This window comes from Xanthobacter pollutisoli, from assembly GCF_040044995.1.
GTDB lineage: Bacteria > Pseudomonadota > Alphaproteobacteria > Rhizobiales > Xanthobacteraceae > Xanthobacter.
The window spans coordinates 1-114,092 of the sequence record NZ_JBDZDP010000008.1 but is presented as its reverse complement, the minus strand read 5'-3'; the positions used below and the strand labels follow the sequence as shown (position 1 = coordinate 114,092).

Annotated in this window: 97 protein-coding genes, 1 tRNA gene and 1 pseudogene (1 of these 99 running past the window's edge); 49 read left to right on the top strand and 50 right to left on the bottom strand. The window is 69.3% G+C overall.

The annotated features are described in order from the left end of the window. The 16 genes from ccmI to ABLE93_RS16390 form a co-directional block, all read left to right on the top strand. A protein-coding gene (gene ccmI, locus ABLE93_RS16465) for a c-type cytochrome biogenesis protein CcmI (protein ID WP_510183045.1) crosses the window boundary here: on the top strand, nucleotides 1-933 show its 3' portion. It extends 270 nt beyond the left edge of the window; only the last 933 of its 1,203 coding nucleotides appear in the window; its start codon lies beyond the left edge, outside the window; its stop codon occupies nucleotides 931-933. Then, nucleotides 930-1,409: a cytochrome c maturation protein CcmE gene (gene ccmE, locus ABLE93_RS16460; RefSeq protein WP_348840930.1), complete on the top strand. Its 480-nt coding sequence runs from the start codon at nucleotides 930-932 to the stop codon at nucleotides 1,407-1,409. Before ccmI ends, ccmE begins: the two co-directional genes overlap by 4 nt. A gap of 2 nt (nucleotides 1,410-1,411) precedes the next feature. Beyond that, nucleotides 1,412-3,400, top strand: coding sequence for a heme lyase CcmF/NrfE family subunit (locus tag ABLE93_RS16455; RefSeq protein WP_348840929.1), 1,989 nt, complete (start codon nucleotides 1,412-1,414; stop codon nucleotides 3,398-3,400). A 3-nt stretch (nucleotides 3,401-3,403) separates the two neighbouring features. Continuing rightward, the gene (locus ABLE93_RS16450) at nucleotides 3,404-3,628 is read left to right on the top strand and encodes a hypothetical protein (RefSeq protein WP_348840928.1); all 225 of its coding nucleotides are present in this window, start codon (nucleotides 3,404-3,406) and stop codon (nucleotides 3,626-3,628) included. Between the two features lie 30 nt (nucleotides 3,629-3,658). Continuing rightward, a complete protein-coding gene (locus ABLE93_RS16445) occupies nucleotides 3,659-3,850 on the top strand; it encodes a DUF2283 domain-containing protein (protein WP_348840927.1) in 192 nt (63 codons plus the stop codon). 5 nt (nucleotides 3,851-3,855) lie between these two features. After that, the gene (locus ABLE93_RS16440; protein WP_348840926.1) at nucleotides 3,856-4,350 is read left to right on the top strand and encodes a cytochrome c-type biogenesis protein; all 495 of its coding nucleotides are present in this window, start codon (nucleotides 3,856-3,858) and stop codon (nucleotides 4,348-4,350) included. A gap of 71 nt (nucleotides 4,351-4,421) precedes the next feature. After that, nucleotides 4,422-5,672, top strand: coding sequence for a dual-specificity RNA methyltransferase RlmN (rlmN, locus tag ABLE93_RS16435; RefSeq protein ID WP_510183044.1), 1,251 nt, complete (start codon nucleotides 4,422-4,424; stop codon nucleotides 5,670-5,672). 18 nt (nucleotides 5,673-5,690) lie between these two features. Beyond that, nucleotides 5,691-6,068: a VOC family protein gene (locus tag ABLE93_RS16430; RefSeq protein WP_348840924.1), complete on the top strand. Its 378-nt coding sequence runs from the start codon at nucleotides 5,691-5,693 to the stop codon at nucleotides 6,066-6,068. A gap of 10 nt (nucleotides 6,069-6,078) precedes the next feature. Beyond that, on the top strand, nucleotides 6,079-6,648 hold the full coding sequence (locus tag ABLE93_RS16425) for a hypothetical protein (RefSeq protein ID WP_348840923.1): 570 nt from the start codon (nucleotides 6,079-6,081) through the stop codon (nucleotides 6,646-6,648). Next, complete coding sequence (locus ABLE93_RS16420) at nucleotides 6,648-7,169, top strand: hypothetical protein (protein WP_348840922.1); 522 nt, start codon at nucleotides 6,648-6,650, stop codon at nucleotides 7,167-7,169. Before ABLE93_RS16425 ends, ABLE93_RS16420 begins: the two co-directional genes overlap by 1 nt. Nucleotides 7,170-7,196: 27 nt before the next feature. Next, nucleotides 7,197-8,075, top strand: a complete 879-nt coding sequence (locus ABLE93_RS16415; RefSeq protein ID WP_348840921.1) for a chorismate mutase — start codon at nucleotides 7,197-7,199, stop codon at nucleotides 8,073-8,075. 25 nt (nucleotides 8,076-8,100) lie between these two features. After that, a complete protein-coding gene (gene hisC / locus ABLE93_RS16410) occupies nucleotides 8,101-9,264 on the top strand; it encodes a histidinol-phosphate transaminase (protein ID WP_348840920.1) in 1,164 nt (387 codons plus the stop codon). Beyond that, on the top strand, nucleotides 9,261-10,202 hold the full coding sequence (locus ABLE93_RS16405) for a prephenate/arogenate dehydrogenase family protein (protein ID WP_348840919.1): 942 nt from the start codon (nucleotides 9,261-9,263) through the stop codon (nucleotides 10,200-10,202). The genes hisC and ABLE93_RS16405 overlap by 4 nt, the downstream gene beginning before the upstream one ends. 146 nt (nucleotides 10,203-10,348) lie before the next feature. Further along, nucleotides 10,349-10,996, top strand: coding sequence for a DUF1007 family protein (locus tag ABLE93_RS16400; protein ID WP_348840918.1), 648 nt, complete (start codon nucleotides 10,349-10,351; stop codon nucleotides 10,994-10,996). Further along, a complete protein-coding gene (locus tag ABLE93_RS16395) occupies nucleotides 10,993-12,045 on the top strand; it encodes a nickel/cobalt transporter (protein ID WP_348840917.1) in 1,053 nt (350 codons plus the stop codon). The genes ABLE93_RS16400 and ABLE93_RS16395 overlap by 4 nt, the downstream gene beginning before the upstream one ends. Before the next feature lie 206 nt (nucleotides 12,046-12,251). After that, a complete protein-coding gene (locus tag ABLE93_RS16390; protein ID WP_348840916.1) occupies nucleotides 12,252-15,731 on the top strand; it encodes an indolepyruvate ferredoxin oxidoreductase family protein in 3,480 nt (1,159 codons plus the stop codon). Nucleotides 15,732-15,859: 128 nt separating this feature from the next. On the opposite strand, the gene galU is transcribed toward ABLE93_RS16390, so the two are convergent. After that, nucleotides 15,860-16,747 carry a UTP--glucose-1-phosphate uridylyltransferase GalU gene (galU, locus tag ABLE93_RS16385; RefSeq protein WP_348840915.1) on the bottom strand — a complete coding sequence of 296 codons (888 nt, stop codon included), beginning with the start codon at nucleotides 16,745-16,747 and terminating at the stop codon, nucleotides 15,860-15,862. Nucleotides 16,748-17,023: 276 nt separating this feature from the next. Between galU and ABLE93_RS16380 the strand changes: the two genes are divergently transcribed. Then, a complete protein-coding gene (locus tag ABLE93_RS16380; protein ID WP_348840914.1) occupies nucleotides 17,024-18,370 on the top strand; it encodes a lytic murein transglycosylase in 1,347 nt (448 codons plus the stop codon). 126 nt (nucleotides 18,371-18,496) lie between these two features. On the opposite strand, the gene ABLE93_RS16375 is transcribed toward ABLE93_RS16380, so the two are convergent. From ABLE93_RS16375 to ABLE93_RS16360, 4 genes are all read right to left on the bottom strand, one after another. Then, the gene (locus ABLE93_RS16375) at nucleotides 18,497-19,192 is read right to left on the bottom strand and encodes a hypothetical protein (RefSeq protein WP_348840913.1); all 696 of its coding nucleotides are present in this window, start codon (nucleotides 19,190-19,192) and stop codon (nucleotides 18,497-18,499) included. Between the two features lie 5 nt (nucleotides 19,193-19,197). Continuing rightward, nucleotides 19,198-20,466 carry a cytochrome P450 gene (locus tag ABLE93_RS16370; protein ID WP_348840912.1) on the bottom strand — a complete coding sequence of 423 codons (1,269 nt, stop codon included), beginning with the start codon at nucleotides 20,464-20,466 and terminating at the stop codon, nucleotides 19,198-19,200. Beyond that, a complete protein-coding gene (locus ABLE93_RS16365; RefSeq protein WP_348840911.1) occupies nucleotides 20,453-22,174 on the bottom strand; it encodes a di-heme-cytochrome C peroxidase in 1,722 nt (573 codons plus the stop codon). Before ABLE93_RS16365 ends, ABLE93_RS16370 begins: the two co-directional genes overlap by 14 nt. Before the next feature lie 163 nt (nucleotides 22,175-22,337). Then, entirely contained in the window at nucleotides 22,338-23,474 is a 1,137-nt protein-coding gene (locus ABLE93_RS16360; protein ID WP_348840910.1) for a helix-turn-helix transcriptional regulator, read from the bottom strand. Between the two features lie 271 nt (nucleotides 23,475-23,745). On the opposite strand from ABLE93_RS16360, the gene ABLE93_RS16355 reads away from it, so the two are divergent. The 5 genes from ABLE93_RS16355 (at nucleotide 23,746) to ABLE93_RS16335 (ending at nucleotide 38,184) form a co-directional block, all read left to right on the top strand. After that, nucleotides 23,746-25,248, top strand: coding sequence for a peroxidase family protein (locus ABLE93_RS16355; protein WP_348840909.1), 1,503 nt, complete (start codon nucleotides 23,746-23,748; stop codon nucleotides 25,246-25,248). Between the two features lie 274 nt (nucleotides 25,249-25,522). Continuing rightward, the gene (locus tag ABLE93_RS16350) at nucleotides 25,523-34,756 is read left to right on the top strand and encodes an SDR family NAD(P)-dependent oxidoreductase (RefSeq protein ID WP_348840908.1); all 9,234 of its coding nucleotides are present in this window, start codon (nucleotides 25,523-25,525) and stop codon (nucleotides 34,754-34,756) included. Between the two features lie 174 nt (nucleotides 34,757-34,930). Next, entirely contained in the window at nucleotides 34,931-36,121 is a 1,191-nt protein-coding gene (locus ABLE93_RS16345; protein WP_348840907.1) for an efflux RND transporter periplasmic adaptor subunit, read from the top strand. A 123-nt stretch (nucleotides 36,122-36,244) separates the two neighbouring features. Further along, nucleotides 36,245-37,390: an ABC transporter permease gene (locus tag ABLE93_RS16340; protein WP_348840906.1), complete on the top strand. Its 1,146-nt coding sequence runs from the start codon at nucleotides 36,245-36,247 to the stop codon at nucleotides 37,388-37,390. Beyond that, nucleotides 37,387-38,184: an ABC transporter ATP-binding protein gene (locus tag ABLE93_RS16335; RefSeq protein WP_348840905.1), complete on the top strand. Its 798-nt coding sequence runs from the start codon at nucleotides 37,387-37,389 to the stop codon at nucleotides 38,182-38,184. Before ABLE93_RS16340 ends, ABLE93_RS16335 begins: the two co-directional genes overlap by 4 nt. A 36-nt stretch (nucleotides 38,185-38,220) precedes the next feature. Here the strand turns inward: ABLE93_RS16335 and ABLE93_RS16330 are convergent, their stop codons facing one another. Beyond that, nucleotides 38,221-38,811, bottom strand: coding sequence for a MarR family winged helix-turn-helix transcriptional regulator (locus ABLE93_RS16330; protein ID WP_348840904.1), 591 nt, complete (start codon nucleotides 38,809-38,811; stop codon nucleotides 38,221-38,223). Nucleotides 38,812-38,956: 145 nt separating this feature from the next. On the opposite strand from ABLE93_RS16330, the gene ABLE93_RS16325 reads away from it, so the two are divergent. From ABLE93_RS16325 to ABLE93_RS16310, 4 genes are read left to right on the top strand one after another with little or no spacing between them, the layout of a single operon-like run. Further along, nucleotides 38,957-39,466: a flavin reductase family protein gene (locus tag ABLE93_RS16325; protein WP_348840903.1), complete on the top strand. Its 510-nt coding sequence runs from the start codon at nucleotides 38,957-38,959 to the stop codon at nucleotides 39,464-39,466. Between the two features lie 22 nt (nucleotides 39,467-39,488). Continuing rightward, on the top strand, nucleotides 39,489-40,976 hold the full coding sequence (locus ABLE93_RS16320; RefSeq protein ID WP_348840902.1) for a 4-hydroxyphenylacetate 3-hydroxylase family protein: 1,488 nt from the start codon (nucleotides 39,489-39,491) through the stop codon (nucleotides 40,974-40,976). Nucleotides 40,977-40,998: 22 nt separating this feature from the next. Further along, a complete protein-coding gene (locus ABLE93_RS16315) occupies nucleotides 40,999-41,379 on the top strand; it encodes a cupin domain-containing protein (protein WP_348840901.1) in 381 nt (126 codons plus the stop codon). Nucleotides 41,380-41,403: 24 nt separating this feature from the next. After that, nucleotides 41,404-42,771, top strand: a complete 1,368-nt coding sequence (locus ABLE93_RS16310) for an amidase (protein ID WP_348840900.1) — start codon at nucleotides 41,404-41,406, stop codon at nucleotides 42,769-42,771. Nucleotides 42,772-42,823: 52 nt separating this feature from the next. Here ABLE93_RS16310 and ABLE93_RS16305 read toward each other — a convergent pair whose 3' ends face one another. Next, nucleotides 42,824-44,263 carry a sensor histidine kinase gene (locus ABLE93_RS16305; protein WP_348840899.1) on the bottom strand — a complete coding sequence of 480 codons (1,440 nt, stop codon included), beginning with the start codon at nucleotides 44,261-44,263 and terminating at the stop codon, nucleotides 42,824-42,826. Next, nucleotides 44,247-44,969, bottom strand: a complete 723-nt coding sequence (locus tag ABLE93_RS16300; RefSeq protein WP_348840898.1) for a response regulator — start codon at nucleotides 44,967-44,969, stop codon at nucleotides 44,247-44,249. The genes ABLE93_RS16305 and ABLE93_RS16300 overlap by 17 nt, the downstream gene beginning before the upstream one ends. A gap of 198 nt (nucleotides 44,970-45,167) precedes the next feature. On the opposite strand from ABLE93_RS16300, the gene ABLE93_RS16295 reads away from it, so the two are divergent. Then, nucleotides 45,168-45,476, top strand: coding sequence for a hypothetical protein (locus ABLE93_RS16295; RefSeq protein ID WP_348840897.1), 309 nt, complete (start codon nucleotides 45,168-45,170; stop codon nucleotides 45,474-45,476). Between the two features lie 298 nt (nucleotides 45,477-45,774). Continuing rightward, a complete protein-coding gene (locus tag ABLE93_RS16290; protein ID WP_348840896.1) occupies nucleotides 45,775-46,149 on the top strand; it encodes a hypothetical protein in 375 nt (124 codons plus the stop codon). A 76-nt stretch (nucleotides 46,150-46,225) separates the two neighbouring features. Here ABLE93_RS16290 and ABLE93_RS16285 read toward each other — a convergent pair whose 3' ends face one another. Further along, nucleotides 46,226-49,915, bottom strand: a complete 3,690-nt coding sequence (locus ABLE93_RS16285) for a hydantoinase B/oxoprolinase family protein (RefSeq protein WP_348840895.1) — start codon at nucleotides 49,913-49,915, stop codon at nucleotides 46,226-46,228. 313 nt (nucleotides 49,916-50,228) lie between these two features. Between ABLE93_RS16285 and ABLE93_RS16280 the strand changes: the two genes are divergently transcribed. The 5 genes from ABLE93_RS16280 to ABLE93_RS16260 all read left to right on the top strand — a co-directional run bounded on the left by ABLE93_RS16280 (nucleotide 50,229) and on the right by ABLE93_RS16260 (nucleotide 55,002). Next, nucleotides 50,229-50,774, top strand: coding sequence for a TRAP transporter small permease (locus tag ABLE93_RS16280; RefSeq protein WP_348840894.1), 546 nt, complete (start codon nucleotides 50,229-50,231; stop codon nucleotides 50,772-50,774). A gap of 4 nt (nucleotides 50,775-50,778) precedes the next feature. Continuing rightward, a complete protein-coding gene (locus ABLE93_RS16275; protein WP_348840893.1) occupies nucleotides 50,779-52,086 on the top strand; it encodes a TRAP transporter large permease in 1,308 nt (435 codons plus the stop codon). Nucleotides 52,087-52,168: 82 nt separating this feature from the next. Continuing rightward, entirely contained in the window at nucleotides 52,169-53,149 is a 981-nt protein-coding gene (locus ABLE93_RS16270; protein ID WP_348840892.1) for a TRAP transporter substrate-binding protein, read from the top strand. A 60-nt stretch (nucleotides 53,150-53,209) separates the two neighbouring features. Next, on the top strand, nucleotides 53,210-53,761 hold the full coding sequence (locus ABLE93_RS16265) for a winged helix DNA-binding protein (protein WP_348840891.1): 552 nt from the start codon (nucleotides 53,210-53,212) through the stop codon (nucleotides 53,759-53,761). A gap of 134 nt (nucleotides 53,762-53,895) precedes the next feature. Beyond that, nucleotides 53,896-55,002, top strand: coding sequence for a hypothetical protein (locus ABLE93_RS16260; protein WP_348840890.1), 1,107 nt, complete (start codon nucleotides 53,896-53,898; stop codon nucleotides 55,000-55,002). A gap of 36 nt (nucleotides 55,003-55,038) precedes the next feature. Here ABLE93_RS16260 and ABLE93_RS16255 read toward each other — a convergent pair whose 3' ends face one another. Beyond that, complete coding sequence (locus tag ABLE93_RS16255) at nucleotides 55,039-56,955, bottom strand: sigma-54-dependent Fis family transcriptional regulator (RefSeq protein WP_348840889.1); 1,917 nt, start codon at nucleotides 56,953-56,955, stop codon at nucleotides 55,039-55,041. Nucleotides 56,956-57,213: 258 nt separating this feature from the next. Between ABLE93_RS16255 and adh the strand changes: the two genes are divergently transcribed. Continuing rightward, entirely contained in the window at nucleotides 57,214-58,734 is a 1,521-nt protein-coding gene (adh, locus tag ABLE93_RS16250) for an aldehyde dehydrogenase (protein WP_348840888.1), read from the top strand. A gap of 241 nt (nucleotides 58,735-58,975) precedes the next feature. On the opposite strand, the gene ABLE93_RS16245 is transcribed toward adh, so the two are convergent. The 9 genes from ABLE93_RS16245 to ABLE93_RS16205 form a co-directional block, all read right to left on the bottom strand. Further along, complete coding sequence (locus ABLE93_RS16245) at nucleotides 58,976-59,542, bottom strand: T4SS efffector SepA family protein (protein ID WP_348840887.1); 567 nt, start codon at nucleotides 59,540-59,542, stop codon at nucleotides 58,976-58,978. 103 nt (nucleotides 59,543-59,645) lie between these two features. After that, nucleotides 59,646-60,158, bottom strand: coding sequence for an NADH-quinone oxidoreductase subunit B family protein (locus ABLE93_RS16240; protein ID WP_348840886.1), 513 nt, complete (start codon nucleotides 60,156-60,158; stop codon nucleotides 59,646-59,648). Between the two features lie 9 nt (nucleotides 60,159-60,167). Further along, nucleotides 60,168-61,685 carry a hydrogenase large subunit gene (locus ABLE93_RS16235; protein ID WP_348840885.1) on the bottom strand — a complete coding sequence of 506 codons (1,518 nt, stop codon included), beginning with the start codon at nucleotides 61,683-61,685 and terminating at the stop codon, nucleotides 60,168-60,170. 9 nt (nucleotides 61,686-61,694) lie between these two features. Beyond that, complete coding sequence (locus ABLE93_RS16230) at nucleotides 61,695-63,143, bottom strand: hydrogenase 4 subunit F (protein WP_510183043.1); 1,449 nt, start codon at nucleotides 63,141-63,143, stop codon at nucleotides 61,695-61,697. Nucleotides 63,144-63,181: 38 nt separating this feature from the next. Next, nucleotides 63,182-63,886, bottom strand: a complete 705-nt coding sequence (locus tag ABLE93_RS16225) for a hydrogenase-4 component E (RefSeq protein WP_348840884.1) — start codon at nucleotides 63,884-63,886, stop codon at nucleotides 63,182-63,184. A gap of 3 nt (nucleotides 63,887-63,889) precedes the next feature. Beyond that, entirely contained in the window at nucleotides 63,890-64,873 is a 984-nt protein-coding gene (locus ABLE93_RS16220) for a respiratory chain complex I subunit 1 family protein (protein WP_348840883.1), read from the bottom strand. Next, nucleotides 64,864-66,909, bottom strand: coding sequence for a hydrogenase 4 subunit B (gene hyfB / locus ABLE93_RS16215; RefSeq protein WP_348840882.1), 2,046 nt, complete (start codon nucleotides 66,907-66,909; stop codon nucleotides 64,864-64,866). The genes ABLE93_RS16220 and hyfB overlap by 10 nt, the downstream gene beginning before the upstream one ends. 2 nt (nucleotides 66,910-66,911) lie before the next feature. Further along, nucleotides 66,912-67,184, bottom strand: a complete 273-nt coding sequence (locus ABLE93_RS16210; RefSeq protein WP_348840880.1) for a helix-turn-helix domain-containing protein — start codon at nucleotides 67,182-67,184, stop codon at nucleotides 66,912-66,914. Nucleotides 67,185-67,323: 139 nt separating this feature from the next. Then, nucleotides 67,324-68,004: a PadR family transcriptional regulator gene (locus ABLE93_RS16205; protein WP_510183041.1), complete on the bottom strand. Its 681-nt coding sequence runs from the start codon at nucleotides 68,002-68,004 to the stop codon at nucleotides 67,324-67,326. 151 nt (nucleotides 68,005-68,155) lie between these two features. On the opposite strand from ABLE93_RS16205, the gene ABLE93_RS16200 reads away from it, so the two are divergent. Continuing rightward, nucleotides 68,156-69,145, top strand: coding sequence for a tyrosine recombinase XerC (locus tag ABLE93_RS16200; RefSeq protein WP_348840879.1), 990 nt, complete (start codon nucleotides 68,156-68,158; stop codon nucleotides 69,143-69,145). A gap of 11 nt (nucleotides 69,146-69,156) precedes the next feature. Further along, on the top strand, nucleotides 69,157-69,591 hold the full coding sequence (locus tag ABLE93_RS16195; protein ID WP_348840878.1) for a VOC family protein: 435 nt from the start codon (nucleotides 69,157-69,159) through the stop codon (nucleotides 69,589-69,591). A gap of 13 nt (nucleotides 69,592-69,604) precedes the next feature. On the opposite strand, the gene yihA is transcribed toward ABLE93_RS16195, so the two are convergent. The 3 genes from yihA to ABLE93_RS16180 all read right to left on the bottom strand — a co-directional run bounded on the left by yihA (nucleotide 69,605) and on the right by ABLE93_RS16180 (nucleotide 73,267). Continuing rightward, complete coding sequence (gene yihA, locus ABLE93_RS16190) at nucleotides 69,605-70,255, bottom strand: ribosome biogenesis GTP-binding protein YihA/YsxC (RefSeq protein WP_348840877.1); 651 nt, start codon at nucleotides 70,253-70,255, stop codon at nucleotides 69,605-69,607. Between the two features lie 71 nt (nucleotides 70,256-70,326). After that, a complete protein-coding gene (locus tag ABLE93_RS16185) occupies nucleotides 70,327-72,534 on the bottom strand; it encodes a transglycosylase domain-containing protein (RefSeq protein WP_348840876.1) in 2,208 nt (735 codons plus the stop codon). A 181-nt stretch (nucleotides 72,535-72,715) separates the two neighbouring features. Then, nucleotides 72,716-73,267, bottom strand: a complete 552-nt coding sequence (locus ABLE93_RS16180; protein WP_348840875.1) for a hypothetical protein — start codon at nucleotides 73,265-73,267, stop codon at nucleotides 72,716-72,718. Nucleotides 73,268-73,422: 155 nt separating this feature from the next. Here ABLE93_RS16180 and ABLE93_RS16175 point away from each other — a divergent pair, with 155 nt between their 5' ends. The 5 genes from ABLE93_RS16175 to ABLE93_RS16155 all read left to right on the top strand — a co-directional run bounded on the left by ABLE93_RS16175 (nucleotide 73,423) and on the right by ABLE93_RS16155 (nucleotide 78,880). After that, nucleotides 73,423-76,230: a [protein-PII] uridylyltransferase gene (locus ABLE93_RS16175; protein WP_348840874.1), complete on the top strand. Its 2,808-nt coding sequence runs from the start codon at nucleotides 73,423-73,425 to the stop codon at nucleotides 76,228-76,230. A 34-nt stretch (nucleotides 76,231-76,264) separates the two neighbouring features. Next, nucleotides 76,265-76,660: a VOC family protein gene (locus tag ABLE93_RS16170; protein WP_348840873.1), complete on the top strand. Its 396-nt coding sequence runs from the start codon at nucleotides 76,265-76,267 to the stop codon at nucleotides 76,658-76,660. 154 nt (nucleotides 76,661-76,814) lie between these two features. Further along, nucleotides 76,815-78,017 carry a tRNA 2-thiouridine(34) synthase MnmA gene (mnmA, locus tag ABLE93_RS16165; protein ID WP_510183040.1) on the top strand — a complete coding sequence of 401 codons (1,203 nt, stop codon included), beginning with the start codon at nucleotides 76,815-76,817 and terminating at the stop codon, nucleotides 78,015-78,017. 35 nt (nucleotides 78,018-78,052) lie between these two features. Further along, the gene (locus ABLE93_RS16160) at nucleotides 78,053-78,697 is read left to right on the top strand and encodes a class I SAM-dependent methyltransferase (protein ID WP_348840872.1); all 645 of its coding nucleotides are present in this window, start codon (nucleotides 78,053-78,055) and stop codon (nucleotides 78,695-78,697) included. Between the two features lie 106 nt (nucleotides 78,698-78,803). Beyond that, a tRNA-Met gene (locus ABLE93_RS16155) sits at nucleotides 78,804-78,880 on the top strand. On the opposite strand, the gene ABLE93_RS16150 is transcribed toward ABLE93_RS16155, so the two are convergent. After that, nucleotides 78,859-79,860, bottom strand: coding sequence for an alpha/beta fold hydrolase (locus ABLE93_RS16150; RefSeq protein WP_348840871.1), 1,002 nt, complete (start codon nucleotides 79,858-79,860; stop codon nucleotides 78,859-78,861). The two genes, ABLE93_RS16155 and ABLE93_RS16150, sit on opposite strands and share 22 nt — an antisense overlap. Nucleotides 79,861-80,106: 246 nt before the next feature. Here ABLE93_RS16150 and ABLE93_RS16145 point away from each other — a divergent pair, with 246 nt between their 5' ends. Then, nucleotides 80,107-80,544, top strand: a complete 438-nt coding sequence (locus tag ABLE93_RS16145) for a DUF805 domain-containing protein (protein ID WP_348840870.1) — start codon at nucleotides 80,107-80,109, stop codon at nucleotides 80,542-80,544. A 38-nt stretch (nucleotides 80,545-80,582) separates the two neighbouring features. On the opposite strand, the gene mmsB is transcribed toward ABLE93_RS16145, so the two are convergent. The 5 genes from mmsB to ABLE93_RS16120 form a co-directional block, all read right to left on the bottom strand. Next, a complete protein-coding gene (mmsB, locus tag ABLE93_RS16140) occupies nucleotides 80,583-81,482 on the bottom strand; it encodes a 3-hydroxyisobutyrate dehydrogenase (RefSeq protein ID WP_348840869.1) in 900 nt (299 codons plus the stop codon). Nucleotides 81,483-81,626: 144 nt separating this feature from the next. Further along, nucleotides 81,627-82,769, bottom strand: coding sequence for an isobutyryl-CoA dehydrogenase (locus ABLE93_RS16135; protein WP_348840868.1), 1,143 nt, complete (start codon nucleotides 82,767-82,769; stop codon nucleotides 81,627-81,629). A 1-nt stretch (nucleotide 82,770) separates the two neighbouring features. Continuing rightward, complete coding sequence (locus ABLE93_RS16130) at nucleotides 82,771-83,184, bottom strand: type II toxin-antitoxin system VapC family toxin (protein WP_348840867.1); 414 nt, start codon at nucleotides 83,182-83,184, stop codon at nucleotides 82,771-82,773. Nucleotides 83,185-83,192: 8 nt separating this feature from the next. Continuing rightward, nucleotides 83,193-83,417 carry a FitA-like ribbon-helix-helix domain-containing protein gene (locus tag ABLE93_RS16125; protein ID WP_348840866.1) on the bottom strand — a complete coding sequence of 75 codons (225 nt, stop codon included), beginning with the start codon at nucleotides 83,415-83,417 and terminating at the stop codon, nucleotides 83,193-83,195. 74 nt (nucleotides 83,418-83,491) lie between these two features. Next, nucleotides 83,492-84,988, bottom strand: coding sequence for a CoA-acylating methylmalonate-semialdehyde dehydrogenase (locus tag ABLE93_RS16120; protein ID WP_348840865.1), 1,497 nt, complete (start codon nucleotides 84,986-84,988; stop codon nucleotides 83,492-83,494). Nucleotides 84,989-85,161: 173 nt separating this feature from the next. Here ABLE93_RS16120 and ABLE93_RS16115 point away from each other — a divergent pair, with 173 nt between their 5' ends. After that, the gene (locus tag ABLE93_RS16115) at nucleotides 85,162-86,082 is read left to right on the top strand and encodes a LysR family transcriptional regulator (RefSeq protein WP_348840864.1); all 921 of its coding nucleotides are present in this window, start codon (nucleotides 85,162-85,164) and stop codon (nucleotides 86,080-86,082) included. 13 nt (nucleotides 86,083-86,095) lie between these two features. Here the strand turns inward: ABLE93_RS16115 and ABLE93_RS16110 are convergent, their stop codons facing one another. Continuing rightward, a complete protein-coding gene (locus tag ABLE93_RS16110) occupies nucleotides 86,096-86,626 on the bottom strand; it encodes an RICIN domain-containing protein (RefSeq protein ID WP_348840863.1) in 531 nt (176 codons plus the stop codon). A gap of 226 nt (nucleotides 86,627-86,852) precedes the next feature. Between ABLE93_RS16110 and rpmB the strand changes: the two genes are divergently transcribed. Beyond that, nucleotides 86,853-87,155, top strand: a complete 303-nt coding sequence (gene rpmB, locus ABLE93_RS16105) for a 50S ribosomal protein L28 (RefSeq protein ID WP_348840862.1) — start codon at nucleotides 86,853-86,855, stop codon at nucleotides 87,153-87,155. A 102-nt stretch (nucleotides 87,156-87,257) separates the two neighbouring features. On the opposite strand, the gene ABLE93_RS16100 is transcribed toward rpmB, so the two are convergent. Together ABLE93_RS16100 and dapE are read right to left on the bottom strand one after the other, a co-directional pair. Next, on the bottom strand, nucleotides 87,258-88,049 hold the full coding sequence (locus tag ABLE93_RS16100) for an alpha/beta hydrolase (protein WP_348840861.1): 792 nt from the start codon (nucleotides 88,047-88,049) through the stop codon (nucleotides 87,258-87,260). An 11-nt stretch (nucleotides 88,050-88,060) separates the two neighbouring features. Next, nucleotides 88,061-89,242 (bottom strand): succinyl-diaminopimelate desuccinylase, encoded by a 1,182-nt coding sequence (dapE, locus tag ABLE93_RS16095; RefSeq protein WP_348840860.1) that lies wholly within the window; start codon nucleotides 89,240-89,242, stop codon nucleotides 88,061-88,063. A 242-nt stretch (nucleotides 89,243-89,484) separates the two neighbouring features. Here dapE and ABLE93_RS16090 point away from each other — a divergent pair, with 242 nt between their 5' ends. Both ABLE93_RS16090 and ABLE93_RS16085 read left to right on the top strand, forming a co-directional pair. After that, nucleotides 89,485-92,064, top strand: a complete 2,580-nt coding sequence (locus tag ABLE93_RS16090) for a DUF3772 domain-containing protein (protein ID WP_348840859.1) — start codon at nucleotides 89,485-89,487, stop codon at nucleotides 92,062-92,064. Nucleotides 92,065-92,203: 139 nt separating this feature from the next. Then, nucleotides 92,204-92,743 carry a CAP domain-containing protein gene (locus ABLE93_RS16085; protein WP_348840858.1) on the top strand — a complete coding sequence of 180 codons (540 nt, stop codon included), beginning with the start codon at nucleotides 92,204-92,206 and terminating at the stop codon, nucleotides 92,741-92,743. 4 nt (nucleotides 92,744-92,747) lie between these two features. Here ABLE93_RS16085 and ABLE93_RS16080 read toward each other — a convergent pair whose 3' ends face one another. Then, the gene (locus tag ABLE93_RS16080) at nucleotides 92,748-93,692 is read right to left on the bottom strand and encodes an NAD(P)-binding domain-containing protein (RefSeq protein WP_348840857.1); all 945 of its coding nucleotides are present in this window, start codon (nucleotides 93,690-93,692) and stop codon (nucleotides 92,748-92,750) included. Nucleotides 93,693-93,796: 104 nt separating this feature from the next. Between ABLE93_RS16080 and ABLE93_RS16075 the strand changes: the two genes are divergently transcribed. Further along, entirely contained in the window at nucleotides 93,797-94,243 is a 447-nt protein-coding gene (locus tag ABLE93_RS16075; protein ID WP_348840856.1) for a winged helix-turn-helix transcriptional regulator, read from the top strand. Between the two features lie 120 nt (nucleotides 94,244-94,363). Further along, entirely contained in the window at nucleotides 94,364-94,519 is a 156-nt protein-coding gene (locus tag ABLE93_RS16070) for a hypothetical protein (protein ID WP_348840855.1), read from the top strand. Nucleotides 94,520-94,705: 186 nt separating this feature from the next. Here the strand turns inward: ABLE93_RS16070 and lpdA are convergent, their stop codons facing one another. The 18 genes from lpdA to ABLE93_RS15980 form a co-directional block, all read right to left on the bottom strand. After that, nucleotides 94,706-96,109 carry a dihydrolipoyl dehydrogenase gene (gene lpdA, locus ABLE93_RS16065; RefSeq protein WP_348840854.1) on the bottom strand — a complete coding sequence of 468 codons (1,404 nt, stop codon included), beginning with the start codon at nucleotides 96,107-96,109 and terminating at the stop codon, nucleotides 94,706-94,708. 34 nt (nucleotides 96,110-96,143) lie between these two features. After that, entirely contained in the window at nucleotides 96,144-96,785 is a 642-nt protein-coding gene (locus ABLE93_RS16060; RefSeq protein ID WP_348840853.1) for a LysE family translocator, read from the bottom strand. Between the two features lie 22 nt (nucleotides 96,786-96,807). Beyond that, nucleotides 96,808-97,047, bottom strand: a complete 240-nt coding sequence (locus tag ABLE93_RS16055) for a hypothetical protein (protein WP_348840852.1) — start codon at nucleotides 97,045-97,047, stop codon at nucleotides 96,808-96,810. A gap of 13 nt (nucleotides 97,048-97,060) precedes the next feature. Then, a complete protein-coding gene (odhB, locus tag ABLE93_RS16050; RefSeq protein ID WP_348840851.1) occupies nucleotides 97,061-98,314 on the bottom strand; it encodes a 2-oxoglutarate dehydrogenase complex dihydrolipoyllysine-residue succinyltransferase in 1,254 nt (417 codons plus the stop codon). A gap of 26 nt (nucleotides 98,315-98,340) precedes the next feature. Then, entirely contained in the window at nucleotides 98,341-98,667 is a 327-nt protein-coding gene (locus ABLE93_RS16045; RefSeq protein WP_348840850.1) for a YciI family protein, read from the bottom strand. Between the two features lie 6 nt (nucleotides 98,668-98,673). Next, nucleotides 98,674-101,628: a 2-oxoglutarate dehydrogenase E1 component gene (locus ABLE93_RS16040; RefSeq protein WP_348840849.1), complete on the bottom strand. Its 2,955-nt coding sequence runs from the start codon at nucleotides 101,626-101,628 to the stop codon at nucleotides 98,674-98,676. Nucleotides 101,629-102,011: 383 nt separating this feature from the next. Beyond that, nucleotides 102,012-102,896, bottom strand: a complete 885-nt coding sequence (gene sucD / locus ABLE93_RS16035) for a succinate--CoA ligase subunit alpha (RefSeq protein ID WP_348840848.1) — start codon at nucleotides 102,894-102,896, stop codon at nucleotides 102,012-102,014. Continuing rightward, a complete protein-coding gene (gene sucC, locus ABLE93_RS16030) occupies nucleotides 102,896-104,098 on the bottom strand; it encodes an ADP-forming succinate--CoA ligase subunit beta (protein ID WP_348840847.1) in 1,203 nt (400 codons plus the stop codon). Before sucC ends, sucD begins: the two co-directional genes overlap by 1 nt. Before the next feature lie 251 nt (nucleotides 104,099-104,349). Continuing rightward, nucleotides 104,350-105,315 (bottom strand): malate dehydrogenase, encoded by a 966-nt coding sequence (gene mdh / locus ABLE93_RS16025; RefSeq protein ID WP_348840846.1) that lies wholly within the window; start codon nucleotides 105,313-105,315, stop codon nucleotides 104,350-104,352. A gap of 730 nt (nucleotides 105,316-106,045) precedes the next feature. Then, nucleotides 106,046-106,387, bottom strand: coding sequence for a nitrogenase stabilizing/protective protein NifW (gene nifW, locus ABLE93_RS16020; RefSeq protein WP_348840845.1), 342 nt, complete (start codon nucleotides 106,385-106,387; stop codon nucleotides 106,046-106,048). 41 nt (nucleotides 106,388-106,428) lie between these two features. Beyond that, nucleotides 106,429-107,208, bottom strand: coding sequence for a serine O-acetyltransferase (gene cysE / locus ABLE93_RS16015; protein WP_348840844.1), 780 nt, complete (start codon nucleotides 107,206-107,208; stop codon nucleotides 106,429-106,431). Nucleotides 107,209-107,211: 3 nt separating this feature from the next. Next, nucleotides 107,212-108,459, bottom strand: a complete 1,248-nt coding sequence (nifV, locus tag ABLE93_RS16010) for a homocitrate synthase (RefSeq protein ID WP_348840843.1) — start codon at nucleotides 108,457-108,459, stop codon at nucleotides 107,212-107,214. A gap of 75 nt (nucleotides 108,460-108,534) precedes the next feature. After that, nucleotides 108,535-108,852, bottom strand: a complete 318-nt coding sequence (locus ABLE93_RS16005) for a HesB/IscA family protein (protein ID WP_348840842.1) — start codon at nucleotides 108,850-108,852, stop codon at nucleotides 108,535-108,537. Nucleotides 108,853-109,184: 332 nt separating this feature from the next. Next, nucleotides 109,185-110,027: a ModD protein gene (modD, locus tag ABLE93_RS16000; protein ID WP_348840841.1), complete on the bottom strand. Its 843-nt coding sequence runs from the start codon at nucleotides 110,025-110,027 to the stop codon at nucleotides 109,185-109,187. A gap of 114 nt (nucleotides 110,028-110,141) precedes the next feature. Further along, the gene (locus ABLE93_RS15995; RefSeq protein ID WP_348840840.1) at nucleotides 110,142-110,930 is read right to left on the bottom strand and encodes an ankyrin repeat domain-containing protein; all 789 of its coding nucleotides are present in this window, start codon (nucleotides 110,928-110,930) and stop codon (nucleotides 110,142-110,144) included. Between the two features lie 22 nt (nucleotides 110,931-110,952). Next, a complete protein-coding gene (locus ABLE93_RS15990; RefSeq protein ID WP_348840839.1) occupies nucleotides 110,953-112,623 on the bottom strand; it encodes a nitroreductase family protein in 1,671 nt (556 codons plus the stop codon). Nucleotides 112,624-112,626: 3 nt separating this feature from the next. Further along, a complete protein-coding gene (locus ABLE93_RS15985) occupies nucleotides 112,627-113,064 on the bottom strand; it encodes an ArsC/Spx/MgsR family protein (RefSeq protein ID WP_348840838.1) in 438 nt (145 codons plus the stop codon). Between the two features lie 7 nt (nucleotides 113,065-113,071). Beyond that, complete coding sequence (locus tag ABLE93_RS15980) at nucleotides 113,072-113,506, bottom strand: response regulator transcription factor (RefSeq protein ID WP_348840837.1); 435 nt, start codon at nucleotides 113,504-113,506, stop codon at nucleotides 113,072-113,074. A 477-nt stretch (nucleotides 113,507-113,983) separates the two neighbouring features. Here ABLE93_RS15980 and nifH point away from each other — a divergent pair. After that, nucleotides 113,984-114,092 (top strand): annotated as a pseudogene (gene nifH, locus ABLE93_RS15975) (nitrogenase reductase); the annotation flags it as partial.

Sequence of the window (114,092 nt, the reverse complement as noted above, 5' to 3'; positions counted from 1 at the left end):
GACGGAACCGATGCGAGCGCGGCCGCCCGCCGGCGCCGCGCCGCCGCGCTCGCCGCGCTGCTCTTCGTACCGGCTTTTGCGGCAGCGCTCTATGCGACCATGGGATCGCCCGGCCTGCCCGGCGCGCCGCTGGCCGAGCGCCTCACCGCCGCGCCCGACCGCAGCGACGTGGCGATCCTCGTGCGGCGCGTGGAGGAGCACCTTCAGAAAAACCCCAATGACGGCCAAGGCTACGAGATCCTGGCGCCGATCTATCTGCGCCTCGGACGGCCCGAGGACGCCGCCCGTGCCTATGGCGAGGCGATCCGCATCCTCGGCCCCACCGCCGAGCGCCAGTCGTCCCGGGGCGAGGCGCTGGTGGTGGCCGCCGAGGGGCTTGTCACCGCCGATGCCGCCCGCGCCTTCGCCCTCGCCCTCGCCCTTGATCCGAGCGAGCCGCGCTCCGCCTATTTCCTCGGCCTCGCCGCCGAGCAGGACGGGCGGGCGCCCGACGCCGCCCGCATCTGGTCCGACATGCTCGCCCGCGCCCCGGCCGGCGCGCCCTATCGCCCCATGGTCGCCGCTGCCCTCGCCCGCGTCGGCGGCGCACCGCCGTCGATTTCATCGCCGCCCGGCACGCCCCCCATGGCCGCGCCCACGCCCGGCCAACCGGGTCCGGCGGCGGCGGATGTGGCGGCCGCCGCCCAAATGTCGCCGCAGGATCGGGACGCCATGGTCCGCGGCATGGTCGACCGCCTCGCCGAGCGGCTCGCGCAGCAACCCGAGGATATCGAGGGCTGGCTGCGGCTGATCCGGGCCTATGGTGTTCTGGGCGAGAAGGCCAAGGCCGAGGCGGCGCTGAAGAGCGCCCGCACCGCCTTCAAGGACGACGCGGCGGCGCTCGCCCGGCTCGACGCAGCCGAGAAGGCGCTGGCCGAGGGAGGAAAAGGATGACGCGCAAGGGCCGGCGGCTGGTTCTCATCGGGGCAGGGCTCGGCGTGCTCGCGCTCGCCGCGGGGCTCATCCTCTCGGCCCTCAACGACACCATCGTGTTCTTCCGCACCCCCACGGAGGTGGCGCAGCAGCAGGTGGCGCCGGGGGCCCGCCTGAGGCTGGGCGGCCTCGTGGAGACCGGATCCGTCGCCAAGTCTGGCACCCTGACCACCTTCGCCGTCACCGATGGGAACGCCACGGTCAAGGTCGCCTATTCCGGCATCCTGCCGGACCTGTTCCGCGAGGGTCAGGGCGTGGTGGCCGAGGGCGCGCTGCAGCCGGATGGCTTGTTCAAGGCCGACAGCGTGCTCGCCAAGCACGACGAGAAATATATGCCGCGCGAGGTGGCCGACGCCCTCAAGCAGCAGGGCCACTGGAAGGACGGCGCGCCCGCGCCCGGCGCCGCCTCCCCCGCCCAGCGCCAGCCGGGGAGCTGAGCATGATCGCCGAGCTCGGCCAGTACGCCCTCGCCCTCGCCTTCGCGCTCTCCCTCGCGCAGGTGGTGCTGCCGGCCTGGGGCGCGCGGCGGGGCGATGCCGTGCTGATGGGGACCGCCGGCTTCATCGCCATGGCGCTCTTCGGCTTCGTCACCTTCGCCTTCGCCATGCTGGTGCAGCTCTACGTCACCTCGGACTTCACCGTGGTGAACGTGGTGGAGAACTCGCACTCGCAGATGCCGGCGATCTACAAGATCACATCTACCTGGGGGAACCACGAAGGCTCCATGCTCCTGTGGGTGTTCGTGCTCGCCTTCTTCGGCGCGCTGGTGGCGCTGTTCGGCTCCAATTTGCCCGACCGCCTAAAGGCGCTCGTGCTGGCGGTGCAGGGCGCGGTGGCGGCGGCCTTCCTCTCCTTCATCCTGTTCACCTCCAATCCCTTCCTGCGCCTCGTGCCCCCGCCGGCCGAGGGGCGCGACCTCAACCCCATCCTCCAGGACCCGGGCCTCGCCATCCATCCGCCGCTGCTTTACCTCGGCTACGTGGGGCTCTCCATTTCCTTCTCCTTCGCCATCGCCGCGCTGATCGAGGGCCGCATCGACGCCGCCTGGGCGCGCTGGGTGCGCCCCTGGACGCTCGCTGCCTGGATCTTCCTGACCCTCGGCATCGCCATGGGCTCCTACTGGGCCTATTACGAGCTCGGCTGGGGCGGCTGGTGGTTCTGGGACCCGGTGGAGAACGCCTCCCTCATGCCGTGGCTCGCGGCCACCGCTCTGCTGCACTCCGCCGTGGTGATGGAAAAGCGCGACGCGCTGAAGGTGTGGACCATCCTCCTCGCCATCCTCGCCTTCTCCCTGTCGCTGGTGGGCACCTTCCTGGTGCGCTCGGGCGTGCTGACCTCGGTGCACGCCTTCGCCAGCGATCCGACGCGCGGCGTGTTCATTCTCGCCATCCTCACCTTCTTCATCGCCGGCGGGCTAACCCTCTTCGCCTTGCGCGCCTCCGAGCTGAAGCAGGGCGGCATCTTCGCTCCCATCTCGCGGGAGGGGGCGCTGGTGTTCAACAACCTCTTCCTCACCGCTGCCACCGCGGCGGTGCTTGTGGGCACGCTGTATCCCCTGGCTTTGGAGGCGCTGACCGGCGCGAAGATCACCGTCGGTCCGCCCTATTTCAACCTCGCCTTCGGCGGCCTGATGCTGCCGCTCGTGTTCGCCATGCCGTTCGGCCCGCTGCTCGCCTGGAAACGGGGCGACCTCATGGGCGTCGCCCAGCGCCTGATGCTGGCCGCCGGTCTCGCCATCGTCGCGGCGGTGGTCACGTCGGCCGCCACCACCGGTGGGCCGGTTCTGGCGCCGCTGGCGGTGGGCCTTTCCGTCTTCATCATGCTGGGCGCCCTCACCGACATCGCCGAGCGAGCCGGCCTCGGCCGGGTCAATGCCAAGGTCGCGCTCTCCCGCCTCGCCGGCGTGCCGCGCTCCGCCTTCGGCACCGCCATTGCCCATTTCGGCGTCGGCGTCTGCCTGCTCGGCATCGCCTGCGAAGCCTCCTGGAGCCTTGAGAAGATCGCCGCCATGAAGGTGGGCGACGCCGTCGCCATCGGCAGCCGCACCCTGACCCTTGAGCGCCTGGAGAACCGGACCGGCCCCAATTTCCGCGCCCGCACCGCGGTCTTCGCCATCCGCGAGGGCAGTGTCTCCGACGGCACCATCGAGGCCTCGCGCCGCCTGTTCGCCGCCCGGCAGATGGCGACCACCGAGGCCGGCATCCGCACCTTCGGGGCAAGCCAGCTCTATGTGAGCATGGGCGAGGAGAGCCCGGACGGCCACGTCTCCGTGCGCGCCACCTACAAGCCGTTCGTGACGCTCATCTGGCTCGGCGCGGTGGTGATGGCGCTGGGCGGCGCCCTGTCGCTGGCCGACCGACGGCTTAGAGTTGGCGCCCCGCGCCCTGCGGCGAAAAAGCAGCGGCAGGCCGCGGCACCGGCGGAATAGACCGTGTCGCCGCGGATACGGTTCGCGCAGCATGCCGAAGTGGTATTGCGCGACCGCGAGATCGCCCGCGCATGGATCGAGCAAACACTGGCCGCGCCTGAGTGGGAGATGGAAGACCCGCGCGATCCCTGCCTGCGGCTCGCCTCCGCCGCCATTGCGGAGCGGGGCGGGGCGGGCGCAACCTGCGCGTGGTATATCGGACCGAAGAAACGGACCTCTTCGTTGTGACGGCCTTTTTGATCGCGGAGCGCGGCGGCCATGAAAATGGATTACGATCAGGAGACGGACGCCATGTTCTTCCGCTTTGCCACTGGCACTCTCGTGGAGAGCGAGGGAATCTCGCCGGGCATCGTGCTGGATTTCGATGCGGAAGGTCGCATCGTCGCCATGGAAGTGCTGGACGCCCGCAAGCGCCAAGCGCCCGGCGCCGTTCCCTCTGCGGCGGAGTGAGCGGCATGGGAGCGAACCTGCGCACGCTCGTGGCCGGAACCCTGCTGGGCCTCGCCCTCGCAGCGCCGGCTCTTGCCGTGCAGCCGGACGAGGTGCTGGGTGATCCGGTGCTGGAGAGCCGCGCCCGCGCCATCTCCGCCGAGCTGCGCTGCATGGTGTGCCAGAACCAGTCCATCGACGATTCCGACGCCCCCCTCGCCAAGGACCTGCGCGTGATCGTGCGCGAGCGGCTGAAGGCCGGCGACAGCGACAGCCAGGTGCTCGACTTCATGGTGGCCCGCTACGGCGAGTTCGTGCTGCTGCGGCCGACCTTCTCCTGGCGCAATGCCCTGCTGTGGGCCACTCCGCTGATCGTGCTGCTGCTCGGCGGCATCGGTGCCCTCCTCGCGCTTCGCCGGCGCCGGGCGGCCGGACCCGCGCCCCGTCTCTCGGCGGCGGAAGAAGCCCGGCTGAAGGCACTGCTGGCGGAAGGCGACGCGGCCCCGCCCGGCAAGCCCTGAGGGCCGCGCAGGGCAGCTCGCGCATTCTTCCCGTGGAAAGGCGGGCCGCGAGGGATTATGTGTGGCAGATGATGCCCACGCCTGAAGCCATGACCAAGCCTGAGACCGCCGCGCTCGCCACGGGCGCCGAAACCGTGCCCTCGCCCGTCCGCACGTCCGCCGCCCTTAAGTCGCTCGTCGGCCTCGACCGGGATAAGCTGGGCGATGCGCTCGACGCCATCGGCGTGAAGGGCTCGGAGCGGCGCATGCGCGTCAACCAGCTCTGGCACTGGATCTATCTGCGCGGCGCCATGGACTTCTCGGAGATGACCAACGTCTCCAAGCACCTGCGGGCGCGGCTGGAGGAGGCGTATACGCTGGCCCGGCCAGAGATCGTCATGGAGCAGGTGTCCCAGGACGGCACCCGCAAGTGGCTGCTGCGCTTTCCCGCCGACCTGCCCGGCGAGAAGCCCCACGACATCGAGACCGTCTATATCCCGGAGAGCGACCGCGGCACGCTGTGCGTCTCCTCCCAGGTCGGCTGCACCCTCAACTGCTCCTTCTGTCACACCGGCACCCAGCGCCTGGTGCGCAACCTGACCGCCGCCGAGATCGTCGCCCAGGTGATGGTGGCCCGCGACCGGCTGGGCGACTATCCCGGCCGCGACCGCGCGGTGGGGCCGGGCCTGCCGACCGAGGGCGACCGCCTCGTCACCAACATCGTCTTCATGGGCATGGGCGAGCCGCTCTATGCCTATGACAGCGTGAAGGAAGCCATCGAGATCCTGTCGGACGGCGACGGCCTCGGCCTCGGCAAGCGCCGCATCACCGTCTCCACCTCCGGCGTGGTGCCGGAGATCGAGCGCCTCGGCTCCGAGGTCGGCCCCATGCTCGCCATCTCGCTGCATGCGGTGAAGGACGACCTGCGCGACGTGCTGGTGCCCATCAACAAGAAGTATCCCATCAAGGAATTGATGGAGGCCTGCCGCACCTATCCCGCCGCCTCCAACGCCAAGCGCATCACCTTCGAATATGTGATGCTGAAGGGCGTGAACGACAGCCCGGCCGACGCCAGGGCGCTGGTGAAGCTCCTGGAAGGCGTTCCGGCCAAGATCAACCTCATCCCGTTCAATCCCTGGCCGGGCACGCAGTACGAATGCTCGGACTGGGAGACCATCGAGCGCTTCTCGGACATCGTGTTCCGCGCAGGTTACGCGAGCCCGGTGCGCACCCCGCGCGGGCGCGACATCCTCGCCGCCTGCGGCCAATTGAAGAGCGAGAGCGAGAAGCTCACCGCCCGCGAGCGCCTCGCCTACCGCGCCATGATGGCCCAGGTGGACTAGCGCGGCGGGGATCAGACAATGCTGGATCATATGGGCATAGCGGTGCGCGACGTGGGGCGCTCGCGCGACTTCTACCTCGCGGTGCTGGCGCCGCTCGGCTACGGCATCGTCATGGAGGCCCACCCGCCCGGCGGCCACAGCTACATCGGCTTCGGCGCCATGAAACCGGAGTTCTGGATCGGCGACGCGGCGGCCAGGACGGGGCATCTGCACGTGGCCTTCGCGGCCAAGGACCGCGCCAGCGTCGACGCCTTCCATGCGGCAGCGCTCGCCGCCGGCGGGCGCGACAACGGCCCGCCGGGGCTGCGGCCGGACTATCATCCCCATTATTATGCGGCGTTCGTGTTCGACCCCGACGGCCTCAACGTGGAAGCCGTCTGCCACCTGCCGGAGTGATGCCCGACGCATGGACAATCTTGCCCGCCTGCTGCTGCGCTTTTTGCTGGTCCCGCTCGGCTATTTTTCGGCGGTGATCGCCGGCGCGTGCGTGATCCTCGTCGGCGAATGGCGCATCGGCACGCTCTTCGAGGCGAGCCGGCCCGACGAGGCGGCCATGGGCTTCATCTTCGCCATCATCGTTTCGGTGACGATGCTGGTGCTGCTGCTGTCCCTCATGTGGCTGGTGGCGGCGGTGGGCATCCTGTTCTCCGAAGCCTTCGCTGTGCGCTCCTGGATGTTCCACGCGGCCAACGGCGTCATCTCGGCCTATGTGGGGGCTCAGTTGCTCGGCCCCATGTACGGCCCGCCCGCAGCGGCGGAGGACCCGTTCTACATCGTCGCCGCGGGCCTCGCGGGCGGGCTCGCCTACTGGCTGGTGGCGGGCTCCACCGCCGGCTTCTTCAAGCCGATCCTGCGCTCGGCGGCGGACCGCGCCCGGCCTCTGCCGCCGCCTCCCGCCCGGCCGGAGCTGTCCCCGCCCGCCGGCCGGCGCGACCCGCCCGAGCGGCCCCTGCCGCCTCAGTTACCGCCCGCGTGATGGCGGAGGGCGCCGACCAGACCGAAGGCGCGACCGCCTCCCCCAAGGGCAGGCTGGCGCTGGCCTATCTCGCGAGCGTCGTCGTCACCGTCAGCCTGCTGCCCCTCGTGGGCGCCGCCATGGACGCCCTCGTCCCCGCCGACGCCGCGCCCGGCGGCCTCGCGCTTTATTATGGCGTCGCCATCCTCTCCGCCGGCTTTGCCTATGGCCTCGCCGCCGTGTGCGGGCTGCTGCCGGCGCTCCTCTGGATCGCCGCATCGGAGCGGCACCAATTGCGATATCCCCTGGCGCACACGCTGGCCGGCGCAGTCTGGGCGGCAGCCGGATGGCTGCTCTTCTCCATCGTCACCGACGCGCTGGCCGATCCCCTGCTCGGGCGGGTCGCGGCCGACCTCTTCATCGCCGGCGCGTTCGGCGGCCTCGCCTATTGGGCGGTGGCGGGACGCCGCGCGGGCTTAGGCCGCCCGCCCGCCACCCCGGGCGCGCAACAATCCTTTGATTCCACCGGCGGTTCCCGCTAAGCCTCGCCCTCCAGCCGCGCGAACGCCATGACCAAGACCGACGCTCCCCTCCCCGACGCCCCCCTCTCGCTCGCCGACCTGCGATCCGAGATCGACCGCATCGACGAGGCCATGCACCAGCTCCTGATGGAGCGCAGCGAGATTATCGACCGCCTGGTGCAGGTGAAGCGCACCGCCGGCGCGGAGGGCGGCTCGGCCTTCCGCCCGGCCCGCGAGGCCGACATGATGCGCCGGCTGGTGGAGCGCCACCACGGGCTTCTGCCCCTCGACACGGTGGAGAGCATCTGGCGGGTCATCATCGCCACCTTCACCTACGTCCAGGCGCCATATGCGGTACACGCCGACCTCGCGGTGGGCGAGCCCGCCATGCGCGACAGCACCCGCTTCCACTTCGGCTTCACCGTGCCGTTCGTTCCCCACATGGGCGCGCGCGGGGTGGTCGAGGCGGTGAAGGGCTCCACCGGCGACCTCGGCCTCATCTCGGCCTCCGCCCCCGCCGGCGGCGACCCGTGGTGGACGGCCCTGGAGCCGGCCGGCGCGCCCAAGATCATCGCCCGCCTGCCGTTCGTGGAGCGGGCCGACCATCCCGCCGGCCTGCCGGTGTTCGTGGTTTCCCACCCCATCGCCGACGCGGCGGTGCGCGAGGTCCGCGTCTATTCGCTGCGCGTCACGGGATGGAGCGCGGCGGCCGGGCGTGCCATACCGGCCTTCGCCGAGGTGGTGGTGGCGCCGGACGAGGCGCTCGACGGCGCCGCCCTCCTCGTGTCGCTGCCCCCCGGCCACGTGGTGGACGAGGTGACCGGCCCCCTCGCCGAGACCGGCGCCGGCATCCGCGCCGTGACCGAGGTGGGCAGCCACGCCGCCATCTACCGCGTTGGGGGAGAGACGGCCGCCGCGCGACCGTAAAGCAAGACCTCTGGAGTTGCCTGACATGTCCGCCGTGCTGAAAGACCCCGCTCCCACCGCCGGCCGGCCCGAGCCGAGGCCGGGCGTGCTCGCCATCCAGGCCTACGTGCCGGGCAAGAGCCACGCGCCGGGGGTGGAGAAGGTCTTCAAGCTCTCGTCCAACGAGACGCCGCTCGGCCCCAGCGACAAGGCGCTCGCCGCCTTCGCCGCGGCCGGCCTGAAGCTGCAGGATTATCCCGACGGCTCCGCCACCGTGCTGCGCGAGGCCATCGCCAAGGCCCAAGGCCTCGACCCGGCCCGCATCATCTGCGGCGCCGGCTCCGACGAGATCCTGAACCTCGTCGCCCACGCCTATCTGGGGCCGGGCGACGAGGCGATCTTCACCGAGCACGGCTTCCTCGTCTACAAGATCGCCACCCTTGCCGCCGGCGGCGTGCCCGTGGTGGCGCCCGAGCGCGACCTGACCGCCGACGTGGACGCCATCCTCGCGCTGGTGACGCCCCGCACGCGCCTCGTCTTCCTCGCCAATCCCAACAATCCCACCGGCACCTATCTGCCGTTCGACGAGGTCCGGCGCCTCCACGCCGGCCTGCCCTCCAACGTGCTGCTGGTGCTGGACGCGGCCTATGCCGAATACGTCCGCCGCAACGATTACGAGACCGGGCTGGAGCTGGCGCTGTCCACCGAAAACGTCCTGATGAGCCGGACCTTCTCCAAGATCCATGGCCTCGCCGCCCTGCGCGTCGGCTGGGCGGTGGGTCCGGCCCACGTCATCGACGCCATGAACCGCATCCGCGGCCCGTTCAACATGAACACGCCGGCCCTGCTCGCCGGCGCCGCCGCCATCGCCGATGCCGCCCATGTGGAGCAGGCGGTGGCGCACAACGAGCGCTGGCTGCCGTGGCTCACCGGCCAGATCGAGGCGCTGGGCCTGAAGGTCACGCCCTCGGTCGCCAACTTCGTGCTCATCCACTTCCCCGACACCCCCGGCCGTACGGCGAAGGAGGCGGACGCCTTCCTCACCCGCCGCGGCCTGGTGCTGCGGCAGGTGGCCAGCTACGGCCTGCCCAACGCCCTGCGGATGACCGTGGGTTCGGAGGAGGCGAACCAGCTCGTGGTCGCCGCCCTCGCCGATTTCATGGCGGGCAAGGACGCCACGGCGAAGGGTGACGCGGGGTCCCCCGCGTGATCCGACCGCTCGTTCCCCGTCTCGCCATCATCGGCGCCGGGCTCATCGGCTCCTCGCTGGCGCGCGCCGCCCGCGAGAAGCATCTGGCGGGCACCATCGTGGTGGCCGATGCCGATGACGCCGTGTGCGCGCGGGTGCGCCAGCTCGGCTTTGCAGACGTGGTGACGACGCACGCGGCGGAGGCGGCAGCGGATGCCGACGTGGTGGTGGTGGCCGTGCCCGTCGGCGCCTCCGGCGCCGTTGCGGCGCAGGTCGGTCCCGCGCTCAAGGCGGGCGCCATCCTCTCCGATGTGGGATCGGTGAAGGGCTTCGTGGTGGAGACCATGGCGCCCCACGTGCCCGCCCATGCCCATCTCGTGCCCGCCCATCCGGTGGCCGGCACCGAGTTCTCCGGCCCCGACGCCGGCTTCGCCAGCCTGTTCGAGAACCGCTGGTGCATCGTCACGCCGCCCGAGGGATCGGACCCGGCGGCGGTGGAGCGCGTCGTCGCCGTGTGGCGGGCGGCGGGTGCGAACGTGGAGGTCATGAGCGCCCAGCACCATGATCTGGTGCTCGCCATCACCAGCCACGTGCCGCACCTCATCGCCTACAACATCGTGGGCACGGCGGCGCATCTGGAGGAGACGCTGACCTCCGAGGTCATCAAATTCTCCGCTGGCGGCTTCCGCGACTTCACCCGCATCGCCGCGTCCGACCCCACCATGTGGCGCGACGTGTTCCTCACCAACCGGGAGGCGGTGCTGGAGATGCTCGGCCGCTTCACCGAGGACCTCACTGCCTTGCAGCGGGCCATCCGCTACGGCGACGGCGATGCCCTGTTCGAGCATTTCGCCCGCACCCGGGCAATCCGCCGCTCCATCATCGAGCAGGGGCAGGAGACCGCTGCCCCCGACTTCGGCCGGCGCGCCGCCGAAAAGCCGAAGCACGAGGACAGCTGAGCCGGCGGTTTCGCCCGACGCGAGCGCCTGTCATCCGGACTGCACCCTTTCGTGCCACCATTCCGCCGAACTCTGGCGCGACCTCTCTGGGGCCGTCCGCACTGCGCCGCCGGCGCTTCGGGGCGGACGACGCCCGGCGAACAAGGATGACGACACTGACCAAGGCGCGCTTTCCGCTCCTCGCCCTGCTCCTCGCACTGGTGCTGCTGCCGCGCCCCGCCGCGGCCCATCCCCATGTCTGGGTCACCATGAAGACCGAGCTGGTCTATGGCGCGGACGGGCAGCTGGCCGCCCTCAAGCAGGCCTGGACCTTCGACGACGCCTTTACCGCCTTCGCGCTCCAAGGCATGGAAAAGCAGAAGGACGGGAGCTATGGCGACGACGTGCTGAAGCCGCTCGCCGAGGTGAACATCACCTCGCTGAAGGAATACGAGTATTTCGTCCGCGGCAAGACGGCCACCGCCAAGCTCGCCTTCAAGGATCCGACCGACTATTACCTCACCTACGAGAACGAGGCGCTGACGCTGCACTTCACCTTGCCCCTGGCGAAGCCCGCGCCCGCCAAGGGCAGCCTGACGGTGGAGATCTACGATCCCACCGCCTTCGTCTCCTTCTCCTTCGCGGAGAAGGACCCGGTGAAGATGGTGGCCGCCCCGGCCGGCTGCAGCCAGCAGGTGGTCTCGCCCGAGCCCCCGGCAAGCTCGACCCTGAGCGAAGCCTTCTTCTCCAACCTCACGTCCGCCAGCACCTATGGCGCGCAATTCGCCGACAAGATCACGGTGAAGTGCCCGTGAGCGGATTGCTTCCGGGCGGTTCACTCGCTGCCCCCGCCGGCCGCATGCGCCGGACGGGAGAATGGCTGTTCGCTCTGGGCGCCTTGCTCGTGCTGGCTCTGCTTCTGGCGCTCATGCTCTTTCCCGACTTCGCTTTCGCCCAGACCCAGCCGTTTGGCGGCGCGCCGGCCAAGCCGACCCCGTTCGGGCTTGGTGGTGGCGCCGCGGCGCCTTCCGGCATGACCGGCTTCATCCTGGCGAAGCAGGCCGAATTCTATCGCGCGCTGGTGCAGGCGGTGCGCGCCGCCAAGCAGGACGGCAATGCCACTTGGCTGCTGGCTGGCCTCTCCTTCGCCTATGGCGTGTTCCACGCCGCTGGTCCCGGCCACGGCAAAGCGGTGATTTCCTCCTACCTCCTCGCCGACGGCGGCACGCTGAAGCGCGGCGCCGCGCTGTCCCTCGCCGCGGGCATGGTGCAGGCGGTGGCGGCGGTGATCTTCGTCGGTATCCTCGCCATCGCGCTCGGTGCCACGGCGGTCTCCATGGCGCAGGCCATGACGGTGGTGGAAGTCGCAGCCTATGGCGGCATCGGCCTCTTCGGCCTTTATCTCGCGATCGTGAAGGGACGTGCGCTTCTTGCTGCGGCGCGGGGCGCGCCGGCGCATCAGCACGGCGCGGACTGCGGCTGCGGCGACAGCCATGCCCCGGACCCCGCCCTTCTCACAGGCACCGGCGGGTGGCGGCGCGCCGCCGTGGCGGTCGTGTCGGCCGGGGCGCGGCCGTGTTCCGGCGCCATCCTGGTGCTCACCTTCGCGCTGTCGCAAGGGGTCTTCATGAGCGGCGTGGCGGCCGCCTTCGCCATGGGTCTCGGCACCGCCGCCATGGTCACGGCCATCGCCGCGGTGGCGGTCTATGGCAAGCGCCTCGCGGTGCGCCTCGCCGGCGGCGACGGGCGCTTCGCCGAGGTGGCGCGCCTCGGCCTCGAATTCGGCGCGGCGCTGCTGGTGATGGCGTTCGGCTTCGCTCTGCTCACCGGCTATCTAGAGAGCGAGCGCCTCTTGCCGGGCTAGTTCGTGCTGCGCCGCCGGTGCGCACCGCGTGCGTTGCACCAAAATGCGCCACGCCCACCGTTTCAGCAATTTCATTGCGCTTTGAATTAAAACAACGAAATTGCCGGGTGCGACACTCCGTGCCAGCCTAATGGGTGATCGGCTGCGCGTCGCAAGACTTGCGCGGCCGCGTGGTCCAAAGCCTCGCCCGCCCCGGAGGCGCCCCCATGGCCCTGAAGCCCGTCTCGCTCGACGATAAATACGACCTTTCCCAGGAACGCGTGTTCGTCTCAGGCACGCAGGCGCTGGTGCGCCTCGCCCTGATGCAGAAGGAGCGCGACCGCCGCGCCGGCCTCAATACCGCCGGCTACGTCACCGGCTATCGCGGCTCGCCCCTGGGCGGCCTCGACCAGCAGTTCCTGCGCGCCGAGAAGCTGCTCAAGGCGAACGACATCAAGTTCATGTCCGGCCTCAACGAGGACCTCGCCGCCACCGCGCTCTGGGGCTCCCAGCAGGCGGAGCTGCGGGGCGAAGGCAAGTTCGATGGCGTGTTCGGCCTGTGGTACGGCAAGGGGCCGGGCGTCGACCGCTCCGGCGACGTGTTCCGCCACGCCAACAATGCCGGCACCTCGCGCCACGGCGGCGTGCTCGCCCTCATGGGCGATGACCACACCTGCGAATCGTCCACCACCGCCCACCAGAGCGAATTCCATTTCGTCGACGTGATGATCCCGGTGCTGAATCCCGCCGGCGTGCAGGAGATCATCGATTACGGCCTTTACGGCTGGGCGCTCTCGCGCTTCTCCGGCGCCTGGGTGGGGCTCAAGGCGGTCAAGGACACCATCGAATCCACCGGCATCGTGGACGGCCGCCTCGAGCGGGTGCGGATCGAGCCGGCGCTGGGCTTCGACATGCCGCCCGGCGGCCTCAACATCCGCCTCGGCGACACGCCGCTGGCGCAGGAAGAGCGGCTTCAGGAGTTCAAGCGCGACGCCGTGCTGCACTTCCTGCGGGCCAACCGGCTCAACCGCTTCATCACCTCGGGCGGATCGCGGCCGCGCATCGGCATCGCCACCGTGGGCAAGTCGTACCTCGACGTGCGCCTGGCGCTGGACGAGCTGGGCATCGACGAGGTGCGCGCCAACGATCTCGGCATCCGCATCTGGAAGGTCGCCTGCCCCTGGCCGCTGGAGACCCAGGGCCTGATGGAGTTCGCCCGCGGCCTCGACCTCATCATGGTGGTGGAGGAGAAGCGCTCCCTCATCGAGGTGCAGGTGCGCGAGGAGCTCTACGGCACCGCCAATCAGCCGGTCTGCATCGGCAAGAAGGACGAACAGGGCAAATGGCTCTTCCCGGTGAAGGGCGCCCTCGACCCCAACGACATCGCCATCCAGCTGGGCCGGCGTCTCCTCGCCTATGGCGATATCCCCGACATCGCCGCCCGCGTCGCCCAGCTGGAGGAGGCCCAGAGGGTGCTCGCGGCGACGTCGGACGTCGCCACCCGCATCCCCTATTTCTGCTCCGGCTGCCCGCACAATTCCTCCACCAAGGTGCCCGAGGGCATGCGGGCCTATGCCGGCATCGGCTGCCACTACATGGTGCAGTGGATGGACCGGGAGACCACCGGCTTCACCCAGATGGGCGGCGAGGGCGCCAACTGGATCGGCGAATCGTCCTTCTCCAAGCGCGGCCACGTCTTCCAGAATCTGGGCGACGGCACCTACAACCATTCGGGCTATCTGGCGCTCCGGGCCTCTTGCGCCGCCAAGGTGAACGTCACCTACAAGATCCTCTACAACGACGCCGTCGCCATGACCGGCGGCCAGAAGCACGACGGCGACCTCACCGTGCCGGTCATCGCCCGCCAGGTGGCGGCGGAAGGGGTGGAGCGCGTCGTCGTCGTCACCGACGAGCCGGACAAATATCCCGCCGGCACCCATTGGCCGGCCGGGCTCACCATCCACCATCGCGATGAGCTGGAGGCGGTGCAGCGGGAGCTGGCCGCCATTCCCGGCGTCACCGTGCTGATCTACGACCAGACCTGCGCCTCCGAGAAGCGGCGCCGCAGGAAGCGCGGCCAGTTCCCCGACCCGGACAAGCGGGTCCTCATCAACGAGCGCGTGTGCGAGGGCTGCGGCGACTGCGGGGTGAAGTCCAATTGCGTTTCCGTGCAGCCGCTGGAGACCGAGTGGGGGCGCAAGCGCGAGATCGACCAGTCGTCCTGCAACAAGGACTTCTCCTGCGTGAACGGCTTCTGCCCTTCGTTCGTCACCGTGCACGGCGCCAAGCCGAAGAAGAGCGCGGGCGCGGCGGGCGGCGCTGAAGGCTGGCCCGCGCTGCCGGAGCCAGCGCATCCCGAGATCCACGGCACCTACGGCATCATCGCCACCGGCGTGGGCGGCACGGGCGTCGTCACCATCGGCGCCATCCTCGGCATGGCGGCGCATCTGGAAGGCAAGGCCTGCGGCATGATCGACATGGCCGGCCTCGCCCAGAAGGGCGGCGCGGTCTACAGCCATATCCGCCTCGCCAACGACCCCGCAGACATCACCGCCATCCGCGTGCCGGCGCGCGGGGCGGACGTGGTGCTGGGCGGCGACCTGGTGGTGGCGGGCACCAAGAAGGTGCTGGCGGCGGTAAAGCCGGGCAGCACCATCGTGGTGGTCAACACCCACGAGGTCCTGCCGGGTGACTTCACCCGCAATGCGGACTATTCGCTGCCCACCGAGCGCATCAAGCGCACCATCCGCGATCTGGCCGGCGCCGGGCAGACCCATTTCATCGAGGCGAGCCGTCTGGCCCAGGCGCTGTTCGGCAACGCCCTCGCGCAGAACATCTTCATGGTGGGCTACGCCTACCAGTTCGGCGCCCTGCCCCTCTCCGCCGAGGCCATTGAGCGGGCCATCGAGCTGAACGGCGAGGCGGTCGCCATGAACAAGGCGGCCTTCCTGTGGGGCCGCCGCGCCGCCCACGATCCGAAGGCGGTGGAGGCCATCGCCAGCCCCCACGGCGACGTGCGCAGCGATGCGCGGCGGATTTCCGAGAGCCTCGACGAGGTGATCGCCCGTCGGGTGGCCGACCTCACCCTCTATCAGAACGCCGCCTATGCAGACCGCTACAAGGCGCTGGTCGACAAGGTGCGGGCCGCCGAAACGGCGAGGGCGCCCGGCCGCGGCGGCCTTGCGGAGGTGGTGGCGAAGAACCTCTACAAGCTCATGGCCTACAAGGACGAGTACGAGGTGGCGCGGCTTTATGCCGACGGGGCCTTCCAGGCCCAGGTGGACGCCGCCTTCGACGGCGCGCTGCGGTACGAGTTCCACCTCGCCCCGCCGCTTCTTGCCCGCCGCGATCCCACGACCGGCGAGCCGCGCAAGATCACCATGGGCCCCTGGATGATGAAGGGCTTCTCCCTGCTGGCGAAGCTGAAGGGTCTGCGCGGCACGGCGCTCGACCTCTTCGGCTACACCCACGAGCGCAAGACCGAGCGCGCGCTGATTACGGATTACGAGCGTACCATCGGCGAACTGCTGGCGAAGCTCGATCCCGCGAACCATGCCATTGCCGTGGCGATCGCCTCCATCCCGGAGAAGATCCGCGGCTTCGGCCATGTGAAGCTGCGCCACCTAGAGGCGGCCAAGGCCGAGGAACAGGACCTCCTCGCGCGCTTCCGCAATCCGCCTGCGCCGAGCGCGGTGGCGGCGGAGTAACCGACGCCCGCGTCGTGCTCCGGTCCGACCGTGTAATCCGTGCCGGCATCCGCCGACCAGACAAAAACGCCCTCCGGTTAGACCGGAGGGCTATCCCCAATCGAACATGTGGCAGATCGGCTGCCGCGTCAGTTCGAACCTAGCATAGCCTTGAGCTCGCTGCGGAATTCGCCCTCGATGTCGGGGCGCGACAGCGCGTAGGCCACATTGGCCATGAGGAAGCCGATCTTCGAGCCGCAGTCATAGACCGCACCGTCGAAGGGCACGGCGTAGAACGGCTCGCTCTCCTTGAGCTTCAGCATGGAATCCGTCAGCTGGATCTCGTTGCCCGCGCCGCGCTCCTGCTTGGCGAGGAGGTCGAAGATGCCGGGCTGGAGAATGTAGCGGCCGGAGATGGCAAGGTTGCTCGGCGCGGTACCGGCCTTGGGCTTCTCCACCATCTGGGTGATGGTCTTGGCGCCCTTCGCCCGCTCCTCGCCGGTGCCGACGATGCCGTACTGGTGAGTCTGGTCGTCCGGCACCTCATACACCGCCACCAGATTGCCGCCGGTCTCGTTGTAGGCCTCCACCATGGAGGCGAGGCAGCCGTGGCCGTTCTTGGCCATGTGCAGCATGTCGGGCAGCAGCAGCGCGAACGGCTCGTCGCCGATGATGTCGCGGGCACACCACACCGCATGGCCGAGGCCCAAAGGCAGTTGCTGGCGGGTAAAGGAGGTGGTGCCGGCCTTCGGCGTGTCCCGGTCGAGCTGCTCCAGCTCCTTGATCTTGCCGCGCTCCTGCAGGGTGCGCTCCAGCTCGAACTGGCGGTCGAAATGATCCTCGATCACCGCCTTGTTGCGGCCCGTCACGAAGACGATGTGCTCGATGCCCGCCGCGCGGGCCTCGTCCACCACATGCTGGACCACAGGCCGATCCACCACCGTCAGCATTTCCTTCGGCACCGCCTTGGTCGCCGGCAGGAAGCGCGTGCCGAGGCCCGCGACGGGAAGGATGGCCTTGCGAATGGGTTTACGCATCAATCACGCCCCTTTTGATCGACTACGGCCCGCGGGAATAGCACAGCTTGACCTCGGACGTACCGCGCGAACTGCGCACCGGACCGTGGCAGCCGAGTGGCAACGGCGAAGGTCGCGCCTCTGTTCCCCGCTGAGACGGTTAACGTCGCGTCCGAGGCGCCTTGCCGGCGGAAACTTGCCAACCATTAACCGCGGCGCAACCATATTGCCGCCCAGTAGGAGCCTCAGAGGGTCAGCAATGCCGCCGGAGGGCGGCCGGGAAGGGAAGGCTTGGCGATGGCTTCGACGACCTGCGAAAAGACGGGCGGCAACCGGACCCGCCACGGGGTGGGCCTTGCGGCGGCGATCGCCCTCCTGGCCGCGGGCCTCGTGACCCCCGCGGCTGCGCAGGCCCAGACCACCGGCTCCATCTTCGGCTTTCCGCCCCCGGCGACGCAGGCTCCGTCCGCCGGCGGGGGCCATCCGCTCATGACCCCGCAGGCGCTGGCCGAGGCGAAGGCCAACTTCCCTCAGTGCATTGCCGCCATGTGGCCGCTGGCGCAGGCCAAGGGCGTCTCGCGGCGCACGTTCGACCGATACACCGGCCGGCTTGAGCCGCAGATGAAGATCATGGACTTCATGGACAGCCAGCCGGAGTTCTCCAAGCCCATCGGCGCCTATGTGAACATGCTCGTCACCGACTGGCGGGTGAAGAAGGGCCGCGAGGTGCTGGAGCGCTACAAGGCCATCTTCGACCGGGCGGAGAAGGCCTACGGCGTCGACCGCTACGCCGTGACCGCCATCTGGGGCATCGAATCCACCTATGGCGACCCCGACGGCATCGGCTCGCGCAACGTGCTGGAATCGGTCGCCACCCTCGCCTGCATCGGCCGGCGGCAGGACTACTTCCGCGACGAGTTCATCGCCACCCTTCAGATTCTGGAAAAGGGCGACGTGCCCTACGACCACATGAAGGGCTCGTGGGCCGGCGCATTCGGCCCCACCCAGTTCATGCCCACCTCGTTCCAGCGCTTCGCCGTGGACTTCGACGGCGACGGCAAGCGCAACGTGGTGGATTCGATCCCCGACATCATTGCCTCGACCGCCAACAACCTGAAGCTGGATGGCTGGGAGTTCGGCAAGGCCTGGGGCTACGAGGTGGACCTGCCGCAGGGCTTCGACTACCGCCTCGCCAACCGAAACGTCCGAAAGAGCCTCGCCGAGTGGAATGCCCTCGGGGTGCGCCGCCCGGGTGGCACGGCCTATCCGCGTCCCACGGAGACGGCCTATCTGCTGCTGCCTGCGGGCGCCAACGGGCCCGCCTTCCTCATGATGAAGAACTTCGAGGCCATCCTGAAATACAACCCCGCCGACGCCTACGCCCTCGCCATCGGCCATCTGGCCGACCGGCTGCGCGGCGGCGGCGCCTTCTCCCAGCCCTGGCCGAAGGAGGAGCGCGGTCTTTCCAAGGCCGAGCGGCTGGAGATCCAGGGCCGCCTCGCCCAGATGGGCTACGACATCGGCAATGTGGACGGCATCCTCGGCCAGAAGACCCGCATCGCCATCCAGGATTTCCAGGCCCGGTCGGGCCTGCTGCCGGACGGCTACCCCGACGTGGCGCTGCTCCAGCAGATGCGGCGCTGAGCGAAGCCCGAACCCCCTTCCCGAGCAGCCTTCACCCCCGGCTTGACCGGAGGGCCCATCTCGACGCCGGGCGGAGGCGGGGATGCCGTGGTCGAGCGGGGAGCATGACGACCGCCGCGGCGCCCCTCACTTTTTGAAATAGCCCTTCACCGTGTATTTCGCGACGAAGGCGTCGATGGCGGCATAGACCGTGTCCCAGCGCGCGACGGTCTCCGCCGGAATCTCCACCGCCGCCGACCATAATGGCGTCTGGAACCACAGCCGGGCGACGGCATCCGGGGTTTCCGGCGTGGCCGGCAGGCGGGCGAGGACGCCGCGGTCCTCGGAGATCCGCACGAGATAATCGCCCCCGTCCGCCGGGAAGCGCTCCAGATCGTGCAGGAAGCCCTGCCGACGCTCCGGGTTGCGGACGCTGCTGATGGTCGCCGTCATCCCCTTGAAGTCCGGGTGGGGGCCAAGATGGAAGGCCGTGACGCGGATGATGGGATCGCCGGCCGCCGGCAGGCCGGCGTCCCGCGGTGGTGGCTGGCCGGGCAGGCCGGCGGTCGCGGCCATGGCGGCGCTCACGTCGGAGAGGGGGAAGGCGAAGGTGCTTTCCCGGCTGCGGATGACGCAGCCGAGCAGCGCCGGCTCCGGCGGCGCGAGGGCATAGCGCACCGGCAAGGCGAAGAGATCGTCGCCCGCCCGGTAGTAGAGCGTATCGCCGAAGCGGGCGAGCGCCCCCTGCCGCGCCTGCGTCACAGCCCCCGTATCCGTTTTGGCCTTGGGCGCCGGCGCCGCCGGGCGGCAGATGGCGGGCGGGACGTCCGGGAGAGGTGCCATGCCCGTCAGGTCAGCCCGATCCGATAGCTCTGGGGAAACGGCGTTCCGCCCGTGTCCACCGGCGCGAGTGGATGGCAGGCGGGCCGCAGCAGCACGCGCTTCACGATCTCCGGAATCATCACGCCCCCCACGTAGCGGCCGAGACATTCGTGGTGGCCGTAGCCGAAGTGGAGATAGGTGTGGAAGGGCCGGTCCGGCTTGAACACCTCTGGCTCGGGCACGAAGTCGGGATCGAACATGGCGGAGAGGCTGAGGGGGAGAACCACCGTGCCGGTGCCGATCACCTTCTCCCGCTCGGTGCCCTGGGCGATGGTGATGGTCTGGGACGCCTCGCGGAACATGAAGGCGACGATGGGCGAGAAGCGCAGCGCCTCCCACACGTAGCCGTCGAACAGCGCGTCGTTGCCGGCCGTCGCCGCCGCCCGCGCGCCGGCCAGCGCCTCCGGCCGGGCGAAGAGCTCGACCAGCGCATTGATGACCGCTTCGGCCGTGGTCTCGATCGCGCCGATGAGCAGGCCGCCGATATTAATGACCACGCGGTCCATGCCGAAATGGTCGGCCGCCGGCAGATTGAGGCTGAGAATGCGGGTGAGGCTGTCGTCCGGCGCGGTGCCGGCCTTGATCTCGGCGATCCGTGCGGGAATGAGCTGGGCGAACAGCGCCCGCAGCTTCACCCGGCTGTCTTCCGCCGCCTGATGGATCGCGTCCGCATCGGGGCGCCCGTCGTAGGGCAGATTGTTGAACTGGTCCATCTGGTTGGCATAGGACCAGTCGAGCATGTCGGCATCCGCGCCCTTGATGCCGAAGACGCTCTGGACGATGCGCAGGGGGACGAGGCGGGCGAGCTTCTGCACCGCCTCGATCTCGCAGCCGGCGGCGTCGAGCGCCGCATCGGCGAGCTGCGCGACCGCGGCGCGGATCTTCGGCAGGTCGTCCCAGGCGAGGATGGCGCGCATCACGGACTTGTCGCGGTAGTTCACCACGGTCTCGTCCATGGCCAGCATGAAGTCGCCCATCTTGGGCTTGTAGAGATCCACGGTGAACACCTTGGGGATCGAGAGGACCTCGATCACGTCGGCGCGCTTGGCCAAGAGCGTCACGTCGCTGGTCTCGTAGATGGGCGCGTGGGCGCGCAGCTCGGCGAAGAAGGCGCGCGGCTCGCTGGAGATCCAGCCGCGGGCCAGCGGCCAGCGCTCCGCCGGGCGGAGTGCGGCGAGCCGGTCGAGATAGGGCGTGGGCGAGGCCGCCCCAATGGCGCGGTCAATGGCGGACATCGGGGCCCTCCAGGATCTTGAGATATTCGATGATGGCAAACCGGTCCTCGGGCGAGAGCTTCGCTGTCGCGGGCGAGGGGAAGGCGTGGCCACGGTTGGAATTGCCGGGAAGCGCGGTGTCGAAGCGCGACAGGCGCCCCCGCTCGGCGGCAGGAATGGAATCCACCGATGAGACGAAGCCCATCTTCTTCGTGTCGTACCGCGCCGAGCCCACGTAGAACACGCTCGGGCGCTCCTCCTCGGGGGAGAGAAGGTCGTAGATGGTGGGCACGGAGCCGTTGTGCAGGAACGGCCCCGTGGCCCAGACGCCGGCCAGCGGGCCGGCCTTGTAGCTGGGCGGCAGCGCCCAGCCCTGGAGCAGGGTCTTGCCGTCCGGGGCGAAGCGCCCGCCATACCATTGCTTGCGGGCGTCGCCGGTGATGCCGCGGGTGCGCAGGTCGTTCTCGGTCACCACGCTCACCGCCGCGAGCAGCACCGGCCCGGCGAGAACCTGCTGTCCGTCGGGCGAGTGGGGCGCGCTGCCGAGCAGCGGCGCGAACGGCCCCGGCTTCGCATAGCGCGCGACGAAATTCGTCACCATCTTCGGGTCGGTCTTCACCGCATTGACGTCCACCATGGTGACGGCGAGCCACTGGCGGCCGCCGTCGGTCTCAGTGGGGGCGGTCAGGCGATATTCGGGGCCGCCGTGGCAGCCGGTGCAATAGGCCTTGAACAGCTCGGCGCCGCGCTTCGCCTTGGCGGCGTCCACCTTGCCCAGCTCCGCCTCGGGCCATGGCGGCGGCTTGAGTTCAGCGACCCACGCCTCCAGCGCCACAAGATTGTCGGAGAGGGCGGTGGAGGTGGCCGCGGGCAGATTGCCGCCGGCGAAATTGGCGTGGCCGAACACCCCCAGCACCTCGCCCACGTTGCGGCCGAGCGGGTTTCCGGCCACCCCGTTCCACTGCACGTAGCGCTGCTTCGGCGTGGTCCACAGGAAGGGATAGCTCACCGGCGCGTCGGGGATGCGGTAGTTGGCCGGCTCGCCCAGCGCGTCCGCCGCAACCGCGTTGAGGATGTGGCCGAAGGCATCGAGCCGCCCGCGCCCGTAGGGGGTCGGCGTCCAGGACGCCGCTTCCAGACGCCTTATCTCGGTGGCGAGGGCCTCCAGCGCCGGGCGCACCACCTTGGGGTCCACCGCCACGAGCCGCGCTGCGAAACGCTGGAACTTGGCCGGATCGGCGAGGGTCAGGTCGAGCGCACGGCTGAGGCGCGCCATGAACAATTGATAGTCGGCCGCCGACGCGCCGCCATCGATGCGGATGCGCACGCCCTTCGCCTCGATGTCGGAGGTGTGGCAGGCGGCGCAGGTCATGCCCACGGCGGGACCCAGCACGCCGCCGGGTCGGCTGTCCTTTACGAAGCCGATGGGCAGGCCATCCGGATTGAGGGGCGAAACCCCGTCCGCCGGCAGGAAACCCATCTCGGCGACATGGGCGGGATCGAGGAACAGGCGCTCGCTGAGCGGCTGTTCCAGCGCCCGCAGCACCGCATAGGGCAGAAGCTGCGAGCCCTGCGAGGTGTAATAGAACTGCTCGCGCAGGGAAGGCGACCAACCCTGGTCGAGCACCTTGAGCGCGCCGGGCTCCGCCGGCGCGTGCGGGCTAGACACGAGCGCATCGGTCAGCGCCGCCAGCCCCACGAAGCCCGCCACACCCGCGAGCAGGATCAAGCCTTTCCGCCCCAGCATCCTCTCCCCCAACTGGCTGAGGGGCAGCCGGCAGCGGCCGGCGCCCCATGCTCCTTCTTCCGCCGCGCGTCGCGCGCGGCTCAGGCCGAGCTTAGCCCGGCTTCATGTCAGGCCCCTTATGGCCTGCATGCGGCCCCGTCGCGGCTTACACCAGCGACAGGTCGAGGCTCTCGCGCAGGCGGGCGACAAGCTCGCCCTGCCGGTTGGTGCCGGTCTTCTCGTACAGCGCCTTGAGCTGGCTGCGCGCCGTGGAGAGGGCCACATTGCGCTGCTGGGCGAAGTCGGCCAGCGAGGCGCCCACCGCCAGCGCCGCCGCCAGCGCCGCCTCGGAGGGCGTGAGCTTGAAGGTGGTCTGGATGCGGCGGGCCACGTCGGCCCCGCCCCGCCCTGGGGCCCGCACCACCACCGCGATCTGCGATCGCGTGGCAAGGCGCGCGCTGCCCTCGCCGGTGGGCAGGGGATGCAGCGAGACGCGATAGGGGCCGCCGTCGCTGCCGGCGCGCGCCACCTCCATATGCTCGGCATGGGAGAGGTTCGCCTCGCCGCGGGCGGCGGCGAGCGCCAGAGCCACCGCGCCGGCCACCTGCCGCGAGGCGCGGTCGTCGCGGAAGGCGAGCTTGCCCTGGCGCAGCGCTATCTCGCCCGCCTTCACCATGGCCTCGCCGGCCCGGTTGACGTGGGCGACGCGCATCTCCGCATCCACCAGGAAGATGCCGGCGTCCACGATGTCGAGGGCGGCGGCGATGTCGCCCACCTTGGCCTTGGCCTCGTCCAGCAGCGCGTAGAGCTCGAAGGCCCGCCGCAGGTGCGGCACCACGAGCCCGAGCTTCTGCTTCTCCGGAGAGCCGAACGGCCCCTGGGAGCGCCCACGCAGGGCGCAGAAGGTGGCCATCACGTCCGCCTCCTGCGCGAAGTAGGAGACGAGCGAATGCTCGATGTCCATGGGCTCCACCACTTCGCGGAACAGGGCAGAGGCGCGGAACTGGTCCGCGTCCACGCCGTCCTCGCCGCAGATGACGCGGCCCGGATTGGACAGGATGTAGCTGAGGCGCGGGTCCTCGGTGGCGTGGCGGTACAGGAAGGTCTTGTAGTCGTTGTGGTCGTGGCCCCACACCCGCCAGGTCGGCCGGCGCGGCTGCTTGAGGCTGAAGACCGCGAGCTGGCCGACGCGGCCATCGACGTAGCGCGTCACCCCCTCGAGCAGGATGCCCCATTGGTGGGGATCGCCCGAAAGCTCGTAAACATCTGCGATAAGGCGGGAATATTGATCGAGTTCGCCCATGTCCGTCCCACTTCCCGCGCGGCCTTGCGTCCGGACCGGACAACGAAGCCAGCGCCATGATCCGATGGGCCGCCATGGTCCACCCCGCGAGGACCGGACGGCGACTTGGTGCGCGCTGCTGCCGAAGCGGCCCGAAACCGGGCGCAGCATTGCACAACCACCTCAGGCTGCAAGACGCCAGAGGGTGGGGTCATCCCCCATTCTGATGATGCTGCCCGAACCGTCGACATGCTCACCTATCCGTAAGCCCTGAGAGGAGAGCGCACCAAGAATGCGTGTCGAGAGGTTCGATCATATGCCCACCGGAAGCGACGAGCAGCGCCCCTCCACCCGGGAGGCGATCAGTGCCCGCGTCCGGACGCTTGCCATCGAGGCGGGCGCGCGGCCGAGCGACCATGGCTTCGGCCGGATGTTCCCGGCGCTCCAGCTGCCCGGCCACCGGATCGCCGACGGCCCGCAGGCGCTGAACGACCTCACGCGGCTCGCCGCCGCCATGGGACGCACCGCCGAGGCCGCCACCGGGCGCCCGCCGCGCCTGCGCTCGCCCGGGGATGCCGACATTCCCGCGGCCTACACCTTCCTGCTCGAGTTCGTGATGAACGATTTGGTGTGGGAGCGCCGCCCGGCCGAAGAGATTGCGGCGGCGGGCGCGCCCGACTATGGGCCCATCGGCGCCCTGTCCTCCCTGTTCAACCGGCGGTCCGGCTGCCTCGACCTCGACAGCGTCTATGACGCGCCGCGCGATCCCGCCGCGGTCCGGCGCATGCTGGTCGGCGAGGTGTGGCGCGACCCGTTCGGGGAGCCGCCCCTGCCGCCGCGCAAGAGCATGCGCAACGACCTGCCGCGCCATCCGCGCTCCGCCGATCCGGGGCGGGACCGGCAGGCCCGCATGAGCGACACCCGCAACGACAGCTCCCTGCCGCTCAGCCAGCTCCACGTCGCCTATCTGAAGGCGCACAACGCCCTCGTTGCCTCCGGCCGGTCGTTCGAGACGGCGCGTCGGGCGCTGCGCCAGCGTCATCAGTGGATGGTGCTCTTCGACCTCCTGCCCAAGCTCGCCGATCCCGCCGTGGTGGAAGAGGTGATGGCGGAAGGCCCGCGCGGCTGGCGGGTGGAGCGGCCCGGCGCCCTGTTCATCCCGGTGGAGTTCTGGGCCGCGGGCTTCGCCCTCGCGCCCAGCCTCGCCCGGCCGAGTTACGACTACAACCGCCACCTGCTCGACGCCGAGCCGGCGGCGCTCGCAACGCGCGCCACGCTTGGGCCGGCGGGGCCAGGTCCCGAGACCCTGCCCGCCAATCGGCTGATCGCCTGGGAAGGCTTCCTGCCGCTGGAGGCGGAGGCGCCGCAGCGCGCCCGGCGCATCGACACCATTCTCGCCGGCGCCGGCGAAACGGCGGAAGCCGTGGCCATGCGCTACCTGCTGCGCGGCTACCGCCTGGCCCTGCCCAGCGGCCAAGCGGCAGCCCGCCATCTCGGCCTCAAGGCGCTGCGCGACGACACGCTGCTCGCCGCCTTGCCGGAGGGGCAGCGCACCGCGGCGTTGCCGTTCTGCGAGGCGACGCCGCTGTGGTTCTACATTCTCGCGGAGGCGGGCGACCCGGAGGGGCCTGCCGGGCGGCATCTGGGGCCGCTCGGCAGCCGCATCGTGGCGGAGACCCTTTGGACCCTCGCACGCCACTCCGATGCGTCCATCCTGGCGCCCGGCGAAGCCTGCGACTTTGACCGATTCACCCTCAGCGACCTCGTCCTGCTCGCGGCCGAACAGGACAGCTGAGGTGGGGCGAGGACCGGAAATTCGAGACCCGCAGCGCCCGTCGCGGCGGCTCTTCCGCAGCGCACAATTCCTGCCGGCAGAGCTTGGGAAAATGCCTTCAGCGCGGCTACGCTTAGCTACTTTTAAATTAATGAGCGGTAAGTTGGTAGTGTTATCTTCCCCTAGGAATGTTCTTCTCATCGTATTTTCGTGACGATGAAAGAAATGGGGGTGACAATCCCGCCGGGATGCGCCTAGTTTTGCGCTGCGGCATTTACGGAAGGGGGCGCTTCCGATGGACAGTGTGGATCTACTCGACGGCGAACTGCGGACCGCGATTTCCCACCAACTCACTGAACCACAATCGGTTGCCGTCGTCGGCATCGGCTGTCGGTTTCCAGGGGGCATCTCAAGCGCCGCCGGTTACTGGTCCTTCCTCGTCGGCAAAAGATGCGGCATCCGCGAAATCCCCGCAGACCGATGGAATTACAAGAACTACTATGATCCCGACCCGGAATGTGCCGGGCGTTCCTATTCCAAATGGGGCGGCTTCCTTTCCGAAGACGTGTTCCATTTCGACCCCGCCTTCTTCGACATGGCCCCGCGCGAGGTCATGTCCATGGACCCGCAGCAGCGGCTGCTCCTCCAGGTCGCCTTCGAGACCATCGAGGATTCCGGCATCACCCTGCGCACCCTGCAGAAGAAGCGCACCGGCGTCTTCGTCGGCATCTCCACATCGGACTTCAGCTATTCCCAGCGCTACCGGCGCGTCGCCACCGACATCTTCGCGGGCACCGGCTCGGCGTATTCCATCGCCGCCAACCGCATCTCCCACAGGCTTGACCTGAACGGGCCGTCTATCGCCCTCGACACCGCCTGCTCCTCGGCCCTGGTGGCGGTGGACCAGGCCATCCGGCACCTCTCCATGGGCACCTGCGACGTGGCCATCGCCGGCGGCGTCAACATGATGCTGGACCCCGGCCCGTTCGTCGCCTTCTCCAGCGCCAACATGCTGTCGGCCACCGGCGCCATCTACACCTTCGACGCCCGCGCCGACGGCTTCGTCCGTGGCGAAGGCTGCGGCCTCGTGCTGCTGAAGCCGCTCGCACGCGCCATCGCCGACGGCGACCGCATCTATGGCGTCCTGCGCGGCTCCACGGTCAACCAGGACGGCCGCACCCCGACCCTTACCGCGCCGAGCGACGTGGCCCAGACGGCCATGCTCAACAGCCTCCTGGACCAGACCGGCATCGACCCCGAGGACGTGGGCTATGTAGAGGCTCATGGCACCGGTACGCCGGTGGGCGACCCCATTGAGGCGAGTGCCATCGGCCGGGTGTTCGGCGCCGGACGCGTCGACCAGCCTGTGATGGTCGGCTCGTTCAAGCCCAACCTCGGTCACCTGGAATCCGCCTCCGGCATCGCCGGTCTCATCAAGATCGTGCTTTCGGCGCATCACGGCATCGTGCCGCCGAATCTCAATTTCGAGCGGCCGAACCCGAACATCCCGTTCGACGCCCTCGGCCTCAAGGTGCCGGTGGAGCCCACCCCCTACGATGCCGAGGACGGCGTCCGCCTCTCGGTAGTGAATTCCTTCGGCTTCGGCGGCACCAACGCCTCGGTGGCGGTGGAGAGCTGGCACGGCGGCGCCCGCCCGGCGAAGTCCCAGGCGGCGCGCAGCGTTCCGTCCGACGACCCGGCCTTCATCCCCCTCTCCGCCAACGGCAAGGCGGGGCTTGCCCTGTGGGCGGAGGAGCTGGCCGAGGCGGTGGACGAGGGCGGCACGCTTTCGGCCGTCGGCTACGACAGCCTGTCCTCGGTCCTCAAGTCCAGCCGCGACCATCTCACCGAGCGCGCGGTCATTCTCGCCGACCGGGCGGCGCACGACCTGCCCCACAAGCTGCGCATGCTGGCGCTGGGCGCCGACGCGCCGGCGGACGAGGCCATCGCGCCCTACATCATCACCGGCCGCGCCAAGCCGCGCCGGCTCGCCTTCACCTTCTCGGGACAGGGCGGCCAATGGTGGGCCATGGGGCGCAAGCTCCTGACGAGCGATCCCACCTATCGTGCCTTCGTCGAGGAATTCGACGCCGTGCTGAAGCCGTGGACCGGCTGGTCCGTGGTGGAGGAGGTGCTGAGGGACGAGGACAAGACGCGCATCAACGATGCCGACGTCACCCAGGCCTCCATCTTCACCATGCAGGTGGGCCTCTACCGCATGTGGCGCGAGCGCGGCCTTACTCCAGAGCTGCTCGTGGGGCACAGCTTCGGCGAGGTGGCGACCACCTATATCGCCGGCTGCATCGACCTCGAGACCTGCGCCAAGATCATCTATCACCGCGGCCTCATTCCCCACGGCAGCAGCCGGCGGGGGGCGATGGCGACGCTGGGCGTCACCTTCGATCAGCTCGCCCCGCTGCTGCCCGATGACGGCAGCGTGGTGGTGGCCGCCTACAACGGACCCACGGCGCAGACCATCTCCGGCATGGAAGCGCCGGTGGACCGCCTGCTCGCCGAGGTGAAGCGCCTGTACCCGGACGTGCTCGCCCGCCGCCTCACCATGGACTTCGGCTGGCATTCGCCCCACCTCGACGACTGCGAGGCGAAGTTCCGCGCCGGTCTCGGCGAGATCTCCTGGAAACCGCCGTCTATCCCGATCGTCTCCACCGTCACCTCCATGCTGGAGACGCGGTTCGACAGCGAATACTGGTGGCAGAATCTGCGCCAGCCGGTGAACTACAAGAAGGCCATCGATTTCTGCATCGACCTCGGCATCGACGCCTTCCTGGAGCTGGGCCCACACCGCACGGTGACGCCGCTGATCCACGGTATCTCCCAGGAGCGCAACGCCTCCGTTGTGGCGGTGCCCTCGCTGGAGCGGCACGGCGACGATCGCCTGGTCATGGCCCGCTCCATGGCGACGCTCTACGTCAACGGCACCAGCTTCGACTGGACCGAGGCCCGGCCCGACGACCTGCCCCGCGACGAGCACGTCGCTCTGCCGCGCCGCCCCTGGGTTTGCGAGCGCCTGGTGCAGATGCCGCTTGAGGCCAAGCAATTCCTGTTCGACGACGACCGCCATCCCCTGCTCGGCTGGCGCGAAACCGGACCGGAGCCGGCCTGGACCAACGAGATCACGCTGAAGAGCGCGAAATACCTCGCCGACCACCGCCCCGGCGGCGACTGCCTTTTCCCCACCGTCGGCTACGTGGAGATGATGGCGGCGGCCCTACGCGAGCTGTTCGGCGCTGCCCCGGTGGAATTGCGCGATTTCAAGATCATGGATGCGCTCTCCATCGGCAATGACGACGTGGTGCTGCTGCGCACCTCCTATGATCCGATCACGAGCCGTCTGCGCATCTCCTCTCTGAAGCGCGACACGGACGAGGACTGGCGCCTGCGCGTGGAGGCCTACGGCTGGCAGCACGCCTTCGCCGTGCCCAAGGCGAGCTTCGACCCCGCACTCCTCGACACCACCCCCGCCATCACGCGGGAGGACTTCTACCGCCTCACCTCCCGCCACGGCCTCGACTACGGCCCGACCTTCCAGGCGGTGGAGGCCCTCTGGCTGCCGGAGCCGCGCCATGCGGTGGCCCGCATCAACAGCAGCGAGGCGGCGCGGCGCACCGGCTTCGTCGCCTTCCCCGGCCTGTTCGATTCCGTGCTCCAGGCCGGACTTGTGGTGGAAGACGCCGAAACTGGTCTCTGGGTCCCCGGCGAGCCTCTGCCGGAAATGGACGAGGTGGGCGGCAAGTACAGCCTCATGCTGCCGGTCGGCATCCGCAAGGTGATGGTGGCCGGTCCGCTGCCGAGCGAGGTCATCTGCGAGTTCTTCACCGACCCGCGCGACGACACCGGCATCTATCGCGTCTATGCGCCGGACGGAACGCCGCTGCTGTCCATCGAGAACCTGCAGGTGAAAACCCTCGGCGCGCTGAAGGCGGCCTCCGGCGACGGAGCGGCCCTGGTCATCGACGAGGTGTTCGAAGCGGAGTCCGGCAAGGCGCCCGCCCCCCTGCTCACCGGGCACTGGCTCCTCATCACCGGGGATCCGGCCGAGACGCAGCCTCTGGCCGCGGCGCTCGCCGCCCAGGGCTCCACCGTCGAGACCATGACGCCGGACGCGCTGTGCGCCATGGACGCCGACACCTTCGCGGCCCGTCTCGAGGAGCGGCTCGCCGCACCGGAAGGCGTCGCCGGCATTATCTATGCCGCCAGTGCCGGGACCCGCTTCGGAGGGGAGGCGGAGCTCTCCACCGATGATCTCCTCGCGGCCGTGGAGGCCGCGGCATGTGGGCTGGTGACCGTCGGGCAGGTGCTGGACCGGCTGCGGACCGCGCCCGAGCGCCCTACCCTCGTCACCATCGGCCGCGCCGGCCGGCGCGTGCCCGGGGACGGCGCCATGACCACCGAGGGCCTCGCCGACGCCGCCCTGCTCGGCATCACCCGCACCATCGCCAACGAATGCCCGGAGTTCGCCGTCCGCCACGTGGACGCCGATGCCGCCGCCTTCGCCGCGGGCGTGCCTTTGGCCCAGGCCGTGGCGGAGCAGAGCGAGGAGGCGGAGATCGTGCTGCGGGGCGTCTCGCGCCTCGTGCCGCGCCTGCGCCAGACCGAGCTCGGCGCCATGGCGCCCCGCCACCGGGTGATCGCCACTGAGGCCGACGGCTCCAATTTCACCGTCACCATGACGGCGCCCGGCGTGATCGATAACGTGGTGCTGCGCGAGTGCCCCTACCCCGCCCCCAAGGCGGGCGAGGTGGTGGTGGAGGTCGCCGCGGTGGGCCTCAACTTCCGCGACATCATGGCCGCCACCTCGATCCTGCCCGACGAGCAGGACGGCGAAGGCGCTTGGTGGCGCAATCTCGGCCTGGAGTTCGCCGGCACCATCCAGCTGGTGGGCGAGGGCGTCGAGGGCTTCAAGCCCGGCGACCGGGTGATGGGCATGGGCAAGGGCTTCCTGCGCCGGTTCGCCGCCGCCGACGCCCGCTTCCTGATGCACGTCCCCGACGACGTGGCGCTGATCGACGCCGCGACCCTGCCGGCCGCCTTCATGACGGCGCACTACTCGCTGGTGGACATCGGCCGCCTCGAGCCCGAAGAGCAGGTGCTGGTGCATCTCGCCACCGGCGGCGTGGGCCTTGCCGCCATCCAGGTGGCGCGCCACATCGGCGCCGAGATCCTCGCGTCCGCCGGCTCGGACGTGAAGCGCAGCCACCTGCGCGAGCTTGGCATCGCCCACGTGATGAACTCGCGCAGCCTGGAGTTCGCCGAGGACGTGCGCCGCGCCACCGCTGGCCGCGGCGTAGACGTGGTGCTGAACGCCCTCTCGGGGGCCGGCATCGACAAGGGCCTCGAGTGCCTCGCGCCCTTCGGTCGCTTCGTGGAGATCGGCAAGCGCGACCTGGCGCAGGACAAGCCCATCGGCCTCAAGTCGCTCTATTACAACAACTCCTACTCGGTCATCGACCTCTCCACCATCGCCGACGAGCGCCCCGCGCGCCTGAGCCGGCTGCTGCGTGCGGTGGAGGCTCACGTCGCCCGCGGCGAATATCGCCCGCTGGTCGCCACCCGCTTCCCCGTGTCCCGCGCCGCCGACGCCATGCGCCTGTTCGCCAAGGCCCAGCACATCGGCAAGGTGGTGCTGACCTTCGACGAGCCGGAAGTGGAGGTCCAGATCGACCTCGCCCAGCCCATGAAGCTGTCGGGCGAGGCGAGTTATCTCGTCACCGGCGGCCTGCGCGGCTTCGGTGTCGCGGTGGCCGATTATCTCAGCAGGCAGGGGGCGGGGCGGCTGCTGCTCGCCGGCCGCAACGGGACGCCGGACGAGGAATCCGCTCCGGCGATCGCGGCCATCGAGGCGCGCGGCACCGAGGTGGTGCCCCTCGTGCTCGACGTGACCGACGCTGCGGCGGTGGATGCGGTGATCGCCGCCCACGCCGCCTCCGACAAGCCGCTCCGGGGCATCGTCCACGGCGCGGCGGTGATCGAGGACGGCTTCCTCGCCCAGCTTGATGCGGGGCAGATCATCCGCGTCATCCGCCCGAAGGTGGGCGGCGGCTGGAGCCTCCACCGCGCGGTCGCGGCGCACAAGGCGAAGCTCGACTTCTTCGTCGGCTTCTCTTCCCTGGCGCAGGTGCTCGGCAGCCCGGGACAGGCCAATTACACCGCCGCAAACGCCTTCCTCAACGCCCTGGGCTCGTTCCGCAAGGGCCGCGGCCTTGCCGGCTCGGCGGTGGCGTGGGGCTCGATCGCCGGCTCGGGCTTCGTCGCCCGCTCCGAGGCGCTAGGCAATTATCTCGAAAGCATCGGCATGAAGCCGGTGCCCGACACCGAGGCTGCGGCCTCGCTGGGCACCCTGCTGCGGGCCGAGGAGGAAAACCCGGCCTTCGCCCGCGCCGACTGGGCCGCCATCACCCGCACCCTCGCCCGCACCGCCGCCACCGGCCGGGTGAAGCCGCTCCTGGCCCAGCGCTCCGCCGGCCGCTCGCGCATTCAGGCCGAACTCCTCGCCGCCCCGCGCGAAGCCTGGGACGGCATGCTGGCGGACCTGATCCGCGGCGAGGTCGCCAAGGTGCTCAAGGTGGCGCCGGCCGACATCCCGCCGGACCGCCGCCTCTCGGAGCTGGGCCTCGATTCCCTCTCCTCCTTCGAGCTGAAGAACCGCATCGAGGCCCATGTGGATGTGAACATCCCGGTGGCCAAGTTCCTCCAGACCCCCACCGTCACCGGCCTGTCCGGCGTTGTGGCCGCGACCTTCGAGACGGCCCAGAAGGCCCGTGCCGCGAGCGCGGCTGCGCTCGCCGCTGGGGGCAGCGCCAGCGACGGGAGCGAAGGCGCGGTGGCCTTCCGGCCTCTGGTTCGGCAGGAGGCCATGCTCGGCCTCGGCAGCCGGCCCATGACCTCGCCGGTGGCGCGGGCGGCCCTGGAAGTGACCGCCTCACGCGCGGTGGATCCCGCCCTCTCGTTCGAGACGCTGGCCCGCGCGCTCGCCAGCCTCGCCGCCGCGCAGGATGCCCTGCGCCTCACGGCCAACGACAGCGGCGCCGTGGTTCTCGGCGAGGCGCCCGACCTCGAATGGGTGGCGGGCGCCGCGGCACTCGCGCCCATCGCCCAGCCCGGCCCGCTGTGGCGGTTCGGCCTCGCCAAGGGCGAGGACGGCGCCCTCACCCTCCACGCCCGGGCGCACCGGGCGGCGGCGGACGTGGTCTCGCCGCACCGCGCGCTCACCGCCCTCGTCGCGGCGACCTCCGCCGCGCCGGCCGCCGACGCCCCCTTCACCCGCTTCGCCGCCGAGGGGCGGCCCCTGGACGGCTCGGCCGAGCAGGGCGCCCACCTCGCCTTCTGGAAGGAAGTGCTGCGGTCGGTGCCGCCCGCGCTCGTGCCCGGCGTGCGCTCGCTGGCCCCCGCCCCCGCCGGCTTCGGCCTCAACCGCGGTCCGGTCGGCCGGCTGGAGGCGCACGTCGCCATCCCCGGCTTTGCCGGCATGCCTGCCGCCGAGCAGGAGGCCCTGCTGGTGGCCGCCCTCGCCCGCGCCCTGTCGGGGCGCCACGGCGCGCCCTGCGTGGTCATCGAATGCCACGATCCCGCCGGCGTCACCGCGCCGGCCGGACTGATCGGCCCGGTCGGCGCCTCGGTGCCGCTGCTGCTCGATCGGCTGGACGCGCCGGGCGACCGGCTGGTGCGGCGGGCGCGCCAGCGCCTCGCCATGGCCCGTGCCCACAAGGCGCTGGACACGGCCGCGCTGGAGATTCTCCTTGGCGCCCGGCTCAACGCGGCGGGTGCGGCCCTGCGGCAGGTCGGATTCTCCTATCTCGACGCCGACGCCCGGACGGCGCTCGCCGCCGCCGGCATGACCACGCCGCTCGCGGCGCTGGCCGATCCGTTCAACGAGATCCGCTGGGACGCCATGGCGGACGGCGACGGCATCCGCCTGTCCCTCGGCCTCGACACCGCGGCCTTCGACTCCGCGGCCGCCCACGCTCTGCTGGACGCCTTCATCGCCGCGCTCGGCAGCCTCGGCGGGACGACCGCCGCCGCGGCCGCCACGTGGCACGCGCCCAATGAGACGCTGCGGCGCCACGCGGCCACCGCGTCCGTCGCTACGCCGGCGCCGGCCCCGGCAGCAACGCCGGTGCATGCCAGCGGCGAGCGCGAGGTGCCCGTGTCGCTGAAGCAGGGCTTCCTGCTGCGCTCCTTCCTGAAGCCTGAGACGGGGCACGCCTGCCGCGCCTTCTGGACCATCGGCCGCGCCTTCCGGATCATGCCGCGCATGGATCTGGAGCGCCTGCGCCGCGCCCTGCGCCTGGTGGAGGAGCGCCAGGAGGCGCTGCGCACCCGCTTCGTGCTCGGCGACGACGGCCTGCCCCGCGCCTTCATCCTGCCCCCCGGCGAGCCGCCGCTGGCGGTGGAGGACATGCCCGGTGCCAGCGAGGCCGAGATCGACGCCCGCCTTGCCGCCCTCATGGACGAGGAGATGGACCCCTTCACCAACCCGCCCTACCGCATCACGGTCCTGCGCTGCGGCGCCGAGGGCGACGTGGTGGTGGCGCACGGGCACCACTCGGTGTTCGACGGCTGGTCGCTGGGCGTCTTCGTGGAGGAGCTGTTCCAGGCCTTCCTCGGCATCCCGCTGCCGCCGCCGGAAATGGGCGTCGAGGAGTATGTGCGCACGTTCGAACGCGCCACCGACCCGGTCTTCATGGCCGAGCGGGACGCCTACCTGCGCGCCCTCTATGTCAACCCGCCGCCGCTGCCCCGCTTCGGCCGTGCCGCCAAGGGCCTGACGCCCAACTTCGACCTCACCCAGGGCGGGCCGTCGGGAGAGATGTTCGCCTTCACCAGCCTTGCGGGCCAGCAGCGCCTCCAGACGCGGGCCCGCGCCGCCGGCGTCACCGAGACGGCCCTGCTGATGGCGGCCGTCGCCCAGACCCTCGCTACCCGCGGCGGCGTGGACGACGTGATGATGAACGTGCCCACCGCCATGCGCACCGACCGACGGCTCAACAGCTTCATCAGCTGGGTCGCCGGATCGGCCCTGCTGAGGGCTCCGGCGGCGGCAACGCCCAGCCTCGAGCAACTGGCCGCGAGCCTCGCCGACCAGCTCAACCGCGCGACCCCCTACGTGCCGTTCGAATACGCCGCGCTCGACGGGCCGGTGCACGACGAGGTTCTGGCCGCCGGCTCCTACCTCGCCCTGTACCAGACCGGCATGCAGGCGCCGGACCGCTTCGCCCGTGGCGCCACCACCTCGGCCCTGCAGCGCCAGGGCAAGGCGGAACAGCTCGACCTCGGGCTCATCAAGGTGGCGCCGGTCGGGTCGGCGCGGCTCATGCGCTACGCCATCAACGAGTTTGATCTGCGCTCCTTCCAGAGCGCCGACGGCCTCGCCTACCGCATGGCGTTTGACCTCACCGCCTTGACACCGGCGGAGGGACACGGCTTCCTTAAGGAGGTACTCGACCGTATGGGGCTTGGCGGCGACGGTTGCACGGCCATTGTCGATGCGGACGAGGAGCAGCCGGCGTGACCCCACACCCGTTCAGCGCTTCATGGAGCGGTGAAACCCCTGGCGGCGACCCAAAGGTCGCCGTCCACCGGACGAAGCCGCCGCAGATCACCGAACCGCCGGCGCACCATCGCGGCCGCGAGTTGCGCCGGCCCTCCGGACCGGCTCGCGCGTGCGTTGGAATGGGCGGCGGCCGTGAAGCCTGAACCCGTCCCCGCTCTCCACACGCGGGCCGATCATTCCGCCGGCTGGCGCCGCTTCGCCTTCGTTGCCCTCGCCGCGCTCGCGGCGGGCGCCTACGGCTTCTACTGGTACATCCTGCCCGCGCCGGTGCCCTACCACGAGGTGCGACCCCGGCTCATGAGCCTTGAGATCAACGGCCCCGGCCTCCTCGACGCCATCAATCGCGTGGTGGTGACGAGCCGCATCCAGGGCTTTCTCAAGGTCATCGAGGCGGACCGCAACGACGTTGTGAAGACCGGTCAGGTGCTGGCTCGCCTCGAATCCGTCGACTTGCAGAACCAGCTCGCCGCCGCCGTGGCGGAAGTCACTGCCGCCGAGCGCGGCGTGACCGAAGCGCAGAGTGAGCGCGCCCGCGCCCAGGCCATGCTGGACAAGACCAAGATCGAGTTCGAGCGGCGCACCACCCTGGTCCGGCTCAATGCTGCATCCCAGGCCGAGCTGACCACCACGGAAGCCGCCTTCAAGCAGGCCGAGGCCGACATCGCCCGCACCGACGCCGGCATCGAGCGCGCACGGGCGCAGGTGCTTTCGCAGCAGGCCAACGTGAAGGTGCTGGAGGCCCGCCTCGCCGAAGCCACCATCACTTCCCCTCTCGACGGCGTGGTCATCTCGCGCGAGCGCAATCCTGGCGACCTGCTGCTGCCCGGCGCCAACCTGATGCAGGTGGTGGAGCTCTCCACCATCAACGTCTCGGCCCGGTTCGACGAATCCGCCCGCTCGACGATCAAGGTGGGCCAGCCGGCCCGCATCCGCTTCGCGGCCGATCCTTCGCGGGAATGGAACGGCAAGGTGCTGCGCCTGTCGCGGCAGGTGGACCAGGAAACCCGCGAATTCACCGCCGACATCACCCTCGATTCCCTGCCCGAGAGCTGGGCCATGGGGCAAAGGGCCAACGTGGCGGTGGAGGCGCAATCTCCCGAGCGCGTCATCGGCATCCCCGAGAGCCTCGTCAGCCGCCGCGACGGGCGGGCGGGCGTTTGGCTGGCGCAGCGCGGGCGGGCGGTGTGGACCCCGCTGACCCTCGGCTACATCAGCGGCTCCAATATCGAGGTGACCCGCGGCCTGAAGGAAGGTGATGCGGTGCTGGCGCCGGCCGGCCGCTACGCCTTCCAGCCCGTGAGCCTCGGCACCCCGCTGCCGTGACCGCGCCATGGCAATCCACGGCAGCCACGACCCGGGACCATTGACCCGCACGCGGCGCCTCGGACGCGCCGCCGCGTTCCTTCCCCACGCTCCAACCCACGCTCCAACCCGCTTGGCGTTCGCATGAATATCGCCCTGAAGGACATGAAGTTCTCCGCTCTGCGCTTTGCGCTGACGGCGGTGGGCATCGGCCTGCTGCTGGGCGCCACCATGGGCATGATCGGGCTCTACCGCGGCATCGTCCACGAGGCGCTGCTCATCATCAACGACATCGGCGCCGACCTCTGGGTGGTGGAGGGCGGCCGCTCCGGCCCCTTCGCCGAAAGCTCCGCCGTGCCCTCCAGCCTCGACCGGCGGGTGGAGGGGGTGCCGGGCGTCGCGGCCACCCGGCGATTCATCCAGTACAACCAGCAATACACGATCGACGGCAAGCCGGTGCGCCTCGCCGTGACCGGCGTGGACTATCCCAAGGATTCCGGCAGCTGGATCCCGCTCATCGACGGCCGGCTGTTCCGCTCCACCCGCTACGAGGCCATCGCCGACCAGTCCACCGGCCTGCTGGTGGGCGACGTGATCCGCCTCGGCCATGACGATTACACCGTGGTGGGCCTCACCAAGGGCCAGGTGGACATGGGCGGCGACGGCATGTTCTTCGTCACCATTTCCGATTCCCAGGCCATCAACCGCGTCCTGCCGTCCGAGGCGGTGCTGCTCAACCGGCTCGCCAAGGGCCGCTCGCGCATGGGCCTGGGCGACGGCGGCGCCATCGGCGCGGTGATGGTGGAGCTTCGGCCCAATGCCGATGTGCGCGAGGTCCAGCGCCGCATCAAGGCGTGGGGCGACGTGGAAGTGCTGACCCAGCAGGAGGAGCGCGACATGCTGCTGAACGGGCGGCTGTGGCGCCTGCGGGTGCAGATCCTCGCCTTCACCGCCATGACCCTGCTGGTGGCGGGATCCATCATCGCCCTGACGATCTACATGCTGACGCTGGAGAAGATCAATCAGATCGCCTTGCTGAAGCTGATCGGCGCCCGCGACCGCGTCATCATCGGGCTGATCGTGCAGCAGGCGCTGTGGATCGGGGTGCTCGGCTTCGCCGTCGCTCTCCTCATCTCCTTCACCCTCTATCCCAACTTCCCGCGCACCGTGCTGCTGCTGCCCGAAGACCTCGCGGGCATCGGCTTCTCGCTGTTCGTCATCAGCCTGGTCGCCAGCTGGTTTGCCATCCGGCGGGCGATGCGGGTGCGGGCTCAGGAGGTGCTGGCGTGACCGCGCAGCTGCCCGGACTCTATTCGCCCCCCGTCCGCTCCGGCGCTCCCGCCGACGCAGCCGACGCCGCGACCCGTCGCGCGGTGATGGAGGTGCGGGGGGCGAGCAAGATCTATCTGGCCGGCCCCAACGCGGTCGCCGCGCTCACCGACATGTCGCTGACGCTGAACGCCGGCGAGCTCACCGGCATCGTCGGGCCCTCGGGCTCGGGCAAGACCACCTTTCTGATGATCGCCGGCCTCCTCGAGCCGCCCTCCACCGGGGCGGTGTATTTCCGCGGTCAGCCCATCGCCGATCCGCAGACGCGGCTGAACAGCCTGCGCGACTTCCGCCGGACCCACGTGGGCTTCATCTTTCAGAAGGCGAACCTGATCCCCTTCCTCACTGCGGTGGAGAACGTGCAGATCGCGCTGGAAATCAACGACGTGCGGCCCCGCATGGCGCGCGAGCGGGCGCGGGAGCTGCTCGCCCAGTTCGGCCTCGACCATCGCGAGAACAATTATCCGACCCAGCTTTCGGGCGGCGAGCAGCAGCGCGTGTCCATCGCCCGCGCGCTCGCCAACGACCCGGTGCTTCTGCTCGCCGACGAGCCCACCGCGGCGCTGGACGGCACGCGCGGCCGGCAGGTGATGGAAGCCTTCCGCGCCCTGGCTGACCAGCGGCAGGTGGCGGTGGGTGTGGTGACGCACGATCCCCGCTGGTCGGACATCTTCGACCGCATCGTCGAGATGAGCGACGGGCGGATGGTGGCCGAGCGCCCCGGCGGGGCGGGATCGGCCGCCGCGCACGGCTAGCCTTCCGCCCACGGGTCGGCCCGCGGCGAGCAGCCGTCAGGCGCGCGGGGCGAGGTGCTCGGCCGAGGTCGTGACCTTCCCGTCCGGTGCAAGGTAGTCGATGAGCTTCAGCGTACGCTCGCCGGTGCCGGCGAGCTTGGCGATGATCGCGCGCATGGCCTTGAAATCGGCCGTCGTCAGCGGCTCGAACAGGGTGTCGTTGGCCGGCACCTGCACCCGTGTCAGCTCGGCGAGGTGGCGTTCCGCCTCCGGCGTCACCGCCAGCACCACCCTTCGGCGGTCGTCCGGATTGGTGGTCTTGGTGACGAGACCCGCCGTCACCAGCTTGTTGACCTCGATGGTCACGAAGGCGCCTGACAGGTGCAGGTGATCGGCCAGCGTGGCGACGCCGAGCCCGGTCCCGCGGCTGCCGAGGCGGGCGATGGAGGTCAGGATCGTATATTGGGTGCCCGAGAGCCCGATGAGGCCGCCCAGGCGGTTGCGCACCTCCTGGATGGCGGCGGCGAAGGCGAGCATGTCGTGCACCAGTTCGCGGAACTCCAGATCGGAGCCGTTCACCAGCAACGCGGCGCGCGAGGCCGTGAGAGGCAGCTGGCGGCGGGACGTGGCATTCTTCGACTGCGGCATGGGACTAGGACGCTCCCGCGCGCCGTGCTCCCCGCCCTGACGGGGGAAGACGCGCTGTCGGCTTTCTTAGCCGGGCATAGCCCTTGACGTCCATCCGCCTTTGATAATAGCTTTGTTACAAAGTTATCTTGAAGGTGACATCGCCATGTCCCACGACGGACCCGGCATCGATCTGACCGACACCCGCGCCTTCCGCCGCACCCTCGGCGCCTTCGCCACCGGCGTTGCCGTGGTGGCGGCCGAGGGGGAGGACGGCACGCTCGTGGGAATGACCATGAGCTCGTTCAACGCAGTCTCCCTCGACCCGCCGCTGGTGCTGTTCTCGGTGGCGCGCACGGCGCTGTCGCTGCCCGCCCTGCGTGCGGCGCGGGCCTACGGCATCTCGGTCCTCGCGCGGGATCAGGAAGACCTCTCGACCCGCTTCGCCCGCCCCCACGCGGAAAAGTGGGCCGGCGTCACGCACCTGCGCGGCCACGGCGGCGCGCCGCTGATCGCCGAAGCTGCGGCGCATCTGGAATGCGTGCCCCACGCCATCCACGACGGCGGGGACCACGAGATCTTCGTCGCCCGGGTCGTCGCGCACCGCGCCGCGCCGGCCGAGCCCCTCATCTTCCACGCCGGACGCTACCGCACCCTTGCGGCCGCCGTCGGCTGAACGCCCTATCGAGAGACGAGCCATGATCAAGACCGGTGCCGAGCACATCGCCAGCCTCAGGGATGGGCGCGAGATCTTCATCGACGGCGAGCGGGTCGGCGATGCCACCACGCATCACGCCTTCCGCCGCTCGGTGGCGTCCGTGGGGCGCATGTTCGACTTCCACAGCGCACCGGACAACCGCGAGCTGATGACCTTCGAGACCGACACCGGAACGCGAGCCAACCGCATCTGGCAGCTGCCGAAGAGCTACGAGGACCTCAAGGTCCGCCGCCGCGGGCTGGAGGCCTGGACCGAGCTGCACGGCGGCTTCCTCGGCCGCGCGCCGGACCACGTCGCCTCCTGCATCTCCGGCATGTATATGGGTCTCGATCAGTTCGAGCTCTACGACCCGGCCCGCGCCCGCGCGCTGGCGGACTATTACCGCTACGCCCGCGACAACGACCTTTATCTCACCTACGTCATCATCAATCCGCAGGCCGACCGGTCGAAGAACGCCGCCGAGCAGGCCGACCCCTTCCTCTCCGCCGCCATCGTGGACGAGGACACCTCGGGCATCACGGTGCGCGGTGCCAAGATGCTGGCCACCGGCGGCATCATGGCCAATGAGGTGTTCGTCACCTGCATCCAGCCGCTGCAGAAGGGCGAGGAGCCCTACGCGCTGTCCTTCGTTATTCCGATGAATGCGAAGGGGCTGAAGATCCTCTCGCGCAAGTCCTACGAGGCGGGCGCCCCCAGCGTGTTCGACAATCCCCTGGCGAGCCGCTTCGACGAGAACGACGCGGTGCTCTATTTCGACGACGTGAAAGTGCCGTGGGACCGCATCTTCATCGCCCGCGACATCGTCATGACGAACAAGCAGTTCCATGCCACGCCCGCCCACGTCTACCAGAACTACCAGGCGCAGATCCGCCTCTCGGTGAAGCTGAAGTTCCTCCTTGCCATCGCGAAGCGCATCACCGAGGTGAACGGCACCACCCAGTTCCCGCAGGTGCGCGAGACGCTGGGCCAGCTCGCCGCCGAGTCCGCCATGGTGGACGCCTTCGTTGCCGCCATGGAGGCGAAGGGCAGCTTCTATGGTCCGTATTTCGTGCCTGACCGGCACACGCTATATGCGGCTCAGACCCTGGCGCAGCAGCTCTACGGCAAGTTCGTCTCGACCCTCCGCGAGCTCGCCGGCGGCGGCATGATCATGCTGCCCTCGTCGGTCCACGATTTCGAGAATCCCGAGCTCTCGCGCCTCATCGGCAAGACCCAGCAGTCGCCGGCCGCCAGCGCCGAGGAGAAGGTGAAGTTCTACAAGCTCGCCTGGGATGCGGTGGGCTCTGAATTCGCCTCGCGCCACACCCAGTACGAGATGTTCTATGCGGGGGCCTCCTTCGTGGTGAAGGGCCACTCCTTCCGCACCTACGACTGGGCCGATGCCCAGCGTCTGCTCGACATGATGCTCTCTTCCTACGATCTCTCTGACGAGATCTCCCCCGCGCCGGCCGCCCGCGCCGCCGAATGACCCCCTGAAGGACTGCCCCGACATGGCCATCAACAAGATCCACGACGAGTTCCACACCCTCGACCTCACCACCGGTTGGGAGGTCCCGCCCGGCTACCCCGAGGGCATCAAGCAGAAGATCCTGTCCGGCGCGCTCGACGAGGCGGGCAAGGCCGGGTCGCGCTCGCGCCTGCTCAAGTTCGATCCCGGTGTCTTCACCACCAGCCCGTTCGTGCACGAGTATTGGGAAGAGGTGTTCCTCGTCACCGGCGACCTCACCGTCGGCAATGACGAGAAGGGCGAGGGCGGCGAGAATTTCCCGCCCTTCACCTATGCGGTGCGCCCGCCGGGCGCGGTGCATGGCCCCTTCAAGTCGGAAAAGGGCTGCATCCTGTTCGAAATGCATTATTTCGATCCGGCCTGATTCCCTCTCGACCCGGACCGATCCATGCCAGCCTCACTGACCCCGACCCTCGCCGTCCTCGCGGATGATCTCGCCTCGGGCCGCACGTCAGCGCGGGCGCTGGCGGAGGCGTGCCTCGACCGCATCGCCGATCCCGCCGGCGAGGGCACCCGCGCCTTCGTTTCGGTCCATCGCGACGCGGCGCTGGCGGCGGCGGAGGCGCAGGACCTGCTGCGCAAGGCGGGGGCCGCGCCCTCGCCCTTCGCCGGCATCCCCATCGGGGTGAAGGACCTGTTCGACATGGCCGGCGAGGTCACCACCGCCGGCTCCAAGGTGCTGCGCGGCGCACCGCCGGCCAAGGCGGACGCTCCGGCCGTCGCCCGGCTGCGCCGCGCCGGCTTTGTGGTCATCGGGCGCAACACCATGACCGAGTTCGCCTATTCCGGCCTCGGCATGAACCCGCACACCGGCAACCCGGCGGCGCCCTTCGAGCGGGCGACCAGCCCGCGCGTGTCGGGTGGTTCCTCGTCCGGCGGGGCGGTGGCCGTGGCGGACGGCATGGCTCATGCGGCGCTGGGCACCGACACCGGCGGCTCCTGCCGCATCCCCGCGGCCTTCTGCGGCATCGTCGGCTTCAAGCCCACGGCGCGCCGCGTGCCGCGGGCGGGCGCCTTCCCTTTGTCCACCACCCTTGATTCGATCGGTCCCATGGCCCGCTCGGTGGCCTGCTGCGCCGCCATGGACGCGATCCTGAGCGGGGCCGAGCCCGTCCCCCTCGCCCCGCGCTCCGTCGCCGGCATGCGCCTTCTGGTGCCCACCACCGTCGCCCTCGACGGCCTCGACGCGGAGGTTGCGCTTGCCTTCGAGGCCGCGGTGGAACGCCTCGCCAAGGCGGGAGCCAAGATCGTCTCCGCCCCGTTCCCGGAATTTGCCGAGGTGGCGACCCTCAACGCCAAGGGCGGCTTCTCCGCCGCCGAGAGCTACGCCGTCCACCGCCGGCTGCTGGCGGAGAAGGGCGACGCATACGACCCGCGCGTTGCGCTGCGCGTGCGCCGGGGTGCCGAGCAGTCGGCCGCCGACTATGTGGATCTGGTGGCGGCCCGCGCGGCGCTGGTGGAGCGCGCCGCGGCGCGCATCGCCGGCTTCGACGCTCTGGTGATGCCGACCGCCGCCATCGTGCCGCCGAAGATCGCCGACCTTGCGACCGACGACGACGCTTACGGCCGCGCCAACCTCCTCGCTTTGCGCAATCCCACCCTCATCAACATGATCGACGGCTGCGCCATTTCCCTGCCCCTCACCGCCCCCGGCGGCGCCCCGGCGGGCCTGATGCTCGCCGGCGCTCCGGGAGGGGATGCCTCCCTGTTCGCCGTGGCCGCAGGGGTAGAGGCGGCTCTGGCATCGACCGTCTAGGGCGTCTGGGGCAGAAGGCGTTAGGCCGATCGCGTCGCGAAACCGCGCCGGCCTAGCCGACGCCGGAGGCGGCGCCCTCGCCTTCCGGCGCGCCTTTCGGCAGTGTCACGGTGAGCCGCGCCCCGCCGCCGGGCCGGTCGGAGATGACGACGCTGCCGCCGTGGCTCTCCACCATCTGCCGCACGATGGTGAGACCGAGGCCGGCGCCCCCGCTCTCGCGGTTGCGCGACGGCTCGAGCCGATAGAAGGGCTCGAAGACGCTCACCCGCTCGGCTTCGGGAATGCCCGGTCCACGGTCCTCCACCTGAACTTCCACCGCGGCACCGCGGTCGAGCAGCGTGATGTCGGCGCGCCCGCCATAGGCGAGCGCATTTCCCACGAGATTCGCCAGCATGCGCGTCAGCGCGCCGGCGTTGCCGAAGACGATCATCGGCGCCTCGGCCCCCACCAGAGTGACGACGCCGCCGGCGGCGCGACGCGCCTCGCATTCAGCGCGGGCAAGCCCGGCAAGGTCCACCCGTTCGCCGGAGGCCGGGGCGAAGGACGCGCGGGCGAACGACAGGGCGTCGTCCACCAGGGCCTGCATGCCATCGAGATCGGCGCGCGCCTTCGCCGCCTGTTCGCTGTCGGGCATCAGCTCCAGCCGCAGCCGCAGCCGGGTGAGGTAGGTGCGCAGATCGTGGCTGATGGCACCGAGCACCAGGGTGCGCATGCGTACCAGTTCGGCGATGCGCGCCTGCATGGCGTTCACCGCGCGGATGACGAGGCGCACGTCCGCCGCCCCCCGCTCGCGCACGTGGGAGGGTTCGAGGCGCACGCCGAATCGCTCCACCGCGTCGGCGAGATCGGACAGGGGCCTTGTCTCCCGCCGCACCGCCAGGAGGGCCACCAGCGCCACGAGGAAGCCGAGGATGCCGGCGATCAGGCCGAGCGGCAGGCCCAGCAGGCGGGCGGTGACGTCGCCGCCGGCAACGATCTGCAGATAGCCGCCACCGGTCAGAGCCACCACCACCCGGAGCCGCGCGCCGCGCAGGTTGCGCAGCCGCTCGAGGAAACGGTTGCCGTCGCGCTCGACGCCGACGAGCGAGACGGACACGAAGCGGTCCGGCGGCCCGCCCACCAGCTGCCGCAGCCGACGGGCGGCAAAGCCCAGCAGCGCCGGAGTCTTCCTTGTGGGCTGCGCGAGGACGATCTGCGGGGCAAAGCCGGGGGCGGTGGCCGCGCGCAGCGCCAGGATGCGCTCGTCCGCCGGGAGGCGCTCCACCAGCTGGGCGAGGGCGGCGATGCGCTGCATCGTCGGCACCACGGCCCCCAGCGGCGCGGCGCGGCGGCGTTCGCCGATATAGGCCGCGAGCATCAGCACCTGCACGGCGATGAGGCCCCCCACGACAATGAGCGCCAGCCGCGCCGCGATGCCGAGGCGGCGGGCGCGCCGGCTCACGCGGGCGGCGGCCCCGGCATCGGCGGGATCGGCGCTAGAGGGTGCGGACATCGGCGCCCAGGAGATAGCCGCCGTTGCGGACGGTCTTGATGAGGCCAGCCGCATCGGGCGAAGCGCCGCCGAGCTTGCGCCGCAGGCGGCTGACGGACACGTCGATGGTTCGGTCGAAAGGATCGGCCGAGCGGCCGCGCGTCCAGTCCAGCAGCTGGTCGCGGGTGAGGACCCGTTTCGGCCGCTCCAAGAAGCAGGCGAGGAGATCGAATTCCGCCGAGGTGAGATCGAGGACCGGCCCCTCGGCCTGCGCGACGCTGCGGGCGTCGAGATCGGCGACGAACCCGGCGAAGGCGACGCGGCGGGTCCGGCCCGCCTGTTGCGCGCCGTCGAAGGCGCCCTCGGCCCGCCGCAGCACGGCGCGGATACGGGCGAGAAGCTCGCGCGGATTGAACGGCTTGGGAAGATAGTCGTCGGCCCCCATCTCGAGGCCGACGATGCGGTCCACGTCATCGCCCTTGGCGGTGAGCATCAGGATGGGCAGGCCGCCGCGCGCCCGCAGCCGGCGGCAGATGGAAAGCCCGTCCTCCCCCGGCAGCATCAGGTCGAGCACCACGAGGTCTGGTCGGGTGGTGGCGAGCAAGCGGTCCATGGCTGCCCCATCCTCGGCCGCCAGCACGGCGTAGCCCTCGCGGCCGAGGAAATCGGCGAGCAGGGAGCGGATCTCCCGGTCATCCTCGACGAGCAGCAGCGTGCGCTGGACCAATGGGTGGGCCTCCCGGCAAAGCAGGCGATGGAATGGGGGAGTGTCGCCAAGCGCGTCGGCTGCATCAATGCCGCAGGCGTGCGGGGTTACAAAACGTTACAGCGCCTCACTCAATCGCAAAGCCGGTGCAACGGCGCGCCTCCATGCTCCTCCCATCGCAATGGCCGGCCATCGAGCCCGGCCCGAACGGAGGCAGACATGACCCGCGCCGCACTCATCCTCACCCTCTCCGGCTTCTCCGTGCTCGCCGGCATCACCGAGGCCGCCGCCTGGACCCGCACCGGCACCGTCTACACCCCGCGCGGGGCCTATACCGGTGCCGCCGCCGGGTCCTGCGGGGGCGGCACATGCAGCCGCGCCGCGACCGTCACCGGGCCCTATGGCGGCAGCGTCTCGCGCACCGGCAGCGTCTCCCGCACCGGCCCGGGGACGTATTCCTATCAGCGGACCACCACCGGCCCCAATGGCAACAGCGTGACCCGCTCCGGCTCCGTCAGCCGCTATTGAGTTCCGGACCTCAACAGGTCCGGACGGGCCGGGTCGCGGCGTGCCGCCCCATAGCCGCGACCCGGTGCCCCCATTTCCTCTCATGAGCTCGCAAGAACGGCCGTCGTCCTCAGCGAGCTGCGCGTCCGTGTCACGACTGAAACCTGAAACGGTGCCATGGTGGGGCGAGCATTGAGTGGAATGCATTTCTGTAATGCGGAAAATGCGCGTGCTGCAATGCAACATTCTGGCTATGGTAGCTGCAGCTGAGCGTACCGACCACTAGGCCGTCGGCCACACGGTGCGCAGTGAGACCGACATGAAGAACATCCTCAAGATTGCCGGTGTGGCCGGCCTCCTTGCCACGACCTCTGTGATCGCGGCCGTTTCCGTCCGTGCTGCCGACCCGCTGCCCGCAGAGCGTCAGGCCATCGTGACATACCTCGGCGGAAAGTCTTCGGCCGTGACCTATTATGTCCGCCACGACAAGGGCTTCCAGGTCATCACCACGCTCGATGCCGCCGGCGAGCCGGGTGCTGCTCCAGCGGTGGTGCGCGTCTCCGCCGTGCTTCAGCCCGGTCAGGAGCAGGTGGTTTCGCTGCCCGGACCGGCCGGTCGCGACGCGGCCACCCTGCGCATCGCCCGCGTCGGCGACCGCATCGAGGTTGCCAAGGTCGGCGCCCTCTCCTACTGAGGCTTCGCCGCTTTCGCAGTGCACAGGGCGCCCCGTCGGGGGCGCCCTTTTTCTTGGTGCGTTGTTACCCATACCGCTAGCCGCGCAGCTTCGGATCGCCGTAGCCACCACCGGTGGGCGTCACGATGATGACCGCCTCGCCGGCCTCCAGCACCGTCTGGTCGCAGCCCTGAAGGACTTCGGTGGAGCCATCGAGCCGCCGCACGAAGCCTTCGCCCAGCGCCCCCGCCTCGCCGCCCTCTACGCCGAACGGATGCACCCGGCGATGGGACGAGAGGAGGGCACAATCCATCCTCTCCAGGAAGCGGATGCGCCGATAGGTGCCGCCGCCCGCCTGCCAGCGCCCCCGACCACCGGATCCGGCGCGGATGTGGAAATCCTCCAGCAGCACGGGGAAGCGCGTCTCCAGCACCTCCGGGTCGGTCAGGCGCGAATTGGTCATGTGCACATGCACCGCGTCCGTCCCGTCGAAGCCCGGGCCGGCGGGCGAGCCGGAGCAGATGGTCTCGTAATATTGGTAGGTGTCGTTGCCGAAGGTGAGGTTGTTCATGGTGCCCTGGGAGGCGGCCATGGCCTTCAGCGCCCCGAACAGGCAGTTGGTGACCGCCTGCGATGTCTCCACATTGCCCGCCACCACCGCCGCCGGATAGCGCGGCGCCAGCATGGAGTCCTCCGGGACCACGATACGGATGGGCCTCAGGCAGCCCGCATTCATGGGGATCTCATCCTCTACCATCACGCGGAACACGTAGAGCACGGCGGCGCGGGTGACGGGGGCGGGGGCGTTGAAATTCGTCTCCTGCTGAGGCGATGTGCCGGTGAAATCCACCGTCGCCTCGCGCTTCTGCTTGTCGACGGAAATCTTCACCTTGATGACCGTGCCCTGGTCCATCTCATAGTGAAACGCGCAGTCGTCGAGCCGATCCAGCACCCGACGCACGCTTTCGGCCGCATTGTCCTGCACGTGACCCATATAGGCCTCGACCACATCCAGGCCGAACGTGTCGATCATCTTCAGAAGCTCGCGCACGCCTTTCTCGTTGGCGGCGATCTGCGCTTTCAGGTCGGCGATGTTCTGCACCGGGTTGCGGGCGGGATAGCGCGCGCCGGTGAGGAGTGCGAGCAGCCCCGCCTCCTGGAAGACGCCTTCCGCCACCAGCTTGAAATTGTCGATATAGACGCCCTCTTCCTCAATATGGGTCGCGAGCGGGCTCATGGAGCCGGGGGCGACGCCGCCCACGTCCGCATGGTGCCCGCGCGAGGCCACCCAGAAGAGGATGCGAGCGCCGGCGGCATCGAACACCGGCGTCACCACCGTGATGTCCGGCAGATGGGTGCCACCGTTATAGGGCGCGTTCAGCGCGAACACGTCCCCGGGGCGGATGGCGCCCGCATTCTCGCGGATCACCGTCTCCACCGACTTGTCCATGGAGCCGAGATGGACCGGCATGTGCGGGGCATTGGCGACGAGGTCGCCGGCGGCCGAGAAAACCGCGCAGGAGAAGTCGAGCCGCTCCTTGATATTCACCGAGTAGGCCGTGTTCTGAAGCGTCACGCCCATCTGCTCGGCGATGGACATGAAGAGGTTGTTGAAGACCTCAAGCATCACCGGGTCGGCATGGGTGCCCACCGCTTCCGCCCGGTCGAGGGCCTCGGTGCGGGTGAGGACGAGATGGTTCTTCGCGCTCACCTCGGCGCGCCAGCCCTTCTCGACCACCACCGTCTGGTTCGGCTCGATGACGATGGCCGGGCCCTGCAGGCTCATGCCGGGTGTGAAGCTCGCGCGCAGCACCACCGGCGCGTCGTGCCACAGGCCGCGGGCGAAGAAGCGGCTGCGGCGGGTCTCCGCCGGGACATCGGAGGAGAGCGGCAGGTCCGGTTCGGCGATGCCGGCGCCGCCGCCGGCGGACATCACCTCCAGCGCCTCCACCACGATGGTCTTCTCCGGCGAGACGAAGCCGAACTGGGCGCGGTGCTTGGCCTCGAAGTCCCGCTGCATGGCGTCGAGGTCGGCGAGGGTCACCGGCAGCGCCGTGTCGGTGCCGCTGTAGCGCAGATGCGCCTTTGCTTCCGTCGTCGCCGCGGCAGCGGCGATGCCCTGCCCCGCGAGCTCCGCGAGGGTCTCGGCGGCAAGTTCCTCCTTCAGGGTTGAAAGCCGGGGCAGGAGATCGCCGGTCATTTCGTCGCCCACGGCCCGAGTGCGCTGGGCGCGCACCGCGGCAAGGCCCATGCCGTAGGCCGAGAGCAGGCCGGAGAAGGGATGGATGAGCACCTTGGTCATCCCCAGCGCGTCGGCCACGAGGCAGGCGTGCTGGCCGCCGGCGCCGCCGAAGCAATTGAGGGCGTAGCGGGTCACGTCGTAGCCGCGCTCCACCGAGATCTTCTTGATGGCGTTGGCCATGTTCTCGACCGCGATGGTCACGAAACCATCCGCCACCTGTTCGGGCGTGCGGCCATCGCCGATCTGCTGCGCCAGTTCGCTGAAGCGTGCGCGCACCACCTCGGCGTCCAGCGGCTGGTTCTGGCCGGGGCCGAAGATCCGCGGGAAGAAATCCGGGATCAGCTTGCCGAGCATCACATTGGCGTCGGTGACGGCCAGCGGCCCGCCGCGCCGGTAGCAGGCAGGGCCGGGATTGGCGCCGGCCGAATCCGGCCCCACGCGAAAGCGCGCGCCGTCGTAATGCAGGAGGGAGCCGCCGCCCGCCGCCACCGTATGGATGCGCATCATCGGCGCGCGGATGCGCACGCCGGCCACCTCGGTGTCGAAGGCGGTCTCCAGCTCCCCGTCATAATGGCAGACGTCGGTGGAGGTGCCACCCATGTCGAAGCCGATGATGCGGGAGAAGCCCGCCAGCGCCCCGGTTTCCGCCGCACCGACCACGCCGCCGGCCGGCCCCGAGAGCAGAGCATCCTTGCCCTGGAACAGGTCGGCCGCGGTGAGGCCGCCCGAGGACATCATGAACATGAGGCGGATCGCTTCGGCCGTCCCGACGCGGTCGGCGCCGCCGGCCAGCTCTTCCGCCACCTGCCCCACGTAGCGGCGCAGGATGGGGGAGAGATAGGCGTCCGCCACCGTGGTGTCGCCGCGTCCCACCAGCTTGATGAGGGGCGAGACCTCGTGCGAGACCGAGACCTGGGGAAAGCCGATTTCCCGGGCCAGCTCCGCCACCTGCCGCTCGTGCGCGGGATGGCGATAGCCGTGCATGAACACCACCGCCACGGCGGCGATGCCCTCCGCCTTCGCGCGTTCCAGCGCCGTGCGCACAATACCGAGGTCGGGTACCGCCTCCACCGTGCCGTCGGCGCGGACCCGCTCGTCCACCTCCAGCACCTCCTCGAACAGCATGTCCGGCAGCACAATCTTCTTGGCGAAGATCTTCGGCCGCGCTTGGTAGCCGATCTTGAGCGCGTCCTTGAAGCCGCGAGTGGTGACGAGGAGGGTGCGGTCGCCCTTGCGCTCAAGGAGGGCATTGGTGGCGACGGTGGTGCCCATCTTCACGGCAGAAACCAGCCCGGGCGGGATGGGCGCGCCGGCGGCGAGGCCGAGCAGTTCGCGGATTCCGTGCACCGCGGCGTCGCGATAGGCCTCCGGATTCTCGGACAGGACCTTGTGGGCGACGAGGCTGCCGTCCGGCCGGCGTCCGACGATGTCGGTGAAGGTGCCGCCCCGGTCGATCCAGAATTCCCAGGCCTTCAACGGGTCCGCCGCAGGAAGGTTCGGCGCGTCCGTCTGCCCGCCATCCAGCTCGCCGTCGGTTCCCGCCATCGCCCGCTCCTCCGGATAATTCCTTCGCCGGAAACGCCCGGCCCCTCCGGCACCGCCGGATGGCGCGGGGCTTGCTAGAGGGGAAGCACTTCCCGCTCCGTCAGCCGCGCCGTGACGACAAGAAGCCATGTCGATCTTTTTTCGTCAACGTATCGTTGACAATTTATCTACGTTTCTTGAAACTGCCATCAAACGCCACAGAGCGGGCGGCTAGAGGCCGCGAGAGGGGACCTATGCACAGCGTGAACCACCCGCCTCCGTCGCGGCTCGCCCCCGTGCGCCTTGAGCCCACCCGGCCTTCCCGGAGGCCGGCATGATCCGCCGCGCCCTCGACGGCCTTTACCTCGTGGCGGGATGGCTCGCGGGCCTCTTCCTCCTCGCCATCTTCGTGCTGATGATGCTGCTCTCCGTGGGCCGCATCGTCGGTTTCAACATCCCCGCAGGCGACGACTTCGTGGCCTGGTGCATGGCGGCGAGCGCCTTCCTCGGGCTTGCCCACACCTTCCGATCCGGCGAGCTGATCCGTGTCGGCCTCGTCACCGATCATATCCGGGGCAGCGCCAAACGGGTGGTGGAGCTGATCTGCCTCGTCATCGGCACGCTCTCGGTGGGCTTCTTCGCCTGGAACGCGGGGGTGCTCACCTGGGATTCCTACCGCTTCGACGACATCTCGCAGGGCGTCGTCGCCGTGCCCCTGTGGATTCCCCAGCTCGGCTATTCCGGCGGGCTCGTCATCCTCTTCATCGCGTTCGTCGATGAACTGGTGAATGCGCTCATGGGCGGCGCCCCCCGCTACGAGAAGCCGCCGCCGGCCACGGCCGAGGAAGTGGTCGAGCGCGCCATGCAGAGCGGGGTCTGACGCCATGGAAATGATCGAGATTTCCGGTCTCCTGCTCCTACTGCTCATGGCGCTCCTCGCCTGCGGCGTGTGGATTGCCATCGCCCTTCTGGTGGTGGGGTTCGTCGGCATGCAGTTCGTCGCCGGCGGCATTCCCGCTGGCGCTGTGCTCGCGACCACGATCTGGGGCAATTCCGCCTCCTGGACCCTCGCCGCGCTGCCGCTGTTCGTGTGGATGGGCGAGATCCTGTTCCGCACCCGCCTGTCCGAAGAGATGTTCCGCGGCCTAGCACCCTGGCTCAACTGGCTGCCGGGCCGGCTGATGCACGTCAACGTCATCGCCTGCGGCCTCTTCGGCTCGGTGTCCGGCTCCTCCGCCGCCACCTGCGCCACCGTCGCCAAGATCGCCTTGCCGGAACTCAAGAAGCGCGGCTACGACGAGAATGTCAGCCTCGGCTCGCTCGCCGGCGCCGGTACGCTCGGCATCCTCATCCCGCCGTCCATCACCATGGTGGTCTATGCGGTTGCCGCCAACGTCTCCATCATCCAGGTGTTCCTCGCCGGCTTCCTGCCCGGCTTCCTGGTGATGGCGCTCTATTCCGGCTACATCGCGGTGTGGTCGCTGCTCAACCCCACGAAGACCCCGCCTGCCGATCCGCCCCTGCCGTGGCGCGAGAAGATGCGGGAATCGGCGAACCTCATCCCGGTCAGCCTGCTCATCATCTTCGTTTTCGCGGCGCTGCTGTTCGGCTGGGCGACGGCGACGGAATGCGCCGCCTGGGGCGTCGCCGGCTCTCTCGCCATCGCCTGGTGGCAGGGCGCGCTCTCCTGGCCCGCCTTCTGGGCCTCGGTGATGGGGGCGACGCGCCTCACCTGCATGATCATGCTGATCCTCGCGGGCGCCTCCTTCATGTCCACCTCCATGGCCTACACCGGCATTCCGGTGGCCCTCGCCCAGTGGGTGGACAGCCTGCACCTGTCGCCCTACGCCCTCATCGCCGCTTTGACCGTCATGTACATCGTGCTCGGCACGGCGCTCGACGGCCTGTCCATGATCGTGCTGACCACCTCGGTGGTGATCCCGATGATCAAGACCGCCGGCTTCGATCCCATCTGGTTCGGCATCTTCCTGATCCTCGTGGTGGAGATGGCCGAGGTATCGCCGCCGGTAGGCTTCAACCTGTTCGTGCTGCAAACTATGTCCGGCAAGGATTCCAACACAGTCGCGCTGGCATCCCTGCCGTTCTTCTTCCTTCTCGTCGCGGCAGTCGCCATCATCACGGTGTTTCCGCAGATCGTCATGATCCTGCCGGAGCTCGCCTACGGGAACTGACGCACCACTGGACACGTCTTGGCCGGCCCCTCCCCGGTTTCGCGAGGGCTCGATACGTAGGATCAACCCGAAGGAGACTTTGATGTCTGGACTGAAGCGCATCCTCGGCCCGGCCCTCGCGATCGGCGCCCTCGCCTTCGCGGGCCCGGCGCTGGCGCAGACCAAATGGAACCTGCCCTCCGCCTACCCCGCCGACAACCTCCACTCCGAGAACCTCGCCCAGTTCGCCAAGGATGTGGAGACGGCCACCGGCGGCAAGCTCGTCATCACGCTCCATCCCAACGCCTCCCTGTTCAAGGCGCCGGAGATCAAGCGCGCGGTGCAGACCGGGCAGGCTCAGGCCGGCGAGGTGCTCATCTCCATCCACGAGAATGAGGACCCGGTGTTCGGCGTGGACGTGGTGCCCTTCCTCGCCACCTCCTTCGACGCCTCCAAGAAGCTGTGGGACGCCTCCCGCCCGGCGGTGGAGAAGAAGCTCGCCACCCAGGGCATCAAGGTGCTCTATGCCATGCCGTGGCCGCCGCAGGGCCTGTTCTCCAAGATGGCGGTGGAGAAGACCGAGGACCTGAAGGGCGCCAAGTGGCGCGCCTACAATCCCGGCACCTCGCGCATCGGCGAGGCGGTGGGCGCCCAGGCGGTCACCGTGCAGCAGGCCGAGCTCGCCCAGGCGCTCGCCACCGGCGTGGTCAACGCGCTCATCACCTCGTCCGCCACCGGCAACGACGTGAAGATCTGGGAGAGCATCCCCTATTTCTACGACATCCAGGCCTGGCTGCCGAAGAACGTGGTGTTCGTGAACCAGGCCGCCTTCGACGCGCTGGACAAGCCCACCCAGGACGCCGTCCTGAAGGCCGCCGCCGACGCCGAGGCGCGCGGCTGGAAGCTGTCGGAGACCAAGACCAAGGGCTACATGGACACCCTGACCGCCAAGGGCATGAAGGTCGGCCCGCCGTCGCCCGAGCTGAAGGCCGGCTTCGAGAAGATCGGCGGCACCTTGACCGAGGCGTGGCTCGCCAAGGCCGGCGCCACCGGCACGGAGATCATCGCCGCCTACAAGAAGTGAGCTCATGGCCGGGGGCGGCCCGCCCGTCCCCGGCCCTCCCATGGCAGGACCGCACGCACCGTGACCAAAGACGATCCACTCAAGGGGGCGGAGAGCCGCAAGCCGGGCCGCGGCCCCTCCATCGTCTCCTCCGCCCATCTCGCGGACGGCGCATTGCCGGCGCTGTCCGAGTTCGAGTTCGGGCTGAACATGCTCACCCACGCCTACGGGCGCTGGATGGTGCGCTGCATGACCGCCGCCGGCGTGCCGGACCTATCGTCCCTCGACGTGCTTGTGCTGCACCATGTGGTGCATCGCGACCGGCCCAAGACCATCGCCGACCTCTGCCTCGTCCTCGACGTGGAGGACACCCACCTCGTGACCTATGCCGCCAAGAAGCTCCAGGCCCTCGGGCTGGTGCAGGCCGGCCGCCGCGGCAAGGAGAAGACGCTCGCCGCCAGCGAGACCGGCCGCGCCGCATGTGCCCGCTATCGCGAGGTGCGCGAGGCGCTGCTGGCGAACGCGGTCGCCGCCACCGGCATCGATCCCCAGATGCTCTCCGAGATCGCGGCGATGATGCGCACCCTTTCGGGCCATTACGACCAGGCCGCCCGCGCCGCCGCCTCGCTCTGACCCCGCGGCGGTAGCGCGCGCCGGGCTGCGAAAGGACGAGAATCCCCAGCGGCGAATGCATGGTGCGAAGCCGGCATTACGATATGATGCCAAGTCGCCCCTCCACCCGGCTGCCCGAGGATGGACCGCGCCCGATGTGGCTCGACGACTTGCGCCCGTTGCATTTTGGCGAAGCCGATCAGGGCCTGCGCCCGTCCGACGACGCGTTTCGTGACTTCGGCCTCGCCGGAGATGCGGTGACGGAGGAGGTCTCGGCGCACCTCCCGTTCGGCCAGCTGCGGACCTTCTTCCGACCCGGCACCGTGGGGCCGAGGGTGCTGGTGGTGGCGCCCATCGCCGGGGCCTATCCCTTCCTCATGCGCGACCTGGTCGCTGCCCTGCTGCCGGCCGCCGGGCGGGTCGGGGTCACCGACTGGCCCAATGCCCGCTACCTTCCATCCGCCGCCGGGCGTTTCGGCTTCGCCGAGAATTGCCTGGAGACGGCGCAGATGGCCCGGGCGCTGGGGGACGGAGAGGCGGCCGTGCACATGGTGGGAGTGTGCCAGGGGGCGCTGCCGGCCTTTGCTGCGGCCTGCCTGCTCGCCGATGCGGGGCTGCCCCCCGCCAGCCTCAGCCTGATCGGCGGCCCCATAGACCCCTCGCGCAATCCCACCCGGCTGTGGCGCGTGCTGCAGGAGCGTTCGCTGGAGGCGCTGGAAAAGCAGGTAATCGAGGAGGTGCCCGCGGGCTTCCCCGGCGCCGGGCGGTGGGTGTTTCCGGCGTGGCGGCAGATGGATGCCTTCGCCCTCTACCTCTGGCGCCAGGGCGTATGCGGCGGCGAGCTGCCATTCCGCCTCGCCTTCGACGATGGCGACGATCCGATGCGCTTTCCGCTGGCGCGCCTGTGCTGGACCATGATGGACGTGCCCGGCGAGTTCTTCATGGAGAATGTCGCCACCATCTTCCGCGCCAATGCGCTGGCGAAAGGCAGCCTCATGGTGGGCGGCCGGTCGGTGTGCCCCGAGGCCCTTTCCGCCACCACGCTGCTCACCATCGAGGGGGCGGACGACGACATCTCCGCCCAGGGCCAGACCGATGCGGCCCACGATCTCTGCCGCGCTCTGCCCGAGCCGTTCCACCGCCGGCTTGTGGTGCCGGGGAGCGGGCATTTCGGCCTGTTCTACGGGCGCCGGATGCGCGCCACCGTGCTGCCGGCGCTGCTCGAGGCCATGGCGACCGGCGAGGCGGCGCGCCAAGCCTGATCGGTAAGCCTGATCCGAGCGCAAAACGCGCGATTCTCAATGCCCGCGGGCGGCCAGATGCCGGTGCAGCGTGGAGCGGTGGATGCCGAGCCGGCGCGCCGCCTCGGAAATGTTGCCGCCGCTTGCCTTCAGCGCCGCCTCGATGGCGGAGCGCGTGATGGTGCCGAGATCGCTCGCGGGGCGCTCCTCTCCCGCAGGCGCGACAGCTTCCGCGGCGCTGCGGATGTCCGCCGGAAGCGCCTCGATGCCCACCGCCTCGCCGGGCTCGGCGAGGGCGTTGAGCACTCGCAGCACCGCCACCAGCTGGCGGAAGTTGCCGGGCCAGGCGTGGCGGGCGAGAAGGTCACGGCAGCCGGCGGTGAGGGTCGGCGCCGCCGCGCCCGCCCCAGCCATCTCCTGCCACAGGCGATCCACCAGAGCCTCGCGGCCGGCGAGGCTGCGCACGGGGGGCAGGGTCACGGTGTATTGGGCGATGCGGAAATAGAGGTCGGCGCGGAAGGCGCCCTGCTCCACCAGCAGCTTCAGGTCGCGGTGGGAGGCGCAGACGAGGGCGAAGTCCACCTTCACCGCCTTGCCGCCGCCGAGCGGCGTCACCTCCCGCTCCTGCAGGACACGCAACAGGCGGCTCTGCAGCGACAGAGGCATGTCGCCAATCTCGTCGAGGAACAGCACCCCGCCATCCGCCTCGCGGAACAGGCCCTTGAAGCCGGCGCGGCGGGCGCCGGTGAACGCGCCCTCCTCATAGCCGAACAGCTCGGATTCGATGAGCCCTTCCGGCAGCGCGGCGCAATTGACGGCGGCGAAGGCTTGCCCCGCGCGGCCGCCGCGGCGGTGGATCTCGCGCGCGAAAACCTCCTTGCCGGTGCCGGTCTCGCCCTGGATCAGCACCGGGACGTCCGCCGCGACAAGGCGGATGGCCCGCCCGAGCGCCAGCTCTGTCTCGGCGTCGAAGCGCGGCCCGGCGGGCTGGGACAGAGGCGATAGCGCCCGCGCCGATGGCGCGCGCGTCGAAGGCGCCGTCGCGGCGCGGGGCGCGGACAGCTGCCGCTCCAGCCGCAGCACGACGTCACCGTGGGCGGTACGGGCGCGGCGCTCATCACCCGGCCGGCCAAGGCTGCCCTGGAACAGATCGGCGAACCGGCGGGCACCGAGCGCGTCCCAGCCCACCCCCAGCAAGGCGAGGCCTGACCGGTTGGCCGCTACCAGCCGATGATCCTCGAACACGAGGACGCCCTCACGCGCCGTGCCGAGGAAAGAGGGGTCCGCGTGGAAGCGCACCACGTCGCGCCCGGCGAAGGCAGCGTCGAACATGCGGTGCTCCACCTGCCCCACGGCCAGCTCAACTAAAGCGAGGGCGTGCAGGTGCGGCACACTCGCGGGGCCGGACAAATCAAGCACGCCCACGAGCGCGCCGAACGGATCGAGGATGGGGGCGGCGGCGCAGCTGAGGATGCCGTTGGGCTCGGCATAATGCTCGGCGCCGCGCACCTCGATGGGGCGACGCTCCACCAGCGCCGTGCCGATGGCGTTGGTGCCGCTGTCGGCCTCGGCCCAGCTCACGCCGGGGCGCAGCGCGACCTGGGCGGCGCGGTCGGCGAAATCCGCATCGCCCACGGTGTCGAGCACCAGGCCCGACGGATCGGTGAGGATGACGATGCTGTGGGCCGCATTGGCGCTGAGGTGCAGCGCCTCCAGCTCCGGCCGGCAGCGGCGACGCAACGCCTCGGAGCCCTCCCGGCGGGCGGCCAGCTCCGCCTGGGTCAGCGGTTCGGGGCGTCCGCGCCCGCCCACCGGCAGGCCGCGCTCGGCGCAGCGGGTCCAGGACCTCAGGATGGGGAGGGCCAGCGCATGCTCTGTCACCGGCGCGCCGGAGAAGAAGCGCCGCCGCGCGGCCAGCAGCTCCTCCGGCGGAAGCGCCGGCGCAACGGACGGATAAGGCATGGCAGGCGGCATGCGACCCCTCGACTCGCTTCACTCCCCGGCGCGCTGTCGCATTCTGCGACAGGTGTCGCGCCACCTTGTTGTTATGGGCGACAGCTTCGCACGACTATTCGCCGCCCGTAAAGCCGACTGGATCAAAACCGCCAGAGGCTGACAGTAATATCAAGCCTCCGCAATAACTTCCCGCAGTGCAAATAAAGCGGCTGCCGCCTCCTGGGAAATCTGGCACGCCCGCTGCAAACCTCGCCGCACTACCAACGGGAGGGAATAATGAACATACCCGCATTTCTCGCCGGCCAGCACGCGTCCCCCTTCAAGCCCCGCTACGGCAACTTCATCGGCGGCACCTTCGTCGAGCCGGTGAACGGCCGCTATTTCGAGAACACCTCCCCGATCACCGGCAAGGTGATCTGCGAGGTGCCCCGCTCCGACGAGCACGACATCGAGCGCGCGCTCGACGCCGCCCATGCCGCCAAGAAGGCCTGGGGCCGCGCCTCCGCCGCCGACCGCGCGCTGGTGCTTCTCAAGATCGCCGACCGCCTGGAGGCGAACCTCGACCTCCTCGCCCGCGCCGAGACCTGGGACAACGGCAAGCCGATCCGCGAGACGACCCTGGCGGATATTCCGCTCGCCATCGACCATTTCCGCTATTTCGCCGCCTGCGTCCGTGCCCAGGAAGGCACGCTGGGCGAGATCGACCACGACACCATCGCCTATCACTACCATGAGCCCCTCGGCGTGGTCGGCCAGATCATCCCTTGGAACTTCCCCATCCTGATGGCCGCGTGGAAGCTCGCCCCGGCGCTGGCCGCCGGCAATTGCGTGGTGCTGAAGCCCGCCGAGCAGACCCCCGCCTCGATCCTCGTGCTCGCCGAGCTCATCGCCGACCTTCTGCCCCCCGGCGTGCTCAACATCGTCAACGGCTTCGGCCTGGAGGCCGGCAAGCCGCTCGCCTCCTCGCCGCGCATCTCCAAGATCGCCTTCACCGGCGAGACCGGCACCGGCCGGCTCATCATGGGCTATGCCGCGCAGAACCTCATTCCGGTGACGCTGGAACTGGGCGGCAAGTCGCCGAACATCTTCTTCTCCGACGTGGCGGCCGAGGACGACGACTTCCTCGACAAGGCCGTGGAAGGCTTCGTCATGTTCGCCCTCAACCAGGGCGAAGTCTGCACCTGCCCGAGCCGCGCGCTGGTGCAGGAGAGCATGTTCGACAAGTTCATGGAGAAGGCGCTCGCCCGCGTCGCCGCCATCAAGCAGGGCTCGCCGCTCGATCCCTCGACCATGATCGGCGCGCAGGCCTCCTCCGAGCAGATGCACAAGATCCTGTCCTACATCGACATCGGTCGCGCGGAAGGCGCGCAGGTTCTCGCCGGCGGCGAGCGCAACATGCTCACCGGCGAGCTGGCGGACGGCTTCTACGTGAAGCCCACCGTGTTCCTCGGCAAGAACAACATGCGCATCTTCCAGGAAGAGATCTTCGGCCCGGTGGTCTCCGTCACCACCTTCAAGGACGAGGAAGAGGCGCTGCACATCGCCAACGACACGCTCTTCGGCCTCGGCGCCGGCGTGTGGACCCGCGACGGCTCGCGCGCCTATCGCGTCGGTCGTTCGATCGAGGCGGGCCGTGTGTGGACCAACTGCTACCACGCCTACCCGGCCCACGCGGCCTTCGGCGGCTACAAGCAGTCCGGCATCGGCCGCGAGACCCACAAGATGATGCTCGACCACTATCAGCAGACCAAGAATTTGCTGGTGAGCTACTCGCCGAAGAAGCTCGGCTTCTTCTGAGCGCGAACCCCCTCCCGGGGGCTCCTCCGGGGGTGGCCGCGGCCACCCGCGCGCGGCATCGCTCCGTCGGCCCGCGCGGCAGCCGTCCAAGGCGGCCATCCCCGGCTTTTCTTGACGCGTGAACGACCAATAAAAACGGAGGGCCGACAGCCATGCGCTACGACCGCAGACCCGTTTCCCCCGGGTCTGCGGCGTCGGTGGCTGGGGGCGGCACTTGGCGCCCCACTTTTGATCAGAAATGTTACTCCTTGCCGGAGTGCAGCACGCCGCGCCGACCAGGATGTTGCGCTTTTGGGTTGTCGCGCCACTGAAACTCGACAGAGACGGGGATTCGCCATTTCTTAGCAAGGCGATCTACTTCTTTCCAACATTCAGGAGCCGCCTGACCCTGCACGGAGATGCCGAGCTCGGGCAGAAACTTAAATCCCTCCTTGTCGTATGGCTGCGCCTTAGCCGGAATCCTCAGTTCTTGGACCAGTCTTTCGCCATCAATCCCTTTCTTTTTTACTTGCGAAATAATTGTAATTAGGATCGAAGACCATGTCGGTCGATGAAGTTCGTTGCCATTAATGGATGCCGCTAATGGCTTCGTGAAAGTAAGCCCCGGCGTGCTGTTGAGTTGGGGTGGAGCATCGGTCGATGTCGTTGGCTCTGCGGCCGATCCTCGCTCCTGCTCCATGCCGAGGTGCTCCATCATTTCGCGCACGAGGCGATCAATGGTCTCGCTGGGAGTCTTGGTACCGAACCATGTCTTGAGAGTGCTTAGGTCGGAAAAAGTAGCGTCGTTGATCCTGATCACGGGCATCATGAGCCGATCCCCTAACTTGCGATGGGGATATGTTACATATTCTCCCTCCATCGTCTAGAGGATATGTAACATGAAAGCGCCTGTCGATATGCTGAGCCCTCGCTCACCCCTTCCCCGCCTTCAGCAGCGCCAGCAGCCCGGTCAGCAGGTCCACCGGCGTCGGCGGGCAGCCGGGAATCCTGAGGTCCACCGGGATGACGGCTCCGGCGCCGTCCGTCACCGCATAGCTACCCGCGAAGACGCCGCCATTGATGGCGCAGTCGCCGGCCGCCACCACCCATTTCGGGGAGGGGGTGGCGTCATAGGTGCGCTTCAGTGCCTCGGCCATGTTCTTCGCCACCGGGCCGGTCACTAGCAGCACGTCCGCATGGCGGGGCGAGGCGACGAAGCGGATGCCGAAGCGGTCGAGATCGTAGAAGGCATTGCCCAGCGCGTGGATTTCCAGTTCGCAGCCGTTGCAGGACCCCGCATCCACCTCGCGGATGGAGAGGCTGCGGCCGAGCCGGGCGCGGGCGGCGGCGTCGAGCTCGCGCGCAAGGGCCTCCACCGCCGCGTCGTCCGGGGCGGCCTCGGTGAGGGGGGCCTTGAGGAGGCCCTGGAGCAGGAGCTTGCGCATCGTCGGCCCCTATAAGTCCACGCCCGAATAGGAGCAGTTGAAGGATTTGTTGCAGAGGGGGAAGTCGGCGACGATGTTGCCCTCGATGGCGGTCTCCAGCAGCGGCCACTGGAACCAGGAGGGATCGCGCAGGTGCGCCCGTCGCACCCGCCCGTCGCCCTCCAGTGCCACGAAGGCGAAGACGTCGCCGCGGAAGCTCTCCACCAGCGCCACACCCTCCCCGCCGCCGGGCGGAACCGGCACCAGCGTGTCGCCCTTGGGCAGCGTGTCGAGGAGGCGGACGATGAGGCCGAGGCTCTCCTCCACCTCGGCCACCCGCACGCGGATGCGCGCATCCACATCCCCCTCCCGCCGAACCGGCACCTCGAAGGGCAGATGATCGTAAGGCGCATAAGGCAGGGCCCGGCGCGCGTCGAAGCCGCGGCCGGACGCGCGGCCGACGTAGCCTCCGGCGCCAAAGGCGCGCACATAGTCGCCCTTGGTGACGCCGGTGCCCACGGTCCGATCCTGCAAGGATGCGGTGTCGTCATAGAGCTTCACCAGCGGCGGAAAGGCGCGACGCGCCTGCGCCACCAGCGCGCGGATGGCACCTGCCGCCTCCGGCGAGAGATCCCGCGCGACGCCGCCGGGGATGATCTGGTCCATCATCAGCCGGTGGCCGAAAGCCCGCGCGCCGGTGCGCAGCACCGCTTCGCGCAGCACGCCGCAATGGGCGAGCATGAGGGCGAAGGCAGCATCATTGCAGATGGCGCCGATATCGCCGAGATGGTTGGCGAGGCGCTCCAGCTCCGCCATCACGGCGCGGATCGCATGGGCGCGCTCGGGCACCGCAAGGCTCTGCGCCGCCTCCACCGCGCGGCAGAAGGCGAGGGCATAGGCGACCGTGCTGTCGCCGGAGTGGCGGCCGGCGATGCGCGCGGCATCCGCCGGTGCGCGGCCCGCCATCAGGCTTTCGAGCCCCTTGTGGACGTAACCGAGCCGCGCTTCCAGACGCACCACCGTCTCGCCATAGGCGGAGAAGCGGAAATGCCCCGGCTCGATGATGCCCGCATGCACCGGGCCGACGGGGATCTGGTGCAGCCCCTCCCCTTCCGCCGGCAGCAGCGGATAGACGGCCCCATCGGCCTCGGCTTCACGTCCTTCGCCGAGGGGGTGGCGCACGCCCCAGCGGTTATGGTCGAGCCAGGCGCGCGCGTCTGGCGCGCCCTCCGCCCGGAGCCCGAAGAGATCGCAGGCGGTGCGCTCCAGCCGTGCCGCAGGCGGATGGCGCAGCGCCACCGAAGGGAAGGCGCCGTCCGGACACCGGCAGGTGGCGATGGCGACGCGCCCGGCGGCCTCGTCGAGAAGTGCCATATGTACCGTCAGCCCGGCGTCGTCCCTGTCGCCCCACAGGGCCGAGAGCGTGAGGCGTCCAGCCGCCAGATCGAGGGCGAGGGCGTGCCACGCATCCAAGCTCACCACCGCACGCGGCCACGGACGGCATGGGCCGTTGCGGCCATCGGCGAAGAGCGCGGCGAATGCATCCATGCGCTCCTCCTAGCCCATCACCGCGGCGACGTGGCGGAACCAGGCCACCAGCTGCGGCGGCAGATAAAGCCCGGCGGTGAAGACCAAAGCGAGGTGGAGGCCGAGAGGCAGGTAGCCCGCCTTCACCGGCGCTGTGCCCGGGCTGGGCGGTCCGAAGGCGAAGCCGGAGAGCTTCACCATCAGCGCGCCGAAGGCGAGGAGCAGTCCCAGCACCAGCGGCAGCGCCAGCAGGGGCATGTCGGCGAAGGCCGAGGTGACGATGAGGAATTCGCTCATGAACACCCCCGACGGTGGCAGGCCGGCGATGGCCATCACCGCCGCCACGAGACTCCAGCCCAAAAGTGGATGCGAGGTGGTGAGGCCGCGGATGTCGGCAAGCTTCTGCGTGCCCTTCACCTGGCACGCCTGGCCCACGGCGAAGAAGATCGCCGATTTGGTCAGGCTGTGCATGGTCATGTGAAGCAGAGCGGCGAAATTGGCGAGCGGCCCGCCGAGCCCGAAGGCGAAGGCGATCAGCCCCATGTGCTCGATGGAGGAATAGGCGAACAGGCGCTTGATGTCCCGCCGCCGGTACAGCATCAGGCCACCGAGCAGCAGCGAGCCGAGGCCCATGGCCATCATCAGCGGTCCCGGCGCCACGGTGCCGGGATGAGCCGCCATCAGCAGCTTGAAGCGCAGCACGGCATAGAGCGCCACGTTGAGCAGGAGGCCCGAGAGCACCGCCGACACCGGCGTCGGCCCCTCGGAATGGGCATCGGGCAGCCATGCGTGCAGCGGCGCGAGGCCAACCTTGGTGCCGTAGCCAAGCAGCAGGAAGACGAAAGCGACGTTGAGCAGCACCGGATCGAAATCGCGGGCGTGCGCCATCAGCACGCTCCAGATCATCCCGTCGGCGCCCTCCCCCACCACCGGCTGCGCCACCATGTAGACGAGGATCGTGCCGAACAGCGCGAGGGCGATGCCCACCGAGCCGAGCATGAAGTATTTCCAAGCGGCCTCGATGGCCGCCTCGGTGCGGTAGAGGCCGACCATGAGCACGGTGGTGAGCGTCGCCACCTCGATGGCCACCCACATCACCCCGAGATTGTTGGAGAGCAGCGCCAGCGTCATGGCGCCGAGCAGCACCTGATACATGGCGTGGTAGAAGCGCAGGTTGAGGGGTGTGAGCCGGCCGGTCTCCAGCTCGTGGGCGATATAGCCCGCGCTGTACCATGCGGTGGTGAAGGCCACGAAGCTGTTCAGCACCACGAAGACGATGTTGAGGTCGTCGACGATGAGGAACGGCCCCGCCACGCGCGGCGCGAAGAGCAGCGCCAGCGCGGCGCAGAAGGCGAGGCCGCAGGCCGCAACGTTCAGCGCCGCCGCCACCCGGTATGAGGCGACCAGCCCCAGCGCCAGAGCCGCCACGGCGGGGATGGCGATGAGCCAGACGGCGGGGTGCGGCAGGAGGCTTGCCAGGTGCAGGCTTGCCAGGTGCAGGCTTGCCAGGTGCAGGCTCACCAGCGCCCTCCCCGGAAGCGGTCGAGGGCGTCCACGTCCACGGTGTCGAAGCGCTCGCGGATGCGGAACAGGAAGATGCCGATGACGATGAGGGCGATCAGCACGGAGAAGGCGACGGAAATCTCCACCACCAGCGGCATGCCCTTGGCGCCGGTGGCCGCGAGGATGAGGCCGTTCTCCAGCGACATGAAGCCCACCACCTGGCTCACCGCATTGCGCCGCGTCACCATCATCAGCAGGCCGAGCAGCACCACCGAGAGGGCGAAGGCGAGATCCTCCCGCGCCAGGGCGCCGGCGGTTGCGGTGGCCTTCAGCATCACCACCAGCGACAGCGCGACGAGGGCGATGCCGGCGAGCATGGTGGGCCCCACCGAGACCACTGTCTCCACCTGACGATGGATGCCGAGGCGCGCCACCATCCGGCGCAGCGCCAGCGGGATCACCACCGCCTTGAACGCCAGCGCGATGGCGGCGGTGACGTAGAGATGCGCCGCATCCTGCGCGAAGGCTTGCCAGGCCACCGAGAAGGCCAGCACCACCGCCTGCAAGGCGAAGACGGTGATGAGGGCGTAGAGCCGGTCCTGGTAGAGCATCAGGAAGCTGATGAGCACGAGGCCGCCGGCGAACATGTGCGCCACGTCGAACACGAGGCTGGCGGAGAGCGCGGTGTCGACGAGGGTGGGGGAGATCGCGTTGGGCATGGCTCAGAGGATCCCCGACACGAACAGCAGGAGCGTCCCGAGCAGCCCCAGCATGAGGGCGGCGCCGAGGAAGTCGGGCACGCGGAACACCCGCATCTTGGCGATGGAGGTCTCGAACACGGCGAGCAGTACCGCGCCCGCCGCGAGCTTGCCGGCATAGCTCGCCATGCCGAGCGCGAAGGCGCCCAAAGGCGCAAGGGCAAAGTCGCCGGGCGCGAAGCCCGGCCCGGCCGGCGCTAGGCCCCACGGCACGAACACGCAGGCGACGAGGGACAGGAACAGCAGCAGCTTGAGCTGGCCGGCGAGCTCGATGAGGGCGAGGTGACGGCCGGAATATTCCAGCACCATGGCCTCGTGCACCATGGTCAATTCAAGATGGGTGGCGGGATTGTCCACCGGGATGCGCCCGTTCTCGGCCACCGCCACCAGGAGCAGGGCGATGAGGGCGAGCGCAAGGGAGACCCGTACCCCCACGCCCGCCAGCATCACCCCTGCGATGGTGGAGAGCTGGGTGGAATGGGCGACGAGGGCGAGGGAGAAGACGATCATGATCATCGCCGGCTCGGCGAGGGAGGAGATCATCACCTCGCGGCTCGAGCCGATGCCGCCGAAGCTCGTGCCCACGTCCATGCCGGCCAGCGCCAGGAAGAAGCGGGCCGCCCCGAGGAGAGCGGTGATGGCGATGAGGTCCGCCGTCCAGGAGAAGATGAGCCCGGTTGCGAACGTCGGCACCAGCGCCGCCGCCACCCAGGTCGCGGCGAAGACCAGATAGGGTACGGCGCGGAACAGCCAGGAGGCGTTGTGCGCCAGCACCGCCTCCTTGTGGAGAAGCCGGGCGAGGTCCCGATAGGGCTGGAACAGCGAGGCGCCGCGCCGGCGCGTGAGCCGTGCCTTCACCTTCCTCACGAGGCCGGTGAGGAGCGGCGCCAGGGCCAGCACCAGAAGCATCTGGGTGCCCTGGACGAGGATCTGCGCCATCAGCTCCATAGCGCGAGCACCAGAAGCAGCAACACCAGCGCGCCGAACACCAGCGCCAGATACTGGCGGATGGTGAGGAACTGGAGCGCGTTGGCGCGCCCGGCCACCGCATCCACCGCCGCGGCGAGCGGCAGATAGAGGAACGTCCACGCCGGGTCACGGGCGGAAAGGGTGAGCCGCGCCGGCGCGAGGGATCCGGGCGGCGGCATCTCCACGCGTTCACGGGCGGCGAAGAGGGAGCGGGCGAACACCCGGCGGATAGGCTGGGCGAAGGAACCGGCGGAATATTGCGTCACCGGATCGGCATCGGGAAAGCCGCAGTCCCACGGCGGAGCGCGGCGCACGGCGCGCGTGGCGAAGCGGTGGATGGCGGCTGCAGCAGCGAGCGCCGAGACGGCGATGAAGACGCAGACGAGAAGCCCGTTGTAGGACGAACGGCTCTCCGCAACCGGGATGATGGAGAGCCACGCCACCGACCCCTGCGGCGGCATGCGCTCGCCCATCACGGCGCCAACCGCCGGCTGGAGCGCGTCGATGACGAAGCCCGGGAAGAGCCCCGCGAACCCGCAGGCGAGGGCGAGCGCGACCATGGCGGCGCGCGAAAAGCCGTCCACTTCCCGGGCTCCAGCCGCGGCGTCGCTGCGGGGGCGGCCGAGGAACACGATGCCGTAAAGCCGGACGAAACAGGCAGCCGCCAGCGCCGCCGCCAGCGCCATCAGCGCCCCCACCGCCGGCACCAGCAGCTTCAGGCCCCAGGCGGGGAGCTCCGGGCTCAGCAGGATGGCCTGGAAGATCAGCCATTCGGACGCGAAGCCGTTCAGCGGTGGCAAGGCGGAGATGGCGGCGCAGCCCACCAGCATGAGGGCGGCGGTTGCCGGCATGCGGTGGATGAGGCCGCCGAGGCGATCCATCTGCCGCGTGCCGGTGGCGGTGAGCACCGCGCCCGCGCCGAAGAACAGCAGGCTCTTCATGGCCGCATGGTTGAGCGCGTGGAACAGCGCCGCGGTGAAGGCGAGGGACGCGGCGGCGGCAAAGCCGTTGCCCCGGAAGGCGAGGGCGAGGCCGAGGCCGACGAAGACGAGGCCGATGTTCTCGATGGTGCTGAAGGCGAGCACCCGCTTGGTGTCGCCCTGGAGCAGCGCCTGGAGCACCCCCACCACCGCGGCGGTGCCGCCGGCGGCGAGAACCGGAATGCCCCACCACCAGGCCGGCGGCCCGGCAAGGTCGAAGACGATGCGGATGAAGCCGTAGACGGCGACCTTGGTCATCACGCCGCTCATCAACGCGGAGACGTGGCTCGGCGCTGCCGGATGGGCCAGCGGCAGCCAGACGTGGAGCGGCACGAGACCGGCCTTCGATCCCGCGCCGACGAGCGCTAGGGTGAGCACGACGGCGCCGGCCCAGCCGCCGGGCCCGCCGGCGCGCAGGGCATCGAAGGTGAAGCCACCCGTGCCGTGCTCCGCCAGCAGCCCGAAGGCGAGCATCAGCGCCAGCGTGCCGAACGCCGCCATCACCAGATAGACGAGGCCAGCCCGCACGTTGCCGGGCTCCGCGTCGTGCGACACCACCAGCGCCCAGGAGGCGAGCGACATAAATTCCCACGCCAGGAGGAAGCTGTAGGCGTCATCGGCCAGCGGCACGAGACTCATGCCGGCGATGAAAGCGGGGAAGAAGGGCAGCACCCGGCCGGGCGCGGGGTCGTGCCGGCCGTAGCCGAGACCATAGAGGCTGGCTGCCGCGGCGCCGAGATTGACCAGCAGGAGGAAGACCGCGGAGAGGGAATCGAGCCGCAGATGGGCGCCGCTCCACGGCAGGCCGAGGGGGAGCACAAGCGCGCCGGCGGGACCACCGAACGCCGTCGCCGCCGAGAGGCCGGCGAGGAGCGTAACCCCGAGCGAGCCGCCATAGACGACGGCGCGGCCTGACGGCCGGCGCGCGAAGATAATGCCCGCCGCAGAGAGAACAAGAAGCGCGGCCACCGCCGCCACCGCGCCCAGCATCTGGGGCGTCGCGGCGAGTTCGGGCGGCAGCGCGGAGGGGACCATGCCTATGCCCCGGCGGTGGGTCCGCGCGGCGGCACCTTGAGGCGCACGCCGCGTCCCCCACTCTCGCTGCTCGCGCCTTCGCCGATCAACTCGACGCCGGCGCCTTCTAGCGCGCCGACGAGCTTCATCAGTGAATCCACATTGCCACGGATCACCCCATCGCTTGCTTCCATCCGCTGGATGGTCGGCAGCGACAAGCCGCACAGGCCGGCGAGCGCGCGCTGGTCGAGGCCGAGGAGCGCGCGGGCGGCACGGAGCTGGGCAGCGGTGATCACGGCAGCTGGACCGAGGCGTGGAGGTTGATTTCTCCTGTTTACGCCTGCGTTATTCCATGTTCAAGCTTTACTTATGATGCTTTAAACATCACGCATGCACGGAGCGCGACGCGGTGCCGCCCCGCGCTCCGGTTCGCGCTCACACTTCACGGATGTCGTTGGCGACCCGGGCGAGGATCTCGACGATTCGCGTCTCGGCCCCGCGGTTCTGCTCCAGCTTCTCGCGGGCGACATCCCGCAGGTTCTCCAGCGCGGCTTCCACGAGGCGGGGCAACTCGGCGCCCTGGCTCGGGCCGTTCTCGCTCCAGCCCATCCACTTCCGCACGCGGCCCATCTTCAGGCCGATCTCCGACAGGCGACCGATGATGGCGTCGGCAAAATCGCGGTTCTCGGCAAGGTAGGCGCGGCCTTCCTCGGTGATGGCGTACCGCTTCTTCGCGCCCTCCGTCTCGGCCGTCACATAGCCCGCCTCCTCCAGGAAGGTGAGGGTGGGATAGACCACGCCGGGGCTCGGCGAGTACCAGCCGGCGGTCTTGTCTTCGATCAGCTTGATGATCTCGTAGCCGTGCCGCGGCTGCTCGGCGATGAGCGACAGCGCCAGAAGCTTCAGGTCGCCCTGCGCCAGCATGCGGCCGATGCGAAACATATCGCCCCCGCCGCGCCCGCCACGGCCGAAGCCGCCGCCCCGGTGCGGACCCATCTCGCCGCGCCCGCGGCCATTGAACTCGAACTCGCCGTCATGACGGCCGCGGAAATCGTGGTCGCCCCCGTGCCGGCCGCGGTGGGAGTGACCCTCAAAGTCACGCCTGCATCCGAACATCTGTTCGTCTCCTAAGATATGTCATTAGATACAACGACGACGGTTATATCGTTAGATATATCGAAAAGACAAGTCGCTTCTGTCGGCCGTGTTCAACCTTTCTTGAAGGAGGCGCCTGCAGCATGCTTTGGGATCAGCACGGGGACCCGCGATGGCCATGACAGATGCGGACAAGGCGGCCCGCGCCGCCCACGGCCTGCTGTCGGCCGCAGCGCCCGACGTGGCCGCCGCGGCCGCGGCCTGGCTGGCGCGGCTCGGCCACGAGCGCCGGCTATCGGCCAAGACGCGCGAGGCATATGCCCGCGACCTCTCCATGGTGCTGCTGCGCCTGACCGAGCACCTGGGCCAGCGACCGACCCTTGCCGATCTCGCCGGGCTCGCTCCCGCCGACGTGCGCGCGGTGCTGGCTGCCCGCCGGGCCGACGGAGTGGCTCCGCGCACGGTGGTGCGGCTGCTGGCGGCCGCACGCTCCTTCGCCCGCCATCTGGAGCGCGAGGGCCAGGGCAAGGTCGGCGCGCTTACCGCCGTGCGCGCCCCCAAGGTGCCCCACAGCCTGCCGAAGCCGGTGTCGGTGGAGGCCGCCCGCGCCCTCGCCGACCCCGCGACCCGTGCCGGCGAGGCGCGCGAGCCCTGGGTGCTGGCGCGGGACGCGGCGGTGATCGCCTTGCTCTATGGCGCGGGCCTGCGCATCTCGGAGGCCCTCGGCCTCACCCCGCGCGATTTTCCGCCGGGCGCGAACCAGCTCACCGTCACGGGCAAGGGGCAGAAGACCCGGATGGTGCCGCTGATCGCCCCTGTCGCGGCGGCCGTGACGGCGTATCGCGAGCTCTGCCCGTTCAGCCCGGCGCCGGACGCGCCCCTGTTCCGCGGAGCGAAGGGCGGCCCGCTCTCGCCGCGCATCGTCCAGTTGGCAGTGGCGCGCATGCGCGGCGCCCTCGGCCTCGCCGACACGGCGACGCCGCACGCCTTGCGCCATTCCTTCGCCACCCATCTCCTGTCGCGGGGCGGGGATCTCAGGGCGATCCAGGAGCTTCTGGGCCATGCCTCCCTGTCCACCACCCAGATCTATACTCAGGTGGATGCAGCCGCCCTCATGAGCGCCTGGCGCGCCGCCCATCCCCGCGCCAGCGCGCGCCGCTGAAAGGTGATGACATGTCCTTCACGCCCGTCCGCCCCGTCATCGAGCATCTGTCCGTCACAACGGTGGACTTTGCCCGTGCCGTACGCTTCTACGATGCCGTTCTCGCGCCCCTGGGCCTCGTCCGCGTGGCCGACCATGAGGAGCCGGAGGGGGCCTCCGCCTGCTGGGGCCCGCCCGGCACTCTGCCCGCTCCCGAAGGCGCCATCGGCACGGCGCCGTTCTGGGTCCAGCTGCGCGACGGCCCGGTGAACCCGCCCCCCGGCACCCACATCGCCTTCTGCGCCGCCGACACGGCAGCGGTGGAAGCCTTCCATGCGGCGGGACTTATCGCCGGCGGCTCCGACTACGGCGCACCGGGGCTGCGGCCGCAGTACGGCCCCGGCTATTACGCCGCCTTCCTGATGGATCCCGACGGCTGGCGCATCGAGGCCGTCACCTACATCTAGAGGCGGGCGCCGGTCAGCCCTGCTCGGCGAGGAGCCGGGCCACCGCCGCACGCAGCTCGGGAAAGCCGGCGCCGGTGTTGCTGGAGGTGGGATAGGCCTGCGGATAGGCGGCGGGCCGGCGGCGGATCTTGTCCTCCACAGCGGCGATCACGCCGGGCAACGCGCTGGGTTTCACCTGGTCGGTCTTGGTGAGGATGATGGCGTAGGACACCGCCGCCTTGTCGAGGAGGTCGAGGATCTCCTCGTCCACCGGCTTGATGCCGTGGCGGGAATCGATGAGCACGAACACCCGCGCGAGGTTCACCCGCCCGCGCAGATAGGCCTTGATGGTGCGCGTCCAGGCATCCACCTTCTCTTTTGGCGCCTTGGCGAAGCCGTATCCCGGCATGTCCACGAGCGACAGCTCGGGCCCCACTCGGAAAAAGATCAGCTCCTGCGTGCGGCCGGGGGTCACCGAGGTGCGCGCCAGCGCCTTGCGCCCGGTGAGCGCGTTGACGAGGGACGACTTGCCCACATTGGACCGGCCGGCCAGAGCGATCTCCAGCCCCTGCATGGGGGGCAGCACCTCGACGGTGGGCGCGGCGGTGACGAACTGCCATTCGCCGGCGAACAGCAGGCGGCCGGTTTCGAGGAAGGGATCTTCGGCGGGGGCGGTGTCGGTCATCGACGCCTTATCCTAGAGCCGGGCGGCCGGCGCAAGGCGGGCGGGTCGCCCGACAAGGAGCAGCCCTCGAATCAGCGTCGTCCGGCGCCGAGGAAGGTCTCGGCGAACCAGCGGTCCAGCGTCATGGGGGCGTCCTGCTGGGGCGGACGGGCCGGCATCTGGCCCACCACGGCCGGCGGCCGATCGTCGGGCAGGTCGGAGGGAGGCGCATAGGGGCCGCCCTGGCCGCCGTATCCGCCTTGCGGGAGCATGCCGCCCGGAGCACCGTAACCGGCTCCGCCGAAGCCGTAGGAACGCAGCCCGCCGGGCAGCTCCGCCACCGGGACACCCTGGTGCGCCGCCTTCATGAAACGGCTCCAGATCTCCACCGGCAGGTTGGCGCCGGACGCCTTCTTGGTGGGGGAGGAATCGTCGTTGCCGAGCCACACTGCGGTCACGTAGCGGGCGGTGTAGCCGACGAACCAGGCGTCGCGATAATCCTGCGAGGTGCCGGTCTTGCCGGCGGCTTCCCAGCCCGGCAGGTCCGCGCGGCGGGCGGTGCCGGTGGCCAGCGTCTCGGTCAGCATCCGGTTCATCATGGCGACGTATTCCGGCGCCACCACGCGTCCCATGCCGGTGACGTTGCGCTCGTACAGCGACTTGCCGTCCGCACCCTTCACGCTCTCGATCACGTGCGGCATCACACCGACGCCGCCGTTGGCGAAGGGCGTATAGGCGCCCGCCAGTTCCAGCACCGAGACCTCGGAGGTTCCGAGCGCGATGGAGGGGTTGGGATCGAGCGGCGAGGCGATGCCCATGCGGTGTGCGGTCGCCACCACCGCCTTGGGGCCGAACTCCAGCGCGAGGCGCACCGAAACGGTGTTGAGCGAGAGCGCGAGCGCGGTGGTGAGGCTTACCGGACCACGATAGTCGTGGGTGGAATTCTCCGGCCGCCAGCCCTTCAGCTGCACGGGGGCGTCCTCGCGCACGCTCTCGGGGGTCAGGCCGTGCTCCAGCGCCGTGAGATAGATGAAGGGCTTGAACGCCGACCCCGGCTGGCGCCGGGCGGTGATGGCGCGATTGTACTGGCTGTCCGCATAGGAGCGTCCGCCGATGAGCGCCTTCACCGCGCCATCGGGGTCGAGCACCACCATGGCCCCCTGCCCCACGCCATATTTGGCGCCGGATTTCGCCAGCGTGTCCTCCAGCGATCGCTCCGCCGCCTGCTGGAGGGCCGGCTCCACCGTGGTGCGCACGGAGACGTCGCCGGGCAGCTCGCCGATAAAGGAATCCAGCTGGTCCATGACCCAGTCGGCCACATAGCCCGAGGAATCCGGCATGCCGGCGCGGGCGAGCTGGGCCGGGCGGGCGAGCGCCGCCGAAGCCATGTCCGGCGAGATCATGCGCTGGTCGCGCATGGAGGCGAGCACGAGGGCGGCGCGGGCCTGCGCGCCCTTGAGGTTGCGCGTCGGCGCAAGGCGCGAGGGCGAATTGACGAGGCCGGCCAGCATGGCCGCCTCGGCCAGCGTCACCTGCCGGGCGGACTTGCCGAAATAGCGCTGGGCGGCGGCCTCCACCCCATAGGCGCCGGCACCGAAATAGACGCGGTTCAGGTAGAGGTCGAGGATCTGGTCCTTGGTGAACTTGTGCTCCAGCCACAGGGCCAGCACCACCTCCTGCATCTTGCGCGAGGCGGTGCGATCAAGGGTCAGGAACAGGTTCTTGGCCAGTTGCTGGGTCAGCGTCGAGCCACCCTGCCGGAGGCGCCCGGACGTGAGATTGGTGACGAGGGCACGCCCAAGGCCCTCCGGATCGAGGCCGAAATGGCTGTAGAAGCGCTGGTCCTCGATGGCGACGAAGGCCTTCGGCAGATAGGGCGGCAGTTCGCCGATGGGCACCGCCACGCCACCCATGTCGCCACGCGTCGCCAGCACCTTGCCGTCGGCGCCCTGGATGATGACGGTGGGCGGACGCTTGGGAATCATCAGCGTCTGCATGGGCGGCAGCTTGGAGGCCTCGTAGGCGATCACCCCCGCCAGAGCGAGCACCGCCCAGACACCGAGAATCAGGCCCCACTTGACCAGCCGGAACACCAGGCCGCGCCGCTTGCCGCCACCCCCACGCCCGCCGCGGGGTGGCCCGGAACGGCCGCGCATGCGCTCGGGAGCGGGTTCGGAGAAAGCCTCACCTTTGGTGCGGGCCGCCGGCCGCCGGCTTGCGCGCGGCGGGTCCTGGGGCGGCGGTGCCGAGCGGTCGCGCGCGTCGAGGCGGATGTCGAACATCTGCTCGGACCGTTCCATGCGCGGCTCCTGCCTCATGCCCTCCCCGCGTCCCCGTGCCGTCATCCGTCGCTTCCGTTGCTCGCCGCCGTCTCCGGTTCCCACCACAGAATTCGGGCAGAAATGAACCCGCAGAGCCTAGGCGCCCCGGACTGAAGGTCGCGTTAAGGCAGGTCGGCGGGGAAGGCCGCCGCGCGCTGCGTCACGGGCAGGTGTTCCAATAGCCGATGTTGCGCGTGGGGGTGGTGTAGAACCAGCAGGAATTGGGCTTGGGCGCCGGCCCCACAATGGGCATGGCGAGCCCGCTCGGCAGAAAGCCGAGGGGCGGACCGAAGCCGGGCTGGGCGCCGGTGGGTGCGTTGGTGCGGAAGGGGGGCGACTGGACGAGGGGCGTCGGATCTGCAGGACGCACGCGCCGCGGCGGGCGCACCGGGGCGGGGCGCGGCGTCGCGACCGGCGCCGGCCGCACCGTGGGCGCGGGACGGGCAACAGGACGCGTGACCGGGCGGGGCGTCACCACCCGCGGCGCCACGGGACGCGGGGCAGCGCGCACCACCGGTGCGGGCCGCGCCACCGCCGGCCGCCCCACCGCCGCGGCGGCGGCCAGAGCGGAGCTGGCGCCGCCGCCGGTCAAGGGCGCCAGCAGCAGGACGCCGGCGAACATTGCCGTGGCGGCAAGCCGGGACGCGGCGGGACGCCTTCCTGCCTCCGCCCCGCCTTCCCCCACGAAGCCCGTCTCTGACCAAAGCGTCACGTCACTCTCCGATCCGGCAACCTTATGTGCCGCACCGTCACCTTGCAGGAAGATCGGGGCGGCACGATGGATGGCATCCGGGCCGCTCGCGGCCGGGCTTCGATTGCGGTAATGATGGAAACTGGATTGACCCTTTTGCTTCCAGATCGCCGATAATGTCACTTTCTCGTACCCCCAGGGCCAACCGTGTCATCGGCGAGCTCTTCGAAGGCCAGGCGCTCAAGGCCGAGATCCGTGAGATCGCGGCTGCCCACAAGGGGCGGGACCTCGACCTGCGCAACGCCGTCGTAGCCCGACTGAAGAAGGGCATGCAGGAGGGCCGGGCCGCGGCCGAGCGCCTGCTGAAGGAGGACGGCTGCGGGCGCTGCTGCTCCATGCGCCTTTCGGCCCTGCAGGACGCGGTGATCACCAGCGCCTACGAGGTAGCGACCACCTTCCTCTATCCCGTGGACAACCCCTCGCGCTCCGAGCGCATGGCCGTGGCCGCGGTGGGGGGCTACGGCCGGGGCATGATGGCCCCGGGGTCGGACACCGACATCCTGTTCGTCCTGCCCTACAAGCAGACCGCCTGGGGCGAGAGCGTCGCCGAGGCGATGCTCTACATCCTGTGGGACCTGGGACTGAAGGTGGGCCACGCCACCCGATCGGTGGAGGAGTGCCTGCGCCAGGCGCGAGCCGACTTCACCATCCGCACCTCCATCCTGGAGGCGCGCTATCTGGTGGGCGACAAGGCCCTGTTCGAGGATCTGGAGAAGCGCTTCGACAAGGAAGTGGTGGAGGGCACCGGGGCCGAGTTCGTCGCCGCCAAGATGAGCGAGCGGGAAGAGCGGCTGCGCCGCTCTGGCCAGTCACGCTATCTCGTCGAGCCCAATGTGAAGGACGGCAAGGGCGGGCTGCGTGACCTGCACACCCTGTTCTGGATCGCCAAATACGTCTACCGCGTGCAGACCACGAGCCAGCTGGTGGCGAAGGGCGTATTCACCCGCGAGGAAGCCCGGCTCTTCACCCGCTGCGAGGATTTCCTCTGGTCGGTGCGCTGCCACCTGCATTTCCTCACCGGCCGCGCCGAGGACCGCCTCTCCTTCGACCTGCAGCGGGAGATGGCCCAGCGGCTCGGCTATACGGAGCATCCCGGCCAGAAGGACGTGGAACGCTTCATGAAGCACTACTTCCTGGTGGCCAAGGATGTGGGCGATCTCACCGCCATACTCTCCGCCGGACTGGAAGCGCGTCACGACAAGCCGGTGCCGGGCCTCAAGGGCATGGTGGAGCGCTTCCGCGCCGGATCGCGCCGCATCACGCTGAAGGACACGCCGGACTTCATCCTCGACCACGACCGCCTCAATGTGGCCGACGAGGCGGCGTTCCGCCGCGACCCGGTCAATCTGATCCGCATCTTCCACGTGGCGGACAAGCGCAACCTCGCGCTTCATCCCGACGCCATGCAGCTCGCCACCCGCTCGCTGGCGCTCATCGACGCGAACGTGCGCGAGAATGCCGAGGCGAACCGCCTGTTCCTGGAAATCGTCGCTTCGAAGAACGCGCCCGAAACGGTGCTGCGGCGCATGAACGAGGTGGGCGTGCTCGGCCGCTTCCTGCCGGAGTTCGGCAAGGTCGTGGCGATGATGCAGTTCAACATGTACCACCACTACACGGTGGACGAGCACCTGCTCCGCTGCATCGGCGTGCTCTCCGAGATCGAGCGGAAGGTGAACCCGGACAACGGGCTCGCCAACGACCTCATGGGCACGTTGAAGAACCGCAACCTGCTTTACGTCGCCCTTCTGCTTCACGACATCGCCAAGGGGCGTCCCGAGGACCATTCCGTGGCCGGCGCCCGCATCGCCCGGCGCCTGTGCCCGCGGCTCGGGCTTTCGCCGGTGGAGACCGAGACGGTGGCCTGGCTGGTGGAGCAGCATCTCGTCATGTCGCAGGTGGCCCAGTCCCGTGACCTCTCCGACCGCAAGACCATCGAGAACTTCGCCGCCGTCGTGCAAAACCTCGAGCGCATGAAACTTCTGACCATCCTCACCACCGCCGACATCAAGGCGGTGGGTCCGGGCACGTGGAACGGCTGGAAGGCCCAGCTCCTGCGCACGCTCTATTACGAGACCGAGCCGGTTCTCACCGGCGGCTTCTCGGAGGTCGACCGCGGCAAGCGGGTCATCGCCGCCCAGGGCCAGTTCCGCGCCGCCTTGTCCGACTGGTCGGATGAGAAGGTGGCGGCCTATGTGGCGCGGCACTATCCGCCCTATTGGCTGCGGGTGGATCTCGACACCAAGCTGCGTCACGCCCGCTTCGTGGACGAGACAGAAAGCGCGGGCCGCTCCATCGCCACCCATGCGGCGCTGGAGCCCGGCCGCGGCATCACCACCCTGACGGTGCTGGCGCCCGACCATCCCAAGCTCCTGTCCATCATCGCCGGTGCCTGCGCGGCGGCGGGGGCGAACATCGTCGATGCCCACATCTCCACCACTACGGACGGTCTGGCGCTGGACACCATCGCCATCCGCCGCGCCTTCGATCATGACGCCGACGAGCTGCGCCGCGCCGCCCGCATCCAGGAGGCGGTCGAGCAGGCCCTCACCGGCGAGGTGCGCCTGCCCGAGGTAATGGCCAAGAAGCTGCCCAAGGGCCGCCGCACCTTCACGGTGGAGCCCGAGGTGACCGTGAACAACAGCTGGTCCAACCGCCACACGGTGGTGGAAGTCTCCGGCCTCGACCGACCCGGCCTGCTGTTCGCCCTCACCAACACCCTGTCGCGCCTCAACCTCAACATCGCCTCGGCGCATGTGGCGACCTTCGGCGAGCGGGCGGTGGACGTGTTCTACGTCACCGACCTCCTCGGCGCGAAGATCACCGGCGCGGCGCGCCAGTCCACCATCCGACGGGCGCTGGTGGGGGTGTTCGAGGGGCCGGCGGAGGACGAGGAGCCGGCGGCCCGACGCATGGCCCGGGCTTGAGGTTGCTCCGCCCCTCCCTCAACTGGAGCGCTCCATGACGGCACGCGTCACTCCGTTTCTGATGTTCGAGGGCCGGGCGCAGGAGGCGATGAGCCTCTACGCTAGCCTGTTTGCCGACGGCGTGGTGGAGGACGTGGTGCGCTACGGCCCCGGCGAGCCGGGCCCCGAAGGCAGCGTGAAGACCGCGCGCTTTTCCCTCGGCGGCCAGCACTTCATGTGCATCGACAGCCCCATGGCCCATGGCTTCACCTTCACGCCGTCCTTTTCCCTGTTCGTCACCTGCGCGGATGAGGGGGAGCTCGACCGGCTGTTCGCGGCCCTGGGCGAGGGCGGTGCCGTGCTGATGCCGCCCGGCGCCTACGGCTTCAGCCGCAAGTTCGCCTGGGTGAGCGACCGCTTCGGCGTCTCGTGGCAGCTCAATCTGGAGTGAGCTGCCGGCGTCTGGCGCCGGCACGATCTTAAGGTCAGCCGCCGCCTCGGTTTCGCCGCCCTGACCGTGCAGTCAGTTGCGAACGATTTGCGTCGCGGCCGCGCGCTCCTATATTGGGGCCGCGTCCGCCCGGACGGACGATCTGAAGCAGCCCATGGACGCCACGGCCCCCTTCCCCGCCCTCCCCGGCGCCGCCCTTCTGGGCGACGACATGCCCGGTGATCCCGCCGCCACGCGCGTGGTGGTGGCCATGTCGGGCGGCGTCGACTCCTCCGTGGTCGCCGCCGTCCTGGCCCATGCGGGCTACGATGTGGTGGGCGTCACCCTCCAGCTTTACGACCATGGCGAGGCCGCCCACCGCGCCGGCGCCTGCTGCGCGGGCCAGGACATTTACGACGCCAGCGAAGTCGCCCGCACCCTGGGTATTCCCCATTACGTGCTGGACTACGAAAGCCGCTTCCGCGCGGAGGTGATCGACCGTTTCGCCGCCAGCTATGCGGCCGGCGTCACCCCTATCCCCTGCGTCGACTGCAACCGAACGGTCAAGTTCCGCGACCTGCTCGCCACGGCCGGCTACCTCGGCGCACGCTATCTTGCCACCGGCCACTATGTGGCGAGCCGCGCCTTGCCCGATGGCCGGCGCGCGCTCTACCGCGCCGCCGAGGAGGCGCGGGACCAGTCCTATTTCCTCTATGCCACCACGGACGCCCAGCTCGACCGCCTGCGCTTCCCCCTCGGCGAGATGCGCAAGGCGGACGTGCGGGCGCTCGCCGCCCGCTTCGGCCTGCCGGTGGCGGAGAAGCCCGACAGCCAGGACATCTGCTTCGTGCCCGGCGGCGACTATGCCGAGGTGGTGCAGCGGCTGCGCCCGGAGGCCGGGGAAGAAGGCGACATCGTCCATCTGGACGGGCGCCGGCTCGGCCGCCACAAGGGCGTGATGCACTACACCATCGGCCAGCGGAAGGGGCTCGGCATCGCTACTCCCGAGCCGCTCTACGTGGTCGCCATCGATGCCGCGCGGCGCGAGGTGCGCGTCGGCCCGCGCGAGGCGCTGGCTGTGCGCGCCATCTCCATGGCCGACGTGAACTGGCTGGGCGACGTCCCCTTCGCCGAGGCGCTCGCCGCCGAGGCCGAGGTGTTCGTGAAGGTGCGGTCCACCCGGCCGCCCGTGACCGCCCGGCTCGGCCGCGCCGCGGACGGAAGCGCGCTGGTGCATCTCGCCGCGGGCGAGGAAGGCGTTGCGCCCGGACAGGCCTGCGTGCTCTACGATGCGCCGGGCGCGGCCGCCCGGCTGCTGGGCGGCGGCACGATCGTGAAGGCGGAACGGATGGCGACGGCGGTCGCCGAGGTCGCCTGAGGCAAGCGGATGGCGTCGGGACGGGAGAGCTGACGATGGCGGTGCAATACGATCTCGAAGGCCAGAAGCGCGTCTACGCCAAATGGGCGCCCATCTACGACAAGGTCTATGTGAAGCTGCTGGCGGACGCCCAACGCAAGGCCGCAGCCGCAGCCGCCGCCTGCGGTCCCGATATCCTGGAGGTGGGCGTCGGCACCGGGCTGGTGCTGCCCTATTACCCGGCCGGCGCGCGGGTGACCGGCATCGACTTGTCGTTCCACATGCTCCAGAAGGCGGTGGAGAAGAAGGCCGAGCGCTCCCTGTCCCAGGTGGGCCTGCTCGCCGCCATGGATGCCTGCCATCTGGGCTTTGCCGACAAGAGCTTCAATGCCGTCACCGTGCCCTTCGTCATCACCCTGGTGCCGGACCCGGAGGGCGCGCTGGACGAGATGTACCGTGTGCTGAAGCCGGGCGGCGAGATCATCGTGGCCTCCAAGCTCGGGGCGGACGAGGGCCCCACCATGCACATCGAGGCGGCGCTGGCGCCGCTGGTGAAGAAGGTCGGCTGGAGCATCGCCTTCAAGGCGAGCCGCCTGAAGAACTGGGCGGCCAAATATCCCGACATGAAGGTGATCGAGATTTCCCCGGTGTTCCCGGTGGGCTTCTTCAAGCTGGTGCGGATCAAGAAGGCCGCGGCCTGAAGCCCGCCCGGGTGCTGGAAAACCGCCGCCCGGATTTCTTGACACCCACGAGGCGCCGCCCCTATATGCGCGTCTCCCGGCGCCGCGCGCGCCGTGTTCGCGTTGTGGCAGCGTAGCTCAGTTGGTGAGAGCGCCGGATTCATAACCCGGAGGTCGGCGGTTCAAGTCCGCCCGCTGCTACCACCCGCACCGCCCGATTCAATCGCCGCCGCTTCATCGAGAAACGCCCGCACCGCAGCGCGCGTCTCGGCCGCCCGTCCCACCAGCAGATGGCCGCCAGTGTCGTAGGCGATGAACTGCGCGCCCGGTATCCGCGCTGCGGCCAGCTCCGCCGCCGGCAGGGTATTGAAGAGGTCGTCGCGCGCCGAGATGATGAGGGTCGGCGCCGTAATCCGCTCTAGCGGCAGCACCGGATGCGGGCAGGCGCTGTCAAGCCGGATGCCCGCGGCCCGCGCCGAAACCGGCGCGATGGCGGCGGCGAGGGCCAGCACGCGCTTGCGCTCGCTTTCACCGGCCTGTTCCAGCAGCGCCGGCCGCACGCCGACGAACCGGATAAGCATGTTGGGACCGAGGGCCCCGATCAGCCACCAGAAGAAGTCGCCCCCCGCCTTCAGCACGGCGAACACCAGGCGGTTGCCTGCGGTCGGATCGGTCGCGACAGGGCTGTGCGGGGCGTCCAGTGCCGGCACGATCAGCACCAAAGCGCGGACCTTCCCGGGATGGCGGATGGCCAGCGCCGCCGCCGAGCGCGCCCCCGCCGAAAGACCCATCACGATGACGCCGTCGAGGCCGAGATGGTCGAGCAGCGCGGCGTGGGCGTCCGCCTGCGTGGCGATGCCGCCGTCGGGCGCCTCGGCGCCGTCGGGCGCGGCGGTGCGCAGATAGCCGAAGCGCGAGGGGGCAATCACGCGGAAGCCCTCGCCCATGAGCTCGTCGGCGAAGGCGAGGCCGTGGTCGAAGCCGCCGCCGGCCCCGTGGATGGAGAGCAGAACCGGCCCCTCGCCCCGGTCGGCATATTCGACGGCACTGCCGGGAAGCCGGGCGATCTCGCTGCCGCGCGACACCGCCGCGAGCGCCCGCGCGTGGGCCGCGGCGAACCGACGCGCGACCACCGCCGCGCCCGCCAGTACCGCCACTCCCACGATCAACGCAAGCCCGCGCATGCCCATGCTCCCGCCTTCAGCCGCAACACCCGCCAACCGCTCCGGCCGCCGCAGCGTGGCCGCCTGGGTGCGGTTCGGCTATAGGTATTCCAGCGCAGCCGCAGGGTCATCCTGCGCCGCCAGAGCGCGATCCGATCGAGTTGAATCAACGTGATCGGTAAATCGCCCTCTGACTCTAAGAAAGAGAACGCGTGATCCGATCTGATTGCGATGCAATCAGATCGGCGCGTGCTCCAGGAGGGGGCCATGACGTTTACTGCCGCAGTCCGCAGCTGCCTCACCCAATATGCCGGCTTTCAGGGCCGGGCGCCGCGCAGCGAATTTTGGTGGTTCTGGGTCTTCACCCTCCTGGTGGAGGTGGCTGCCATCTTCATCAGCGGCATGCTCATGGCCGGGTCGATGACCACGGCCGGCATCGCTCCAGGGACGGACGGCGACATGACCACCATGCACGGCTGGTACGTCTTCGCCGTGCCGCACTGGCTCACCGGCATCGTGCACCTTGCCCTCATCCTGCCGTCGCTGGCGGTGGCGGTGCGCCGGCTGCACGATGTGGGCCGCACCGGCTGGTGGTTCCTCATCATGTTCGTGCCGTTCGGCTTCTTCGTGCTGCTGTTCTGGTGGGTGCAGCCCTCCGAGCCGCGAGCGAACGCTTACGGTCCGCCGCTGCTGCCGGCCTATTGAGCGACGCGCCCGGCCCCGTGGGGGACCGGGCGACCCCTTCAGGTCTCGTCGGCGCGGGTGCGGATCCACTCGATGATGCCGGAGAAGTCCTTGCCCTCGTTCCCTTCCGCCGCGAAGGCGGTGTAGAGGGCGGTTGCCGCGGCGCCCAGCGAGGTGGCGGCGCCGGCGGTCTCGGCCGCCTCCTGCGACAGCTTCAGGTCCTTCAGCATCAGCGCCGCCGCGAAGCCGGGCACGTACCCGCGGTTGGCGGGGCTGGTGGGGACCGGCCCCGGCACCGGGCAATAGGTGTTGATGGACCAGCACTGGCCGGACGAGGTGGAAGCGACGTCGAACAGCGCCTGGTGCGAGAGTCCGAGCTTTTCGGCCAGCACGAAGGCTTCGGACGCCGCGATCATGGAGATGCCGAGGATCATGTTGTTGCAGATCTTCGCCGCCTGACCCGCGCCCGCGCCGCCGCAATGCACGATCTTCTTGCCCATCAGTTCCAGGATGGGCTTGGCCGCCGCGAACGCCTCGTCGGTGCCGCCCACCATGAAGGTGAGGGTCGCGCCCTCCGCCCCGCCGACGCCGCCGGAGACCGGCGCATCCACGCTCGCATGACCCGCCGCCTTGGCCGCCTCGTGGAAGGCGCGGGCGGAAGCCACGTCGATGGTGGAGGAATCGATGAACAGCGTGCCCGGCTTCGCCGCCGCGAACAGGCCGTCCGCGCCGGTGGTGGCGCCCACCACGTGCTTGCCCGAGGGCAGCATGGTGACCACCGCGTCCGCCGCTGCCACCGCCGCCTTGGCGCTCTCGGCGATGCCGACGCCCCTCGTCTTGGCCTGCTCCAGAGCGGCGGGCACGAGGTCGAAGCCGGCGACGGTGTGTCCCGCCTTCACGAGGTTGGCGGCCATGGGCCCGCCCATGTTGCCGAGGCCGATGAATGCGATGGTGGCCATGATGGTTTCCTCCCAATCGGATGACCCCTCCCCCTTGCGAAGGGATGAGGGCGAAGGGGCTGGCTGCAGCCAATGTCGCCGCCCGAACGGCGCACGACACCCTTCACCCCACCCCCCCTCTCTCCAAGGGGAGAGGGCGATTTTCTAGTTCCCCTGCGCGATCAGCGCGCGGGACACGATGAGCCGCATGATCTCGTTGGTGCCTTCGAGGATCTGGTGGACACGCAGGTCGCGCACGATCTTCTCGATGCCGTAGTCGGACAGGTAGCCGTAGCCGCCATGCATCTGCAGCGCGTCGTTGGCCACCTCGAAGCCGCGGTCGGTGGCGATGCGCTTGGCCATGGCGCAGAGCTGCGTCGCATCCGGCGCCTTGGCGTCGAGGGCGGCGGCGGCGCGCCACAGGAAGGTGCGGGCGGCCTCCAGCTCGGTGGCCATGTCGGCGAGGCGGAATTGCAGCGCCTGGAATTCGTCGAGGCGCTTCCCGAAAGCCTTCCGCTCGCGCATGTAGGACAGCGTCTTCTCCAGCGCCGCCTGCGCCCCGCCCAGCGAGCAGGCGCCGATGTTGAGGCGGCCGCCGTCGAGCCCGGCCATGGCGATGCGGAAGCCCTCGCCTTCCTCGCCCAGCCGGTTCTCCACCGGCACCTTGACGCCCTCGAAGACGACGGAGCGGGTGGGCTGCACGTTCCAGCCCATCTTCTTCTCGTTGGCGCCGAAGGAGAGGCCCGGCGCGCCGGCCTCGATCACGAGGGTGGAGATGCCCTTGGGGCCGTCCCCGCCGGTGCGCACCATGACCACATAGACGTCGGACGTACCGGCGCCGGAGATGAACTGCTTCTGGCCGTCGACGATGTAATGGTCGCCGTTCCGCACCGCTTTGGTCTTCAGCGCTGCCGCGTCCGATCCCGCGCCGGGCTCGGTCAGGCAATAGGAGGCGAAATGCTCCATGCTCGCGAGGCGCGGCACCCATTTGCGCCGCTGGGCCTCGTCGCCGAAGCGGTCGATCATCCAGGTCGCCATGTTGTGGATGGAGAGATAGGCCGAGGTGCCGGGGCAGCCGGTGGCGAGTTGCTCGAAGATCAGCGCCGCATCGAGGCGGGTGAGGCCGGAGCCGCCCACGTCCTCCCGCACATAGATGCCGCCCATGCCGAGCGCGGCGGCGGCGCGCAGCTGCTCGACGGGGAAGTGCTTCTTCTCGTCCCACTCCACGGCGTAGGGCGCGATCTGCTCGTTGGCGAAATCGCGCGCCATGTCGCGGATGGCGATGTGGTCCTCGGAGAGCGTGAACATATCAGGGGCGCCAGGAGGAGAGGGAAAGAATGGGGGGAAGGTCCTTTTCGCTCGCCGCCTTGCGGGCGAGACGGCCGTCGGCGGTGACGAAAGGGCAATCCAGTTCGCGGGCGAGGCTGAGATAAATGCAGTCGTAGATGGCATGATCGAGCCGGAACGACAGCTCGACCGCAAAGGGAAGCAATGGCTCGACCGGAAGCAGGCGCTGGAAGAACGCCGGCAGCTGCGCGCAGATGTCTACCGCTTCCGTCACCGTCACCGCTCCTATCCGGCGCTTCTTCCATAAGGCGTTGGCGACCTCGGTCTGGACGAGCACAGGGGCCAGCAATTCAGTCCCGGACGCGACAAGCGCTTCCGCTTCCGTCTGGTCTCCCTCGTCGAAGAACCATTTGATCGCGATGGATGCGTCCACCACGCAACGGCTCACTTCGACCCCTCACGGATCTCGTCCAGCGTCAGCGAAGGCGAAGGCTTGGTGCGAGAGCGGAAATAACGCGATACCGCCACCCGCTCCTCGGGCGTGTAGGGCCGGTTCTTCTCGAGCAGGTTGCGGATTTCCTGCTCGAGCGAGATGCCGTTCCGTTTCGCCCGCTCCCGGTAGACGTTGAGGGTCTCGTCGGGAATGTTGCGCACCAACACCTGTGCCATGGCCCGCTCCTCGTGAAGATCATGCTATCAAAAATGATAGCATGATCTCGCAACGGGAGGGATAGGCCGCCGCCTCATCCCATGGTGGGGATGACGAAGTCCGCGCCGTCCTTGATGCCCGAGGGCCAGCGGGAGGTGACGGTCTTGGTCTTGGTGTAGAAGCGCACGCCGTCCGGGCCGTGCTGGTTCAGGTCGCCGAAGCCCGAGCGCTTCCAGCCGCCGAAGGTGTGATAGGCGAGCGGCACCGGGATCGGCACGTTGATGCCCACCATGCCCACGTTCACCTTGGAGGCGAAGTCGCGGGCGGCATCGCCGTCGCGGGTGAAGATGGCGACGCCGTTGCCATATTCATGCTCGGTGGGAAGCCGCAGGGCTTCCTTGTAGTCGGGCGCGCGCACCACGGAGAGGACGGGTCCGAAGATCTCCTCCTTGTAGATGCGCATGTCGGCGGTCACGTGGTCGAACAGGCAGCCGCCCATGTAGAAACCGTTCTCATAGCCCTGCATCTTGAAGCCGCGGCCGTCCACCAGCAGCTTCGCGCCTTCCTGGACACCGATGTCCACATAGCCGCGCACGCGGTCCAGCGCCTCGCGGGTGACGAGGGGGCCGAAATCGGCGCTGGCGTCGGTGGAGGGGCCGATCTTGAGGTTCTCGACGCGGGGAACGAGCTTCTCCAGCAGCCGCTCGGCCGCTTCCTCGCCCACCGGCACCGCCACCGAGATGGCCATGCAGCGCTCGCCGGCGGAGCCGTAGCCGGCGCCGATGAGGGCGTCCACGGCCTGGTCCATGTCCGCGTCGGGCATGACGATCATATGGTTCTTGGCGCCGCCGAAGCCCTGGATGCGCTTGCCCGCCGCCGAGCCGCGGGCATAGATGTACTGGGCGATGTTGGACGAGCCGACGAAGCCCACCGCCTGGATGTCCGGGTGGTCGAGGATGCCGTCCACCGCTTCCTTGTCGCCGTTCACCACGTTGAGGATGCCCGGGGGAAGGCCGGCCTCCAGCATCAGCTCGGCGAGGTGCATGGGCACGCCGGGATCACGCTCGGACGGCTTCAGGATGAAGGCGTTGCCGCAGGCGATGGCCGGGCCGAACTTCCACATGGGGATCATGGCCGGGAAGTTGAACGGGGTGATGCCGGCCACCACGCCCAGCGCCTGGCGCATGGAATAGATGTCGATGCCCGGGCCGGCGCCGTCGGTGAACTCGCCCTTCATGAGGTGCGGGATGCCGATGGCGAACTCGATCACCTCCAGCCCGCGCTGGATGTCGCCGCGGGCGTCGGGCACGGTCTTGCCGTGCTCACGGGCGAGCAGGTCCGCCAGCATGTCGTAGTCGCGGTGGATCAGTTCCAGGAACTTCATCAGCACGCGGGCGCGGCGCTGGGGATTGGTGGCGGCCCAGGCGGGCTGCGCGGCCTTGGCATTGGCGACAGCGGCGGCCAGCTCGTCCTTGGAGGCGAGGGCCACGTGGGCGATCACCTCGCCCGTCATGGGCTGGTAGACGTCGGCGAAGCGGCCGGAGGTGCCTGCGACGTGCTTGCCGCCGATGAAATGGCCGATCTCGCGCATGATGCGTGTCCTTCCTGAGCGTTTCTTGAAGCGTTCTTCGGGAAATGCGTTTCCCCACGATGGACGCCGCTTTGGGGCGGCGTTCGTTGGCCGGCACATTGGCGTATCTTTTTGTGCACATCTACGGCAATCTCTGCACCATTGATGTGCGCTGTTTCACAGTCCCGAGAGCCATGCCGACGGCCGATTTCGAGTGGTCCGACCTCACCTTCTTCCTGGCTGTTGCGCGCGCCGGGCGGCTGACGGTGGCCGCGGCGCGCCTGAAGGTGGAGCATTCCACAGTGAGCCGGCGCATCGCTGCGCTGGAGACGGCGCTGGGCGCGAAGCTGTTCGATCGCCGCCCGCACGGTTATGCGCTGACCGCCGCCGGCGATCGCCTCCTCAACGCTGCCGAAGGCATGGAGACCCTGGCGCTCGCCGCCCAGGGCGAGATCGGCGGCGCCGATCTCGGGGTCGCCGGCACCGTGCGCATCGGCGCGCCGGACGGCTTCGGCACCTTCTTCCTCGCCCCGCGCATCGGCGCGCTGGCGGAACTGCACCCGGAGCTGGACATCCAGCTCCTCGCCATGCCGCGCCTGTTCTCCTTGTCGAAGCGGGAGGCGGACATCGCCATCTCGCTGTCGCGGCCGAAGGAGGGACGGCTCCATGCGCGCAAGCTCACGGATTACCGCCTCGGCCTCTATGCCGCCCGCGCCTATCTGGAGAAGCACGGCGCCATCGACAGCCGCGCCGCCCTGCAGCGCCACCGGTTCATCGGCTATGTGGACGACCTGATCTACGCCCCCGAGCTCGACTATGTGCCCCTGGTGGCGAAGGATTTGCGGGTGCGCCTCAAAAGCTCGAGCCTCGTGGCGCAGATGACGGCCACGCGCGCAGGGGCGGGCGTGTGCGTTCTGCCCTGCTTCATGGCCGACCTGTTCACCGGCGAGGGACCGGAGGCGCTGGTGCCGATCCTGCCGGGCGAAGTGGGGCTGACGCGCACCTTCTGGCTGCTCACCCACGCCGACACCCGCGACCTCGCCCGCATCCGCGTCGCCGCCGATTTCATCGCCGAGGCGGCGCAGAAGGGGCGGGGCGTGCTGATGCCAGGCTGAGGGCGGCCGCGCCCTATTTCAGGCGCCAGTACTGGTCGGACGGCCCGCCGGCGACCTCGCACGTCGCGAGCTGGAGGCGGGCGCCGTTGGCGGTGGCGGGCGCTCCGGCCACATCGAGACACAGGCCGGACAGGCGATGACGGATCAAACCCTCCGACGTGAACTGCCACTGCTGATCAGTGGTCGACCCATTGGGGTTCCGGCCCGAGAGCTCGCAATCATAGAGGATCAGCGCGGTCCCGGCCTTGGTGCCGGGGGCGCCGGGCACGTCGATGCACCTGCCGGAGAGGGCGTTGCGGATGAAGCCCTGCGGCAGGACTTCCCACATCTGGTCGGTGGGCGTCCCGTTGGGGTTCAGCGCGGAGAACTCGCAGGTATAAAGGATCAGCGGCGCGCCATTCTTGACGCCGGGCGCGCCCGACACGTCGAGGCACTTGCCCGAGAGCTGGTTGACGATGAACTTGCCCTGCGCGCTCGCCTGGCCCGCGCAGAAGACTCCCGCCGTCGACAGTGCGGCGGCGAGAACCCAATTTCCGAGCTTCATGAAATCCCCCATGCCGGCCACGCGGCCCGACCCTTGGTCCGCATCAAGCGTAGCCGTGACGTCGTTCTCATAGCAGGTTCCGGGCGGGCGCAATATGCTCCGCACCTTGACTGGGTCCCCCTCTCCCCCTATAGGAGCCGCTTCCCGATAGAGCGGGTGAGTGCACGTGGGTCTCATGGCCCCGGCCGCGTTCCTCGCGCCATGTGAAGAAAAAAGGACTTTCGCCATGTCCCGGCGGTGTGACCTGACCGGCAAGGGGGTTCTGACGGGCCACCTCGTGAGCCACTCGAACCGCAAGACCAAGCGCCGGTTCCTGCCGAACCTGTGCAATGTCACGCTGGAGAGCGAGACGCTGAAGCGCACCGTGCGCATGCGCATCAGCGCCAACGCGCTCAAGAGCGTGGACCATCGTGGTGGCCTCGACGCCTTCCTCAAGAAGGCCCGCGACGAGGAGCTGTCTCCCCTCGCCCTCGACCTGAAGCGCCAGATCGCCAAGGCGACGGCTGCCGCCGAGACCGCCGCGGCCTGATCCCGCCTTCCTGGGTCCTGCACGTTTTTAGACCGCGGGTGGCGACACCCGCGGTTTTTCGTCGTTCCGCCCGCGCCGGCGGCGCCAGCGCGTAAGATGGGCTCACGCCAGGTCGGCGACCGCCTCGGTGAGTCGTTCGAGATCCTCGGGACGGGACAGGCGGTGGTCGCCGTCCTTGACGAGGGAAAACACCACGTCGTCCTCGGCAAGGCAGCTGACGAGGCGCACCGCGTGTTCCCACGGCACGTCCTCGTCCCGCGCCCCCTGAAGAATGCGCACCGGGCAGCCCACGGCGAACGGCGCGCCGAGGAGGAGGTGGCGCCGCCCGTCCTCGATCAGCCCGCGGGTGATGACATAGGGCTCCTCGCCATAGAGCGTCGGCTTGAGAAAGCGCCCCGTGGTCTCGATCAGCTCCCGGACCGGCGGAGGGAATCGCTCCCACATGAGCGCCTCGGTGAAATCCGGCGCCGGCGCCACCAGCACCAGGCCCTTCACCCGATTCTCCCCGCGGGCCGCCAAGGCGCGGGCGAGCAGAAGGGCGATCCAGCCGCCCATGGACGAGCCGATGACGACCTGGTCCCCGCGCGTCGCACGGTCGAACACCGCCAGCGCCTCCTCCAGCCAGCGCGAGATGGTGCCTTCTTCGAAGGGGCCACCGGATTCGCCATGGCCGGAATAGTCGAACCGCACGTTGGCGCGGCCCTGCCCGGCGGCCCATCGGGCGAGATGCTCGGCCTTGGTGCCCGCCATGTCGGATTTGAAGCCCCCGAGCCAGAACAGGCCCGGGGCCGCCCCGGCGAGGCTGCGCACCGCAATGGCGCGGCCCTCGACATCAAGGGTCAGGCTCTGCTCGCCGGGGATCGGGGCGTCGGGAAAAAGCGGGGTGTCGGCCATCAGGTCTCCGGTCAGGCAAAGGCGGCGAAATAGCGGGCGATGATGCCGGCATAGATGCGGGTCAGGGCTTCCACGTCCGCCACCGGCGTCGCCTCATCCACCTTGTGCATGGTCTGGCCCACGAGGCCGAACTCCACCACCGGGCACAGATCCTTGATGAAGCGGGCATCCGAGGTTCCGCCGGATGTCGAGGCCTGCGGCCGGCGCCCGGTTTCCGCTTCCACCGCATCGGCCACCAGCTCCACGAACGCGCCGGGCGCGGTGAGGAAGCTCTGGCTCGCCCCCGCCCGGAAGACGAGATCGTAGGTGAGGCCCGGCCCATCGAGGCGGCGGATGATCTCCGATTTCAGAGTGTCCAGCGTGAACAGGTCATTGAAGCGCACGTTGAAGCGCGCGGTCGCTTCGGCGGGAATGAGGTTGAACACCGGATTGCCGACGTCCACCGAGACCATCTCGAGGTTGGAGGGCGGGAAGAAATCCGAGCCCTGGTCGAGGGGCGTGGCGGTGAGCGCCGCGATGAGCTGGATCAGCCGCGGGATCGGATTTTCGGCAAGGTGCGGATAGGCGACGTGCCCCTGCACGCCCTTCACGGTGATGATGCCGTTGAGGCTGCCGCGCCGGCCCACCTTGAAGGCGTCGCCCAGGGCGTGCGGGTTGGTGGGCTCGCCGAGCACGCAATGGTCGATGACCTCGCCCTTGGCCTTCAGCCACTCCACCACCTTCACGGTGCCGTCCAGCGCCGGCCCCTCCTCGTCGCCGGTGATGAGGAAGGAGAGGCTGCCGCGCTCGGGCCGGCCGTGGGCCAGTGCCGCCGCGAGGAAGGCGGCCACCGCTCCCTTCATGTCCACCGCCCCGCGGCCGTAGAGCACGCCGTCGGCGACGGTGGCGTCAAAGGGGCCGTGCGCCCATTGCGCGGCATCGCCTTCCGGCACCACGTCCACATGCCCGGCGAAGCACAGGTTGGGGCCGCTCTCGCCGATGCGGGCGTAGAGGTTGGGGACGGGCACGCCGCCGCTGTCGAAGGTGAGACGCTCCACCTTGTATCCGGCCGCCGCCAGGCGATCCGCGACCAGCTCCAGGGCGCCCTGCGCGTGGGGCGTCACCGAGGGTGCACGGATGAGTTCGATGGCCAATGCGACGCTGTCGGGGAGATCCGCCCCCAGCTCGGGCTTGACGGGAATGGCGCCGGTCATCAGGAAAGCCTCCTGTCCGCCCGGCGCTTGCACGTCTTGGGATTGGAGACGGATGCGTCGGCCGGGCCATGGGAGCCGGGCCGTAGCTCCGGCTCCAAGGCCGGGAGGGTTCGCAATAACGGAAAACCCTTGGGTCTTTCCAGCGGTTTCGTGCGGCCTCGGGGCCCGGGGCCGGGTTTTTACCGCTCCGCCACGAGGCTGCCGCCTTCAGGCGACAGGAACGCGGGCGGCGGAGGATCGATATGCAAGTGATGAAGCCCGCGGCCGTTCTGGTCGCGCTCGTGCTTTCTGTGTTCGTGCTGGCGCAGGCCGGGGCGCAACAGACCCCGGCCGCCGGCACGGCGGCACAGGGGCAAAGCGCGCCCGCGGCCGCAACGCCCAACGCCGCCGCCTCGCCTCCCGCCGCCACGCCGTCCACCTCGCCCGCTCCCGCGCCGGCGGCAGCGCCGGCCACCGCGCCGAAGCCGCCACCGACCCCGGCGGACCCCGTGATCGTGGCGGCCCGCGAAAAGATGGAAGCGGCCCGCGCGGCGCTCGATGCCATCGACGCCTCGCTGGCGGTGGAAGGCCTGCGCCCCAACGACCTCGATGAGCTGCGGCAACGGCTCGACCCCGCCCGGCGCGACCTCGCCGAAGTGTCGGATCAGATCTCCCCCCGCGTGTCCGATGCCGAAAGCCGCCTCGGTGCGCTCGGCCCCAAGCCGGCGGAAGGCGCCAGCGAGGAGCCCACCATAAGCGCCGATCGCGAGCGCCTCACGGCGCTCAGCGCCGAGATCGGCGGCGTGCTCAAGCAGAATCGCGCCCTGCTGCTGCGCAGCGACCAGATCTCCGACCGCATCAGCGCACGGCGACGCGCCCTGTTCACCGGTCAGCTGTTCGAGCGCTCGGATTCCGTGCTCGACCCGGACCTCTGGACCAACGCCTTCTCCGCCCTCTCCTCCGAACTGCGCGCGATCCGCTTCTTCGCCAGCGACTGGGCCGCCTATTCGCTGCGGCGGCTGCCCACCATCGCGGTCTTCGGCGCGCTGTTCGGGGCGGTGGCGATCATGTTCGCGGTGGTGGCCGGCGGGCGCTTCCTGCGCCGGCGCCTGCGCACCCCACAACCGGCGCCCGGCGAGACGTTCAGCCGGTTGCGATCCGCCCGCGAGGCCCTGAAGGTCCTGATCCTCAACGCCACCGTCGCGCCTGCCGCAGCGTGGGCCGCCATCGCCTTCGTCACCGCCTTCGAGGTGGTGCCGCCGCGTGCCGACGAATTGGTGCGCGGACTGCTCATCGCCATCTTCATCAAGGCCATCGGCAATGCCGTGGGCCGCGCGCTGCTGGCGCCCGGCGAGCCCTGGCGCCGCCTGCCGCCCCTGTCCGATGGTGCGGCCGCCCTCGCCTATCGCTATTTCTCCTTCACGGTGTGGACGCTCGCCATCGCCGCCTTCCTCAATGCCCTGCATCGCGTGCTATTCGCGCCGGTGGGCCTGACGGTGGTGACGAGCGCGCTCATGTCGCTGCTCATCGCCGGCTTCATCGCCCGCTTCCTGGTGGGCGCGGCGCGGGCCGAAGCCGCCGCCGATGCGGAGACCGCCACCGCCGACATCGCCGCCCCCACCGCGCCGCCGCAATGGATCCGCTTCTTCGTCTGGCTCGCGGTGGCGATCCTGCTCGGGGCGCTTGTCGCCGGCTATGTGAGCTTCGCGGCCTTCGTCGCCGCCCGCATGGTGGTGGCCGCGGCGGTGCTGGGCGCGCTCTACCTGCTCTACGCCCTGATCGACGCCTATTTCGGCGAGGGCCTGTCGGCCGAAACGCCGCGCGCTCGCAGCCTTTCCAAGATGCTGGGGCTGAAGCCCGAACGGGTCGAACTGCTGGGCGTGGTGGTGTCCGGGCTGCTCAAGCTGCAGCTCTTTGTCATCGCCGCTTTCCTCATCGTCGGCAGCTGGGGCACGTCCACCGCCGACGTGATGGATACGGTGCAGCGCGTCTCTTTCGGCGTGCGCATCGGCAATGCCACCGTCACGCTCTGGAGCGTCCTCTACGCCGTTCTACTGCTGCTGGTCGCGCTGGTGATCGCCCGCGGCTTTCAGAAGTGGGTTTCGAGCGTGCTGCTGCCGCGCTCGGGACTGGAGCCCTCGCTCCAATCCTCCATTTCCACCATCGTCGGCTATGTGGGCACCATCATCGCCATCATGGCGTCCATGGGCCAGTTGGGCCTCAACCTGGAGAACATCGCGCTGGTGGCCGGCGCCCTGTCGGTGGGTATCGGCTTCGGCCTCCAGTCCATCGTCTCCAACTTCGTGTCCGGCCTGATCCTCTTGGCCGAGCGGCCGATCCGGGTCGGCGACACCATCAACGTGAAGGGCGAGGAAGGCTACGTGCGGCGCATCTCGGTGCGCTCCACCGAGATCGAGACCTTCGAGCGCGCCACGGTGATCGTGCCCAATTCGGATCTCATCACCGGCATGGTGAAGAACTGGACGCACTCCAACACCACCGGCCGCATCATCGTGGCGGTGAGCGTCTCGTATGATTGCGACCCGGAGGAAGTCCGCGACATCCTCGTCGCCTGCGCCTGCGACCATCCCCAGGTGCTGCAGTCGCCGCCGCCGCGGGTCTTCCTCATCAAGTTCGCCGACGCCGGCCTCGCCTTCGAGCTGCGCTGCGTGGTGGCCAATGTGGACTACGCCCTGACGGTGAAGAGCGACCTGCATTTCCAGGTGCTGTCGCGCTTCCGCAAGGCGGGCATCGGCATCGCCATACAGCCCTGGGCGTCGCTGACGCGGGCGCCCCGGGACATGGTGCCCCCGCCGCCCGCGCCGCCGGAGCCCGTGCCTTAAGGCCGAGCTCCGCAGACGCGGCGCCGTCCTTGAGGCGGACGGCGCGCTAACCCTTCCTCAACCCCGGCGGCGCACAAGTGCGAGCCGCGGTGCGGCGTTCGTGAAAGCCGCGCCCCATGTGACAGCCGGAAGCCGAGACATGCGCGACAAGATCCTCCGCCGCTCTTTCCTCGCCGGTGCCGGCCTTGCGCTCATCGCCGCCGTGGCCGGCTGCGCGACCTCGGATCAGCTCGACAGCCAGCCTTCCTTCTACATGAACCTCGCCAAGACCGGGAAGCCGGTGGACGCAGCGGCGGCCGCCTCCCTGCTCTCGGACTATCGCACTGCCCGCGGCCTGCCGGCGGTGAGCATCGACGACACCCTGACGCGCCTCGCCCAGGACCAGGCCAATGCCATGGCCAGGGCCGACAATCTCTCCCACGAGGTGGGGGGCCGCAATTTCATGGCGCGCATCAAGGCCTCGGGCTACGACGCCGCGCGGGCGGTCGAGAATGTGGGCGCGGGCTACCACACGCTGGCCGAGGCGTTCTCCGGCTGGCGCGATTCTCCTTCGCACAACAAGAACATGCTGGAGCCGGGCGTGACCCGCATGGGCATCGCCACGGCCAATGCGCCCAATTCCAAATACAAGGTCTATTGGGCGCTGATCCTCGCCCAGCCGGACACCGCCGGGCGCTGAGCGCCTACCGGCTCCAGGCGAGGCCCGTCTGGCGATAGTGCCGCATTTCTGCGATCTCGGGGATGAAGTCGCGGATGGCAGCGAGGAAGGGCGGGAAATGCGGCCCGCGGCGGAAGCCCTCCATGTGCGCCGCCACCGAGGCCCAGCGGATGCGCAGGATGAAGCTTGCCGCCTCGTCCTCGCACTGGGTGATCTCGTAGCCGAGGCATTCGGGAGCTGCCGCCAGATGCCGGCCCGCCTCCTCATAGGCCTTGAGGAAGTCGTCCACGCTGTGGGCGGTGAGCACATAGCGCACATATTCCACCGCCGGCTCGCCCTGATGGCGCATGAAGGCGAAGGCGTTGTCGAGCGGCGCGCCGCGGTTCACCGCCTGGTCAATCCACAGCATGGCATAGGGCTCGAGCAGGCGCGCCTGCTTCAGCGGCCCGGCATCCATCGCCTCGAAGCCGAGGTCGGCCACGAGGCCCAGCGCCTGCGGCTTGCGCCCGGCATCATCTCCGGCCACGAACATCACCGGACGGGCGGGATATCCCGTGGCCGCCGCCATGACCGAAAAGCCCACCTGGTTCATGGCCTTGAACACCGCGGCGCCGGGCGCGAGCCGCTCGACCTCCTCCGCGCCCGAGGTGGAGAAGCCGAGGGCGAGGCCAAGGCCGCCGGGGCCCATCGCCAGCGGATTGGTGGCGTCGATCACCAGCCGACCCGAGAGGTCGCCCGCCGCGGCCAGCGCCGCCGGCACCGCATCCCACGGCACCGCGAGGACGATCGCCTCCGCCCCCGTCACTGCCCCGGCGACGTCCGTCACGGTCGCTGCGACCGCCTGCGCTGCGGCGGCGTGCTTGGGGGCTGCGGGATCGGGCACGCCATAGACGATGGAATGGCCGGCGCGCGCCCAGCCTTTCCCGAGCGCGCCGCCCACATTGCCGGCGCCGATGATTGCAATCCGCATGATTTCCTCTTCCCTTGATCCGGGCTAGACTGTCTCGGGAAGTCTCGGCTGGGAACAAAACCGGTTCAACGCACCAGATGGTGCGTGAACATCCGGGTGGCGGCATGAAACGATTGCGCAAGGCCTATGGGTGCCCGGTGGAACTGGCTGTCGAATTCGTCGGCGGCAAATGGAAGACCGTCATCCTCGCCTGGCTCAAGGAAAGCCCGCTGCGCTACAACGAATTGCGCACGCGCATCCCGGGTGTCGCCGACAAGGTGCTCACCGAGCGGCTGAAGGATCTGGAGCAGTTGGGCCTGGTGGAGAAGGGCACCGACGCCGGACGGCGCGGAGGCCACATCTATCGCCTCACCGATCGCGGCGAGCGGCTGCGGCCGGCGCTGGATGCGCTCTATGCCTTCGGCTCGGCGATAGCCGGCGAACTTCCGGTGACGCTCGGCCCGCGCATCGCCGCCCCCAAAGGCGCGGCCGCCGCTGAAGCGGCACCGACTGCGGCCAAGGCTGAGGTATCGCGCAAGGTGACGCCGGCACGCCGCTTGCGCGCGGGATAGACCGACGGGATGCGGGCTGGACGCGGGATCGTGATCTCCCTCCCTCCGGTCGGGGGTTCCGTGCGGCGCCGGGATGGGGCTTAATCGGCGGATTGACCCAACGACAGGCAGGAGAATGGGATGAAGCGGATCGCCTTCACTTTGTGCGCCCTGACCGTCCTCGCCGGCACCGCGCCCGCCTTTGCCGGCGGCTCGGGATGCCCCGGCATGACCAATGCCTCCACCGGAGGCACCACGACCACGGCGAGCACGTCCACCAGCCAGAAGGGCGGCTGACGTAGCGACCCGATTCTCGGGGACTTCATCTAATCGGCGATGTCCAGGACCTCCGGCTCTTCCCCAGCCGGAGGTTTCCTTTTGGCGCCCGGCATTCCGCCCATGAAAACGGCCGGCGGAGCTGCTCCGCCGGCCGTTGGTTCTGCCGATAATCGCCTCGCTCGCCGGACCAATGGCCCGCCGGGCTCACATGTGGATGGCGCGCTTCTCCACCGCCATGGCCGCTTCCTTCACCGCCTCGGAGCGGGTGGGATGGGCATGGCAGGTGCGGGCGAGGTCTTCCGACGAGCCGCCGAACTCCATCAGCACCGCGCATTCGTGGATCATCTCGCCGGCCTCGGGGCCGATGATGTGGGCGCCCAGCACCTTGTCGGTGGCGGCGTCGGCGATGATCTTCACGAAGCCGTCCGTGGTGTTGTTCACCTTGGTGCGGCCGTTGGCGGTAAAGGGGAACTTGCCCACCTTGTAGGCGACGCCCGCGGCCTTCAGCTCCTCCTCGGTCTTGCCGACAGAGGCGACCTCGGGGAAGGTGTAGACCACGCCGGGGATCACGTCGTAGTTCACATGGCCGGCCTTGCCGGCCAGAAGCTCCGCCAATGCCACGCCCTCGTCCTCGGCCTTATGGGCGAGCATGGGGCCGACGATCACGTCGCCGATGGCATAGATGCCGGGGACATTGGTGGCGAAGTGGTGGTCGGTGACGACCCGGCCGCGCGCATCCTTGGCGACGCCCGCCTCCTCCAGCCCGAGGCCGGCGGTGTAGGGGATGCGGCCGATGGCGACCAGCACCACGTCCGCCTCCAGCACCTCGGCGGCGCCGCCGGCGGCCGGCTCCACGGAGACCTTGAGCGTCTTGCCCTTGGTGTCGACGCCCGTGACCTTGGTGCCGAGCTTGAAGGTGAAGCCCTGCTTGTCGAGGATGCGCTGGAAGGACTTGGCCACGTCGCCGTCCATGCCGGGCAGGATGCGGTCGAGGAATTCCACCACCGTGACCTCAGCGCCGAGGCGCCGCCACACCGAGCCCAGTTCCAGGCCGATGACGCCCGCGCCCACCACGACGAGCTTGCCGGGCACCTTGGGCAGCTTCAGCGCGCCGGTGGAGGAGACGATGCGGTCCTCGTCGATGGTCACACCCGGAAGCGGGGCGACGTCAGAGCCGGTGGCGATGACGATGTTCTTCGTCTCCAGCACCTCGACCTTGCCGTCGGCGTTCAGGGTGACTTCCACCTTGCCGGCACCGAGGATCTTGCCGGCGCCCATGTAGACGTCGACCTTGTTCTTCTTCAGCAGGAACTCGACGCCCTTCACGTTGCCGTCCACGCCGCGGTCCTTGAAGGCCAGCATGGCGGGAAGGTCGAGCTTGGGGGCGGGCACGCCGATGCCCATCTCGCCGAACTTGTGGCCCGCTTCCTCGAACAGCTCGGAGGCATAGAGCAGCGCCTTGGAGGGGATGCAGCCCACGTTCAGGCAGGTGCCGCCATGGGTGCCGCGCTTCTCCACCACCGCGACCTTGAGGCCGAGCTGGGCCGCGCGGATGGCACACACATAGCCGCCGGGGCCGGTGCCGATGATGGTGAGATCGTAGGACATGCGGAGTTCCTTCAAGGTAAGGGGCCGGAGCGCGTCAGGGCGCGGCAACGGCCCTTTGCAAGGCGAGGCGGATACCGAGGCAGATCAGGAGTGCGCCGGTGACGCGATTGAACCAGCGGCCGAAGCGGACGAGCCCGTCGCGCACCGCTCGGCCGGTGAAGAAAATGGTGACGAGGGCGAACCAGCACACCAGCAGCGTGCCCATGGACAGCGCATAGAAGCCCTGCACCGCGAGCGGGGTCTCGGTGCTCACCAGCGTCGAGAACAGGGACAGGAAGAACAGCATCGCCTTGGGGTTCAGCGCATTGGTGAGAAACCCCAGGGCGAAGGCGCGCCTGTCGGTCATGACACCGGCGGGAGCGGGCGCGGCCTCGCCGTCCATTGCGGGCGCAGGCGCGGCCCACGTCTTCACGCCCACATAGATGAGATAGGCGCAGCCCGCCCACTTCAGAACCGAGAAGGCGACGATGGAGTGGGCGACGAGGAAGCCGAGGCCCGCCAGCGTGTAGCTGGCGTGGAGAAGGATCGCGGAACCGATGCCGAGGCTCGTCAGCACCCCGGCGCGCCGGCCGAACACGACACTCTGGCGCACCACCATGGCGAAGTCCGGCCCCGGCGCGACCGCCGCGACAGCGAACACCGCCATGAGGGTGAGATATTCGGCCAGATGGCTCACGATCGAAGGTCTCTATCCCACGTCATTCATGCGTCGCGCGACAGGCCGGGACGAGCTTCCACACGATCACCGCGAAGATCGCGCCCAGACCCACGGCGATCCAGAACAGAAGCCACGCCGTGTCATATTCCGGCAAGCCGAACGGCCCGGTCTCGGGCATCTTCTCGAACGCCCGTCCCCCGAACCATCCGCTGCAGGCCGCGCAGACGGCCCCGGCATAGGCAAGGAGGAGAATGGCCAGGCGCTTCCGATCCCTGGCCATTCCTTTCACATCCTCACAGATCCAGCACGAGGCGCGCGGGATCCTCCAGGGTCTCCTTCACCCGCACCAGGAAGGTCACGGCCTCACGGCCGTCGACGATGCGGTGGTCGTAGGAGAGCGCCAGATACATCATCGGGCGGATGACCACCTGGCCCTTGATGGCCACCGGGCGCTCCTCAATGCGGTGCATGCCGAGGATGCCCGACTGCGGCGCGTTGAGGATGGGGGTGGACATCAGCGAGCCGTAGATGCCGCCGTTGGTGATGGTGAAGGTGCCGCCCTGCATCTCCTCGATGCCGAGCTTGCCGTCGCGCGCCTTCTTGCCGAAGCCGGCGATCGCCTTCTCGATCTCCGCCACCGACATGAGATCGGCGTCGCGCACCACGGGCACCACGAGGCCCTTCTCGGTGCCGACCGCGATGCCGATGTTATAGTAGTTCTTGTAGACGAGGTCCTGCCCGTCGATCTCGGCGTTCACCGCCGGGATGTCCTTCAGCGCCGCAATCACCGCCTTGGTGAAGAAGCCCATGAAGCCGAGCTTGGTGCCGTGCTTCTTCTCGAAGGCATCCTTGAACTGGCTGCGCAGGCTCATCACCGCGGTCATGTCCACGTCGTTGAACGTGGTGAGCATGGCGGCGGTGTTCTGCGCATCCTTCAGGCGCCGCGCGATGGTCTGGCGCAGCTTGGTCATCTTCACCCGCTCCTCGCGGGCGGCGTCGGTGGGCGCGGACGGCGCGCGGGCGGCGACCGGGGCGGGCGCGGCGGCAGCCGAGGCGCCGGCGGCGATGGCGGCCAGCATGTCACCCTTGGTGACGCGGCCATCCTTGCCGGAGCCGGATACGTCGGCCGGGTTCACGCCGCTCTCGGCGGCGATGCGACCCACCGCGGGACCATTGGCGCCAGCGGCGACCGGCGCCGGGGCGGCAGCAGGAGCCGCCGCGGGGGTCGGAGCGGGAGCCGTCGCGGGCGCAGCGGCAGGAGCTGGGGCGGCAGGAGCTGGGGCGGCAGCCGCGGGGGCGGCTTCCGCGCCCGAGCCGGCGCCGATGTTGCCGAGCAGCGCGCCGACACCCACGGTCTCGCCATCCTTGGCGACGATCTCGGAGAGGACGCCCGAGGCCGGGGCCGGCACCTCGACGGTCACCTTGTCGGTCTCGAGCTCCACCAGCGGCTCATCGGCCTTGACGGCATCGCCGGGCTTCTTGAACCACTTGCCGATGGTCGCCTCGGTAACGGACTCGCCCAGGGTGGGCACGCGGATCTCGGTCATTGCGTTCGCCCCTTAGGGGGCCTCCCTCAAATTTCGGCGTCGGCCGGGCGGGACGCCCGGCGCTCGATGAGCGACAGAATGGGCATGATCTCGTAGGCAAAGCCGAGATCAGCCAGGATGACGGGGTCCTGCACACAAAGGCCGGTCGCGGCGGCCTCGTCCGCCACCTCCACCACCGCCATGCCCCAGATGCCCGCGGGATCGGCCACGGGCCCTACGGCGAGGGCCGTGCCGGCTTCGGCCTGGCCCTGCCAGAAGGCGAAGTGGGCGCCCATGGCATCCATCTCGGCGGCCGACGCATCCGAGGGGAAGCTCGGGCGCGGCGGGGAGAGGCGGAGCAGGAAGTGGGGCACGGCGGCTCAGCCCAGGGCTTCTTCGAGGAAGGCCTTGAGCTGGGCCATGTGCTTGGACATGAGGCCGGTCGCGGTCGCGGCGGAAGCCGGACGGCCGGCGTAGCGCGGACGCTTGGCGGGGCCGCCCACCTGCTCCAGCACCCACTCCAGATAGGGCTGCACGAAGGCCCAGGACCCCTGGTTCTTCGGCTCCTCCTGGCACCAGACCACCTCGGCGTTCTTGAAGCGCGAGAGCTCCTGCACGAGGGTCTTGAGCGGGAACGGATAGAGCTGCTCCACGCGCAGCAGGTAGACGTCGTTGACGCCGCGCTTCTCGCGCTCCTCCAGCAGGTCGTAATAGACCTTGCCCGAGGACAGCACCACGCGACGGATCTTGTCGTCGGCCACAAGCTGCACGCCGCCATCCTGCGGGTGCGACTGGGCGTCGTCCCAAAGCACGCGGTGGAAGGAGGTGCCGGTCTCCATCTCCGACAGCGAGGACACTGCCCGCTTGTGGCGCAGCAGCGACTTCGGCGTCATCAGGATGAGCGGCTTCCGGAACTCGCGGCGCAGCTGCCGGCGCAGGATGTGGAAGTAGTTGGCCGGCGTGGTGACGTTGGCCACCTGCATGTTGTCCTCGGCGCACAGCTGCAGGTAGCGCTCGAGGCGGGCCGAGGAATGCTCGGGGCCCTGGCCCTCATAGCCGTGCGGGAGCAGGCAGACGAGGCCGGACATGCGCAGCCACTTGCGCTCGCCCGAGGAGATGAACTGGTCGAACAGCACCTGGGCGCCGTTGGCGAAGTCGCCGAACTGAGCCTCCCACAGCACCAGCGTGTTGGGCTCCGACAGGGTGTAGCCGTACTCGAAGCCGAGCACCGCCTCTTCCGAGAGCATCGAGTTGATGACCTCGTACTTGGCCTGGGTTTCGGAGAGGTGGTTGAAGGGCTTGTAGCGCGCCTCCGTCTCCTGGTCGGTCAGCACCGAATGGCGCTGGGAGAAGGTGCCGCGCTCCACGTCCTGGCCGGAGAGGCGGACGGGGTGGCCTTCCTGCAGCAGCGAGCAGAAGGCCAGCGCCTCGCCGGTCGCCCAGTCGATGCCGGCGCCGTCCTCGATGGCCTTCTTGCGGTTGTCGAGGAAGCGCTGGATCGTGCGGTGGACCTGGAAGCCCTCCGGCACCTTGGTGATCTTCTCGCCGATGGCCTTCAGCGTGTCCATCGCCACGCCGGTGTCGCCGCGGCGCGGATCGTCATCCTCGTGGATGGCCTTGAAGCCGGCCCAGCGGCCGTCCAGCCAGTCGGCCTTGTTGGGCTTGTAGGCCTGGCCGGCCTCGTGCTCGGCCTCCAGGCGGTCGCGCCACGCATTGCGCATGGTCTCGAGCTCGCCGGCGGTGACGACGCCTTCGGATTCCAGCTTCTTGCCGTACAGCTCCAGCACGCTCGGGTGCTGGCGGATGACCTTGTACATCTTCGGCTGGGTGAAGGACGGCTCGTCGCCCTCGTTGTGGCCGAAGCGCCGGTAGCAGAACATGTCGATGACGACCGGCTTGTGGAAGCGCTGGCGGAATTCGGTCGCCACCTTGGCGCAGAACACCACGGATTCGGGATCGTCGCCGTTGCAGTGGAAGATCGGCGCCTCGATCATCTTCGCCACGTCGGAGGGATAGGGCGAGGAGCGCGAGTAGCGCGGATTGGTGGTGAAGCCGATCTGGTTGTTGATGATGAAGTGCAGCGAGCCGCCCGTGCGGTGGCCCTTCAGGCCGGAGAGGCCGAGGCACTCGGCCACCACGCCCTGGCCGGCGAAGGCGGCGTCGCCGTGCAGCAGCAGCGGCAGCACCTTCACCCGCTCGGCATCGCCCCACTGGTCCTGCTTGGCGCGCGCCTTGCCCAGCACCACCGGATCGACGATCTCGAGGTGCGAGGGGTTGGCGGTCAGCGACAGGTGGACCTTGTTGTTGTCGAACTCGCGGTCGGAGGAGGCGCCGAGGTGATACTTCACGTCGCCGGAGCCCTCGACCTCGTCGGGCGCCCAGGAGCCGCCCTTGAACTCGTGGAACAGGGCGCGGTGGGGCTTGCCCATGACCTGGGTCAGCACGTTCAGGCGGCCGCGATGGGCCATGCCGAACACGATCTCCTTGAGGCCCAGGTTGCCGCCGCGCTTGATGATCTGCTCAAGGGCAGGGATCAGACTCTCGCCGCCGTCGAGGCCGAAGCGCTTGGTGCCGGTGTACTTGACGTCGAGGAACTTCTCGAAGCCCTCGGCCTCCACCAGCTTGTTGAGGATGGCGCGCTTGCCCTCGCGGGTGAAGGTCACCTCCTTGTCGGGCCCCTCGATGCGCTCCTGGATCCACGCCTTCTCCTCCGGCGAGGAGATGTGCATGAACTCGACGCCGATGGACGAGCAGTAGGTGCGGCGCAGGATGGTGACCATCTCGCGGACCGAGGCGAACTCCAGGCCCAGCACGTGGTCGATGAAGATCTTGCGGTCGAGGTCGGCCTCGTAGAAGCCGTAGGAGGCCGGATCGAGCTCGGGCGCCTCGCGCGGCGGGGTGAGGCCCAGTGGGTCGAGATTGGCGTGCAGATGGCCGCGCATGCGATAGGCGCGGATCATCATCAGCGCCTTGACGGAATCGCGCGTCGCCTGCTGCACTTCGGTGGCGGAGAACTCGACGCCGGTCTTCTGCGCCTTGGCCTTCACCTTCTCGCCGATGGCCTTCTCGACCTCGATCCACTGGCCGTCCATGGCCGAAACCAGCTCGCCATTGGCATGCTGCGGCCAGTGCGGCTTCTTCCAGGAGGCGCCGCGGGCGTTCTCGATCACCTGATTGGGATCGTCCTTCAGCGCCGCGAAGAAGGCCTGCCACTCGGGGCTGACCGCATTCGGATCGGTCTCGTAGCGGGCGTAGAGGTCCTCGATCCAGGCGGCGTTGGCGCCATAAAGGAAGGAGGTATTGAGGAAAACGTCGTTCTGTTCGGCGCGCGACATGGGCTTGTTCCCGGATAGTCGTGGGCGACCTCATCTCCTTCAGCGCATTTCGCGCGGAAAATGAAGCCCCAAGACCGCTCGTCTGCCACAAATCCGATGTCCGGCGCGTGGCCGGGCACCCTGTCACCTCTGCGAGGCTCGTGGCAGCCTTCAGCAGCGGTGCTCGACAACCTTAGATGGGGATCGATCCCGCCCGACGTAAGGCCGAGCCGGCGCTTTCCCCTCCGCGCACGCCAGTCGCCGAACTTCGTGGCGAAATTGCGCGGCAATCGTCCTTTCAGGCATTTAGGACCAGCCGATCCCCGAAAGGCAGGGGATGGCCGGTGCCATCCCCTGTTTTGCTCCTCACCTATTGGGAAGGTGAATGACTGATGCGTCGCGCCTCAGCCCTTCAGCACTTCCACCAGGGTCTTGCCGAGGCGGGCGGGAGAGGGCGACACGCGGATGCCCGCCGCCTCCATGGCCGCGATCTTGTCCTCCGCCCCGCCCTTGCCGCCGGAGATGATGGCGCCCGCATGGCCCATGCGGCGCCCGGGAGGCGCCGTGCGGCCGGCGATGAAGCCCACCATCGGCTTCTTGCGGCCCTTCTTCGCTTCGTCGGCGAGGAACTGCGCCGCCTCCTCTTCCGCCGAGCCGCCGATCTCGCCGATCATCACGATCGACTTGGTCTCGGGGTCGGCCAGGAACATCTCCAGCACGTCGATGAACTCCGTGCCCTTCACCGGGTCGCCGCCGATGCCCACCGCGCTGGTCTGGCCAAGGCCCTCCTGCGAGGTCTGGAACACCGCCTCATAGGTCAGCGTGCCCGAGCGCGAGACAATGCCCACCGAGCCCTTCTTGAAGATGTTGGCCGGCATGATGCCGATCTTGGACTCGCCCGCCGTCACGATGCCCGGGCAGTTGGGGCCGATGAGGCGCGACTTCGAGCCGGACAGCGCCCGCTTCACCTTCACCATGTCCATCACCGGGATGCCCTCGGTGATGCAGACGATGAGGGGGATTTCGGCGTCGATAGCTTCGAGGATGGCGTCGGCGGCGCCGGGCGGCGGCACGTAGATCACCGAGGCATCGGCCCCGGTCTTCTCCTTGGCCTCCATCACCGTGTCGAACACCGGCAGGTTGAGGTGGGTGGAGCCGCCCTTGCCGGGGGAGGTGCCGCCGACCATCTTGGTGCCGTACATGATGGCCTGCTCGGCGTGGAACGTGCCGTTCTTGCCGGTGAAGCCCTGGGTGATGACCTTGGTATTGGCGTCGATGAGCACGGACATCACGCAGCTTCCTTCTTCACGGCCGCGACGATCTTCTGCGCCGCATCGTCCAGATCATCCGCCGGGATCACGTTCAGACCACTCTCGCGGATGATCTTCTTGCCTTCTTCCACATTGGTGCCTTCGAGGCGCACCACGAGGGGGACCTGGAGGCCCACCGCCTTCACCGCCGCCAGCACGCCGCGCGCGATGACGTCGCACTTCATGATGCCGCCGAAGATGTTCACCAGGATGCCCTTCACGTTGGGATCCGCGGTGATGATCTTGAACGCCGCCGTCACCTTCTCCTCGGTGGCGCCGCCGCCCACGTCCAGGAAGTTAGCCGGGCTCTCGCCGTAGAGCTTGATGATGTCGAGGGTGGCCATGGCGAGCCCGGCGCCGTTGACCATGCAGCCGATGGTGCCGTCGAGGGCGATGTAGGCGAGGTCGTACTTGGACGCCTCGATCTCCTTCTCGTCCTCTTCCGTCAGGTCGCGCAACTCGGCGAGCTCGGGATGGCGGAACATGGCGTTGGAATCGAAGGTCACCTTGGCGTCGAGCACCTTGAGGTTGCCGTCCTTGGTGACGATGAGGGGGTTGATCTCCAGCATCGCCATGTCGGTGTCGACGAAGGCGGTATAAAGCACCTCCGCGAGCTTGCCGGCCTGCTTGGCGAGGTCACCCGTGAGGCCGAGGGCCTTGGCGATCTTGCGGCCGTGGAAGCCCTGGACGCCGGTCACCGGATCCACCGAGAAGGTGATGATCTTCTCAGGGCTCGAATGGGCGACTTCCTCGATGTCCATGCCGCCTTCGGTGGAGACCACGAAGGCCACGTGGGAGGTGGCGCGGTCCACGAGCAGGGAGATGTAGAATTCCTTCTCAATGTCGGAGCCGTCCTCCAGATACAGGCGGTTCACCTGCTTGCCGGCCGGGCCGGTCTGGATGGTGACGAGGGTCCGGCCCAGCATCTGGGAGACGAACTCCTTCACCTCGTCGATGGACTTGGCGAGGCGCACACCGCCCTTCTCGCCAGCCTCGGGCTCCTTGAACTTGCCCTTGCCGCGGCCGCCGGCGTGGATCTGGGACTTGACCACCCAGAGCGGGCCGCCCAGCTCCTTGGCGGCGGCCTCCGCCTCTTCCACCTTCAGCACGGGCACGCCGCGCGAGACCGGCGCGCCGTACTTCTTCAGCAGCGCCTTGGCCTGATACTCGTGAATATTCATCTTTCGTGTCCCTCAGGGTTGCGATGTGTCCCTTCCCCCGCCCCGGCCCGCTTCTGCGCCACGCGGCGTTGCGTGGTCGCCCTGTCGCGGACCGCCTCCATCGCAGAGGGGCCCCGTCCCGCGGCGCCGACCGTCAGGCCGGCACACCGAGGCGGGCACCCCGAGGAGGGGAACACTCGTCTCCTTCACCACGCCGGTCGTTGCGCCGGCACGAAAACGGCGCACCTTCCGGCGCGCCGCCATGATCGAGATCACTTCCCGAGGCCGGGTGCGATCTTCAGGCAGGCCTCCACCAGTCCTTCGACCGCGGCGACCGATTTCTCGAACATGGCGCGTTCGTTCCGGTCCAGCTCGACCTCCACGATACGCTCCACCCCCCGCGCGCCGATGACGGCCGGCACGCCCACATAGATGTCCCTGAGGCCGTATTCCCCATCGAGCCGCGCGGCGACGGGAAGAAGGCGCTTCTTGTCCTTCAGATAGCTCTCGGCCATGGCGATGGCCGCCGCCGCCGGCGCATAGAAGGCCGAGCCGGTCTTCAGCAGATTGACGATCTCGGCGCCGCCGTCGCGGGTGCGCTGGACGATGGCGGCGATCCGCTCGTCGCTGGTCCAGCCCATGCGGATGAGGTCGGGCACCGGGATGCCGCCCACGGCCGAATAGCGCACCAGGGGCACCATGGTGTCGCCATGGCCGCCCATGACAAAGGCGGTCACGTCCTCCACCGAGACGCCGAACTCCTCGGCGAGGAAGAAGCGGAAGCGCGCGGAATCCAGCACGCCGGCCATGCCCACCACCTTCTCCGCCGGCAGGCCGCTGGAGCGCTGGAGCGCCCACACCATGGCGTCGAGCGGATTGGTGATGCAGATGACGAAGGCGTCGGGGGCGTATTTGCGGATGCCGGCGCCCACCTGCTCCATCACCTTGAGGTTGACGGAGATGAGGTCGTCGCGGCTCATGCCCGGTTTGCGCGGCACACCGGCGGTGACGATCACCACATCGGCGCCTGCGATGGCGTCATAGCTCGACGCGCCCCACACGGCCGCGTCGAAGCCGGCCACGGGGGCGAGCTGGGCGAGATCCAGGGCCTTGCCGTCGGGGACGCCCTCGGCGACGTCGAACAGCACGATGTCGCCCAGCTCCTTGAGCCCTGCCAGAAGGGCGAGCGTACCGCCGATCTGGCCGGCCCCTATGAGGGCGATCTTGTTGCGGGCCATCCCAAGTCCCCGGAAACCGATCTGCCGGCAGTCGCATGAGACGAGCCGCCGCAGGAAGCGAGCGGCGCTTGACTACTCCCATCCGACCGGGGGTTCAAGACGGCCGCACTGCACAAATAGTGGCATGGCGCGGGATTTTGGCGCAAAGACAGGTCGTTTTTTCGCGTTTTTAAGCTGATTTGCACCATGCGGAAAAGCATCCCGCAGAGCGGTGCACCAGCCTACCGTCCAAGCTCCGCCACGGCCCCCTCTCACCGGCCGCCTGCCCCACCGCTTGCATATGGACACGGCTCGCCGACGGCCGGATGACAGCGTCTCGCGGACGGCTGGGATTACGCTGTTGCAGGTTGAGGAGACGGGACAGGTCAGGCGGGAGGGGCCGCGGGGCCGGGAGAAGGACAGAACCGCGCCTTCTCACCAGGCCGGTTGCATCGCGGCACGTCCATGCCCGGAATGCGCGAAAGCCCGTCCGGGCGCCACCTGGGCCGGGACGGGCTTTCGCCGTCGGAAAATATCTGCCCTCTCCCCGCACACGGCCGAGCGACCAGCCGGATTAAAAAATAAAAAGTAACGTCAATATCAACAAACAATCAGCGGGGAGAGGGCAGCCGGCCGGAGGGACATGCCCTCCGGCGGAAGGGGTGCGCCCGCCGGCCCGGCCGATGCGGCTTGGGGGGCGAAGCGAAACGAGGGCGGCGGCACCGGGGGCGATCTTGGTCCCCGGAGCGCCTCAGCTGCCGGTCTTGAGGGACGTCAGCTGCACGAAGGCGGGCTTGGCGCTGGGCGCCGGCGGGCGGTTCGGATCATGCTCCTTGAGCACCTTGAACACCCGCTCCGCCATGGGGTTGGACTTGATGAAGTCCTCATAGGCCTGGCTCAGCATGGTCTGGGCGGCCGTGTAGATCTCTTCCTCGCTCATGCCGTCGAACTCGGCGGAAACGAGGTATTGGCCCATGCGGCGCAGGATATGCAGGCGCAGCACCTGCAGCACCTCCGGGTGGTACTCGACCTGCAGCACCTCGAAGAATTCCTCGGCGCTGTGCAGGGACTTCAGCTTGTCGATGACGGACATGTCGCTCTTCCTTCTTCTCGATCCGGCTGACGTCTTCGGCCTCAGGCCGCCTCGTCCGCGCTGGCGGGGCGGCCGCGCTGGCGCTCGCCCTGCAGGTGCGAGAGGCGCGCCTCCAGGAACTCGATGCGGTCCAGCAGCGAGACGATGGCCTCGCCCACCGGATCCGGCATGAGATGGTGCTCAAGGTCGATACGGCCGTCGCCCAGCCGTCGCCGGTCGGCGATGGGCTTCACAACGCGGCCGGGAATGCCCACCACGGTCATGGCCGGGGGCACGTCCTCGATGACGACGGAATTGGCGCCGATCCGGCAGCCCGCACCCACCGTGATGGGCCCGAGGATCTTGGCCCCCGCCCCCACCAGCACGCCGTCGCGCAGGGTGGGATGGCGCTTTCCGGCGGTCCAAGACGTGCCGCCAAGGGTCACGCCATGGTAGAGCGTGACGTCGTCACCGATTTCCGCCGTCTCGCCGATCACCACGCAGGCGCCGTGATCGATGAAGAAGCGCCGGCCGATGGTGGCGCCCGGGTGGATGTCCACGTTGGACAGGAAACGGCCGAGCCACGACAGGAAGCGGGCCGGAAACTTGATGCCGCGCCGCCACAGACGGCTGGCGAGCCGGTGCCAGATCACAGCGTGCACGCCGGGATAGGTCAGCACGATCTCGAACGTGTTGCGTGCCGCGGGATCGCGGGACTTCACGCAATTGATGTCCTCACGAATGAGGCGCCAGACGGAGAGGGTCGTCGCTTTTTCCTCTGCCGCCGGGGCTGCAGCGAGAGGCACTTCGGTACCATGCCATTTCGGGCTTCCCATGATCATGGGTCAAGCTCCCATCACTGCTGCGTGGCGGCGCTTCAGCGCCTCTTCGGTGAAGCTGTCCTCGTAGAGTCGCCGCAGCACCTGCGGCGACACCTGCTGCTTGGTGCGGCTGGCGAAATCGCGCACCCGGGCGAGAATGGCCCGGCCGCGTGCCTCGTCCACCGCGAGGCCCTCGTCGGCCAGCGCCTTGGCGACGGCCGCGAGGCCGGAATGCTTGCCCAGCACCACCCGGTGGGAACGGCCGAGCAGCTCGGGATCAAGCGCCTCGTAGGTGCCGCGATCCTTCAGCAGGCCGGAGACATGGATGCCGCTCTCGTGGGTGAACACATCCTCGCCGACGATGGCCTTGGTGCGGGGCATGGGTCGGCCGGCGGCGGCCATCACCCGCTCGGCCAGCGGGCGCAGCGCACGCGGATTGATGCCGCTCTCGGCGCGGGCGGTCTGGCGCAAGGCGATGGCCACTTCCTCCAGCGCCGCATTGCCCGCGCGCTCGCCGAGCCCCACCACGGTGACGCTGGCGTGCCGCGCGCCGCCGGTCACCGCCGCTAGGGTGTTGGCGGTGGCAAGGCCAAGGTCGTCGTGGGCGTGGAACTCGATCTCGAGATCGGTGGCGTTGGCCACCCGGCGCACCAGCGCATAGGTGGAGAACGGGTCGAGCACGCCCAGCGTATCGGCGAGACGGAGGCGGAAGGCGCCAACCTCCTTCGCCGTCTCCGCCACCCGGCAGAGGAAGTCGGGATCGGCTCGGGACGCGTCCTCGCAGCCGATGGCGACCGTGAAGCCGAGTTTGGTGGCGAGCGTGCCCACGTGGCGCAGGGCGGCCAGGGCCCAGTCGCGGTCGCGATTGAGCTTGCCCTTGAGCTGGCGGTCGGACGTGGGGATGGACAGGTTGACGTAATTGACGCCCGAGGAGACGGCCGCGAACAGGTCCTCCTCGCTCATGCGGCACCAGGCGGCGACGCGCAGGGGCAGCTTCAGCGAGACGATGGAGCGCAGCGTCTCGATTTCCTCGTCGCCCATGGCGGGGGTGCCCGCCTCGATCTCCGGCACGCCGGCGGCAGCGAGCGCCTCGGCGATCTCGATCTTTTCCCGGCGGTTGAAGGCGACGCCGGGCGCCTGCTCGCCGTCGCGGAGCGTCGTGTCGTTGAGGAAGACCGTGCGGGCCGGCACCGTGCCCGAGGCCAGGGCGCCGGCATCCGCCGACGTGCGACCGGAGCGCCCCGAATTGGCCGATGGTGTCTTCGCGAGCATGGGTCCCTTCCTTCCGCCCCCGCCGATGTCGGCGGGAGGATGATGAGCTCCAACCGGGGCCATCCCCGGTTCCCGTCAGTTCCTCAGCCCCCCGGCCGCCGTCGCCAGCGATGCGGGATCGTTCTCGAACACGAAGCCGCTGGCGGCGGCGGAATTCACAAAATCAATGCGGATGCCCCGCGTCGCAGCCTGCGAGGCGCCATCGATGAAGACCTTGAGGCCGGCCTGCTCGATCACCGCATCGTCGGCGCGGGGCCGTTGCTCCAGATGCATCAGGTAGCGCACGCCGGTGTCGGCGCCGGCTTCCGCGACCACCCGCAGACCGGCCGCGTCGCCGGCTTGCGAGAGCGCCGCCTTCACCGCCTGAACCGCACTGGTCGTGAGCCTGATCATCGGAAACGTCCATTCACGCCGGGTTGCCCCTGCACTGATCTGGCAAGCCCCGTGCCAGCCTCACAAGTTGTTCTGGAATCAATGGAAATTGCGGAGTGCCAAGATGTCGCAAAACTGACAGCCGGCAAGCTTGTTCGAGGTTCGACAGGGGCGCGGCAGACAAGCCACACCGCGCAATGACGAATTCCTCCGTATAACTACGTAGTCCTTTTCCCGTCCCCGCATTCTTCTTGACCGGAGCCGGACAAGCCCTGCGGGGCCGAGATGAGCGGCCCGTACGACCATGGGGAAGGAAGATTTCCGCGCAGTGAAGACACCGCCGCCGCCAAGAGTCAGTCCGGGGCGATCACCACCTTCACGTCGGCGGGCTTGGCCCAGTAAGGCGCGGAGGTCACCAGCACGTGGGCGCCGGCGGTGGCATAGGCCGCGGCGTTGGAGAGGTTCACCCCGCCCGCAGCCGCCACCTTGGTTGCAGGCGCCCGTTCGGCCACCCGCGCGGCCACGACGCGGATGTCGTCCGGGGTCATCTTCTCGCACTGGAGCACGTCGGGTTGAGCTGGCAGCACCGCCTCCACCTCATCCAGCGTCTTCACTTCCACCACCACCTTCTTCTCCGGCGCAGCCCGGCGGAGCGTCGCGATGCCCTCGCCCGCCGCGGACAGGAAGGCGGCATGTTCGGGAAACAGCAGCAGGGTTTCCGACAGGCCGAGCCGATGGGGATAGGCGCCACCGGCGCGGATCGCGGCGATCATCTGCGCCTTGGCGCCGGGAAACGTCTTGCGCGTCGTCACCACCGCGATCTCGGGCGAAACGGCGCGCGCCGCGGCCACGATGTCGGCGGTCAGGGTGGCGATGCCGGAGAGATATTCCACCAGGGTCTGCGCCACCTTCCAGGCCCGGAAGATCGCGCCCGCCGGCCCCTCCGCAATCAGAATGAGCGCCCCGGCCGGCACCCGCGCCCCGGTGGCGGCGAGAAGCTGCACATCGCTCCCGGCGGCGAGGAAGAGTTCGCTCGCCAGTTCCACGCCGCAGACGGTGGCGTCCGAGCGCATCGCCATGGAGAGCCGCGCGTCCTGCGCCTCCAGCCCGAGGGCCTCGGTGGTAAGGTCACCATAGGGCGCGTCCTCGGCCAGAAGCTGATCCACCGTCGCCTGCGTCCACCACCGGAAGGTCATCCCGCGCCCCGAATTTGCCGTGTGCGATATGGAGAAAGGAGATAGCCTGGGACCGCCCGAGGGTCGACCGGACACAGCGTCCACCGGGAGGTGGATCGACGAAAGGCAGCGCGGTCAGGCGGGCGTCGCTTGCTTGGTGGCACGGCGCAACAGCGTGAGGCATTCGATGGTGGAGGCGAGATCCAGCGCCGAGAAGCCGTCTAGGGTCTCGGGCCTCGGGTCGGCGCCGCGCGCGAGCAGCTTCTCCACCACCGCCGCCTTGCCGGCGGAGGCGGCATACATCAGCGCCGTGGCGCCGTTGTCGTTGGCGCTGTCGATCGCGATACCGGCATCCACCAATGCGTCGATGATGTTGAGATGGTCGCCCACGCAGGCGATCCACAAGGCGGTGTTGCCGTCGGCATTGCGGATCTGCAGGTCGGCGCCGGCAGCAATCAGGGCCGTCACCTCGGCGGCGAGGCCTTCCGCGCATGCCTTCATCAGCGGAGTCATGCCGTTTTCGGCTGTGGCGTTCAGCCCATCCGGTGGAAAGCCACGGCTGGCGATCCAGGCCGACAGCGCCGGGTCCAGCGCCGCAGCGGGCGGGCGCAGGCGCTCGAAGGTCTCCCAGGCCTCATAGCCGCCGTCGACGCTTGCCACATCGGCGAAGCCGAAGTCGGAAAGGGCCTGCGCATATTCCTGACTGGCGTTGCCGTGGTAGCAGTAGACCAGCACCGGCTGGGTCTTGGGCGTCGTCGCGATGATGTCCCCGAGGTTGGCGAAGGCGAGGTTGCGCGCTCCCGCCACATGGCCGGCATTGAAGGAATTGGCGTCGCGCACGTCGAGCAGCAGCGCCTTGCCCTCGCTGAGTATGGCCGCTGCGTCTTCCACGCCGATGCGGCGGAAGGGAATGCGCTGCCTCATCTCGTTCTCCTGAAGGCGCCCGTCACCCGGCCCGGCCGGGATAGGCCGGCTCGGTGGTGATGCGGTCGTCGAGCGCCGCCCGCCCGACGGTGAAGTGATAGAGCGACTGGAAGGCCGCGCCTTCCAGGCCGAGGAGCTGGTGCAGATCGTCGTCGAAATAGCAGCCGATGCCGGTTCCGCGATAACCCGCCGCCTCCGCTTCCAGATAGAGCACGTGCCCGAGGAGCCCGGCCTCCCAGTGGAGCTGACGGTAGCGCCAGGGATCGGCGCTCACCGTGGCCTCGAATTCGGAGAGCATGGCGACGGCGAACGAGCTGTCGCTCGCGATGGCCTGGTGGCAGCTCACCGTGCGGGCGATGCCGCGGCAATCGGTTTCCACCAGCCGCCGCAGCGGGATGTGGGCCGGGCAGCCTTCCGCCGCGGTCCATTGGAAGTCCGTCCGCAGGGCCGCCCGCAAGGCCGCTTCGGCCCCGTCGCGGCGCGGCAGGGCATAAAGGCCCGGCACGAGGCCGTCCACCCGGTGGACGAAGAACAGCGGATGAATGCGGGGCGCAAAGCCCCAGGCGTCGAACGGAGCGGAGGCCCTTGGCAGCAGCGCGTCGAGGAGATCGAAGAAGGTCTCCCTCGGCATGGTGCTGCCCTTGGCGGTGAAGCGCTGTGCGCTGCGCCGGCCGAGAATGGTCCCCGCCGCACGACCGGCGGCGGCCGGCACGCGGGCCGGCAGCGCGGCGCCAGCCGCGGGCTCGTCGAAGGCGCCCGAAGCGGAACCTGCCTCGGTGGCGCGGCTCACCTGGTCGATCACCGGCCAGCGATAGAGTGGATGACGATCGAGCACATTGGCCTTGCCGGCCCAGCGCCCCTCGACCGCTCCGTCCGGCGCGACCGGACGCTCCGCGCCGGCGGGTGCGAGGGCGATGAGAAGATCGGGATCCTCCCGCTCGGCGCCGCCGAAATCCCCGGCGCGGTCGATCCCGGCGAGGGCGGCCAGCGTCGCGCTATCGACGCCATCCACCAGGGTCGCGGTCCAGCCGAGGCAGGCGGCGGCATAGCGCACGGCGGCCAGCGCGTGGCCGAGATCCAGCTGGCAGTAGCGGAACGCCCGCTCGCCATATTTCCACGCCTCGCGCCAATGGATGGAGGACAGCGCCAGATGCAGCCGGGCCGGGCCTGGCGGCGGGCTGAAATACTGCTCCATCACAAAGCCGGAGGCGCTCGCCACGGCCACCGAGCCGCCCGTTCGGCGGCTGAAGCGCTGCTCCAGCGCATGGTCGCGGCTGACATAGTGATGCACGCCGTCTGCGAGGCCCGTGACGCCCTGCGCCAGCACATAGGCCTCGGTGGGATGCAGATTGCCGCTGGAGGGATTGCAGCGCAGCGCCCAGCGGTCCGGTCCCAGCTGCTTCCACGCGGCAAGGCCGAAGGACAGCTCCAGCAGCAGCGCTACACCGGCGAGGTGAAGAGGAGCAGGCGACACACGGCCCGCGACCATGTCGGCGAAGGACACCTCCAGCCGCTCCGCCGCCAGCGGCAGGGCGATGCGCGGCGCCCCCTCGAACTCCCGGAACGGGTTGGGCTGCATGTCCCAGTCGAGGGTCTCCGGCCCGGCGGCGTAGGCTTTCAGGCTGTGCTTGGTCCGCATGTGGTAGGCGAGCGCCACCTCGTAGGGCCGCGCAGGGGGCAACAGCGCGTTCATGGCTCAGGATGCCTTCCGCTCGGTGGGATCAGGGCAGGGGTTGGCCTCGTGGGGGTGAGAGCAGCCCTCCAGCGGCCGGCCATCCGCCGGGACGGAACCCAGCAGCGACGTCACCGGCTCGCGGTCGAAGCCGGCGCAGCGCTTACCCTCCGTCTCCACCAGCGGACGGCGGATGAGGAGCGGCTCGGCGAGCATCATGGCGATGGCGGCGTCCGCCCCCACCGCCAGAGGATCCACCGCGCCGGACTTCACCTTCGGAGCGGCCGGATTGAACCAGGAGGCGACCGGGGTCGCGCCGAAGAAGCCTTTCAGACGTTCCGCCGTCCACGGCTCGGTGAGCAGGCTGCGCACCTCCAGCGTGTGGCCGGCGTTGGCGAGGGCAAGCTTCTGCCGGGCGTTGGTGCCGCAACCCGGCTTCTCCCAGAACGTGACGTGGGCCACGACCGGCCTATTTCATCACGGACAGCTGCACCAGCTGGGCGCCGCCGTCGCGGCCGAGCACGGTGTCAACCTTCTTGCGCACGCCTTCCAGCGTGAGCGGCTTCACCACCGCGCCATGGGCGCCGGCCTTGAGACCGCCCACCGCCACCGCCTCGTCCGACTTGTCGGTGACGATGAGGATGCGCACGCCGGGAAACTTGGACTTCATCTCGGCGATCAGGCCGTCGCCGCGGGCCTTCAGGAGCCCGACGCCGAGCAGGATCACGTGCGGCACCAGCCAGCCCTGGCCCTTCTCATAGGCCTCCTCGGGCGTCGCCAACTCGTGGGTCTCGATCTCGTCATGCAGCATGAACTGGAGCGCCGCGCGGGTGATCTCGTCCTCGTCCACGACGAAGACGCGCCGCTGGTCGACTGCCTTGGAAGTCTCAACGCCGATCTGCATCTTTGCCTCGCTCACCTTGTCGGCCCCCGCGCGCCCGGGAAGGCTTGGCCGCGCGGGAAGGCTGAGGAGGGCTCAAGCAAGTTCCGTTCCCACCACGCGGGAGGCTCGCGCCGCAGCATTTGCGTCGCTTCTGCGCCGCCAGCCCCGCGATGGGGCGCGTCCCGTCAGCACGACTTGTTCCAATTGCGACATAGGCGGAACACCTGTCGTGTTCGGCACAGCCTCAATACTGCAGCGCAATACCTTGGGTTTTGATGCAGATCAAAGATTTAGGGCCCTTTCGGGCGACTGGCACGCTGGTTGCTCGGTCCTTGGTGCAACAGCGAGTGAGGGCTGAGTGCACGCCTAGGCCGGCTGCCAGCGATGCGCTCCTTCCCGTAACCCGCGGGGCGTTTCCGACCGATATTGCTGACGAGAGAAACGGCCTCGCGCCAATTCGCGCGGTGGTCTTCCTAAATAGGTTCGAAGGAGAGCAAGATGTCTTCGCTGCGACAGATCGCGTTTTACGGCAAGGGTGGCATCGGCAAGTCCACCACGTCCCAGAATACCCTCGCGGCCCTGACCGAGCTTGGTCAGCGCATTCTCA

Excerpts from the sequence above, each read along its gene's own strand:
- ABLE93_RS16295 (WP_348840897.1), top strand. The coding sequence starts at position 45,168 with ATGACCCGCGCCGCACTCATCCTCACCCTCTCCGGCTTCTCCGTGCTC.
- mdh (WP_348840846.1), bottom strand. The coding sequence starts at position 105,315 with ATGGCCCGCAACAAGATCGCCCTCATAGGGGCCGGCCAGATCGGCGGT.
- ABLE93_RS16200 (WP_348840879.1), top strand. The coding sequence starts at position 68,156 with ATGGCCATGACAGATGCGGACAAGGCGGCCCGCGCCGCCCACGGCCTG.
- ABLE93_RS16185 (WP_348840876.1), bottom strand. The coding sequence starts at position 72,534 with ATGGAACGGTCCGAGCAGATGTTCGACATCCGCCTCGACGCGCGCGAC.
- ABLE93_RS16220 (WP_348840883.1), bottom strand. The coding sequence starts at position 64,873 with ATGGAGCTGATGGCGCAGATCCTCGTCCAGGGCACCCAGATGCTTCTG.
- ABLE93_RS16355 (WP_348840909.1), top strand. The coding sequence starts at position 23,746 with ATGCGTGTCGAGAGGTTCGATCATATGCCCACCGGAAGCGACGAGCAG.
- ABLE93_RS16150 (WP_348840871.1), bottom strand. The coding sequence starts at position 79,860 with ATGCGCGGGCTTGCGTTGATCGTGGGAGTGGCGGTACTGGCGGGCGCG.
- ccmE (WP_348840930.1), top strand. The coding sequence starts at position 930 with ATGACGCGCAAGGGCCGGCGGCTGGTTCTCATCGGGGCAGGGCTCGGC.
- adh (WP_348840888.1), top strand. The coding sequence starts at position 57,214 with ATGAACATACCCGCATTTCTCGCCGGCCAGCACGCGTCCCCCTTCAAG.
- modD (WP_348840841.1), bottom strand. The coding sequence starts at position 110,027 with ATGACCTTCCGGTGGTGGACGCAGGCGACGGTGGATCAGCTTCTGGCC.
- ABLE93_RS16425 (WP_348840923.1), top strand. The coding sequence starts at position 6,079 with ATGGACAATCTTGCCCGCCTGCTGCTGCGCTTTTTGCTGGTCCCGCTC.
- ABLE93_RS16380 (WP_348840914.1), top strand. The coding sequence starts at position 17,024 with ATGGCTTCGACGACCTGCGAAAAGACGGGCGGCAACCGGACCCGCCAC.
- ABLE93_RS16245 (WP_348840887.1), bottom strand. The coding sequence starts at position 59,542 with ATGATGCCCGTGATCAGGATCAACGACGCTACTTTTTCCGACCTAAGC.
- ABLE93_RS16325 (WP_348840903.1), top strand. The coding sequence starts at position 38,957 with ATGTCCCACGACGGACCCGGCATCGATCTGACCGACACCCGCGCCTTC.
- ABLE93_RS16415 (WP_348840921.1), top strand. The coding sequence starts at position 7,197 with ATGACCAAGACCGACGCTCCCCTCCCCGACGCCCCCCTCTCGCTCGCC.
- rpmB (WP_348840862.1), top strand. The coding sequence starts at position 86,853 with ATGTCCCGGCGGTGTGACCTGACCGGCAAGGGGGTTCTGACGGGCCAC.
- ABLE93_RS16430 (WP_348840924.1), top strand. The coding sequence starts at position 5,691 with ATGCTGGATCATATGGGCATAGCGGTGCGCGACGTGGGGCGCTCGCGC.
- mnmA (WP_510183040.1), top strand. The coding sequence starts at position 76,815 with ATGGACGCCACGGCCCCCTTCCCCGCCCTCCCCGGCGCCGCCCTTCTG.
- ABLE93_RS16270 (WP_348840892.1), top strand. The coding sequence starts at position 52,169 with ATGTCTGGACTGAAGCGCATCCTCGGCCCGGCCCTCGCGATCGGCGCC.
- lpdA (WP_348840854.1), bottom strand. The coding sequence starts at position 96,109 with ATGTCCTACGATCTCACCATCATCGGCACCGGCCCCGGCGGCTATGTG.
- ABLE93_RS16260 (WP_348840890.1), top strand. The coding sequence starts at position 53,896 with ATGTGGCTCGACGACTTGCGCCCGTTGCATTTTGGCGAAGCCGATCAG.
- ABLE93_RS16330 (WP_348840904.1), bottom strand. The coding sequence starts at position 38,811 with ATGCCGCAGTCGAAGAATGCCACGTCCCGCCGCCAGCTGCCTCTCACG.
- ABLE93_RS15980 (WP_348840837.1), bottom strand. The coding sequence starts at position 113,506 with ATGCAGATCGGCGTTGAGACTTCCAAGGCAGTCGACCAGCGGCGCGTC.
- ABLE93_RS15995 (WP_348840840.1), bottom strand. The coding sequence starts at position 110,930 with ATGAGGCAGCGCATTCCCTTCCGCCGCATCGGCGTGGAAGACGCAGCG.
- ABLE93_RS16350 (WP_348840908.1), top strand. The coding sequence starts at position 25,523 with ATGGACAGTGTGGATCTACTCGACGGCGAACTGCGGACCGCGATTTCC.
- ABLE93_RS16340 (WP_348840906.1), top strand. The coding sequence starts at position 36,245 with ATGAATATCGCCCTGAAGGACATGAAGTTCTCCGCTCTGCGCTTTGCG.
- ABLE93_RS16120 (WP_348840865.1), bottom strand. The coding sequence starts at position 84,988 with ATGCGCGAGATCGGCCATTTCATCGGCGGCAAGCACGTCGCAGGCACC.
- ABLE93_RS16280 (WP_348840894.1), top strand. The coding sequence starts at position 50,229 with ATGATCCGCCGCGCCCTCGACGGCCTTTACCTCGTGGCGGGATGGCTC.
- ABLE93_RS16420 (WP_348840922.1), top strand. The coding sequence starts at position 6,648 with ATGGCGGAGGGCGCCGACCAGACCGAAGGCGCGACCGCCTCCCCCAAG.
- ABLE93_RS16170 (WP_348840873.1), top strand. The coding sequence starts at position 76,265 with ATGACGGCACGCGTCACTCCGTTTCTGATGTTCGAGGGCCGGGCGCAG.
- ABLE93_RS16235 (WP_348840885.1), bottom strand. The coding sequence starts at position 61,685 with ATGGATGCATTCGCCGCGCTCTTCGCCGATGGCCGCAACGGCCCATGC.
- ABLE93_RS16040 (WP_348840849.1), bottom strand. The coding sequence starts at position 101,628 with ATGTCGCGCGCCGAACAGAACGACGTTTTCCTCAATACCTCCTTCCTT.
- ABLE93_RS16455 (WP_348840929.1), top strand. The coding sequence starts at position 1,412 with ATGATCGCCGAGCTCGGCCAGTACGCCCTCGCCCTCGCCTTCGCGCTC.
- yihA (WP_348840877.1), bottom strand. The coding sequence starts at position 70,255 with ATGACCGACACCGCCCCCGCCGAAGATCCCTTCCTCGAAACCGGCCGC.
- mmsB (WP_348840869.1), bottom strand. The coding sequence starts at position 81,482 with ATGGCCACCATCGCATTCATCGGCCTCGGCAACATGGGCGGGCCCATG.
- ABLE93_RS16285 (WP_348840895.1), bottom strand. The coding sequence starts at position 49,915 with ATGGCGGGAACCGACGGCGAGCTGGATGGCGGGCAGACGGACGCGCCG.
- odhB (WP_348840851.1), bottom strand. The coding sequence starts at position 98,314 with ATGACCGAGATCCGCGTGCCCACCCTGGGCGAGTCCGTTACCGAGGCG.
- ABLE93_RS16100 (WP_348840861.1), bottom strand. The coding sequence starts at position 88,049 with ATGGCCGACACCCCGCTTTTTCCCGACGCCCCGATCCCCGGCGAGCAG.
- ABLE93_RS16080 (WP_348840857.1), bottom strand. The coding sequence starts at position 93,692 with ATGCGGATTGCAATCATCGGCGCCGGCAATGTGGGCGGCGCGCTCGGG.
- sucD (WP_348840848.1), bottom strand. The coding sequence starts at position 102,896 with ATGTCCGTGCTCATCGACGCCAATACCAAGGTCATCACCCAGGGCTTC.
- ABLE93_RS16440 (WP_348840926.1), top strand. The coding sequence starts at position 3,856 with ATGGGAGCGAACCTGCGCACGCTCGTGGCCGGAACCCTGCTGGGCCTC.
- hisC (WP_348840920.1), top strand. The coding sequence starts at position 8,101 with ATGTCCGCCGTGCTGAAAGACCCCGCTCCCACCGCCGGCCGGCCCGAG.
- ABLE93_RS16225 (WP_348840884.1), bottom strand. The coding sequence starts at position 63,886 with ATGCCCAACGCGATCTCCCCCACCCTCGTCGACACCGCGCTCTCCGCC.
- ABLE93_RS16005 (WP_348840842.1), bottom strand. The coding sequence starts at position 108,852 with ATGATCAGGCTCACGACCAGTGCGGTTCAGGCGGTGAAGGCGGCGCTC.
- ABLE93_RS16400 (WP_348840918.1), top strand. The coding sequence starts at position 10,349 with ATGACGACACTGACCAAGGCGCGCTTTCCGCTCCTCGCCCTGCTCCTC.
- cysE (WP_348840844.1), bottom strand. The coding sequence starts at position 107,208 with ATGATCATGGGAAGCCCGAAATGGCATGGTACCGAAGTGCCTCTCGCT.
- ABLE93_RS16175 (WP_348840874.1), top strand. The coding sequence starts at position 73,423 with ATGTCACTTTCTCGTACCCCCAGGGCCAACCGTGTCATCGGCGAGCTC.
- ABLE93_RS16135 (WP_348840868.1), bottom strand. The coding sequence starts at position 82,769 with ATGTTCACGCTCTCCGAGGACCACATCGCCATCCGCGACATGGCGCGC.
- ABLE93_RS16275 (WP_348840893.1), top strand. The coding sequence starts at position 50,779 with ATGGAAATGATCGAGATTTCCGGTCTCCTGCTCCTACTGCTCATGGCG.
- nifW (WP_348840845.1), bottom strand. The coding sequence starts at position 106,387 with ATGTCCGTCATCGACAAGCTGAAGTCCCTGCACAGCGCCGAGGAATTC.
- ABLE93_RS16305 (WP_348840899.1), bottom strand. The coding sequence starts at position 44,263 with ATGTCCGCACCCTCTAGCGCCGATCCCGCCGATGCCGGGGCCGCCGCC.
- ABLE93_RS16255 (WP_348840889.1), bottom strand. The coding sequence starts at position 56,955 with ATGCCGCCTGCCATGCCTTATCCGTCCGTTGCGCCGGCGCTTCCGCCG.
- galU (WP_348840915.1), bottom strand. The coding sequence starts at position 16,747 with ATGCGTAAACCCATTCGCAAGGCCATCCTTCCCGTCGCGGGCCTCGGC.
- ABLE93_RS16145 (WP_348840870.1), top strand. The coding sequence starts at position 80,107 with ATGACGTTTACTGCCGCAGTCCGCAGCTGCCTCACCCAATATGCCGGC.
- ABLE93_RS16075 (WP_348840856.1), top strand. The coding sequence starts at position 93,797 with ATGAAACGATTGCGCAAGGCCTATGGGTGCCCGGTGGAACTGGCTGTC.
- ABLE93_RS16085 (WP_348840858.1), top strand. The coding sequence starts at position 92,204 with ATGCGCGACAAGATCCTCCGCCGCTCTTTCCTCGCCGGTGCCGGCCTT.
- ABLE93_RS16110 (WP_348840863.1), bottom strand. The coding sequence starts at position 86,626 with ATGAAGCTCGGAAATTGGGTTCTCGCCGCCGCACTGTCGACGGCGGGA.
- ABLE93_RS15990 (WP_348840839.1), bottom strand. The coding sequence starts at position 112,623 with ATGAACGCGCTGTTGCCCCCTGCGCGGCCCTACGAGGTGGCGCTCGCC.
- ABLE93_RS16115 (WP_348840864.1), top strand. The coding sequence starts at position 85,162 with ATGCCGACGGCCGATTTCGAGTGGTCCGACCTCACCTTCTTCCTGGCT.
- dapE (WP_348840860.1), bottom strand. The coding sequence starts at position 89,242 with ATGACCGGCGCCATTCCCGTCAAGCCCGAGCTGGGGGCGGATCTCCCC.
- ABLE93_RS16290 (WP_348840896.1), top strand. The coding sequence starts at position 45,775 with ATGAAGAACATCCTCAAGATTGCCGGTGTGGCCGGCCTCCTTGCCACG.
- hyfB (WP_348840882.1), bottom strand. The coding sequence starts at position 66,909 with ATGGTCCCCTCCGCGCTGCCGCCCGAACTCGCCGCGACGCCCCAGATG.
- ABLE93_RS16240 (WP_348840886.1), bottom strand. The coding sequence starts at position 60,158 with ATGCGCAAGCTCCTGCTCCAGGGCCTCCTCAAGGCCCCCCTCACCGAG.
- ABLE93_RS16205 (WP_510183041.1), bottom strand. The coding sequence starts at position 68,004 with ATGTTCGGATGCAGGCGTGACTTTGAGGGTCACTCCCACCGCGGCCGG.
- ABLE93_RS16390 (WP_348840916.1), top strand. The coding sequence starts at position 12,252 with ATGGCCCTGAAGCCCGTCTCGCTCGACGATAAATACGACCTTTCCCAG.
- ABLE93_RS16445 (WP_348840927.1), top strand. The coding sequence starts at position 3,659 with ATGAAAATGGATTACGATCAGGAGACGGACGCCATGTTCTTCCGCTTT.
- ABLE93_RS16055 (WP_348840852.1), bottom strand. The coding sequence starts at position 97,047 with ATGGCCAGGGATCGGAAGCGCCTGGCCATTCTCCTCCTTGCCTATGCC.
- ABLE93_RS16310 (WP_348840900.1), top strand. The coding sequence starts at position 41,404 with ATGCCAGCCTCACTGACCCCGACCCTCGCCGTCCTCGCGGATGATCTC.
- ABLE93_RS16370 (WP_348840912.1), bottom strand. The coding sequence starts at position 20,466 with ATGTCCGCCATTGACCGCGCCATTGGGGCGGCCTCGCCCACGCCCTAT.
- ABLE93_RS16195 (WP_348840878.1), top strand. The coding sequence starts at position 69,157 with ATGTCCTTCACGCCCGTCCGCCCCGTCATCGAGCATCTGTCCGTCACA.
- ABLE93_RS16315 (WP_348840901.1), top strand. The coding sequence starts at position 40,999 with ATGGCCATCAACAAGATCCACGACGAGTTCCACACCCTCGACCTCACC.
- rlmN (WP_510183044.1), top strand. The coding sequence starts at position 4,422 with ATGCCCACGCCTGAAGCCATGACCAAGCCTGAGACCGCCGCGCTCGCC.
- ABLE93_RS16125 (WP_348840866.1), bottom strand. The coding sequence starts at position 83,417 with ATGGCACAGGTGTTGGTGCGCAACATTCCCGACGAGACCCTCAACGTC.
- ABLE93_RS16360 (WP_348840910.1), bottom strand. The coding sequence starts at position 23,474 with ATGGGCGAACTCGATCAATATTCCCGCCTTATCGCAGATGTTTACGAG.
- ABLE93_RS16090 (WP_348840859.1), top strand. The coding sequence starts at position 89,485 with ATGCAAGTGATGAAGCCCGCGGCCGTTCTGGTCGCGCTCGTGCTTTCT.
- ABLE93_RS16160 (WP_348840872.1), top strand. The coding sequence starts at position 78,053 with ATGGCGGTGCAATACGATCTCGAAGGCCAGAAGCGCGTCTACGCCAAA.
- nifV (WP_348840843.1), bottom strand. The coding sequence starts at position 108,459 with ATGCTCGCGAAGACACCATCGGCCAATTCGGGGCGCTCCGGTCGCACG.
- ABLE93_RS16375 (WP_348840913.1), bottom strand. The coding sequence starts at position 19,192 with ATGGCACCTCTCCCGGACGTCCCGCCCGCCATCTGCCGCCCGGCGGCG.
- ABLE93_RS16320 (WP_348840902.1), top strand. The coding sequence starts at position 39,489 with ATGATCAAGACCGGTGCCGAGCACATCGCCAGCCTCAGGGATGGGCGC.
- sucC (WP_348840847.1), bottom strand. The coding sequence starts at position 104,098 with ATGAATATTCACGAGTATCAGGCCAAGGCGCTGCTGAAGAAGTACGGC.
- ABLE93_RS16070 (WP_348840855.1), top strand. The coding sequence starts at position 94,364 with ATGAAGCGGATCGCCTTCACTTTGTGCGCCCTGACCGTCCTCGCCGGC.